The 115,343-nt window shown below is 46.3% G+C and carries 106 protein-coding genes, 1 other RNA gene and 1 other annotated feature (2 of these 108 cut by a window edge); of the genes, 75 read left to right on the forward strand and 32 right to left on the reverse strand.

Annotated features, from left to right (window positions below; genetic code table 11):
- Positions 1-1,614 carry the 3' portion of a phosphoketolase family protein gene (locus AAA939_RS02150; RefSeq protein ID WP_338209810.1) on the forward strand. 753 nt of this gene lie to the left of the window's left edge, so only the last 1,614 of its 2,367 coding nucleotides appear in the window; the start codon falls outside the window, past its left edge; it ends in the stop codon at positions 1,612-1,614.
- Positions 1,615-2,045: 431 nt separating this feature from the next.
- Here the strand turns inward: AAA939_RS02150 and AAA939_RS02155 are convergent, their stop codons facing one another.
- Together AAA939_RS02155 and AAA939_RS02160 are read right to left on the reverse strand one after the other, a co-directional pair.
- Positions 2,046-2,948: an RluA family pseudouridine synthase gene (locus AAA939_RS02155; protein WP_338209811.1), complete on the reverse strand. Its 903-nt coding sequence runs from the start codon at positions 2,946-2,948 to the stop codon at positions 2,046-2,048.
- Positions 2,949-3,050: 102 nt separating this feature from the next.
- Positions 3,051-3,503, reverse strand: a complete 453-nt coding sequence (locus AAA939_RS02160) for a universal stress protein (protein WP_338209813.1) — start codon at positions 3,501-3,503, stop codon at positions 3,051-3,053.
- 539 nt (positions 3,504-4,042) lie between these two features.
- Between AAA939_RS02160 and AAA939_RS02165 the strand changes: the two genes are divergently transcribed.
- From AAA939_RS02165 to AAA939_RS02190, 6 genes are all read left to right on the forward strand, one after another.
- Positions 4,043-6,409, forward strand: a complete 2,367-nt coding sequence (locus tag AAA939_RS02165; RefSeq protein ID WP_338230454.1) for an SH3 domain-containing protein — start codon at positions 4,043-4,045, stop codon at positions 6,407-6,409.
- Positions 6,410-6,901: 492 nt separating this feature from the next.
- Positions 6,902-7,915: a lipoate--protein ligase gene (locus AAA939_RS02170; RefSeq protein ID WP_338209817.1), complete on the forward strand. Its 1,014-nt coding sequence runs from the start codon at positions 6,902-6,904 to the stop codon at positions 7,913-7,915.
- Positions 7,916-7,928: 13 nt separating this feature from the next.
- Positions 7,929-8,312 (forward strand): hypothetical protein, encoded by a 384-nt coding sequence (locus tag AAA939_RS02175; protein WP_338209819.1) that lies wholly within the window; start codon positions 7,929-7,931, stop codon positions 8,310-8,312.
- A 12-nt stretch (positions 8,313-8,324) separates the two neighbouring features.
- Positions 8,325-8,774, forward strand: coding sequence for a hypothetical protein (locus tag AAA939_RS02180; RefSeq protein ID WP_338209821.1), 450 nt, complete (start codon positions 8,325-8,327; stop codon positions 8,772-8,774).
- Between the two features lie 492 nt (positions 8,775-9,266).
- On the forward strand, positions 9,267-9,869 hold the full coding sequence (locus AAA939_RS02185; protein ID WP_338209823.1) for a hypothetical protein: 603 nt from the start codon (positions 9,267-9,269) through the stop codon (positions 9,867-9,869).
- A 172-nt stretch (positions 9,870-10,041) separates the two neighbouring features.
- Entirely contained in the window at positions 10,042-10,356 is a 315-nt protein-coding gene (locus AAA939_RS02190; protein ID WP_338209825.1) for a hypothetical protein, read from the forward strand.
- Positions 10,357-10,428: 72 nt separating this feature from the next.
- Here AAA939_RS02190 and AAA939_RS02195 read toward each other — a convergent pair whose 3' ends face one another.
- A complete protein-coding gene (locus AAA939_RS02195; protein WP_338209827.1) occupies positions 10,429-10,866 on the reverse strand; it encodes a MerR family transcriptional regulator in 438 nt (145 codons plus the stop codon).
- 198 nt (positions 10,867-11,064) lie between these two features.
- Here AAA939_RS02195 and AAA939_RS02200 point away from each other — a divergent pair, with 198 nt between their 5' ends.
- The 6 genes from AAA939_RS02200 to AAA939_RS02225 all read left to right on the forward strand — a co-directional run bounded on the left by AAA939_RS02200 (position 11,065) and on the right by AAA939_RS02225 (position 15,391).
- Positions 11,065-11,754, forward strand: a complete 690-nt coding sequence (locus AAA939_RS02200) for a hypothetical protein (RefSeq protein ID WP_338209828.1) — start codon at positions 11,065-11,067, stop codon at positions 11,752-11,754.
- Positions 11,755-11,877: 123 nt separating this feature from the next.
- Positions 11,878-12,018 (forward strand): hypothetical protein, encoded by a 141-nt coding sequence (locus tag AAA939_RS02205; RefSeq protein ID WP_338209829.1) that lies wholly within the window; start codon positions 11,878-11,880, stop codon positions 12,016-12,018.
- 127 nt (positions 12,019-12,145) lie between these two features.
- Complete coding sequence (locus AAA939_RS02210) at positions 12,146-13,267, forward strand: aminotransferase class I/II-fold pyridoxal phosphate-dependent enzyme (protein WP_338209830.1); 1,122 nt, start codon at positions 12,146-12,148, stop codon at positions 13,265-13,267.
- 68 nt (positions 13,268-13,335) lie between these two features.
- Positions 13,336-13,656: a thioredoxin family protein gene (locus AAA939_RS02215; RefSeq protein WP_057708000.1), complete on the forward strand. Its 321-nt coding sequence runs from the start codon at positions 13,336-13,338 to the stop codon at positions 13,654-13,656.
- Between the two features lie 115 nt (positions 13,657-13,771).
- Positions 13,772-14,557, forward strand: a complete 786-nt coding sequence (locus AAA939_RS02220) for an alpha/beta fold hydrolase (RefSeq protein ID WP_338209832.1) — start codon at positions 13,772-13,774, stop codon at positions 14,555-14,557.
- A 318-nt stretch (positions 14,558-14,875) separates the two neighbouring features.
- The gene (locus tag AAA939_RS02225; RefSeq protein ID WP_338209834.1) at positions 14,876-15,391 is read left to right on the forward strand and encodes a DapH/DapD/GlmU-related protein; all 516 of its coding nucleotides are present in this window, start codon (positions 14,876-14,878) and stop codon (positions 15,389-15,391) included.
- A gap of 61 nt (positions 15,392-15,452) precedes the next feature.
- Here AAA939_RS02225 and AAA939_RS02230 read toward each other — a convergent pair whose 3' ends face one another.
- From AAA939_RS02230 to AAA939_RS02240, 3 genes are read right to left on the reverse strand one after another with little or no spacing between them, the layout of a single operon-like run.
- Positions 15,453-16,304, reverse strand: a complete 852-nt coding sequence (locus AAA939_RS02230; protein ID WP_338209836.1) for an SAM-dependent methyltransferase — start codon at positions 16,302-16,304, stop codon at positions 15,453-15,455.
- A gap of 8 nt (positions 16,305-16,312) precedes the next feature.
- Positions 16,313-16,729, reverse strand: a complete 417-nt coding sequence (locus tag AAA939_RS02235) for a helix-turn-helix domain-containing protein (RefSeq protein ID WP_338209838.1) — start codon at positions 16,727-16,729, stop codon at positions 16,313-16,315.
- 17 nt (positions 16,730-16,746) lie between these two features.
- Positions 16,747-18,549 carry a M3 family oligoendopeptidase gene (locus AAA939_RS02240; RefSeq protein WP_338209839.1) on the reverse strand — a complete coding sequence of 601 codons (1,803 nt, stop codon included), beginning with the start codon at positions 18,547-18,549 and terminating at the stop codon, positions 16,747-16,749.
- A gap of 132 nt (positions 18,550-18,681) precedes the next feature.
- Between AAA939_RS02240 and AAA939_RS02245 the strand changes: the two genes are divergently transcribed.
- The gene (locus AAA939_RS02245) at positions 18,682-19,605 is read left to right on the forward strand and encodes an alpha/beta hydrolase (RefSeq protein WP_338209840.1); all 924 of its coding nucleotides are present in this window, start codon (positions 18,682-18,684) and stop codon (positions 19,603-19,605) included.
- A gap of 57 nt (positions 19,606-19,662) precedes the next feature.
- On the opposite strand, the gene AAA939_RS02250 is transcribed toward AAA939_RS02245, so the two are convergent.
- Entirely contained in the window at positions 19,663-19,947 is a 285-nt protein-coding gene (locus AAA939_RS02250; protein WP_338209842.1) for a bacteriocin immunity family protein, read from the reverse strand.
- Between the two features lie 157 nt (positions 19,948-20,104).
- Here AAA939_RS02250 and AAA939_RS02255 point away from each other — a divergent pair, with 157 nt between their 5' ends.
- From AAA939_RS02255 to AAA939_RS02280, 6 genes are all read left to right on the forward strand, one after another.
- A complete protein-coding gene (locus AAA939_RS02255) occupies positions 20,105-20,494 on the forward strand; it encodes a GntR family transcriptional regulator (RefSeq protein ID WP_338209844.1) in 390 nt (129 codons plus the stop codon).
- Positions 20,472-21,182: an ATP-binding cassette domain-containing protein gene (locus AAA939_RS02260; RefSeq protein WP_338209846.1), complete on the forward strand. Its 711-nt coding sequence runs from the start codon at positions 20,472-20,474 to the stop codon at positions 21,180-21,182. The genes AAA939_RS02255 and AAA939_RS02260 overlap by 23 nt, the downstream gene beginning before the upstream one ends.
- Complete coding sequence (locus AAA939_RS02265) at positions 21,175-21,951, forward strand: ABC transporter permease (RefSeq protein WP_338209847.1); 777 nt, start codon at positions 21,175-21,177, stop codon at positions 21,949-21,951. The genes AAA939_RS02260 and AAA939_RS02265 overlap by 8 nt, the downstream gene beginning before the upstream one ends.
- Before the next feature lie 218 nt (positions 21,952-22,169).
- Entirely contained in the window at positions 22,170-22,892 is a 723-nt protein-coding gene (locus AAA939_RS02270; protein ID WP_338209848.1) for an ABC transporter ATP-binding protein, read from the forward strand.
- Positions 22,892-24,106: an ABC transporter permease gene (locus AAA939_RS02275; protein WP_338209849.1), complete on the forward strand. Its 1,215-nt coding sequence runs from the start codon at positions 22,892-22,894 to the stop codon at positions 24,104-24,106. Before AAA939_RS02270 ends, AAA939_RS02275 begins: the two co-directional genes overlap by 1 nt.
- Before the next feature lie 98 nt (positions 24,107-24,204).
- Positions 24,205-24,858, forward strand: a complete 654-nt coding sequence (locus AAA939_RS02280; protein ID WP_338209851.1) for a TetR/AcrR family transcriptional regulator — start codon at positions 24,205-24,207, stop codon at positions 24,856-24,858.
- Positions 24,859-24,910: 52 nt separating this feature from the next.
- Here AAA939_RS02280 and AAA939_RS02285 read toward each other — a convergent pair whose 3' ends face one another.
- Entirely contained in the window at positions 24,911-25,465 is a 555-nt protein-coding gene (locus tag AAA939_RS02285; protein WP_338209853.1) for a cysteine hydrolase family protein, read from the reverse strand.
- 270 nt (positions 25,466-25,735) lie between these two features.
- Here AAA939_RS02285 and AAA939_RS02290 point away from each other — a divergent pair, with 270 nt between their 5' ends.
- Positions 25,736-30,697: a SpaA isopeptide-forming pilin-related protein gene (locus tag AAA939_RS02290; RefSeq protein ID WP_338209855.1), complete on the forward strand. Its 4,962-nt coding sequence runs from the start codon at positions 25,736-25,738 to the stop codon at positions 30,695-30,697.
- A 126-nt stretch (positions 30,698-30,823) separates the two neighbouring features.
- Here AAA939_RS02290 and AAA939_RS02295 read toward each other — a convergent pair whose 3' ends face one another.
- Positions 30,824-32,830: a Na+/H+ antiporter gene (locus AAA939_RS02295; RefSeq protein WP_338209857.1), complete on the reverse strand. Its 2,007-nt coding sequence runs from the start codon at positions 32,828-32,830 to the stop codon at positions 30,824-30,826.
- A 196-nt stretch (positions 32,831-33,026) separates the two neighbouring features.
- Between AAA939_RS02295 and AAA939_RS02300 the strand changes: the two genes are divergently transcribed.
- From AAA939_RS02300 to AAA939_RS02310, 3 genes are all read left to right on the forward strand, one after another.
- On the forward strand, positions 33,027-34,046 hold the full coding sequence (locus AAA939_RS02300) for a Gfo/Idh/MocA family oxidoreductase (RefSeq protein WP_338209859.1): 1,020 nt from the start codon (positions 33,027-33,029) through the stop codon (positions 34,044-34,046).
- A gap of 159 nt (positions 34,047-34,205) precedes the next feature.
- Positions 34,206-35,144 carry a LacI family DNA-binding transcriptional regulator gene (locus AAA939_RS02305; RefSeq protein ID WP_338230436.1) on the forward strand — a complete coding sequence of 313 codons (939 nt, stop codon included), beginning with the start codon at positions 34,206-34,208 and terminating at the stop codon, positions 35,142-35,144.
- An 18-nt stretch (positions 35,145-35,162) separates the two neighbouring features.
- Positions 35,163-35,933, forward strand: a complete 771-nt coding sequence (locus AAA939_RS02310) for a Cof-type HAD-IIB family hydrolase (protein ID WP_338209862.1) — start codon at positions 35,163-35,165, stop codon at positions 35,931-35,933.
- Between the two features lie 186 nt (positions 35,934-36,119).
- Here AAA939_RS02310 and AAA939_RS02315 read toward each other — a convergent pair whose 3' ends face one another.
- Complete coding sequence (locus AAA939_RS02315) at positions 36,120-36,578, reverse strand: MarR family winged helix-turn-helix transcriptional regulator (RefSeq protein WP_338209864.1); 459 nt, start codon at positions 36,576-36,578, stop codon at positions 36,120-36,122.
- Between the two features lie 157 nt (positions 36,579-36,735).
- Here AAA939_RS02315 and AAA939_RS02320 point away from each other — a divergent pair, with 157 nt between their 5' ends.
- Positions 36,736-38,121 (forward strand): DHA2 family efflux MFS transporter permease subunit, encoded by a 1,386-nt coding sequence (locus AAA939_RS02320; RefSeq protein WP_338209866.1) that lies wholly within the window; start codon positions 36,736-36,738, stop codon positions 38,119-38,121.
- Between the two features lie 141 nt (positions 38,122-38,262).
- Here the strand turns inward: AAA939_RS02320 and AAA939_RS02325 are convergent, their stop codons facing one another.
- A complete protein-coding gene (locus tag AAA939_RS02325; RefSeq protein WP_338230438.1) occupies positions 38,263-39,126 on the reverse strand; it encodes a ribonuclease H family protein in 864 nt (287 codons plus the stop codon).
- Positions 39,127-39,253: 127 nt separating this feature from the next.
- Entirely contained in the window at positions 39,254-40,210 is a 957-nt protein-coding gene (locus AAA939_RS02330) for a nucleoside hydrolase (protein ID WP_338208706.1), read from the reverse strand.
- A 255-nt stretch (positions 40,211-40,465) separates the two neighbouring features.
- Between AAA939_RS02330 and AAA939_RS02335 the strand changes: the two genes are divergently transcribed.
- Positions 40,466-41,350: a polyphosphate kinase 2 family protein gene (locus AAA939_RS02335; RefSeq protein ID WP_338208708.1), complete on the forward strand. Its 885-nt coding sequence runs from the start codon at positions 40,466-40,468 to the stop codon at positions 41,348-41,350.
- A 122-nt stretch (positions 41,351-41,472) separates the two neighbouring features.
- Here AAA939_RS02335 and AAA939_RS02340 read toward each other — a convergent pair whose 3' ends face one another.
- Together AAA939_RS02340 and AAA939_RS02345 are read right to left on the reverse strand one after the other, a co-directional pair.
- The gene (locus AAA939_RS02340; protein WP_057707953.1) at positions 41,473-41,694 is read right to left on the reverse strand and encodes a hypothetical protein; all 222 of its coding nucleotides are present in this window, start codon (positions 41,692-41,694) and stop codon (positions 41,473-41,475) included.
- A 725-nt stretch (positions 41,695-42,419) separates the two neighbouring features.
- Positions 42,420-43,190, reverse strand: a complete 771-nt coding sequence (locus tag AAA939_RS02345) for an alpha/beta hydrolase (protein ID WP_338225913.1) — start codon at positions 43,188-43,190, stop codon at positions 42,420-42,422.
- 118 nt (positions 43,191-43,308) lie between these two features.
- On the opposite strand from AAA939_RS02345, the gene AAA939_RS02350 reads away from it, so the two are divergent.
- On the forward strand, positions 43,309-44,313 hold the full coding sequence (locus tag AAA939_RS02350) for an NAD(P)/FAD-dependent oxidoreductase (RefSeq protein ID WP_338208711.1): 1,005 nt from the start codon (positions 43,309-43,311) through the stop codon (positions 44,311-44,313).
- 81 nt (positions 44,314-44,394) lie between these two features.
- Here AAA939_RS02350 and AAA939_RS02355 read toward each other — a convergent pair whose 3' ends face one another.
- Entirely contained in the window at positions 44,395-46,188 is a 1,794-nt protein-coding gene (locus AAA939_RS02355) for a glycerophosphoryl diester phosphodiesterase membrane domain-containing protein (RefSeq protein ID WP_338208713.1), read from the reverse strand.
- Between the two features lie 443 nt (positions 46,189-46,631).
- Complete coding sequence (locus AAA939_RS02360; protein WP_338230440.1) at positions 46,632-48,785, reverse strand: LTA synthase family protein; 2,154 nt, start codon at positions 48,783-48,785, stop codon at positions 46,632-46,634.
- Between the two features lie 177 nt (positions 48,786-48,962).
- Between AAA939_RS02360 and AAA939_RS02365 the strand changes: the two genes are divergently transcribed.
- Both AAA939_RS02365 and AAA939_RS02370 read left to right on the forward strand, forming a co-directional pair.
- Positions 48,963-49,397, forward strand: a complete 435-nt coding sequence (locus tag AAA939_RS02365; RefSeq protein ID WP_338208717.1) for a GNAT family N-acetyltransferase — start codon at positions 48,963-48,965, stop codon at positions 49,395-49,397.
- Between the two features lie 926 nt (positions 49,398-50,323).
- A complete protein-coding gene (locus AAA939_RS02370; protein ID WP_338230442.1) occupies positions 50,324-52,321 on the forward strand; it encodes a SpaA isopeptide-forming pilin-related protein in 1,998 nt (665 codons plus the stop codon).
- A gap of 91 nt (positions 52,322-52,412) precedes the next feature.
- Here the strand turns inward: AAA939_RS02370 and AAA939_RS02375 are convergent, their stop codons facing one another.
- Positions 52,413-55,097: an MMPL family transporter gene (locus tag AAA939_RS02375; RefSeq protein ID WP_338230444.1), complete on the reverse strand. Its 2,685-nt coding sequence runs from the start codon at positions 55,095-55,097 to the stop codon at positions 52,413-52,415.
- 224 nt (positions 55,098-55,321) lie between these two features.
- Here AAA939_RS02375 and AAA939_RS02380 point away from each other — a divergent pair, with 224 nt between their 5' ends.
- Entirely contained in the window at positions 55,322-55,540 is a 219-nt protein-coding gene (locus tag AAA939_RS02380) for a hypothetical protein (RefSeq protein WP_338208722.1), read from the forward strand.
- On the opposite strand, the gene AAA939_RS02385 is transcribed toward AAA939_RS02380, so the two are convergent.
- Positions 55,537-56,487: a linear amide C-N hydrolase gene (locus tag AAA939_RS02385; RefSeq protein ID WP_338208724.1), complete on the reverse strand. Its 951-nt coding sequence runs from the start codon at positions 56,485-56,487 to the stop codon at positions 55,537-55,539. The two genes, AAA939_RS02380 and AAA939_RS02385, sit on opposite strands and share 4 nt — an antisense overlap.
- A 162-nt stretch (positions 56,488-56,649) precedes the next feature.
- Here AAA939_RS02385 and AAA939_RS02390 point away from each other — a divergent pair, with 162 nt between their 5' ends.
- Both AAA939_RS02390 and AAA939_RS02395 read left to right on the forward strand, forming a co-directional pair.
- Entirely contained in the window at positions 56,650-57,708 is a 1,059-nt protein-coding gene (locus AAA939_RS02390) for an aspartate-semialdehyde dehydrogenase (RefSeq protein WP_338208726.1), read from the forward strand.
- A 475-nt stretch (positions 57,709-58,183) separates the two neighbouring features.
- Positions 58,184-59,053: an ROK family protein gene (locus AAA939_RS02395; RefSeq protein ID WP_338208728.1), complete on the forward strand. Its 870-nt coding sequence runs from the start codon at positions 58,184-58,186 to the stop codon at positions 59,051-59,053.
- Between the two features lie 61 nt (positions 59,054-59,114).
- Here the strand turns inward: AAA939_RS02395 and AAA939_RS02400 are convergent, their stop codons facing one another.
- The gene (locus tag AAA939_RS02400) at positions 59,115-59,972 is read right to left on the reverse strand and encodes a MurR/RpiR family transcriptional regulator (RefSeq protein WP_338208730.1); all 858 of its coding nucleotides are present in this window, start codon (positions 59,970-59,972) and stop codon (positions 59,115-59,117) included.
- A 242-nt stretch (positions 59,973-60,214) separates the two neighbouring features.
- Here AAA939_RS02400 and AAA939_RS02405 point away from each other — a divergent pair, with 242 nt between their 5' ends.
- From AAA939_RS02405 to AAA939_RS02425, 5 genes are all read left to right on the forward strand, one after another.
- Positions 60,215-61,627 (forward strand): FAD-dependent oxidoreductase, encoded by a 1,413-nt coding sequence (locus AAA939_RS02405; RefSeq protein ID WP_338208732.1) that lies wholly within the window; start codon positions 60,215-60,217, stop codon positions 61,625-61,627.
- A 17-nt stretch (positions 61,628-61,644) separates the two neighbouring features.
- The gene (locus tag AAA939_RS02410) at positions 61,645-62,931 is read left to right on the forward strand and encodes a citrate transporter (RefSeq protein WP_338208734.1); all 1,287 of its coding nucleotides are present in this window, start codon (positions 61,645-61,647) and stop codon (positions 62,929-62,931) included.
- A gap of 15 nt (positions 62,932-62,946) precedes the next feature.
- Positions 62,947-65,076: a hydantoinase/oxoprolinase family protein gene (locus tag AAA939_RS02415; RefSeq protein WP_338208736.1), complete on the forward strand. Its 2,130-nt coding sequence runs from the start codon at positions 62,947-62,949 to the stop codon at positions 65,074-65,076.
- Between the two features lie 20 nt (positions 65,077-65,096).
- Positions 65,097-65,720, forward strand: a complete 624-nt coding sequence (locus tag AAA939_RS02420) for a hypothetical protein (RefSeq protein ID WP_338208737.1) — start codon at positions 65,097-65,099, stop codon at positions 65,718-65,720.
- Between the two features lie 95 nt (positions 65,721-65,815).
- A complete protein-coding gene (locus AAA939_RS02425) occupies positions 65,816-66,844 on the forward strand; it encodes an aldose epimerase family protein (protein WP_338208739.1) in 1,029 nt (342 codons plus the stop codon).
- A 374-nt stretch (positions 66,845-67,218) separates the two neighbouring features.
- Here the strand turns inward: AAA939_RS02425 and AAA939_RS02430 are convergent, their stop codons facing one another.
- Together AAA939_RS02430 and AAA939_RS02435 are read right to left on the reverse strand one after the other, a co-directional pair.
- Positions 67,219-68,127 carry a magnesium transporter CorA family protein gene (locus AAA939_RS02430; RefSeq protein ID WP_338208741.1) on the reverse strand — a complete coding sequence of 303 codons (909 nt, stop codon included), beginning with the start codon at positions 68,125-68,127 and terminating at the stop codon, positions 67,219-67,221.
- 97 nt (positions 68,128-68,224) lie between these two features.
- Positions 68,225-69,385: a VanZ family protein gene (locus AAA939_RS02435; protein ID WP_338208743.1), complete on the reverse strand. Its 1,161-nt coding sequence runs from the start codon at positions 69,383-69,385 to the stop codon at positions 68,225-68,227.
- A 322-nt stretch (positions 69,386-69,707) separates the two neighbouring features.
- On the opposite strand from AAA939_RS02435, the gene AAA939_RS02440 reads away from it, so the two are divergent.
- From AAA939_RS02440 to AAA939_RS02510, 15 genes are all read left to right on the forward strand, one after another.
- Positions 69,708-70,931: a glycosyltransferase family 2 protein gene (locus AAA939_RS02440; protein ID WP_338208745.1), complete on the forward strand. Its 1,224-nt coding sequence runs from the start codon at positions 69,708-69,710 to the stop codon at positions 70,929-70,931.
- Complete coding sequence (locus AAA939_RS02445; RefSeq protein WP_338208747.1) at positions 70,931-71,242, forward strand: hypothetical protein; 312 nt, start codon at positions 70,931-70,933, stop codon at positions 71,240-71,242. Before AAA939_RS02440 ends, AAA939_RS02445 begins: the two co-directional genes overlap by 1 nt.
- Entirely contained in the window at positions 71,223-72,113 is an 891-nt protein-coding gene (locus AAA939_RS02450) for a polysaccharide deacetylase family protein (protein ID WP_338208748.1), read from the forward strand. The genes AAA939_RS02445 and AAA939_RS02450 overlap by 20 nt, the downstream gene beginning before the upstream one ends.
- A gap of 212 nt (positions 72,114-72,325) precedes the next feature.
- Positions 72,326-73,162 carry a histidinol-phosphatase HisJ gene (gene hisJ / locus AAA939_RS02455; protein WP_338208749.1) on the forward strand — a complete coding sequence of 279 codons (837 nt, stop codon included), beginning with the start codon at positions 72,326-72,328 and terminating at the stop codon, positions 73,160-73,162.
- A 59-nt stretch (positions 73,163-73,221) separates the two neighbouring features.
- Positions 73,222-73,454, forward strand: a binding site (T-box leader).
- A 58-nt stretch (positions 73,455-73,512) separates the two neighbouring features.
- Complete coding sequence (locus AAA939_RS02460) at positions 73,513-74,664, forward strand: ATP phosphoribosyltransferase regulatory subunit (RefSeq protein WP_338208750.1); 1,152 nt, start codon at positions 73,513-73,515, stop codon at positions 74,662-74,664.
- Positions 74,654-75,310 carry an ATP phosphoribosyltransferase gene (gene hisG, locus AAA939_RS02465; protein ID WP_338208752.1) on the forward strand — a complete coding sequence of 219 codons (657 nt, stop codon included), beginning with the start codon at positions 74,654-74,656 and terminating at the stop codon, positions 75,308-75,310. Before AAA939_RS02460 ends, hisG begins: the two co-directional genes overlap by 11 nt.
- Positions 75,307-76,593 carry a histidinol dehydrogenase gene (gene hisD, locus AAA939_RS02470; RefSeq protein ID WP_338208754.1) on the forward strand — a complete coding sequence of 429 codons (1,287 nt, stop codon included), beginning with the start codon at positions 75,307-75,309 and terminating at the stop codon, positions 76,591-76,593. The genes hisG and hisD overlap by 4 nt, the downstream gene beginning before the upstream one ends.
- A gap of 21 nt (positions 76,594-76,614) precedes the next feature.
- The gene (gene hisB, locus AAA939_RS02475; RefSeq protein ID WP_338208755.1) at positions 76,615-77,199 is read left to right on the forward strand and encodes an imidazoleglycerol-phosphate dehydratase HisB; all 585 of its coding nucleotides are present in this window, start codon (positions 76,615-76,617) and stop codon (positions 77,197-77,199) included.
- Entirely contained in the window at positions 77,200-77,826 is a 627-nt protein-coding gene (hisH, locus tag AAA939_RS02480; protein ID WP_338208757.1) for an imidazole glycerol phosphate synthase subunit HisH, read from the forward strand. It begins immediately after the preceding gene.
- A complete protein-coding gene (hisA, locus tag AAA939_RS02485; protein ID WP_338208759.1) occupies positions 77,807-78,523 on the forward strand; it encodes a 1-(5-phosphoribosyl)-5-[(5-phosphoribosylamino)methylideneamino]imidazole-4-carboxamide isomerase in 717 nt (238 codons plus the stop codon). Before hisH ends, hisA begins: the two co-directional genes overlap by 20 nt.
- A complete protein-coding gene (hisF, locus tag AAA939_RS02490; protein ID WP_338208761.1) occupies positions 78,520-79,278 on the forward strand; it encodes an imidazole glycerol phosphate synthase subunit HisF in 759 nt (252 codons plus the stop codon). The genes hisA and hisF overlap by 4 nt, the downstream gene beginning before the upstream one ends.
- Positions 79,275-79,586: a phosphoribosyl-AMP cyclohydrolase gene (gene hisI, locus AAA939_RS02495; RefSeq protein ID WP_338208762.1), complete on the forward strand. Its 312-nt coding sequence runs from the start codon at positions 79,275-79,277 to the stop codon at positions 79,584-79,586. Before hisF ends, hisI begins: the two co-directional genes overlap by 4 nt.
- 16 nt (positions 79,587-79,602) lie before the next feature.
- The gene (gene hisE / locus AAA939_RS02500) at positions 79,603-79,923 is read left to right on the forward strand and encodes a phosphoribosyl-ATP diphosphatase (RefSeq protein ID WP_057707891.1); all 321 of its coding nucleotides are present in this window, start codon (positions 79,603-79,605) and stop codon (positions 79,921-79,923) included.
- 12 nt (positions 79,924-79,935) lie between these two features.
- The gene (hisC, locus tag AAA939_RS02505) at positions 79,936-81,006 is read left to right on the forward strand and encodes a histidinol-phosphate transaminase (RefSeq protein ID WP_338208763.1); all 1,071 of its coding nucleotides are present in this window, start codon (positions 79,936-79,938) and stop codon (positions 81,004-81,006) included.
- Between the two features lie 62 nt (positions 81,007-81,068).
- Entirely contained in the window at positions 81,069-81,641 is a 573-nt protein-coding gene (locus AAA939_RS02510; RefSeq protein ID WP_338208765.1) for a sugar O-acetyltransferase, read from the forward strand.
- Between the two features lie 83 nt (positions 81,642-81,724).
- Here AAA939_RS02510 and AAA939_RS02515 read toward each other — a convergent pair whose 3' ends face one another.
- Positions 81,725-82,087, reverse strand: a complete 363-nt coding sequence (locus tag AAA939_RS02515) for a hypothetical protein (protein WP_338208766.1) — start codon at positions 82,085-82,087, stop codon at positions 81,725-81,727.
- A 130-nt stretch (positions 82,088-82,217) separates the two neighbouring features.
- On the opposite strand from AAA939_RS02515, the gene AAA939_RS02520 reads away from it, so the two are divergent.
- Entirely contained in the window at positions 82,218-82,964 is a 747-nt protein-coding gene (locus AAA939_RS02520) for a TerC family protein (protein ID WP_338208768.1), read from the forward strand.
- A 37-nt stretch (positions 82,965-83,001) separates the two neighbouring features.
- Entirely contained in the window at positions 83,002-83,859 is an 858-nt protein-coding gene (locus tag AAA939_RS02525; protein WP_338208770.1) for an NAD(P)-dependent oxidoreductase, read from the forward strand.
- A 335-nt stretch (positions 83,860-84,194) separates the two neighbouring features.
- On the opposite strand, the gene AAA939_RS02530 is transcribed toward AAA939_RS02525, so the two are convergent.
- From AAA939_RS02530 to AAA939_RS02550, 5 genes are all read right to left on the reverse strand, one after another.
- Entirely contained in the window at positions 84,195-85,550 is a 1,356-nt protein-coding gene (locus tag AAA939_RS02530) for an FAD-dependent oxidoreductase (RefSeq protein ID WP_338208771.1), read from the reverse strand.
- A 287-nt stretch (positions 85,551-85,837) separates the two neighbouring features.
- The gene (locus AAA939_RS02535; RefSeq protein WP_338208773.1) at positions 85,838-86,620 is read right to left on the reverse strand and encodes an ABC transporter ATP-binding protein; all 783 of its coding nucleotides are present in this window, start codon (positions 86,618-86,620) and stop codon (positions 85,838-85,840) included.
- The gene (locus tag AAA939_RS02540; RefSeq protein ID WP_057707879.1) at positions 86,607-87,515 is read right to left on the reverse strand and encodes an ABC transporter permease; all 909 of its coding nucleotides are present in this window, start codon (positions 87,513-87,515) and stop codon (positions 86,607-86,609) included. Before AAA939_RS02540 ends, AAA939_RS02535 begins: the two co-directional genes overlap by 14 nt.
- The gene (gene trpX / locus AAA939_RS02545; protein ID WP_338208923.1) at positions 87,512-88,525 is read right to left on the reverse strand and encodes a tryptophan ABC transporter substrate-binding protein; all 1,014 of its coding nucleotides are present in this window, start codon (positions 88,523-88,525) and stop codon (positions 87,512-87,514) included. Before trpX ends, AAA939_RS02540 begins: the two co-directional genes overlap by 4 nt.
- Before the next feature lie 694 nt (positions 88,526-89,219).
- On the reverse strand, positions 89,220-89,402 hold the full coding sequence (locus AAA939_RS02550; protein ID WP_338208776.1) for a hypothetical protein: 183 nt from the start codon (positions 89,400-89,402) through the stop codon (positions 89,220-89,222).
- A 479-nt stretch (positions 89,403-89,881) separates the two neighbouring features.
- Here AAA939_RS02550 and AAA939_RS02555 point away from each other — a divergent pair, with 479 nt between their 5' ends.
- From AAA939_RS02555 to nagE, 5 genes are all read left to right on the forward strand, one after another.
- Positions 89,882-90,751, forward strand: a complete 870-nt coding sequence (locus AAA939_RS02555) for a homoserine O-acetyltransferase/O-succinyltransferase family protein (protein ID WP_338208778.1) — start codon at positions 89,882-89,884, stop codon at positions 90,749-90,751.
- Positions 90,752-90,805: 54 nt separating this feature from the next.
- Positions 90,806-92,086, forward strand: a complete 1,281-nt coding sequence (locus tag AAA939_RS02560) for a homoserine dehydrogenase (protein WP_338208780.1) — start codon at positions 90,806-90,808, stop codon at positions 92,084-92,086.
- 148 nt (positions 92,087-92,234) lie between these two features.
- Complete coding sequence (locus AAA939_RS02565) at positions 92,235-93,131, forward strand: DegV family protein (RefSeq protein WP_338208782.1); 897 nt, start codon at positions 92,235-92,237, stop codon at positions 93,129-93,131.
- Between the two features lie 512 nt (positions 93,132-93,643).
- Positions 93,644-94,618 (forward strand): ketopantoate reductase family protein, encoded by a 975-nt coding sequence (locus AAA939_RS02570; protein WP_338208784.1) that lies wholly within the window; start codon positions 93,644-93,646, stop codon positions 94,616-94,618.
- A gap of 187 nt (positions 94,619-94,805) precedes the next feature.
- Positions 94,806-96,767, forward strand: a complete 1,962-nt coding sequence (gene nagE / locus AAA939_RS02575) for an N-acetylglucosamine-specific PTS transporter subunit IIBC (protein WP_338208786.1) — start codon at positions 94,806-94,808, stop codon at positions 96,765-96,767.
- Positions 96,768-97,259: 492 nt separating this feature from the next.
- On the opposite strand, the gene AAA939_RS02580 is transcribed toward nagE, so the two are convergent.
- Positions 97,260-97,640: a VOC family protein gene (locus tag AAA939_RS02580; RefSeq protein WP_338208924.1), complete on the reverse strand. Its 381-nt coding sequence runs from the start codon at positions 97,638-97,640 to the stop codon at positions 97,260-97,262.
- A gap of 116 nt (positions 97,641-97,756) precedes the next feature.
- Between AAA939_RS02580 and AAA939_RS02585 the strand changes: the two genes are divergently transcribed.
- The 4 genes from AAA939_RS02585 (at position 97,757) to AAA939_RS02600 (ending at position 101,144) form a co-directional block, all read left to right on the forward strand.
- The gene (locus AAA939_RS02585; protein WP_338230447.1) at positions 97,757-98,344 is read left to right on the forward strand and encodes a GNAT family N-acetyltransferase; all 588 of its coding nucleotides are present in this window, start codon (positions 97,757-97,759) and stop codon (positions 98,342-98,344) included.
- A gap of 86 nt (positions 98,345-98,430) precedes the next feature.
- The gene (locus AAA939_RS02590; RefSeq protein WP_338208789.1) at positions 98,431-99,984 is read left to right on the forward strand and encodes an ABC-F family ATP-binding cassette domain-containing protein; all 1,554 of its coding nucleotides are present in this window, start codon (positions 98,431-98,433) and stop codon (positions 99,982-99,984) included.
- Between the two features lie 683 nt (positions 99,985-100,667).
- Complete coding sequence (locus AAA939_RS02595; protein WP_338208790.1) at positions 100,668-100,898, forward strand: hypothetical protein; 231 nt, start codon at positions 100,668-100,670, stop codon at positions 100,896-100,898.
- Between the two features lie 27 nt (positions 100,899-100,925).
- Positions 100,926-101,144, forward strand: a complete 219-nt coding sequence (locus AAA939_RS02600) for a hypothetical protein (RefSeq protein WP_338208792.1) — start codon at positions 100,926-100,928, stop codon at positions 101,142-101,144.
- A gap of 104 nt (positions 101,145-101,248) precedes the next feature.
- On the opposite strand, the gene AAA939_RS02605 is transcribed toward AAA939_RS02600, so the two are convergent.
- Complete coding sequence (locus AAA939_RS02605; RefSeq protein WP_057707857.1) at positions 101,249-101,713, reverse strand: Lrp/AsnC family transcriptional regulator; 465 nt, start codon at positions 101,711-101,713, stop codon at positions 101,249-101,251.
- A gap of 165 nt (positions 101,714-101,878) precedes the next feature.
- On the opposite strand from AAA939_RS02605, the gene AAA939_RS02610 reads away from it, so the two are divergent.
- The 8 genes from AAA939_RS02610 to AAA939_RS02645 all read left to right on the forward strand — a co-directional run bounded on the left by AAA939_RS02610 (position 101,879) and on the right by AAA939_RS02645 (position 108,863).
- Positions 101,879-102,772, forward strand: coding sequence for a C40 family peptidase (locus AAA939_RS02610; protein ID WP_338208793.1), 894 nt, complete (start codon positions 101,879-101,881; stop codon positions 102,770-102,772).
- An 18-nt stretch (positions 102,773-102,790) separates the two neighbouring features.
- Positions 102,791-103,666 carry an alpha/beta hydrolase gene (locus tag AAA939_RS02615; protein ID WP_338208795.1) on the forward strand — a complete coding sequence of 292 codons (876 nt, stop codon included), beginning with the start codon at positions 102,791-102,793 and terminating at the stop codon, positions 103,664-103,666.
- Between the two features lie 496 nt (positions 103,667-104,162).
- Positions 104,163-104,327, forward strand: a complete 165-nt coding sequence (locus tag AAA939_RS02620; protein WP_157061193.1) for a hypothetical protein — start codon at positions 104,163-104,165, stop codon at positions 104,325-104,327.
- Positions 104,328-104,381: 54 nt separating this feature from the next.
- Complete coding sequence (locus AAA939_RS02625) at positions 104,382-105,137, forward strand: NUDIX hydrolase (protein ID WP_338208799.1); 756 nt, start codon at positions 104,382-104,384, stop codon at positions 105,135-105,137.
- Between the two features lie 107 nt (positions 105,138-105,244).
- The gene (locus tag AAA939_RS02630; protein ID WP_420914917.1) at positions 105,245-106,420 is read left to right on the forward strand and encodes an MFS transporter; all 1,176 of its coding nucleotides are present in this window, start codon (positions 105,245-105,247) and stop codon (positions 106,418-106,420) included.
- 86 nt (positions 106,421-106,506) lie between these two features.
- Entirely contained in the window at positions 106,507-107,673 is a 1,167-nt protein-coding gene (locus AAA939_RS02635; RefSeq protein WP_338208801.1) for a hypothetical protein, read from the forward strand.
- 219 nt (positions 107,674-107,892) lie between these two features.
- A complete protein-coding gene (locus AAA939_RS02640) occupies positions 107,893-108,213 on the forward strand; it encodes a hypothetical protein (RefSeq protein WP_338208802.1) in 321 nt (106 codons plus the stop codon).
- 92 nt (positions 108,214-108,305) lie between these two features.
- Positions 108,306-108,863 (forward strand): ECF transporter S component, encoded by a 558-nt coding sequence (locus AAA939_RS02645; RefSeq protein ID WP_338208805.1) that lies wholly within the window; start codon positions 108,306-108,308, stop codon positions 108,861-108,863.
- A gap of 573 nt (positions 108,864-109,436) precedes the next feature.
- On the opposite strand, the gene AAA939_RS02650 is transcribed toward AAA939_RS02645, so the two are convergent.
- The 3 genes from AAA939_RS02650 to AAA939_RS02660 all read right to left on the reverse strand — a co-directional run bounded on the left by AAA939_RS02650 (position 109,437) and on the right by AAA939_RS02660 (position 111,373).
- Complete coding sequence (locus AAA939_RS02650; RefSeq protein WP_338208807.1) at positions 109,437-109,865, reverse strand: nuclear transport factor 2 family protein; 429 nt, start codon at positions 109,863-109,865, stop codon at positions 109,437-109,439.
- Between the two features lie 154 nt (positions 109,866-110,019).
- Positions 110,020-110,387, reverse strand: a transfer-messenger RNA (tmRNA) gene (gene ssrA / locus AAA939_RS02655).
- A 53-nt stretch (positions 110,388-110,440) separates the two neighbouring features.
- Entirely contained in the window at positions 110,441-111,373 is a 933-nt protein-coding gene (locus tag AAA939_RS02660; RefSeq protein ID WP_338208809.1) for a DMT family transporter, read from the reverse strand.
- Positions 111,374-111,569: 196 nt separating this feature from the next.
- On the opposite strand from AAA939_RS02660, the gene AAA939_RS02665 reads away from it, so the two are divergent.
- The 4 genes from AAA939_RS02665 to AAA939_RS02680 form a co-directional block, all read left to right on the forward strand.
- Positions 111,570-111,839 carry an ACT domain-containing protein gene (locus AAA939_RS02665; protein WP_057707834.1) on the forward strand — a complete coding sequence of 90 codons (270 nt, stop codon included), beginning with the start codon at positions 111,570-111,572 and terminating at the stop codon, positions 111,837-111,839.
- A 9-nt stretch (positions 111,840-111,848) separates the two neighbouring features.
- Complete coding sequence (locus AAA939_RS02670; RefSeq protein ID WP_338208812.1) at positions 111,849-113,192, forward strand: PFL family protein; 1,344 nt, start codon at positions 111,849-111,851, stop codon at positions 113,190-113,192.
- A 327-nt stretch (positions 113,193-113,519) separates the two neighbouring features.
- Positions 113,520-114,245 (forward strand): winged helix-turn-helix domain-containing protein, encoded by a 726-nt coding sequence (locus tag AAA939_RS02675; RefSeq protein WP_338208814.1) that lies wholly within the window; start codon positions 113,520-113,522, stop codon positions 114,243-114,245.
- Positions 114,245-115,343, forward strand: the 5' portion of a protein-coding gene (locus AAA939_RS02680) for an ATP-binding protein (protein ID WP_338230450.1). 425 nt of this gene lie beyond the right edge of the window; 1,099 of the gene's 1,524 nt are visible here — the first part of the coding sequence; the start codon lies at positions 114,245-114,247; the stop codon falls past the right edge of the window. Before AAA939_RS02675 ends, AAA939_RS02680 begins: the two co-directional genes overlap by 1 nt.

Genomic DNA, 115,343 nt, shown 5'->3' on the forward strand with positions numbered 1-115,343 from the left:
ATGGATGAAGCGATTGAAAAGATCAAAGCAATTCAAAAGAACGCACGTGAAAACAATGACCCAACCTTACCAATGTGGCCAATGATCGTCTTCCGCGCACCTAAGGGTTGGACTGGTCCTAAATCATGGGATGGCGAAAAGATCGAAGGCTCATTCCGTGCGCATCAGATTCCAATTCCTGTCGATCAAAACGACATGGAACACGCTGACGCCTTAGTTGACTGGTTGAAGTCTTACAAGCCAGAAGAATTATTTAACGAAGATGGGACTTTAAAGGATGATATCAAAGCCATCATCCCACAAGGTCAAAGTCGAATGGCTGCTAACCCAATCACTAATGGTGGGGTTGACCCTAAGGCCTTGAACTTACCAGACTTCCGCGATTACGCTGTCGATACGACTAAGCGCGGCGCAAACGTTAAACAAGATATGATCGTATGGTCAGACTATTTACGTGACGTCATCAAGAAGAACCCAGATAACTTCCGGTTATTCGGACCTGATGAAACGATGTCTAACCGGTTATATGGGATTTTTGAAGCAACTAACCGTCAATGGTTGGAAGACATTCACCCAGACAGTGACCAATACGAAGCACCAGCAGGCCGGATTTTGGATGCCCAATTGTCCGAACATCAAGCTGAAGGTTGGTTAGAAGGTTACGTCTTAACTGGTCGGCACGGTTTGTTTGCAAGTTACGAAGCGTTCTTACGGGTCGTGGATTCAATGTTGACTCAACACTTCAAGTGGTTGCGGAAGGCCAATGAACTTGACTGGCGTAAAAAGTACCCGTCACTCAACATCATTGCGGCTTCAACCGTATTCCAGCAAGACCATAACGGTTACACCCACCAAGATCCAGGTGCCTTGACCCATTTGGCTGAAAAGAAACCGGAATACATCCGCGAATACTTGCCAGCCGATGCTAACAGTTTGTTAGCCGTTGGGGACGTTGTCTTACGTAGCCAAGAAAAGATTAACTACGTTGTAACGTCCAAGCATCCTCGTCAGCAATGGTTTAGTATTGATGAAGCTAAGCAGTTGGTTGACAATGGCTTAGGTATCATCGACTGGGCAAGTACTGACCAAGGTAGTGAACCAGACATCGTCTTTGCGGCGGCTGGTACGGAACCAACGTTGGAAACTTTGGCTGCGATTCAGTTATTGCATGACAACTTCCCAGATATGAAGATTCGGTTTATCAACGTTATCGATATCTTAAAGTTACGTAGTCCTAAGAAGGATCCTCGTGGGTTATCTGATGAAGAATTTGACCATTACTTTACTAAGAACAAGCCGGTTGTCTTTGCATTCCACGGCTATGAAGACTTAGTACGGGATATCTTCTTCGATCGTCATAACCATAATTTATACGTTCATGGTTACCGTGAAAACGGGGACATCACAACGCCATTTGACGTGCGTGTGATGAACCAGATGGACCGCTTTGACATTGCGAAGTCAGCAATTGCCGTTCAACCAGAAATGGTCGACAAGGGCGCTTCCTTTGTACAAGACATGGACAACATGTTAGCAAAACACAATGCTTACATTCGTGATGCCGGGACTGATTTGCCAGAAGTTAACGATTGGCAATGGCACGGCTTGAAATAAGCAGTTACTTTAATTAAGTCATTATAAAACAGGCGCTTTAACGGAATTGAGTTCCGTTAAAGCGCCTGTTTTTGGTTGTATTAAATTAATCGTTCCGTCGGGTAGCACTGGTGTGCCATGGGGGACGGGCTCCAGCCATACTGCGGTCTGGAGCCTCGATTCAAAGCCGATAGACCGCGTCTTTGAATCGCCCCGCAAGATTGGCGTAGGTTCATCCGCCAATCTTACCGACACGGCACACCAGCACTACCCGACGTCACTAGGAGTAACTTTGCTATTGCTATTCCTGTCAGATAACCGGAATAGCTTGGCTTCTATTTGTCTTGATATAGCAGCAAGTGCTGCCAAAAATTATCGTTCAGTTTTTAATTATTTTACTAGTGGTTACGAGTTTTAGTGCAATTGACCTAGTGATGATGTTTTTTCATTGGTCAAAGAGTATCAATTTCATCCGCCTGATCAAACTCCGTTGGCCGCGGTGCGACGACGCTCACTTGTCGGCCATCAAACGGTAAGACTAAGTGGATTTTAATGGCGTGCAACAGTAGCCGGGGCGCATTTGCGGCTTGCGCGTCGTATAGTGGATCGCCAATAATGGGATGCTGACTGGCCGCGAGGTGCACCCGTAATTGGTGGGTCCGACCAGTATGGAGCTCAAGCTGAACTAGGGACTGGTGAGCCGTTGTTTGCAAGACTTGGTAGTCGGTCAAAGCGGGTTGGGCATCCGGGGTATTGACCCAGCGTTTGCGCTTGTCCGTTTGATCACGGCCGATTGGTGCTGTGAAATGACCAGTGGGGGAATCAAAGTGTCCCCGGACCCAAGCTAAGTAAGTGCGGTGAATCTGTTTTTCACTAATTAAGCGGTCCAAGATTGGCACGACTACTGGGTTTAGCGCAACAATCATTGCGCCGGAGGTCATCTGGTCTAATCGGTGGACCATGTAAGGTGCGCCCGTTTCTTCAGGGAGCATGGCTGCTAGAAAATTGAGTAAGGAGCCAACTTCACCAGGTTGATTAGGATGTGATTTGATGCCTGCGGGTTTATTAACGACGAGTAGGTCGTGGTTTTGAAATAAAATATCAACCACACGGGATGTGTCTGGCAAGTAGCTTGAGACGGGTGTTCGAAAGTCGCTAGGGACAAAATCGAGTCGCAGTTGGTCTCCTAAGTCGACGGGACTCGCAACGGAAGCGGCCGTTCCATTCAGCCAAATCCGCCGATTTTGACGCAGCTGTCCCTGAATCCGTTTCGGAATCAGCCAGGCCTTTAGACAGTCACGAACAGTCCGGTGGGCTAAATTAGCCGGAATTATTAGATTAAAAGTCCAGTGCATTGGCAATCGACCTTTCTTTCGAAAATTAGGCTTATGTTTGATACTAGAAAAAAAGTTTGAGACGGGTGTCTCAAACTTTTTTTGATGTTTTTATTAACATAATTATGCTTGGGCTGGTTTAACGATTAAAACGTCACAAACCGCATTACGGCTAACGTAAGTCGTGACTGAACCGACCATTAAGCGTTCAACCGCTGAAAGACCAGTTGAACCAATCATGATGAGCTGATTATGATGATCAGCTGGGAATTCCCGCGCGATAACCGTCTTAGGATTACCAAAACGAATGTGCATGTCAACATCGGTGACACCGGCATCGATTGCGCGTTGTTTTAGTTCTTCTAGCCGCTTCTGTACGTCTTCAGATAATTTATAAATAACGTCGCCACTCACCGCGCCACCGTACGTGTCACTGAACTGGTTGACTTCTAGCACGTTGAGAATGTCGAGATGGGTCTTGTTCCGTTTCGCAACTTCAATGCCGCGTCTTAAAACTTCTTCAGTGGCTTTGGAGCCATCAACTGGTACCAAGATATTTTGATATTGTTGTAGCATTATGGTTACCCCCGTTTGATATGGCTAATATTACATTTATTTTAGCATTAAATCGGATGCCTGTAAGTCTTTTAGACCAGAGATTCTGTAAACTAGCATAAAAAATATGAAAATTTATAACTAGTAATTTTATTTTTGAGATCTAATTTAACTTTTTGGTTACAAATAATTGTGCCTACTCAACTATTTTAAAAAGGACTGTAATATTTTTAAAATCGATTATATCAAATAAATTATATAAAGAAACTAGCTGATTTCTTACTAATAAGCGCATATTTTTAGAATATCAATAAACCGATAAACGGATGATATTAATTTTTAGCTAATGACATTATAGACACGGTGTTAACAAATGTAAAAAATGTAATATAAATAAAACAATATGTAAATATGTGGTTTGAAGATGATAAGTTAGAATGATACCATAACGGTGTAGTTTAGGGATTGTACTAAAAAGGGTTTAACAGGTTTGGGTTTTAAAGTTAACTGTTGTTGGGAAAGTCAGATTTTACAGAAAGTTTGGGGACTTAGAATTGAAAATGGGAATGACTAAAATTGTTGCTTCTCTTATGTTAAGCACTGCCTTACTGCCAGCGATGCTCAGTAAAGCGGATACGACGACTAAACCGGTAAATAATCAAGAAACGGTTGAGCCGGTAACAGAAACAACTCATGAATCCACGGCTACTGGAACGGCCAACCAAACACGTCTTGTAACCACTACGCTAGGCCAGCAAACGACTGGTTCACAAGCAAGTAGTCAAGCTACTAGCGAAACACAGTCGAACGTTGCCAAAAGTGCTGAGGGAACTAGTGCAACCAGTGCAAGTAGCGCAAAGCCTGCAACTAGTGCAGAGACGCCAGCTAGTCAGGTTAGTTCCAGTTCCGTAAGTAAATCAGAGGCAGCTGCTGGTAGCGATACTCAAATTAAAGCTTCGGCACCAACTAGTTTGGCTAACAACGCTGAAAGCTTAGCAGCGAGCGCCACAGCAAGCACGGCGGCTAGTGCCGCAGCGGTAAGTACAGCGGCTAGTGAAAAGGCAAGTAAGGAAGCAAGCGCAGCGGCAAGTACAGCAGCTAGCGTCGCAGCCAGTGCTGCTAGTGTGGCAAATGCAAACAGTGCCGTGGCAACTGAAAGCGCCGTCGCTAGTGTTGCCAGTCATGCGGTAGTACCAGAAGCTGAAACTTTGGTTACGGCACCAGCGGCCGCTAAGCCAGCACCACAACCAGAAGTTTTTGTGGCTGAAGCTGATCGGGTGACGGCCCGGGTCAGTCCACAGCAATATTTTTTAGATGAAATTAAAGCTGGCGCTATTGCAGGTTGGCATAAATATCAAGTGTTACCTTCAGTTACCGCTGCCCAAGCGATTTTGGAAAGTGGCTGGGGTGGTTCAAGATTAGCGCAAGACGGGAATAACCTGTTTGGCATCAAAGGCTCATACCACGGCCAATCGATTGACTTTTATACGCAAGAATGGGATGGCCATCAATACATTACGGTCAGAGCTGCCTTCCGGAAGTATCCAAATTGGTCAGCTAGTGTTGAAGATCACGGGGCCTTCTTGGTTGAAAATCCACGTTACAAGAACTTATTAGGCGTCACGGATTATCGGCGTGTAACAGCGTTATTACAACAAGATGGTTACGCAACGGACCCACATTATGCTAGTCAATTAATCAGCATCATTCACAGCAATTATTTACAAGATTGGGATAGCGAAGCACTAGGCGGTCAGCCTGGTCAAAATAATGGCAACCAGGGTCAAGTTACACCTGAAAGTGGGCGTTATACGTTTACACAAGCAACGCCTATTCACAACACGACCGATAAGAATTCGGCCGTAGTGGGAACCTACGAGGCGGGCGACTCCGTTTATTACAACGCTAAAGTGAACACAAATGGGCAAACGTGGCTACAATACTTATCTTATTCGGGCATGAACCATTATGTCATGATTAAGGACGCCACTCCAGCACCTGCGCCGGCACCAGCTCCAGGTCCAGTTGCACCAACGACGCCAAGCAATCCGGTACCAAGCACCGGTTCATACACCTTTACGGTTAATACTAATATTCGTAACGGTGCTTCAAAGGGTGCGGCGATTGCTGGACACTATGACGCAGGGCAAAAGGTTAACTATAATGGCACCGTGCAAGCTGATGGGCTGACTTGGTTACGCTACGTTTCTTACTCTGGTGCGACGCATTACGTGGCAACCAGTGGGGATGACGTGGTTGCAGCACCAAAGCCAGAAGTCCAAAACGTTTCGGGATATTACCAATTTACACAAAACACGGCAATTAAGAGTGCGGCGGATAACAATTCCAACACGGTTGGCACTTACGGTGCGGGCGAACGCGTTTATTACAATGCTAAAGTCACGGTCGGTGGTCAAACTTGGTTACGCTACGTTGCTTATTCAGGTGCAACGCACTATGTTCAAGTCACGCCAGCCAACGTTGGCCCCAACCTTAGTCAAGCCGTAGTGACACCCGCAACGGGGGCTTACCACTTTACGCAAACGACCGCCATTAAGAATGCGGCAGATCGCAATTCAGCAACGGTTGGAACGTATTACGCTGGTGACACGGTTTATTACAATGCTAAGGTCACCGCTAATGGTCAGACCTGGTTACGGTATCAATCTTATTCTGGTGCTAGCCACTACGTTGAGGTCGGTGCGGTAACGAGTCAGGCAGATCGGATTACGCCACAAAAGGGCAGTTTCCGGTTTACCACAACGACTAATATTCGCACGGCACCAACGACGCGGGCAGGAATTGTCGGTGAATATTTCACGGGTGACGTCGTCTATTATGACGGTACCGTTAAAGCCGAAGGATACACTTGGTTACGATACTTGAGCCGTAGTGGTGCAATCCACTATGTTGCAGTTATCCGGTAAGCAAGTAAGTTGTCTTATCCGTCCGGTGGTTTTATAATTTAGGTAGTAAAATAGATGGCGATTACGACCGCCATTAACTTCAGACAACCTGGTTGGCATGTGCTGGCCGGGTTGTTTTTTGACCGTCATTGCAATCGCTTACATTGTGTGCTATATTGGGCTTATCGGAAGAATCTCAGGTCAGTATCAAACGTTACCCTATTGTTGTAACAAACCCGTCAAGTGATAGCTAGTGCAGTATACAGCGTTTCCGCTAATTTCGGATAACTGGCTGGCCAAACTCCATCTATTGATGGCACGGATTATCCACGGAGAGCGGGTTGCCGCCAATCAGAACGTTCATGGATGTGGATTGTGGATCAATGGTGTTTGAGGAATGAAGAATTCCACACGAAATTTTGAATGATTCTTCCAAAACGGGGCTCACATTGTGGGTCCTTTTTTATGCCTTGTTGTATGATTAGGGTAATTTAAAGCTGAGGAGCTGAGTCTATGTATTACGTTGCAATGAAGGATCACGAAATCGGTCGCAACTTAGCCACCGAACAGTATTTAATGAACAATGTTGATTTTGATGAACCGTTAGTTTTGTTTTATTACGAAGAACCTTGCATTATTGTTGGGCGTAATCAAAATACGTTGGAAGAAATTAACGCGGACTATGTGCGTGACCATCACATTCAAGTGACCCGGCGATTGTCTGGTGGGGGTGCGGTGTACCAAGACCTTGGTAACCTTTGCTTTAGCTTTGTCGTTGATAGTGATAGCCAAGAATTTGGTGATTTTAAGACGTTTACGAAGCCAATCATTGATGCCTTGCACGACATGGGCGCAACCACTGCGACGGTCAGCGGACGTAATGACCTATTAGTTGACGGTAAGAAATTCTCTGGCAATGCGATGTATTCCAGAAATGGCAAGACGTTCTCACACGGGACGTTGATGCTCAACGTGGACTTAGACGTTGTCCCCCAAGCTTTGACTGTTCCAACCGATAAAATTGCGTCAAAGGGCATTAAGTCCGTTCGGAGTCGGGTTACCAATTTGCGGCCGTACTTGGCGCCTGAGTATCAAGCAATCACCGTTCCAGAATTTCAAGATGCTTTATTGAAAGAACTTTTCCACGTGGATTCACTCGATCAGATTGCTGATAAGGAATACCACGTCGCGCCTGAACAACAAAAGGCTATTGATAAAATTTACGAAGACTATTATGCTAATTGGGATTGGGTTTACGGAAAATCACCCGAATTCTCCGTCAAGCGCCGTAAGCATTTTGACATGGGGACAATTGATGCCCGCTTGTCAGTGCACGATGGGCGTATTCAGAACATAAAATTTTACGGTGATTTCTTCGGTAGTGGGGATGTCCACGACGTCGAAGAGGCGTTGACCGGAGTCCGGTATGATCATGATGTGATTGCTGAAAAGTTGGCAGCGCTTGATTTGAACCAGTACTTTACCGGTATTCCCCGGACAGACATTATTGATTTAATCGCCCAATAACGGGAGTGATTTGTTGAAACTGACTCGCTTAGTCGCATTTGCGTTTGTTTCCTTTTTTTGTTACGGTATCGTCAATTGGATGATGTCGACCAGCCATTTTCACTTACAAGCTAAACTAATTTCTTTACCAGAAATGTGGCAGGGACTCTTAATTGCGTTAGTCCTCTATTTTGTGGGAATTTTAGCCGTGTATTTAAACCGAATGCTCGGTTTTTACGTCCTCGGAATCGTTATCCTGATTTACTCATTGGGGCTAGTCAACGCCCTAATGTCGGGGTATCAAAGTACGGCTGGAATGGAAATTAAGTTGTTATTGGAAGTCATTGGCGCGATTGGGTTGGGGATTAACTTCTACACGCTCGTCTTATTGACACGCTGGCGACATAAAACTAACTAAACGAGGGATAACATGCAACGAAACGTACAAGCATTTATTGATGATGTCACTGCTGAGAAGCTTAGTGTAACGACTTTGGAAGGAAAATATGAGACGTTGACGAAGCAAGTGCAACCGTGGCTGACGAACTTTTTGAAGGATGTGGCCGCTGATCAGCTTGCACAGGCAACGCTGACGACCACTCACGAGCCCGCTGTGAGCTTTCGCTTAGAGACGAGTGTCATTAACCTTCCTTTGGCTAACTTGACGGAAATCGGCAAAGTAACGGATGCTGACAAAACGATGCCAATCCGGCTATACATGATTGCGGAATCGGAAGCATTGCCTTCAGGATTACGAATTGATGAGCTCGGTACGGCCGATGACGTCTTGGCTGATCAGGACGGCGCTGCCAAGTTATTGACAACGTGGCTTGACTCACAAATGGAACGATTAAACCAAATCACCGAAGCGGATGCCTAGGTGAAAGTTTTACAAAATATCAATGATATCTTTACAGTGATTCGGTATGATAGCTTCATGATATGGAGCCAAGCCAAATCATTGTGCCTGATGGTCGTCACCCAATTAGCCGCGTGTTAATGAGGTGGCGATTTTTTTGATTAGCTTGCAATTGGTGACCAAAGATGATAGGGTAGTGAATGCGATGAGTCGATAAAGTCAGATTTCCAGCAATGGAAGTTCCGCGCGAGCGGCTAGTGACTAATTATTGATAGCGGGGCACGTTTCTCTGACGTATTTCAGAGTGCTTGGGTCACTGATATTGTGGAATGTCACCCCCACTGGTTTACCAGTGCCGTGATGAAGCGTTCGGATTAATTTTCGGACGCTTTTTTTGTTGTACTGAAATGTTAAGTTTTTTGTTTAACTCAGGTAATCGTTGGTAAAATGACCACAGGTAGCGTATTGTTAAGTTAGCATCAAAACTATTAATTTTTGGGGAGTTGATTAGTTATGAAAAAGGTGTTAGTTAGCAGTATCGTGGTCGCTGGCCTCGCTGTTATAGGTGGCGGTGCGTATCTCTGGCCTAAGAGTGACCATGTGTCTTCGACACAGTCAGCGGTGAGCTCATCGGTTGTGACTAGTAGTAAAGCTAGCAGCAAGGCTGCGGCTGAAAAAGATAGTTCAAAAGCCAATGATAGTAGTAGCACGGAAAAGTCCAAGACTAGCAGTGGGGAAAGTACTAGTAGTGAAAGTAAATCCACAACCACTGCCTCTAGTAAGTCGGCTTCAACGGCTGCGACGAGTTCGTCACAATCCGGTACTACGGCGACCAGTTCAACGGCTGGGCGTAATTTAACAACGACGCAGGTCAATAATTGGGCCTGGGCACAAGTTGAGAAGCAGTACCAAGGTGCTAGTGTCACTAAAGATGATTTTCTTTTCCAACAATATCAGCGGTCAGGTTTAGTTTACGTTGACGTTTATGAAAATAGTAGTACTGAAGCGGATCACTTGGCTGGTCGGTTCCGTGTTAACGCGCAGGGAAGCTTGGAACAACAATCCCTTTCAAACGGTAGCACTTGGCGCGTGGTCGCAACCAGTCCGTCTAATTAAAGAAATCGTGAAGGCTCTTTGAGGTTAATGAGTCCTTCGGCAATCAGAACGTCCCACATATCCGGGACGTTCTTTGTAACGAGTTCCGGTAAGCGCCTTCTTGAAAAGTACCTCTAATTACGGCATACTAGAATGGTTAATCTAATTGAACGTGAAATTGAGGTGCGTTGGAATGGCAACGGAGAAAAAGAAAGTTAAACATGAAATATATGATGAAAAAGATAAGCGTCTCGGACGCCGAATTCTAGTTATTTTTAAGTGGGTCGCCTTAGTTGCAGCCATTATTGGCCCGTTTGTTTATATGTTCAATCATAGTTGGGGCTTAGACCTTGGCACGCTAGCTGTATTGTGTGGTGGGGGTTACTTGTGTTTTGGACCACGGGGCCGAACTGCGGGTGGTCAGTGGATTGCCTTACTAGAAACGCTCGGACTCGCGGTAGTTATATTGGTGTACTTCCTCGTGATTATTAAGTACATTCATTTCTAAGCTAGATGTAAATTAGAAAAGGACTTGAGTAACGTCAGTGAACGTTCTCAAGTCCTTTTTGAATGCTTAAATTTACGACGGATTTTCCTGGTAAACTTCGTGTTTTTCAGCTTCTTCCATATTGGAAGGCACAATCGTATCGACTTTATGGTTAATCAAAACGTCAGCGTAGTGATCGACCTTGTGATTGATGGTTTTGAGATGATTTTGGAGATCATTGATCTCGTCTAAGGTCCGACGCTGCTGGACTTTCATCATTTCATAGCGTTCAGGAACTGTCTGTTCACCTTCCTGAACAAGCTTTAAGTAGTGTTGGATCCGTTCGACGGGCATCCCAGTTGAACGCAGGCAAATAATCAGGTTTAACCATTCGAGATCGACGTCTTCAAAGACCCGGTTGTTGTTTTCGTCACGCTTGACGAAGGGGAGCATGCCATGGTCATGGTAGTACCGGATACTGTAAGTAGAAATTGCCATTTTTTTAGCAACTTCTTGAATTGTATAGGACAATTTTAGTTCCTCCTAAAGGTGTCAATCAACCTTTTGATTGTCAATTTAAATTGAATCGTTATTGTTAGTCTAATCATCAATACTTTGCTTGTAAACAGATTTGCCCGTATGAATAGTAAAAAAGGTTGAGCTTTTTAGGTTGCCTTACAGTTACCGTAAGGTGTTAAGCTGGGCTGTAAACTTGAGGGAGGGATAACGGTGCGTAAATACACAGTACAACTGACGGGGCATGATTTCGAACCAGCGGAAACGTGGCAACTAGATCCCACAGCGGCCGTAGCGACGGTTCAGAGTAGTGCGGATTACGACTTACTGGTCTGGGACCCGGATGACGAGACGTGTGAGATTTATCCACAGGAAACGTTGGCGGCGTTGAGTGACCGGTTAGCCCATACGGCTTATTCGCGGTTACTCGATCAGATTGCCCAAGTCGTCAGCCAGCAAGGCGTTCAAATCATACCGGGACTGCGTCGGCAATGGTACTTGGTAGGTGATCTAGCCGTGTTGGAACACACATCGTTAATTAACGTAGCGGCGGCCTTATTGAGTTTAACGGTTCAGGCCCTCAAAACTGAAACGGCCAGTTATCACTCCAGCGCAGTTCGCTTACGGGGGTTGGCGGATCAAGCGCGATGCTGGTTGATGGCTGCGCAAGTCACGTCGCTACAATTAGTAGCATCGCCTAAACCCTTAACAACCTTACTGCAGTATTTATTAGACCAAGCAAACGCATTGGATGCGTGCCATGCTGGTGGGCGTTCGCGGGCGTGGCAGCTCGCCAACGACGCGGAAGCCTTAAGTAAAGAGGCCGTTCACCCGACCCAATTTCAGACCAACAGTGCGTGGACGTTGATTCGTGCGGCGGCGTTAGAACATTATGATCAATAATGAAAATAAAGCAGTGGTCTGGCTTGACGCCTTATTTATGATTAGAGTAGAATGAGAATATAATTAAAATACATGTTGATGAGAAGAGTAGCTTAAAGATAATCGTACAGGGAGCCGTGTTAAGTGGAAAACGGTCGGTTATATTTTTGCGAAGATGAACTCGGAATGCCTAGTGGCGGTCGTTGGGCTGCGCTAGCGGCACTGGCCGATACCCCAGTAAGTTGGAAACAACTTAGTGAGTTTAGCGGGGTGACCCGTTATTGAACTTGGGTGGTCACACGAAGCCGTCGTCCCATGAAGGACGGGGGCTTTTTTTGTGTAGCCGGAGATTGGCTGAGCCGATTTTAATGAACTAAAAAACATAAGAGAAAACTGAGCGAGGGTGATTGATATGACAAATTCTAATGAAAAATGGCACATTGAAACGTTGTTAGCACAAGCTGGAAATCGAACGGATGACGTCAAAACGGGGGCGATTTCTGCCCCGATTTACTTGTCCACCGCGTACCGGCATGCTGGATTAGGGCAGTCGACGGGGTTTGATTATCCAAGGGAAGCGCAACCGACACGTGGCGTGTTGGAAGCAACGCTAGCACAAATGGAACACGGGGTAGCGGCTTACGCATTGACTTCCGGGATGGCCGCTATTCAACTAGTCTTTACGCTATTTCATAGTGGGGATAAAATTATTATTTCAGATGATTTGTACGGTGGCTCTTACCGGTTCTTTGACTTGTTACACGATCACTACCATTTAACGTTTGCGGTTTGGGATGGACAGGATCAGAGTGAACTAGCGGCGTTGATTGACGAGCAGACGGCCGCACTCTGGTTAGAAACACCTTCCAATCCCACGATGAAGGTCATCGATCTTCAAAAAACCGCGGCGACAACGCACGCACACCACATTAAGCTCATTGTGGATAACACTTTTTACACGCCGCTAATTCAAAAACCCCTCGATTTAGGCGCCGATATCGTGGTTCATTCAGCGACAAAGTACCTTGCTGGGCATAACGATATTTTAGCGGGCGCGGTAGTTGCTAAGCATCAAGAAGACGCCAAGCAATTAGAATTTAACCTAGTTACAACGGGGGCCGTGCTTGATCCGTTCGATGCGTGGCTACTATTAAGAAGTCTTAAGACGTTGCCGCTCCGCTTACACCAACACGAAGCGAATGCGCAGGCACTGGTCAAATTTTTAACGGCTAATCAGTACGTGGAACGGGTCTTGTACCCTGGACGGGGCGGCATGATCAGCTTTTACTTAGCGGCGGGGACCGATGTTGATCAGTTCTTGCAAGCATTAAAGGTCGTCTCATTTGCCGAAAGCTTAGGTGGTGTCGAGAGTTTGGTCACGGTGCCAGCGGTTCAGACGCACGCGGATCTAAGTCCAGAACAACGGGCGGCTAAGGGCATTACAGCGAACTTATTACGGCTGTCGGTCGGAATTGAAAACGTAGCGGACCTTCAGGCCGATTTACAGCAGGCGCTTGAAAAAGCACAAAAGTAAGCCAAAACACTTTACTTACTTTTAGTATGTGTTAAACTATGGTTAATAATTAAATTGGAGGCATTGAAATGGCAACAGCAACTTTAAGTGACGCGGAAATCCGCGAACGCATTAAAACTGGCAAACACATGTTATTTTTCACGGCGGATTGGTGCCCGGATTGCGCCTTTATCAAGCCAGTGATGCCTCAAATCGAAGCTAAATATGATCAATATGATTGGATCACGGTTGACCGCGATGCTAATATTGAAATCGCACAAGATATGGGTGTCATGGGGATTCCTAGTTTTGTCGGTATTGAAGATGGTCAAGAAACTGGTCGTTACGTCGACAAGTTCCGTAAGACCCAGAAACAAGTTGAAGATTTCTTAGATACCTTAGAAAAGTAAGGTTTAACAAAGCGTTAATTATCGGGAAGCGAACCGGTAATTAACGTTTTTTGATTGGTTTGCGAGTCGTTCTCTGCTAAAATATGAACTATTAATCTTGAAAATGGTGATAAACATGACAACCAATGTATTTGAAGACGTGATCGTTCGGACCACGAAAATTGCGGATTTACCGGTATTACACGTGTTTGCGGCTAGTCAGGCCCAAACTAAGCTACCAACCGTTATTGACTATCACGGGTGGACAACGCAGACGTCGTCTGAATTGGTCGCAAGTTATGATTTAGTGCGGCGCGGCTTTCGCGTGATTTTACCCACGGCTTACCTGCATGGCAGTCGTAACGATGGTGTTGACTTAGATCGACACCCAGAACATTTTTGGTCAATTGTTGGCCACTCAGTCGCAGAGTTTCCCAAATTGGTCGATGCACTGGTGAACGCGGGCATTACCGACCCTGAAAAGGTCGGTGTGATGGGGACGTCTATGGGTGGCATTACCGCTGCCGGCATCATGGCCACTCAGGCCAGCGTTATGGCTGGCATTTCCCTAATTGGGTCACCGGAACCAGTCGCTTTTGCGAAGGACCAAGTGGCGCAGATCCCGGCCGAGTTAAAATCCCAATTACCAGCGGACCTGTTAATGAAAACCTATGATCAGATTGGCCAATTTGACCTGTCACAACACGTGGACCGGTTGAACGGTCGCCCGATGTTCTTCTTTAACGGGACGGCGGATCAGATGGTGCCGTATAAGTACGTGGCTGATTTTCAGAAACGGTATCAAGATGACGCTGCCTTAGCACAGACGGTGTTTAAACGTGCGGATGGTGGCGTGCATCACGTGCCTCATCGGATGCATGAAGCGGCCGTTGATTTTTTGGCGACGCATTTGTTGGATTAAGTTGACATTAAAAATTTTTTTTAATAACGAGTTAGGGACAAAACTCAAAAAGTCAATCAGGAAAATTTCTGGTTGGCTTTTCCTATTGCTATGGTTGAAACGTGGACCAAAAGGCAGTTTGTTCCGCTTAACCCGAAATCAGCAACTATTCCAAACCCAGGAATAATCGCTGATTTCACGTTAATGCTCGCAAGCTAGCCGCCTTTTGGCCCACTCTCTTCATACTAAAAAGCTATTGATTCCTATGAAAGATAGGCATTTTACATTGTTACGGGTGCCCCTTATACTGAATTCAAAACTTATAGGGGATGGACAAACATGTTTGCACCACAAATAGATGCGCAGCGACATCAACGGTCAATACGTAATCAACGGCTCGTTCAGAAACTCAATGACCAGCCACACGATGTCGCGGAAACACGAGCGCTGGTGAGTGAGATTACGGGGCAATCGTTAGACGAGTCGGTCGAGATTCGACTACCGTTTTATACCGACTTTGGTGCTAATATCAAAATGGGAAAACGGGTCTACGTTAGCAATAACGTGATGTTTACCGATTTGGGTGGCATCACTCTGGCCGACGATGTCTTGATTGGTCCCGGCGCCAGCCTAATTACGGTCAATCATCAATCTGATCCGGAACATCGCCACGATTTGGACTTGAAACCCATTCAGGTGGAAAAACGTGCCTGGATCGGCGCCAAGGCTTTGATCTTGCCGGGGGTGACCATTGGTGAAAACGCCATCGTGGGCGCCGGTGCCGTTGTGACTAAATCCGTGGCGGCCAATACCGTAGTGGCAGGGGTTCCTGCCCGGGTCATTAAAACGTTATAACTTAGAATGTAAAAAACGTGCCACAGAATTTTGATTTCTGTGGCACGTTTTTTACTATGAACTAATGAATGAGATACACTTGGTCGTGAATCAGGTCGAATGGCCGGTAGTGGCGGTTAAGTTGTTCAACGGCCTCGCCGGATTGATAATCCGCGTGATCCCAAAATTGCTTGGAACCCGTGGCCCCGTACTTTTCACCGATACAAATCAACGTGATGTCAGTTTCACTAGCCCGAATGGCTTGTAGCAGCTCCCAATCAATGGTCAATTTATCCGGTGACCACGCCATGATGACGTATTTAACTTGTTCGGCGTATTTTTTAAAGGCACTGATGGCATCTAACGGCTCGATGGCGGTCACTGGCTGACGGCCGGTCTGATTATTGGCTTCGTGCGTCCAAGCTTTAGAATCCGTCGTGTAGATGGTCTGGGAAGGATGCAAACGGCGGAGTCCTTTAGAAACGTAGCCGTTACCAGCCATCACTTCCAAAACGGGGGCGTCCCCGACAAAATCAGCCAAATCTTTTAAGAACGGGGCACTGATATAAGCCCACATACCATATTTATCCTCGACGTAGTCCCGAAAGTCGCGCAATAACTTATCCACTTTTGGAAGGGCGTCAGAAAGGCGTTCCCATTCAGCGTCGCCGGCAGGGTCCCCGATGGCGTAGCTCTGATTGATCCGGGCAAAGAGCTCGTCTTGGAAGTGGTCCGGCACTTGTAGGACGGGCAGTTGTTGCGGGGGCAGGCCGGCCGCTAACAACCGGTCACTTTCCAAAACGTTATTGATCATGACTAAAATCTTAGGATCGTCTTTGAAAAGCGTTCGGTAGCGTTGCATCTGTTCAATGTAAGGCGGGGTGGCTTGTTGTTTAACCCGCTTTTTTAATTGTTTTAATTTTTTGGGATTCATGTAAACTCCTAATCATCAAAGTGAAGGTCCAGTTCTTCTTGCCCGGTCGTATCGGGCGCTGGACGTTGTTGGCGACCGTGAAGATAACCGTTCATCAGCTGAAATAGCTCGTAACGGTCTTCACTGGTGAGCTTTTCAGCGTTAAAAGTCAGTGGTTTACCGGAGAGAAAGATGCGACCGAGATCGTATTCTTCTTGATCGGCGCGACCAGATAGGTAATCCGTTGTGACGTTAAAATACTCGGCTAACTTGCGAACTTCCAAGTAGGAAGGGGTCCGTAAATTCCGTTCCCAGTTCCCAATTTGGGCCGCCGTATTTTGACGGGTCGTAATGTCGGCGTCGGGTTGTTCATTTAAGGCGGTGGCCAATTCAGCCAGCGTCATTTTTTGTCCCCGTCGGAGGGCTCTTAAACGTTCAGGAAACATGTGATCACTTCCATTTCTTATAGTAGTGGCGCGGATAACGCCATAAATTCATCGATATCGCGTTTGATGAGTGCAACCCCCGCTTGCCAAAAGGCCGGTTTAGTTAAATCGACTCCGAGGTGTTTTTGCGCGAGTTCTTCAGTAGTCATGTTGGCAGTATCGCGAAGTAACGCAATGTAGCGCTCCTCAAAGTCGGGCTGCTGCTTAGCTTGGGCGTAGATTCCGAGGCTAAATAAATAACCAAACGTGTACGGGAAGTTGTAGAATGGCACGTCTGAAAGGTAGAAATGCAACTTGCTAGCCCAAAACATTGGGTGGTAAGTGGTTAAGGCGTTCCCGTAAGCTTCCTTTTGTGCAGCGAGCATCAGCGCGGATAACTCGTCAGGGGTGACAATTCCCCGTTTGCGTGCGTCGTAAAAGCGGGTCTCAAAGAGGAAGCGCGCCCGAATATCTAAGAACATCGCCAATGGATTCTGCATTTTAGTATCCAATAGTTGTAACTTAGTTTTAGGATCGTGAGCCGCTTTGACACTGGCGTCCGCCACGATTAACTCTGAAAAAGTCGATGCGGTTTCGGCAACGTTCATCGCGTAATCCTGCCGCCAGAGAGGCAAGTCTTTGATAACGTCAGCGTGAAAAGCATGACCTAGTTCGTGGGCCAACGTTGCGGTATCATTTGGCGAGCCCGTGAAGGTCATAAAGATGCGTGATTCTTGGGTTTCCGGCAAGTTGTCCATGTAACCGCCGGGCCGCTTGTTGGGGCGATTCTCCGCTTCAACCCAGCGATGCTCGAGGGCGTACTTAGCGAGATGGGCCATCTTAGGACTAAACTTCTGGAAGTTCGTAATCACGAAGTCAGCCGCTTGGTCATAAGTTTGACTAGTGGGCTGGCCGCCCAAGTCGAGTGGGGCTTCCACGTCTTGCCAATCAAGTTGTGATTTACCCAACAACGCTGCTTTACGTTGGAGGTAGTGCAGCAGCAAGCCCTTATCTTCAGCTACGACCTGATACATCGCATCGAGGGTCGCTTGGCTCATGCGGTTAAGTTCCAGCGGTTTTTGCAAAAAGTTCGTCAGGCCGTGTGCTTGATAGTTGGTCAGCCGGAAGCCAGCCAAGTGGTTCAAGGTATCCGCGAAGGGGGCGGCGTTTGCTTGCCAGGTGGCTTCCCAATTTTGCATTAACTGGGCGCGTTGCGCATTAGGCATCGCCGCTGCCAGCATGTTTTGGGCCTGGCCGGCAGACAATTGGTGGGTCTGCCCGTGTTCGTCGGTATAGTTGATCTTGAGCTGATTAACAAGGGTATCGTAGTGGTCACTCCAAGCCTGAAAACCGTCTAAGGACAAGTTATTGATCAGTGCCTCAGTTGAATCAGCTAAGAGATCACGCCCCTGCTCACGCATCTCTGTTAGATTGAAGGCAACGGCTTTTAATGCTGGTTGCGTTAAAATGGCTTTGAACGTTGAGTCGTCAAGATTAACCAATCCCTTTTTGAACCGATTCAGCAGGTTATCTAACTGGTTATCGAGTTGATAGAGTTGGTTTAAGATGGTCCCGGCCTGAGTGTTTTTAGCGTCGGCGGATTGGACCGCAACAACGAAAACTTCGCACTGGGCAAGGCCAGCTTGAATCTTTTGTAAGTCATTAACGATGAGAACGAACCAGTCGTTGTCGGGTGTGTCAGCGTCAGTGCGCCAATTAGTCAGCGCGGTTCTAGCTTCAGCGAGTTGCTGCGTAATTTTGGTGATTTTCGCTTGAAGCTTCGGTGAGGTGATACCACCCGGAAAAATTTGGTCTAAATCCCATGTTTCTGAATAATGCATTTTTGGACCCCCTAATCTGGTCTAGTTATCTTTAATTATAAACGTTATTATTATGGGTGTGGCGAAAATTCATCGAATATCACGTTGTAAATTCGTGAATCTTCATTTAAGGATGAAAGTGGGGAAGCACAAGTGAAAAAGTTGTGGATAACGTTAGGTATTATCATCGTTATCGTTGGTGGTGGCCTGATTGGTGCCGGCAGTTATTTTTATCACGTGGCGATTGCCCGTGGTGATAAAGGATTCATTACTCAGAGCACGCGTTTATCGAAAAAGAGTGCGGTCTACCGAGAAAAATATTGGTACTTACACGCTAAAAAACAAACTTGGAAAATTGAAACGCCCGACCATTTAAAGTTAGTCGCTTGGTACGTTCCCAAAAAAGACGCGCGTAAAACGGTCGTTTTGGCCCACGGCTTTGCGGGAAATAAATCCTTGATGGGCGCTTGGGCGGGAATGTATCACGAGCTGGGCTACAATGTGCTGGTTCCCGATTCCCGGGCGTCCGGTGATAGTCAGGGGCAGGCCGTGGGTTACGGCTGGCTGGAACGTCGCGATGATCTGCAGTGGGCTAAGACGGTCGTTAAGCGTACCCAGACGACGCAGATCGTGATGAGTGGCATTAGTATGGGCGCAGCCGGAATGACCATGGCTAGTGGTGAGCACCAGGTTCCCAAAATTAAGGCGTACGTGGTCGACAGTCCCTTTACGAGTGCGCAAGCCATCATCAGTTACCAAGCCAAGCAGATGTATCATCTGCCGGCCTTCCCATTAGTTGACGTGACGAGCATGGTGACCCAGTTGCGCGCGGGCTATAACTTCAGAGAAGCTGACGCGGTCGCCGCAATCAAAAAGAACCGGTTACCGATTATGATTATTAGTGGAACTAAGGACGACTTTGTGCCACCCCGGATGGGTAAAATGTTGTATCGCAACGCGCACCAGCCCAAAGAATTGTGGCTCGTTAAGGGTGCTGGGCACACAACGGCGATTACCCAAAATTATCAAAACTATAAACAGCACGTGGCTAGTTTCTTAGCCCAATACGTGAATTAACTAAAAAGGTTCGGCTCACTGATATCAGTGGACCGAACCTTTTTAGGTCAATCATTATTACGCTTGTTGGTAAGGCATTTGATAGGCCAATCCGGTACTATCTTTGAGCGTTTCCAAGTAGAGCGCATCTAAAGCTGCGGGACCGCTAGTGTGGGCGCGTCCCCAAGTGGCTAAGTCGTGATTGAGTTGACTAGCGACTTGGTGGTGATCAGCCACACAGTCGAGAGCTTGAGCTGCTTTTGATAATAGCTGAACCAATTCTGGGACTGCTTGAACTGCGGAATCGTTGTAGGCAACGTCAATCGCAGTGGTCAAAGCAATCGCATTTTCATTTTTAAGCATGTGCTCATCCCCTTAGTGCCAGTATAGCGCTGTCTGGGAAACAATCAAGTCAGAAATGAAAGCGCTGTCACGGAAGACGATGATTTTTTGATTGCGCAAAAATTGAACTAGTGTTATATTGTAATAGTTAAATAGAACACTAGGGAGGCGGAAGTCAGTGGAATTTGACGATAAAGTCCCAATTTATTTACAGATTAAGCAAGTCATCTACCATGAAATGGTGACGGGCAAGTTAAAGCCGGGTGATCAGCTTCCCGCAGTTCGGCAGTTGGCGCTAGATCTCACGGTAAACGTGAATACGGTCCAACGGGCACTCGGTACGATGATTGAGGAAGGGTTCTTAGTTTCACAGCGGGGTCGCGGAAACTTTGTGACCGAGGACCAACAAAAAATAGCGACGTTGAAGCAACAATTGGTACAAGACCAGCTCGTAACGGTTTATCACGAGCTCCACGCTTTAAATTTGAGCGATGATGAGATTATCACCAGCGTTCAACAGTACGTCCAGCAAAGGGGAAATCAAGATGACAGCCATATTAACGATTGAAAATTTAAAATATAACCGTAATCAGCGTCATATTTTGCATGATGTGCAGTTGACGCTGGCGGGTGGAAAAGTGGTCGGCTTACTAGGTGCAAACGGTGCCGGCAAGACGACTTTGATGCGGTTAATCACTGGAAGTGCGAAGGGGTCCGGTACTATTACGGTCAGTGGAACCAGTACACCGGTTGGCCGTAAGCAGCACGTTAGTTTTACGGATCACTTGAAGGGCTTTTCACCTAGTCAAAAAATTAGTCGCATTGAACAGTTTTACGCTGCGGTTTATCCGGATTTTGACAGTCAGCGTTATCAGGAATTGGCACAGTTTTTAGGCTTAGATGGGCAGCAAAAATTAGCCGCCTTATCAAAAGGGACCCGCGAAAAATTGATCATTGCCTTGACGTTAAGTCGCCAAGTTGACCTGTACTTACTGGATGAACCATTTAGTGGCATCGACAGTATGAGTCGTAAGAAGATCATTAATAGTATTATTCGCTGGTTACCAGACACGGCAACGCTACTAGTGAGTGACCATTACGTTTCAGAAATTGCGCCCATCTTAGATGAAATCGTCGTGGTTAAGGATCAAACGATTGCGGTGCATGAAGCAACTGAGACGATTCGGGATCACAAGCATATGGATATTGAAACGTACTATGAGCAATTATACGAAGGGGGGACTGACAATGACTAAGAGTTGGGCGTTGTTTAAGAAATTAAGTTGGCCACGGTTTGTCTTAATGAACTGGGTGGTGGCGTTTGAACTGTTGATGCTCGTCATTTCAGGCCTTTGGCAGGCTATTAGGGGTGACTTCCACGCCTATACGCCGTTCTTTACGCTCTGCGGGTTTATGATGATTCCTTTAGTGGTTAGCCTAGTCATGTTAGCTGTTAAAAATGAGCGGACGACCATGACGGAAACGTACCGGTTAATTCCTATCAGCGACTGGAAGCTTTATTTGCTTAACCTAGGAGCGTCATTGGCTAACCAAATCTACTTGTGGTTAGTTCAAGGCATTCTGTTTGGCATAACGCTCCTGATTGGTCACAATAGTTTGGAAAAAGTTTTTAACGGCGTACCAGAAGGGCTCGGCCAGCTGAATAGTGAGGTCAATTTAGTCCAATTTGGATTGACAGCGATCGTGGTCGGAATCCTGTCGCTCTTACTAATTTGGAGTACGATCAGTTTGGTTCACTTTGTGACGAACGCTGCCAGCAGCTTCTTACCACGGTTTCGTCAGAACGTCGTGAATGTGATTATTTACATCATTGTCATGGCAATTGCGATTCGGCTTGTTAGCGCCTTAATTGGTGGGCTTAGCTTCCTTTCGAGTCAGGCAATCAATGGCGGTGTGATTGATAACATGTGGGTAGGCATCGCCGTTATGGTGATTGTGACCTTAATTGAAGGGGCGCTAAACGTCTGGATTCTTTCAAAATGGGTCGAACCTAAATTAGATTAGTACCGGCAGTTATTAGAATATTGTACTTGTTAGCAGTAACTAAATTCGCTTAATGGCGCGTTTAGTTGCTGCTTTTTTGTTGGCGCTAAAAATAAATGTTGATAAAAAGATTGACAATGAGTGACAACTCACTATAATAGATTTTGTTAGTAAGTAACCACTCACTCACTTATGAAATAACAAAAGTAAACAGATTGAATTTATTGGGAGGCAATCGTATGGCACGAGCAATTATTGATTTACAACATCTGGCCAAGAAGTTTGGTAATCAAACGGTTTTAAAAGATATTAATTTAACGGTTAACCCGGGTGAAATTGTTGGGCTGATTGGACCATCAGGGGCCGGCAAATCGACCGTTATTAAGGTAACGCTAGGAATGGAAGTCGCTAGTGGCGGTTCGGCCAAAGTTTTTGATACAACGATGCCTAACCGGGAATTACTTGGCCGCATCGGGTACATGGCCCAAACGGATGCGTTATACGACGCGTTATCTGGACGTGAAAATTTGAAGTTTTACGGTCTGATGAAGGGCATCGCTAAGCAAGACATTAAGTCAGAAGTTGACTACGTGGCGAAAGTCGTTGATCTGACTAAGGACTTGGATAAGCGGGTTGCTGGGTATTCTGGTGGGATGATGCGCCGGTTATCCTTAGCGATTGCGCTGATGGGAAAGCCCGACTTGTTAATTTTAGATGAACCAACCGTTGGGATTGATCCCGCTTTGCGGCGACAGATTTGGGCTGAACTTGGTCGGATTCGTGATGAAGGTCGCAGTATTTTGATTACGACCCATGTGATGGATGAAGCGGAATTGTGTGGACGGGTGGCCTTGTTATTGGATGGTAAAGTGATGGCGTTTGATGCGCCGACTGCTCTGGAACAACAATATCAAGTGGCAACGATTGAAGATGTCTTTTTGAAGGCGGAGGGTGTTGAATAATGCGAACAATTGCAATTATGAACCGGGTGCTGAAGGAACTCTTCCGTGACAAGCGGACGTTAGCCTTGATGTTTATCGCACCAATTTTAATTATGTTACTGATGAGTGTTATTTTTAATACCAATTCATCAACTGATGTGACTGTTGGGACCGTCTCAGTCAGCCACAGTTTAAATAAACAGATGGATGATATTAAGCATGTCACTGTGAAAACGTATGACACTAAGAGCGCCGCTAAAAAGGCGTTGGCTAAAGAAAATATTGATGCAATCGTTAAGAAAAATGGCAACAATTACAGCTTAACGTATGCTAATACGGACTCGACAAAGACGGCGACCGTGAAATTAGCCTTTAAGAATGCGTTGACCGCAACGAGCATTAACCAGTTGAAGTCAGCTTTGAAGAAGAGCACTAAGGCAACGGTTAAGATGCAGGCTCAGTTGCAAGCCATTCAAAAACAACAAGCAGCGGCCACGGCTAAGGCCGGTGGCAGTGCAGTAGCGGCTAAGCAGGCAGCTTCGACGAAAGCCACTTCCACGACGACCGCGACTAAGTCAACTAGTCAAAAGTCCCCTAAGATTACGAACCACTACGTTTATGGTAACAAGGACACGGGTTATTTTGCTAAGATGTTGCCAATCTTAATGGGCTTCTTCGTGTTCTTCTTCGTTTTCTTGATTTCTGGGATGGCCCTATTAAAAGAACGGACGACTGGAACTTTAGATCGGTTGTTAGCAACGCCGGTTAGACGTGCTTCCATCGTCTTTGGGTACATGTTGAGCTATGGCGTCTTAGCAATCATTCAAACGATTTTAATTGTTTTAGTCACTGTTTGGATGCTCGGAATTGAAGTTGTGGGAAATATGGCGAGTGTGATCGTCATTAACTTAATTTTAGCGTTAGTCGCGTTGGCTTTTGGAATTTTGTTATCTACTTTCGCCAACTCCGAATTTCAAATGATGCAGTTCATTCCATTAGTAATCGTGCCGCAAGTTTTCTTCTCCGGGATTATTCCGTTGGATTCAATGGCGGCTTGGGTTAAGGATATTTCTTACATTATTCCAATCAAATACGCTGGTGATGCCGTTAGCGATATTATTATGCGTGGGACCTCAATCTTTGATTTAGGCTTTGATATTGGTATCCTGTTGATTTTCCTAGTCGTCTTAACGTTCTTAAACATTGTAGGATTAAAACGGTATCGGAAAGTTTAAGCATTGGTTTGAAAAGTATCACGGTAGATTGTTGGTTGGCGTGGTTGCCAGCATGCCGTATACTGGACGAAAGGGTAAAATGAACGTGAGGGATTTGGATGCAAGTCAATAATGTTGAAACTTTATTTAAAAAGACGTTGCGGGAGTCGGACCTGTCCGCTAAGCAACAGGCGGTCTTGCAAGTCAGTCTGAATTTATTCGCTGAGCAGGGCTTTGACCGGACGAGCACTAGTGAGATTGCTAAGGCTGCCGGCGTTTCAGAAGGGACGGTCTTCAAGCAATTTAAGACTAAAGAGGGAATTTTAAAAGCCATCTTAGATCCGATTATAGCCCACGTAGTACCGATGGTGGCGACTGAATTTCTCGATGAACTCAAGACCAATAATTTAGTCGATTTAAAGTCCTTTTTACAGTATGCCATTCGGGACCGGATGACGTTTGCGGTTGAAAATCGGCAACAGATTAGGGTTTTTGCCCAAGAAATTCTGCGTAATCCTAAAATTATTACGGACCTGTCGGGTAAGGTGGAAGCGGTCGTGAATGGGCAGGTCGGCGAGGTGCTACAGCAATTTAAAGATCGTGGTGAATTGGTAGATTGGCCAAATATGCGCATCATTCGTTATTTGGTTGGCATTCTTGGTAGCTACGTCTTCCCACAGGTCTTCTTCGCACCAACGGCTGACTTTGACGCTGATAAAGCTAGTCAGGAAGCGGTGGAAGTCTTAATGCGTGGGTTAACCCCCGTTAAATAAAAATAAGGATTCAGAAATTTTGAAATTTCTGAATCCTTATTTTTATTTAGCCTTAAACGATGGTGGCTCCGAGCGTGTTCTTAAAGTGGCGCAGTGCCCAGTCGTGTCCGGCGGCGTCAAAACTCGCAACGGCATTTTCATGGATAACGAGTTGATAGCCTAAGTTATAGGCGTCGACGGCGGTATGTAAAACACAAATATCTGTGCAGACCCCAACTAAGTGCAGGGTGTCAACGTGGCGTTCCCGTAAACGCAGGTCAAGATCGGTTCCAGCAAACGAACTGTAACGGGTCTTGTCGAATTGCCAAACGGTTGCTTCACTTTGGTGTTCGGCGTACCAGTCTTTTAAAGGCCCGTATAGCTCACGTCCCCAAGTGTTACGAACGTTATGGGGCGGAAATAGCTTGCTTTCGGGATGATACGGATCGTTGGGCGTGTGGACGTCGGTTGGCAATAGGACCCAGTCACCCGCCGTACGCATTTGGTCGGCTAGCGTTACAATGGGCGTTGCGAGCAGTTGCCCCGGTTGTCCACAAGTAAGCGCGCCTTGGTCAGCGACAAAGTCATTGGTGTAATCGATGATTAGTAAGGCTTGTTTCGTTGGCATAAAAAATCCTCCTAAGTGGTCACACTGAGATAGAAAATCCCCAGTTGGGTTTTCTTAGTCCTCAATGTATAAGTTGGTTCAGAACTTGTCAACTGTTTGGACATCCTGTAAACGGGTTTTCCGGATGTGGTCGTCAAAATAACAGTTGATTGGATTGACAATATTCTATTTCAATCATTGTTATGCTCATGCAAATTGGATTATAATTGGTTAGTTAGGTTAACCTCCAATTGACCTTAACCTTCAATCTCATTATAGAAGGGAGGGAAAATGATGAAATTAAATAATACGAATCAACGCTTTAAAGCTTTTTTAGCGGGGACGGCAACGTTGCTGACTTTGTTGGCAACTAACGCCACCGCCGCTAAAGCAGATTCAACGGCCACAACTACCGCTGAATCAACTGTCGATGCAGCATCAGTTTCAAGTGAAAAGTCAACGACGCCAGCAAAAAAAGTTGTTCTGTCAACGCGTAGTTCTACTAAAAGTAGTGCAACGTCAAGCAGTTCTTCAACGCCAGTGTCGGCTAGCCAGAGCAGCAGTTCTGCAAACTCGAGTTCAACTTCATCCGATACGACGGGTAAAGCGAGCTCTTCTAGTAGCAGTGCTGCAAGCTCAACTTCAACTTCGTCTGATACGTTGGATAAGGAACAATCTTCCAGCAGTAGTTCCGCACCTCAGGATAGCAAAAGTGATTCGGTTAAAGTGCAAACTAAAGCTAAATCAGATAATGCTGAAAATAGTAAGCAACAGACGGTGACGCAACAATATTCGCCCGTCACGACTAGTCAAAAAGGGTCGCTTAATATTTTACCCAAAGCTAGTTTAATGAAATTAAGCTACAGTAACCTCGCTGCTTTGGCAGCCCAAGCTGAGTTCGCAGTTAAAGGGATCTCAGCGGATGGCGCTACTGTGACGGATAGTAAGGGTAACGTCTATAACGGAAATGATGTGCTCAGTCTTTATGAGGGGTACATTGCGAGCTATAAATGGTCGATTGATGATGGTGTACCAGTCAAAGCCGGCGATACGGCGACTTTGTCTCTGCCAAGTCATATATTATTTACGCCCAATACAACGTTCGACGTGAAGAACAGTGATGGTCAAGCAATTGGCTCTTTTTCAGCTAAAGCTGGGGATCAAACTGGGACACTGACTTTTAACAATTATTTTGAGTTAAATAATGTGTCTAGTCGGCAAGGAACCTTCAAATTTAATGTGACTGGGAAAGATATTATTAGTGGCGATGATAATGCCAAGATCAATAAAATTGGATGGCCAATCAAAGATAGTGCAGATACAGTAATTGGCATGGAATGGCAAGTAGTTGTAAATATTGGTAGTGAAGCGTGGAATAATGTTACGGTTGTTGATCAACTGGGACAGTACCAGACACACGGTGATGCTGATGATAATAATGTTACCTTTGAAAGTGGTTACTATGGTGATAAAGGATTCGTTAGGGAAAAAACACTGGGTAAGTACAGTTTTAAAGATAATAAATTTACACCTGCTGATGATACAGCCTCATCTATAAGTGTGACAACAGATGGCAACCAGATGACCATCCAATTGGGAAACATTAAAACCGCTATTAATATGTATTATGCGGTTTCAGTTGAGCCTGACCAGACCTATGCTAACAATGCAAGTGCCACCTATACACCAGCCGGTACGACTGATCCGGGAGATGGCGGAACTACCACTCCTGGTGACGGCGATGGTAATGGTGATGGTAGTGGGACTACCCCTGGACCAACTGTTACTTCGAACCCTTCATATCATTATGGTGCTGAAGGTTCAGCAGATTGGAAGACTTATGATCTGATTGTTTATAAGACTGATAGTACAACCAAGGCTGCAGTACCGGATGCTGTTTATGAATTACAAACAGCTGCTGGTGTTGTTTTGCAAACTGGTTTAAAGACAGACAAAAATGGTCAAGTGGTGTTTGCGAACTTGGCTGCCGGGAAGTATTCATTGGTTGAAACAGCTGCGCCTGAAGGTTACTTGTTAGATAAATCTGCACATCCAATTGAGATTAATGATGAAACAGCGACGGTTGACGGTGTTGTTACCAATCGCGTTACACAAACAGTTTCTGATGATCCAATTCCAACGACTAGTTTGGCGGTTAAGAAAGTTTGGGTCAACGCTCCGAAAGCGACACCAAATGTCACAGTGACCTTGTACCTGAATGGTAATCCAACTACACAAACTTTAACTTTGACGCCTGAAAATAATTATCAAGGGTCATTCGATAACTTGCTAACTAGTGACGCTAAAGGCACTCTTTATGTCTACACGGTGCAGGAATCTGCATTGGATGGCTATGAAGCCAGTCAAGCTACGGCCGGCAATACGGTTACGCTAACGAACACTTATCGGACGATTACAGTCAATAAGACTGATGAGTCTGGTCATAAGTTAGCTGGTGCAATCTTTAAACTGACGGATGCTGATGGTAAGCAGGTTGATGAGCAAACAACTGACGAGAATGGTCAAGTTGTATTTGCTAATCTAAAACAAGGTACTTATCAGGTCCAAGAAACTAAAGCACCTGTAGGCTATACCGTGAATTCTGACATTAAGAACGTTACTTTAGATAGTCAAGTTAACAATCAAACAGTGACATTTACGGATGCTGAGATTAAAGGCAGTCTAAAGGTGATCAAAGTTGATAGCGTAACTGGTACTAAGCTAGCTGGTGCGATCTTTGAATTGAAGGATGCGTCAGGTAACGTGGTAACTGGGACGACTGATGCCAATGGCCAACTTGTTTTTGATAATTTAGCCCTTGGCACGTACACCTTAGTTGAAACGTCTGCGCCTGCTGGTTATCGACTTAATACGAAATCACAAGCAATTGTGATTTCCGCAGATAGTCCTGACCAGACCCAAACAGTCGCGGATGATGCGATTAAAGGTCAATTAACCATTACCAAAGTTGATAGCGTAACTGGTGCTAAGTTAGCTGGTGCGACCTTTGAATTGAAGGATGCAGCGGGTAAAGTGGTAGAAACTGGTACGACGGATGTTAATGGTCAACTCACCTTTAAGAATTTAGCCTTAGGCACGTACACTTTAGTCGAAACGTCTGCGCCAGCTGGTTATCAAATCAGTGCTAAGTCACAAGCAATTGTGATTTCCGCAGATAGTCTTGACCAGACACAAACAGTTACGGATGATGCGATTAAGGGTCAACTAACGATTGCTAAGATTGATAGTGTGACTGGAACCAAATTAGCTGGTGCGACCTTTGAATTAAAGGATGCAGCGGGTAACGTGGCAACAGGTACAACTGATGCCAATGGCCAACTTGTTTTTGGTGATTTATCCCTTGGCACATACACCTTGGTTGAAACAACTGCGCCAGCTGGTTATCAAATCAGTGCTAAGTCACAAGCAATTGTGATTTCCGATGAACAAGCTAACCAGGAACAAACAGTTGCAGATGATGCGATTAAGGGCCAGTTAACCATTACCAAAGTTGATAGCGTGACTGGAGCCAAATTAGCTGGTGCGACCTTTGAATTGAAGGACGCGTCAGGTAACGTGGTAACGGGTACGACTGATGCTAATGGTCAACTCACCTTTAAGGACTTAGCCTTAGGTACGTACACCTTAGTTGAAACGTCTGCGCCTGCTGGTTATCGACTTAATACGAAATCACAAGCAATTGTGATTTCCGCAGATAGTCCTGACCAGACACAAACAGTTGCGGATGATGCGATTAAGGGTCAGCTAACGATTACCAAAGTTGATCGTGTGACTGATGCCAAGTTGGCCGGTGCGACCTTTGAATTGAAGGATGCAGCGGGTAACTTAGTAGCAACAGGTATGACTGATGCCAACGGCCAACTTATCTTTAAGAATTTAGCCTTAGGAACGTATCAATTAGTTGAAACAACTGCACCTGCTGGTTATCAACTTAGTGCAAAATCACAAGAAATTGTGATTTCCGCTGAACAAGCTAACCAGGAACAAGCAGTTGCGGATGATGCGATTAAGGGTCGGCTAACGATTACCAAAGTTGATCGTGCGACTGGAGCTAAGTTAGCTGGTGCAACCTTTGAATTGAAGGATGCGTCAGGTAACGTGGCAGCAAAAGGTACGACCGATACTAACGGCCAACTTAATTTTAAGGACTTAGCGTTAGGGACGTACACCTTAGTTGAAACAGCTGCGCCTGCTGGTTATCAAATCAGTGCTAAGTCACAAGCAATTGTGATTTCCACTGAAGCGGTTAACCAGACACAAATAGTTGCGGATGATGCAATTAAGGGTCAATTAACCATTACCAAAGTTGATCGTGAGACTGGAGCCAAATTAGCTGATGCAACCTTTGAATTGAAGGATGCAGCGGGTAACTTAGCAGCAAAAGGCACGACCGATGCCAACGGCCAACTCACTTTTAAGAATTTGGCTTTAGGGACGTACACCTTAGTTGAAACAGCTGCGCCTGCTGATTATCAAATCAGTGCTAAGTCACAAGCAATTGTGATTTCCACTGAAGCGGTTAACCAGACACAAATAGTTGCGGATGATGCAATTAAGGGTCAATTAACCATTACCAAAGTTGATCGTGCGACTGGTGCCAAGCTAGCTGGTGCGACCTTTGAATTGAAGGATGCGTCAGGTAATGTGGCAGCAAAAGGTACGACCGATGCCAACGGCCAACTTGTTTTTGATAATTTAGCCCTTGGCACGTATGCCTTAGTTGAAACAACTGCACCTGCTGGTTACCAAATCAGTACGACCTCACAAGAGATTGTGATTTCCGCTGAAGTGGCTAACCAGGAACAAACGGTAGCGAACACGGTAATCCCGACAACGCCGACGAAACCGGTAATTCCGACAACACCGGAAGAACCGAAGACGCCGACGAAACCGGTAATTCCAACAACGCCGGTAATTCCAACAACACCGGAAGAACCAAAGACGCCGACGAAACCGGTAATTCCGACAACACCAGAAGAACCGAAGACGCCGACGAAACCGGTAATTCCGACAACACCGGAAGAACCAAAAACACCTATGAAACCAACCGCAGTGACTGTTACAGTCACGCCAGCGGTGGCCCAGATAAATGTGACGCCTAAAACAACGCCGCATAAAACTGCGCAAACATTGCCACAAACTGATGAATCTGAATCAGTTTGGCTAATGGTAATTGGTTGGCTAATGTTTTCATTAGCTGGCTGGTTTGGAATTCGGCGCCAACGCGCTTAGTTCAAAAACAGTCCATTAGGGATTGAAGTGCCCCATAATTGTTAGACGAGCAATTCTAACAATTATGGGGCACTTTATTTTTTGAAATAAAAACCATTCGCCAGTTTGACGAGTGGTTAAGCAAAATTAATCTGCGTTGACGGACTGTAAATACACGAGTTGGTCGGTTGAAATTTGTTCGTAGAGTTGGTTTCCTAGTTCAGCACTGTATTTTTTAGTGCTGATTTGGCTTTGAATAAAGTTGTACTCTAATTGGAACGCTTCAATCAACAGCTCATTTTGATTTTTCTGAGAATCTCGGTTTCCAGATAGGCGACGGTGGCGTTCATCGTAGGCCCGCCGAACAATCCCAATGGCTTGCTGGTTGTCCGGGGTCGCGTGACTCGTCAGAAATTGACGGACCGCCGTATAAGGTTGTTGTTCAACCGTTTGGAGTTGCGTCCACATCTCTAGCTTGCGAGCAGTTATCTGTTCACGGGTTTCACCAGCTTGCGGTTTGTACTTACGAAGTTCCTTGCGGCGTGCGCGGGCTTTGTGACTTCGCGACCATTTACCAACAATCATGAATTTAAAGAAGAAGCCGAATCGTTGCCAGAAAGTTCGTTGGTTATGCATCCGGGTGTTACTAGCAAATTGCATGTAGCGTTCGCCCAATTCATCTGACAATTCACCCCGTGCGATCATTTGATCAATGGTCTGCTGTTCAATCGTATAGGCCTGATCAAATAATTCAGTCAGCTGTGAACGTTTGGGGCGTCCGTCTAAGGCCCGTTGTCCCTCTAAAATCATGGTGACTTGGCTGGTTGTCGGGTTATCGCTGTGACTGTTTTGTAGCATTGTGATGGCGTCGGCGACCATTTCTGACTTAGCCGTTGCTAGTTCAGCTTCGGTCACTTTTTCAACTTGTTTTGGTAAGGTCAGTGGCAACCAAATTGTTGGCACCAACAAGCTCGTCAGAATGACGACTGCTGCTATGAAGATAATATCGTTGCGGTAAGGAAAGGCGGCCCCGTTTAAGGTCAGGGGGAGTGAAAAGGCCATGGCTAGTGTAATGGTTCCATGGACACCACTTAGGGCCACTACAAAGGCGTTGCGCGTCTTTTCGTGGTCGCTCCATGCCCGAATTCTGGCTAGGTCAAACCGCAACCACAAGAAACGAACGAAGGTCATTAAAACGTAGAGCAAGATTCCGAGGCCAATCAGGACCGTAACGGAACCAGTGTCGCGTTGTTGTAGATGACTGATCACGCTTGGTAACGAGACGCCTAACAGGACGAAAACGATTCCGTTCAAGATACTGGCTACGATCGACCAAGTTGTGGTCATGACAATCTGTAACCGGGAAGTCGTTAAACGTAACCGTTCGGACTGGATGCCGTGAATCAATCCAGTGGCGACGACCGCTAGAATGCCAGAAACACCAATGCCTTCAGCCAAAAAGTAAACGACGAAGGGGGTCAGTAGTGTGTAGGGCACGATTACGGAAGGCGTATCAACGCGCATATTGATCAGCATAATTCGTCCCGCCACAATAACGTAGCCAAGCAATAAACCGACTAAAATCCCGCCGACAAAGACGTAGAAAAAGTTACCGATTCCGTGCCATACGGAAAATTGCCCGGTAATTAACGATGCGATGGCCAAGTTAAACGCAACGATGCCGGATGCGTCGTTGAAGAGTGATTCATTTTCCAAGGTATCCATCACCCGGCTTGGAACGGCAACCTTAGTCGTGATTGACGAAACGGCAACGGCGTCGGTCGGCGTAATGATCGCACCAAGCGCGAGTGCCAGCGCTAGTGAAAATTGTGGCATCAATAGATGAGTCGTGCCCCCAACGATGAGGATGGTCACCATCGCTAACACGACTGCCAGGGATAAGGTCGTGCCAAAATTACGGCTGAGCTTACGGATACTGGTATTTTGACCATCGTTAAACATGAGAACTGAAATGATGACGAAAAGAAAGATTTCGGGTTCCAATTCAAAGTTTTGATAAAGTGGAATTAAAGATAATAATAAGCCCGCACCAATTTGTAAAAAGGCAACTGGAACCTGGTTAAAACGGGCATAGACGGCGTTAGCTGCAACAACGGCAGCGATGAGTAATAGCACTAAAAAGACAGTTTGCACGCCAAGCTTCCCCCTTGATTAGTTAGTTTATTTAATTTTACTCCACTTTGGAATGACAAGAAATCATCTGCACAGTGAATTGGCCAATAATTACTGACGAGTAATCGAAACCGACTAAGTTAAGTGAAATCATTTGGTTTGTGACGGTAACACCGTATAATTAACTTATCAACTTATACTGGGGGAAATAATCAATATGTTAACGATCGCCTACATCGGTAACGGCAAGAGTGCTAACCGTTACCACTTACCATTTGCATTAAAGCTTAAGGATAAAATCAAAGTTAAGACCATCTATTCACGTTCTGGACGTCAGGATTGGACGCCAATCGACGGGGTTCATTACACGACGGATATCAATGATATTTATAATGATCCGGAGATTCAACTAGTGGTTGTCTCAACACCCAGCAAAACGCACTTTAGCCTTGCTAAGGACGTTTTAAATCATGGTAAAAATGCGCTGGTAGAAAAGCCATTTACCGAAACCGTCGCGGAAGCTAAGGAACTATTTGATTTAGCTAAACAGAAAAATTTATTAGTCGAATGTTACCAAAATCGACGGTATGACTCGGATTATTTGACCATGCAAAAAGTCATTGCGGGTGGTCAACTCGGTGATTTATTAGAAGTCGAAATGCATTTTGACTATTTCCGGCCGGAAGTTCCCACCAACGTGGCCCATTTTTCATTGGACACTAGTTACTTATACGGGCATGCGTGCCACACCTTAGACCAAGTCATTGCTTACTTTGGACATCCCGATGACGTTCACTACGACGTTCGCCAGTTGCTGGGTGCCGACCGGATGAACGACTATTTCGACATTGATCTTTATTACGGTGCGTTGAAAGTCTCCGTTAAATCGAGTTACTTCCGCATCAAACCGCGGCCTAGTTTTGTGGTTTACGGGAAAAAGGGAATGTTCGTCAAAGCTGACAAGGACCGCCAAGAAACTGATTTAAAGCGGTTCTACATGCCCGACCACGCGGACTTTGGTGTTGACCAACCGGAAAATTACGGCACGCTGACGTACATGGACGACGCGGGTCAGTATCATGAAGAAAAAGTGGTCTCTGAAGTTGGAGATTACTCACGGGTTTACGAGGACCTTTATGAAACCATCGTGAATGGTCGGCCTAAAGTCGTCAAGGATGACGAAACGTTGTTACAGATTCAAATGTTAGCGACCGGTATTAAACAGTGCCGGCGTTAAGTGTTAGTTTCTGACTGGGAAAAATGACCGATTCTGGTCGATAATTTAATTAATGGGTAAAAAACGCTTGACCTGGGACCGGTTTCATAAACTATGGTAATTTTATGAAACGTTCCAGGTTTTGTTATGGAATGATAAAAAGAAGGGGGAGCGGTTGTTGTGACGAATATTCATGACATTGCGCGGTTATCAGGTTGTTCAGTTTCAACGGTCTCGCGGGTGATTAATCATCAGAAGTACGTGGCCGATGATAAACGGGCAAAGATTGAAGCAATTATGCAACAGTTGGATTATGTCCCTAACCGGGTCGCACGCGATTTGAGTAATGGTCAAACCAAGACGATTGGGGTCGTATTACCATACGCGAACCATCCGTATTTTGCACGGGTTATTGACGGCATTGTTGGGGCTGGATTTTCAGCGGGGTATAAAATCACGCTGCTACCGACGAACTACGATATGACCATTGAACGGCACTATTTGGAACAGTTGCGGGGGAAAGCGTACGACGCGTTGATTTTCACCTCGCGGAGTAGTTCGTTGGATACGTTGGAGCGTTATCGCAAGTATGGGCAAATCGTTTGTTGTGAAGATCCTGGCGATGACCGGCAACTGGCCGCGGCGTTTACGGACCGGATGGCTTCCTACGTGTACGCGCTTAAGTGGGCCCAGGCACAAGGCTATCAAACGATGGGCGTTGTCCTTAGTCGCAATAACGTGATTAGTGCTAGTACCCGGGTGACGCGGAGCGCTTATCAGGAAGTCTACGGTCAACTCACGGATGCCAATTTATTTACGGGCGCGGTCACATACGACGACGGCTATCGGGCCGGTGCGTACTTTGCCAAAGCTGAACATCCAGTTGATGCCATCTTCTCAAATGGGGATGACATTGGCGCGGGCGTCCACCAGTACTTTGTGGATCAGCACCAGCCACCGATTCAAGTCATTGGACAGGAAAACTTACTTTCGAGTCGGTTGTTGCACTTTTCAACGATTGATCACCACTTGGAAGCTTTAGGGCAAGCGGCGTTTCGATTAGCCATCGGAACGAGTCACACCCATGAATTAATTAAATCAGATTTTATTAAACGGTAAGTTGGAGGCAAATGAAACATGGTCGCAAGATTAGCAGTGTTCGATATTGATGATACGTTATTAAATAGTAAAAAGCAGTTGTTGCCCAGCACGATTGCCAGCATTCAAGCGTTAAAGGATAATCAGATCCACGTGGCAATCGCTACTGGACGGAACTTAGCCATGGCGCGGCCCGTTATTGAGGCGTTGGATTTAAGCGACTACGTTTTATGCAACGGTTCGGCAGCTTTTGCGGATCGTAAACAGGTGCATCAACACACCTTGTCACGTGAAAATTTGGCCAAGCTGATTCACGCCGCCGACCAGCAGTCCGTCGATATTGTGGTTGAATCGCTGGACGGGTTACATATTCACACGAAACCGTCTGAGCTGACCGATTCGGTACTCAACACGTTTAAAGCGCCAGAATTAGACTATGCGCCAGATTATTATTTGCACCACGACGTTTACCAAGCGATGATGTTTTATCCTAAAGCGGTGGACGCCAAATTGCCACATCCTGACGAATTCTCATTCGTTCGGTTCCACGAGTGTGGGGTCGACGTGATTCCTAAGGTGGGCTCCAAGGCCCAGGGTATTGCGAAACTGGCGGCTGCCCTCAACGTCGCACCCGCAAACGTGGTCGCCTTTGGGGACAATCAAAATGACCGCGAAATGCTACAGAGTGCGGGCACTGGGATTGCAATGGGAAATGCCGCACCTGAGATTAAGGCGTTGGCCGACCTAACGACCACCGATTGTGACCACGATGGGATTGCCAATGGTTTGAAACGGGTTGGCTGGATTTAGGCGAAGCGTTTTTTTGAGAACGGCGACGTCAGCCATAATCAGCAGTTTAAAAGTAAAGTTTGGCACTAAAATTATGCTTTAAACAAAAAGTCGTTCAGAAATAGTTTAATTTCTGAACGGCTTTTCCAAGTTTTTATGGTTGAAACGTGGCCCAAAAGGCAATTTGCTCCGTTTAACGCTCGCGAACTAATCGCCTTTTGGCCCACTCTTTTGCTCAGTTGCTTTTGCGGTAAAGTCCGTACTAATTTGTGTTAACTGAGTGTAGGTCGATTCGAAGGCGGGACCGAGTAAGTTCTGGATGCGACGTTCACTAGTTTCAAAGAAGGCTTCAATTTTAGTGGCCAGTTGGCGTGCATTTGGCGTTAGCAACAGGCGCTTGTAACGGGCGTCGTTGGTGGCGGGGACGCGAATTAAAAGGTCTTTGGCAACCATAGTCGTCACTAAGCTGGAAGCCGTTGCTTTGCGGATATTAAATTCATGTTCTAAATCCCGTTGGAAAATATCTTGAGTAGTTTCGTGGGCCGCAATGAAGTTGATCGTGCTGATTTGCATGCCAGTCAATCCTAATTGTTTGGCAAAATGATCTGAATCACGAGATAAGGCGTTATTGGCTTTTTTGATAGCAATCCCGATAGAACGTTCCATGATTGCTTCCTCCTTGATAGTTCGTTATTTAACTAATGTGAATTATAGGTAAACTAGTCTGGCAAGTCAACGTAAGATAACCCTTTAAATTTTAAATGAGTGTGCTATACTAGTTAATTAGTTCGTATTAGAACTACTAACTGTTAGGGGTTGAATTATGACAAAAAAAGTTGACTTAAAATTAATTCTCGCAATCGTGGCAACCGGGTTGCTGTCGTTTTGCGGGGTAATTGTTGAAACGGCAATGAATATCACGTTCCCAGTCTTGATGCGACAATTCAATATTGATACGGCCACGGTACAGTGGATGACCACGGCCTATTTACTGGTCGTTTCGATGATCGTTCCGATTTCGTCATTTTTAAAACGGCGCTTTCGAACACGGACGTTGTTTGTGACGGCGAACTTGTTATTTATCGCTGGGTTAGTAATTGACGCCATTGCTGGTAACTTTTCGATGTTGGTGTTAGGGCGGATTATTCAAGGGCTAGGGACGGGGATCGCGTTACCGCTGATGTTCAATATCATTTTGGATTGGACGCCTGACCAGCAGCGGGGGACTTTAATGGGGATTGGGACGTTAATCACCGCCATTGCCCCCGCTTTAGGACCGACATTTGGCGGCCTTGTTGTCAGCAGTCTTGGTTGGCATTGGATTTTTATTTTACTATTGCCGTTACTAGTCGTGTCATTGCTGCTGGGGTTGTTTTCAATTCGGCAAGCGGCCCCCACGGTTAAAGCTGGATTCGACGTTGCGGGATGGCTGGCAATTGTGGTCGTCTTTGTTGGATTTACGATGGCCTTTAGTCATTTACAACAATTAGGGACGCAACCGTGGTTAGTGATTGGGTGGCTAGTCTTGGGATTACTCGGACTAGCGGCGTTCATTTGGTTTACCCGGCGCTCAAAGCAACCATTGATTAAGCTAACGATTTTTAAAACGCGTTCATTTGATTGGCACTTGCTAGGGTTCTTCTTAATTCAGATTAATGCATTGGGCTTAGCCTTTATCTTGCCGAACTACATTCAGTTGGTTAATGGCAAATCAGCCTTATTAGCTGGCTTATTTGTTTTACCCGGGGCGGCAATTGGGGCGATTTTTGCGCCGCTAGGGGGACGGATTTTGGATTCCTTTGGTGCCGCAAAACCAATTTTAACCGGGAGTACAATTCTTGCACTGGCAATGGCCTTGTTTACGGTGTTCGGGTTGCACTTAACGGGTGCACTCATCTTAGTGTTGTATATTATCTTTATGGTCGGCATGGGACTGACGATGGGAAATACGATGACAAGTGGTTTGAGTCAGTTAAATGTCAATCAGCAAGCTGACGGTAATGCGGTCTTTAATACCTTACAACAATTTGCGGGGGCGACGGGGACATCGATCGTTTCGGCGGTCATCACCCTAGTCCAAACGCAGGCCAGTGGCAGTAATGCCCAGCGAACCGCACTGGGATCAGCGGTGGCTGTGGGGGTCTTACTCGTCTTGGTCTTGTTGAATTTGGTGGCGTTAATTAATGCGATGCGGACTCGTCAAGCATGATTGATTTTTCAGAACATGAGATAGTTACTAAAAATAATGTGGATGGTAACTAAAAAAAACTCGTCTCTGTTTTAAGCAGGGGCGAGTTTTTTTATGCTTGAACGCGATAGAAATTTTAAATTGGCTCAACAGCCGAAGCGGCTAATCCTGGTTAAGTCCGGCGTCCCGCAACATTTTCCGAATGGCGTCAACGGACTTCTTGGCGACGGCGGGGTCGGCCGGTTGAGCTGGATTTTTAGGAGCAGGGGTACTAGGCGTACTGGTATGAGCAGTGACCGTCGCCGTCGTTGTTGGCGCAGCCTGGCCGGGAACCATGTGATCCATCGTTTGGTTTAGTAGGTGGTCAACAAAGACGTTGCCTTGGTTGGTGGCGTGGCCCTTTGTCCAGTTGAAATTCAGGTGGCTAAATTGAGGCAGTAGTTGATCAACTTGTTGCCAAAGCTCGGCGTTAACTAGGGGACCGGCACTGCGTTTCCAACCGCGCCGTTTCCATCCGGCAAGCCAACCCTTAGTAACAGCGTTCAGGACGTATTGTGAGTCTAATACGAATAGAATCTGTGCGTTGGTTTGGCCCAACTTCTGTAACTGTTCCAACGCGCGTAAAAAGGCCATGATTTCCATCCGGTTGTTGGTTGCGCCCCATTCGCCGCCGGAATCGGTTGCCAGTTGGTCGCTGAGTTCAATGCGGTAAGCCCAGGCCGCCCGGTCCTCGTGTCTGACGTGGCCACCCGCAACGTTCCCCGTATTACGTGAGCCACCGTCAGTGTAGACCGTGATGTCTGCCTTTATGGGCTTTGTAGGGACCGTGGTGTGTGTGTGGCTAGCACGTGACTTCTTGGTCGGCGTTGTCGTTTTGCCTTGCATGAAGGCTTGTGCTTCCGCCTCAGTGGCAAAACTCTTGTATTGAGCTTGTGAGAAACCAGAGACCTGTTGTTGCGTTTCTGCCCAGGTCCGGTAGATGCCCGGCTGTTTTCCTTGCCGAACGGCGTAATATTTTTGTGCCATTGTTATGCCTACTTTCAAATCGTTTTAATTCAATTTACCACGTTTGGCGCTTGAGGTAAAAATAACACCGTCCCACTAGCCAAATTTTGACGGTGGGACGGTGTTATTTTGTTTTTAAATAGTGATGTTAATTCTTTTTAAAGAGGGTGGTTAAGTAGGTCATAAAGGTCTTCAAGTAACGATCTTTATCCACCGTTAAGGCGACCGTCACGTTGGTTGGGTCGTTAAGCCGGGCCGGGTCACCAATTGTTCGCCCGTAGTCCACACCTTCTGCTTCAACGAACATGTTGAGGTCTAAAGTAGTGACGAAGCTAGGGTCTAAGGCAACCCCGACGGCTAATGGATCGTGTAAGGCACAGCCGTGTAAATCGGGACTGGTGACTTCGTAAGCGGCAATGTAGTAATCGACGATGTCAGCGAATTTAGCGCCCGCAGTGGTCTTCAAATCACGCCATTGTTGCGTTTCGTGCTTGGTCAACAAGGTCCGTAACGTGACGTCCAATCCGACCATGGTCAAGTTTAAGTCACTGGTGAAGACGTCGTTAGCTGCTTCTGCGTCTTGGTTGATGTTAGCTTCGGCAAAATGACTGACGTTACCGGGAACTGTCAGGGCACCACCCATGAGAGTGACGTTACCGATTGTTGTCGCAATATCCGGTGCTTTTTTGAGCGCTGCGGCTAAGTTGGTTAATGGACCGGTTGGCACTAACGTGAGGTCGGCACCATACTGGTGAACGGCGTCAATTAAGAAGTCTACGCCGGACTGCGTTTCAACGGCACGTTTAGGTGTTGGCAAATCCACTTCACCAATCCCGTTTTTTCCGTGAATCTGTTGTGAAATCGCCATGACGTCGAAATGTTCAGTCGTACTGGAGTGTGGTTCACCTAGAAAGACTGGAACATCGGTTGCGCCAAGTAATTCCAAAATCCGTAAACTATTGTCGGCCGCTTGTGGAACGACCACGTTACCGTATGAACTAATGATCCCAATTAAATCAACGTCGGGAGCGCCGACCGCGTAAGCAATTGCTAGTGCGTCGTCGATCCCCGTATCCAAGTCTAAAATCATTTTGCGTTTTGCCATGAGTAACATCCTCCCTGATTAGGTATTCACCGTATCGGTGACCTTGGTAGAACTATGATTTAATTGTAAACGTTTCAGACGCCCGTGACAACGGTTGACTGCGAATTACCAAGCGGATAAAACTGGCAATTGTTCGGATTATGAAGTAAGGGAATGACTGGTCAAAATGTAATCGCTGCCTTATACTTACAGTCAAAGTAAATTGATTAATTGGCTAGGCCAATAATCAATCGGTGATGAAGGGAAGTCAGACACGTGAATTTTGAAAAAGAATATCGTTATACGGGTAAGAAAACGCTAGGGCTAACAAAATTAGCGACGACTCCGGATGAAAAGTACGCGGATGAAAAGGCCATTAAAACTGAGATTGCGAAAAATATTAAGCAATTAACGGAGTTACAGGGCAAATTGTACGCGCAGGATCGGCGTGGCGTCTTGATTATTTTTCAAGCCATGGATGCTGCGGGCAAAGATAGTATGATTGCGCACATCATGAGCGGGGTCAATCCGCAAGGCTGCCAAGTGACGTCGTTTAAACAACCAAGTAGTCGCGAACTCGCCCATGATTACCTATGGCGCATCCACGATCAAGTCCCGAAGCGGGGGATGATTGGTATTTTTAACCGGTCCTATTACGAAGACGTTTTGGTTAGCCGCGTGCACCCAGAGATTATTCTGAACGCCCATATCGGTGATATTCAAAAGCCAGAACAAGTGGACGACGCCTTCTTTGAGCAACGGTTTGAAGATTTGAAATATTTTGAAGAATACTTGCAACGTAACGGGTACCTGGTATTGAAATTCTTCCTCCACATGTCGAAAGCGGAACAGAAGCAACGGTTTATTCGCCGGATTGAAATTCCAAGTCACAATTGGAAGTTCTCAGCGGCCGATGTCCGGGAACGGAAATACTGGGATGACTACCAACGGGTCTATGAATATGCAATTACGCAAACGGCGTCAAAATCGGTGCCGTGGTATGTGATTCCGTCTGATAGTAAGTGGTACTCGCGCCTCTGCGTTTCGGAGATCATCAATCAGCGGATGGGAGAATTACCCTTAGCTTACCCATCGTTAGATGCTGACGCGCAAGATGTTTTGAAGCGGGCCCTTAATAAGTTAGATCACGAAAAGGATTAGCTGGCTTTAAATAGTTAGTTTAGATTCTTAAACAAGTTAGTCAGGTATCAAAAAAGTTCAGTTAAAGATGTTCTGATTGAAAGAGCGTCGTTTAACCGAACTTAAACTGACGTAGCATCAATTTAGTGATGCTTAGTCGTCAGGGTCATACTGCGATTGCCACGTAAAACGTGGTGATCGCTTTTTTGTAATACCAGCGTATGGTGTTGCCGCAAAACGCGTTGTTTTTGATCAGTCTGGGCCAAGTTGCTGGCTGCACGCTGATTGTGACGAACGTGTGTGGTCGCTTGCGTTGTTGTCGTAAAACGTTGAAATTGCCGATTTGAAATGGGCCGTGAAGTCATACTTATCACCATCTTTAAAATGAATTCGCGTCAAAGACAACGGGATGGCCGTTGGGAGTGGCGAACGAGGTTAATCTAACATTGTTAGCGTGGGATGGTTTAGCCGCAATAATCGTTTGTCAGGTAGTCAAACGTGAGGGCTAGCGGGTGACAGCATTTAGAAGGCGAAAGACTAATACACATTAACTACTTGTGAGTTAGTCCGGTTGCCGCTGATGACATGCGGTCGTGGGACCGGGCCTAGCCTGGAAAGCGGTCTAGGCCCTCGCCCGGAACACTTGCAAAAATCGCAATTGTCCCGGACCGTCCGTGGCCTAAGACCGGAAATTCACCGGTCAAAAGCCACCTTCACGACCGATATCATCAGTGACAACCTCCGATTATCTAAATCACAATAGTAAGATTGTTTTGAGCGCAGCCGGGTAGCCTTGGCGTGCTGTGTCGGCAAGATTGGCAGGTTTTTCTTATCTGCCAATCTTGCGGGGCGATTCGAAGACGTGGGTTATCGGCTTGGAATTGAGGGAGCAGACCGCACTTTGGCTGGGACCGTCCCCCCCCATAGCACACCAGGGCTACCCGACGGAGCGGATAATTTAGAAATGAATATTGTTACTGTTATGGTGTTGATAACGATTTTAGACTTTTCAATCTTTAATTAGGGATAAAAATAGCTACGCAAGATCAAGTTGATCTTACGCAGCTGTCGATAAAAATATGATTGTAGTTTAAGAATTCGAAGTACCGTACAAAAAAGAAACTAGTTGGGCGTCAACGGTTGGGTTGATATGGAGCATTGAGTGTTCGGTCCGCAGCGGATTGCCGTGAATGATCTTAGTTTGAACTTCAAAATGGTGAGCGGTCAATAACTCGCTAAAGGCAAGGATGCCCTTTAACTGAACTTCTCCGTCACCGGATGTTCGCCAAATTTTGCCGGCGATGTTTAGAATCTTAGTTTGTTGCGGCAAGCGTTTAAGCTGCGGCTCGGCGTCCGGATAGTTGGTGCCGATGGACACGAAGCGCTGGATGTGGGGCTGAGCGTCCTGGTGATTGGCGGTTAGGTAGTCGAATATGATGTTGCCCCCGGATGAATGGCCAACCGCATTGAATTGCCGAACGTGGTAGCGCTGATTAAGTAAGTGCATAACGGTCGCCAATTGCCGTGCTTGCCGTTTGGAATGGTGATTATCCGCAAAAACGACTTGGATAGTCGGGTTGTGCCGTAGTGGCGCGAACTGTTTAACGGAGATGTGCCCGTTTTTAGCAACGTGCACCATCAAGGCGCGGGTCATTAGGTGGGTCGCACTCAGTCGATGAACGAAACCGTTAGTCGAGAAGGCCTTCGCGTAGTCTCCAGCAACGAAGACGGTCGGAACGTTAGTTGATTGGACTTGAACGTGTTTTAATGGCGTCAAGCGCCACTGCCAATAAGCACCGCTCAGGGTGACAACGGCCGCACTGACGACTGCCATACAAGTTATGATTTTAGTGCGTCGCACACGATCACTTTCCTTTCTAAACCCATTATAAATGAAAATTGGGAATTTGGTTTTGCAAAACCTTAGTGAATCCTCTAAAATTAAGCCAACGAATAAACGATTAGGAAGTAGTGAAAGCATGAGTGCAGAATATGATTTGACCATTATTGGCGGCGGTCCCGTTGGGATGTTTGCAGCCTTTTATGCAGGGATGCGCAATGCGCGGGTCCAGTTATTAGAAAGTCTTCCAACGTTGGGTGGGCAAGTCCAAGCCCTTTACCCGGAAAAAATGATTCACGACGTTGCGGGGTACCCAGCGATTAAAGCGACCGATTTAGTTAGCCAATTGGCGAGCCAGATGAAACAGTTCCCAATTGATGTCGCGTTAAGCAGTGCGGTAGTCAATGTGAGTGGTGCGATGGGGGACTTTACCGTTACAACCGTCAACGGGACGGTTTCGCATACGAAGGCCATTATTGTCGCAACTGGGAGTGGGGCCTTTGAACCCCGGCGCTTAGCCGTTGATAATGCCGGTGACTTTGAAGGTAGCCAGCTATTTTATCATATTCCTAGTCTGGATAAGTTTAAGGACCAAACGGTGTTAGTTGCTGGTGGTGGTGATTCAGCAATCGACATGGCTTTGATGTTGGAAAAGGTAGCTAAAAAAGTGTACATCATGCACCGGCGTAATCAGTTCCGGGGCATGGAACACAGTGTTGACCTGTTGAAGGCGTCGTCCGTTGAAATCAAGACCCCATTTTTGATTAAGGCACTCGCTAAAACACCATCGGGGCAGCTTAACTTGAGCATGAAAGAAGTCCGGGGAACCGCGGAAGAAACGTTAGCCGTGGATGATTTGATCGTCAATTATGGGTTTATCGCGGATAATAAGGTCATTCGAAATTGGGACGTTGTGCCAACCATGACGAACCATTTGTTTGACGTGGATACCGAGATGAATACGGATATTCCCGGAATTACGGCCATTGGGGATACGGTGACTTATCCTGGGAAATTAGGCTTAATTGCCAGCGGCTTCGGTGAAGCGCCGAATGCGGTCAACCAGTTAATGATGCGGCTATATCCAGAACGCCGCAGTCCGTTACACAGTACGACCTTATTTGAGAAAAACGCGCACCATTAGCCTAAAAAAGGGTCCTTGTCATCAGTTAATTGCTGATGATAAGGACCCTTTTTTAGTGGAAGCGGGTAGTCCTAGAAATAACTAGTCGTTACTTGTTAGGCTAAGTTCGTTCATAAAGGTCAACAGTAACTTCGCGTAACTAGGATTTTCAGTGTTGGTCTTAGCCTCCGTCTGCATTTCATGAAGGTTGTCCGTAATAACCGCGGTGACGCCCATGAACATCATCTGATCCATTTGATCAGTATCATCGATGTCCCAAGCGTAAACAGCCTTATGGTAACGCTCAGCTTTATCCACGAAGTGATCGTTGAGCGTTGTCACTTCCATGGTGTAGCCGTTGGCGTTGGTATGTGGGAACGTTAAGTTATACGGCAAAATGTAGCTCACGAATTGTTGCTTATCCAACCGCTTCAAGTCACTCATGACGCGGTAGCTCAGCGTGTGAACTTGGTCATGGTTGGCGAGCAGCGTTTTGCCATAACGGTCAATAAAGCGTTGCGTATCCGCACGGGTGTAGACCGAACTGGTTTTAATTTCGACCAACAGCTTTTGGTGGTGCTGATGGGCGGCCTTTAGATAAGCATCAAAACTTGGAATCTTAGCTGCATAGCCGTTTTCACGAACCGTGATTTTTTCCAACTGTTTAAGTGTTAATTTTCCGGGCTTCTTTTTAATGCCCGCTAACGTTTTTAAGTTTGGATCGTGCATCACGACAAATTGATGATCCTTCGTGACTTGAACGTCCATTTCGACGTAATCGGGATGCAACTTACTCGTTTTAACGAGTGCGGGAATCGTATTTTGAACGCCGTTGCCGTCGTCGACACCCCGGTGGGAAATAATCAGTGGCTTGGTAATCGCTAGCCCGTTCAAATAGATGAGGTTAAAAGCCACCAGCAGGCCGCTAGCAAAGACTAGTCCGACGATGACGCTACTGCGTGTGAAGCGTCGCAAACGGGGCGCTTCGTTAAAGTGGAAAGGCCGTTGTCGGAGAATCGTAAAGTCTTGTCGGTAACAAGCGATGATCAGCATCATAAAGATGGCCGTCGTGTAGCAGATGATGATTTCGGTGACACTTTCCATGATGAATAAGTTAACGGTAGCCGCCGCCATGGCCCAAGCCGTTTTATCTAGTGCCAGTTGGGCGGCGTAGATAGCGGCGTAAAGTAATGAAACCACTAGCATGACCATAATTAAGATAACGAGCATGTACCAGAGGTAGCGTAGTGTTTTGTGACGCGTTTGAGACCAACTACGCGCCACGGCCGTTCGCCACGGTAACTGGTCGATGATCATCAGGGGCAACAACGTGATTAACCGAATCCCGATGTAACCGGCTCCCAGATAGAAGATTGCCAGGCCAACTGCCATCCACGGATTATCCAGTAGGTAGCTGACGATGAACGCTGGAATCTTGGCCTTGTTTAGAAGTGGGGTTGTGAAGATGAAGCTTCCAAACGGTAAGATGACAATGAAGTAGCCGATGAAAAATAGAAAGGTACTAATCGACGTATCGTGGAGACTAGAAAAGGTATCCCGAAGAACGGCGACCACGGTTTTCGGCCGTCCCCGAAAGATGTTCATGATACCAAGTAGTAGAAAAGCAAATTGCCAGTAAACTAGGATAATAATAGCGAGTAAAATAATTAGCATGCCGATTGCCGCTAACGGGTAGCGGATGATAATATGGCCAAGGTTCGTATAGGAAACGTACGTGACCCCTTGTGATTTGAGCAGTAGTTCCAGTGCCCAGTTGAAGAACGGGATTGCGAGGTAGCTGATGACTAAGTTCGTGCCAAAAATCAAAGCGACATAACTGCCCCAGTTTTTCCAAAAGCGGCGGGTACCATCCCACCAAAAACGCCAAGCGCCCATTGATTGAGCCCCCTTAAATAGATTTATTTATAGTTTAGCATTAACTACGGTTGAGCGGATTATCAATCTTAGAAGCTAGCGGCTGAAAGGTGGAAAATTAGTTATTTATAAACTTAGTCCGGCTGTCACTGATAACATGCGGTCGTGGGACCGGGTCAAGCCTGAAGAGCGTCTTGCCCCTCGCCTGAAACAGTTGCAAAGTGCGCAACTGTTTCAGACCGTCCGTGGTGTAAAGGTGGAAAAATCACCACCTCAACGCCACCATCACGACCGATGCTATCAGTGACAGCCTCCGATGATCTAATAAATATAGTCCATAATAATTAAGTACTATTCTGCTCGACGGAGCGAGCAAGGACTTAGGATAACAAAATAAAAGTCCCCCGCAGAATAAATTCCGCGAGGGACTTTCAATCTAAGGTGTTGAAATGTTTTTAGATTATTTATTTGGAACTACTGCTAGAAGTAGCTGAAGTATCGTTGTCATCAGGATTGGTAATCTTGATCCGGGTGGAATCAGTCTTCTTATGACTATCTTCTGGTGCATCCGTGCGGTACAACGATTCAGTCGACTTGTTGCCGTTCTTCGAGTAGAGGCTAGTGGAACCGTTCTTCAGATTGTTCTGAAGTTCGATTTCCTTTTCAAGGCCGTCAGCGTAGTTGTACTTCGCCGCGTCGACTTTTTTGAAGCCCTTTGGTGTGTAGAAACGCAATAAGTTCTTGTTGTTTAAGGAGTCTGAGAGGCTCAGTTCCTTATTAACTTTTTTCTGATCAGCATCGACCTGTTTTTGGACTGCTTCCGTCGCGTCGACTTGTTCACCCGTCTCGTTACTATAAATTTTATCATTTAGAACGGTGTACTTAGGTGTAACAAAGTCGCGGTTTCGGAACGCGACCGTTTGATCGTGACCCTTAGAGAATAGGTCGGTCCCAAATTGAATGTAGCGTTTGCTAGAAATTCCTAGTAAATGCAGGATGGTTGGCAAGACGTCAATTTCGCCACCGTACGTTGATTCAATTTTACCCCCGGTCGTTCCGGGAATGTTGACCATGAATGGGACCCGCTGTAACTGGGCGTTGTCGTACGAGCTCCAGTCGCTAGCTGACTTGCCTAAAATTGGCGCTAACGTTTCGTTCTCACTGTTGGAGAGACCGTAGTGATCCCCATACAAGACAATCATTGAATTCTTTAACAGGCCGGCTTTTTTCAGGTAGTTATAGAATTCGTGAACTGATTGGTCTAAGTAGTGGGCAGTTTGGAAATAGCCGTTGATGGCGGAATCACTAGTATCGGTCGTCTTAAAATCAGTATCCTCTTTATCCATCGTGAATGGGAAGTGGTTGGTGACCGTAATGTACTTAACGTAGAACGGTTGTTGCAGCCGTTCTAGGTATTCAACGGAGTTTTTGAAGAGTAACTTATCCTTCAACCCGTACCCGGTCGATTTGTCACCAGTCGTATCAAAGTAACTGGCGTCGAAGAAGTACTGATAACCCATGTTCTTATAAGTGTTATTCCGATTCCAAAAACTAGCCACGTTCCCGTGGAAAACGGCGGAGGAGTACTTGGCCCGTTGATTCAAGATTGCGGGGGCCGCCTGGAACGTATTGTCTGAGCCTAGCTGTGAGAACAGTGACCCGGTCGATAGGCCATAAGTACTCGTTTCCAACATGTTTTCGGCATCACTGGTTTTACCTTGGCCAACTTGATGGAAAAAGTTTTTAAATGAATAAGTCGAATTACTGTGGTAGAGCTTATTCAAGAATGGCGTGACTTCCTTACCATTGATTTTTTTATCAATGAGAAATTGCTGGAAGCTTTCCAAGTGAATCACGATCACGTTTTTGCCCTTGGCGATACCGTACATTTTCGCGTTCGGGGCGGCGTAGTGTGATTCCGTGAATTCTTTGACGGTGTCCAGCTCAGACTTCTTTGCGCTGGCGCGTTGGTGGTTGGTTTGCTCATCCTTGATCCCGTCGTAAATCGTGAAGGCATCAAGTCCCAAGTATTTGACAATGTAGTTACGGTCAAAAGTCCGCGTTAACAGCTGTGGACGATTGGATTCTGCAAGGGTCAGGTTCAACCCGAAGCCGGCGATGGCCACTGAAGTGAAGGCAAAAGCGGTTCGCTTGGGAATCGGTCGGTCGTTGTGTTTGATCCGATGAAAGACGAATAGGGCCAGTAGAATTAAAATATCAGCCCAATAAATGAAGTCGTACCAATTGGTCAGTGCCAGCGAGGAACCGGTTAAACCCTGATTAACTTTAGAGTAGCCGGTAATGGTACTGACGGTCATAAAGTCAGTGAATTCGCGGTAGTAGATGACGTTGGCATACAGTAAAACGGTATCTAAAGCATCGATCAATAAGAGGATGTAGTAGTAGTAACCAGTTTTACGAATGTAGAACGCTAAACTAAAGAGAAACACCGTAATAGCAATTGGATTGACTAGCATCAAGAAGACTTGCAGGATATCCGAAACGCCTAATGAAAATTCAGCTAAATACGCAAAGAGTGTTTTGGCCCAAAATAAAATAACGAGCAACCAAAAGAAACCAATCCGCGTATTGAGGTGTTGACGGAGTTTGGTAAGCATGTGTAAAGACCTCATTTGCGAGAAATTTGGATATGACTCAAATAGCAGTCATCAAATCATTTTAACATAAGTCATCACCTCGCAATCGCTAACATTTTTAAGAATGCGTTAAATGGTTAGTTGACGTTAGCACGTAAAACGGTTAAGCTCAATTTCATTACGAGGTGGGTTAAAGGTATGGAGATTAAGCAAAGTAATCAAACGAATTCGACCGTCTATGCGGATGCAATCATGATTCGTAAAGCGGTTTTTATTAAAGAACAGGGCATTGACCCTAACCTAGAATTAGATACGGTCACGTCCGCAACGTGGCACTATGTCTTATACGATGACCAAGGACGCGCCGTCGCCACGGCCCGGATGACGCCTAACGATGCGACCACGTTACATATCCAGCGGGTGGCGACCCTGAAGTCCGCGCGGGGACACGGGTACGCGGGTGCGTTGATTAAACGGATGATCAGTGATGCTAAGGCGCAAGGTTATCAGCAGCTGGAACTAGGTGCTCAAGTGACCGCCCAGCAGTTTTACGCAAAGTTAGGGTTTAAAGCAGTGGGCCCCATCTTTATGGAAGCTGGTTTGAAGCACCAAGCGATGCAGTATTCGCTATAAGTGAAGATGCAAGACGAAAATGATTACTAATTAACTACTATAGGCACCGTTAGTACCAATAAGTTTATTAAGTTTCTCGCTTCCGGTCGTCCGTGATTTCATCTGCCGTGGCGACCGGTTCATGCCAAAAAGCGGTCATGAACCTCACTTGAGAGCCGAAAAAGCGCGTCTCTCAAGGTGTCGGTGGTGTAAATCGGAAAAACACCGATTAACGCCACACTCATGGCAGATTTGTCACGGACGACCTGCAGCTATGTTGAGATTGCTATCAAACTTAACCGGTTTGTTTTAAAGCAATCTTAGCGTAGTCGGCAGAGTCAGCGAGCCATGTCGGCACTGTTAGCTGGCGGTTTTGCCAGGTTACAGTGCGGGGCGACTTGAAAGACCGTTCTTTGTCTGTAGCCGACCCTATGGCTCAAGGATTCTGCAGGCGCAGCGATGAAAAATGCTTGATTCCTAACGATAAGCGGTGCCATGGCCGCAATTAAACTAGTTCCAGTACTTTCAATCTTTAGGTTATAGAATAAAGTTAGTTAGAAGTAGAGATAGAAATAAAATTCAAAAAGTCAATCAGAAATTTTCTGGTTGGCTTTTCCATATTGCTATGGTCGAAACGTGGGCCAAAAGGCAGTTTGTTCCGCTTAACCCGAAAGTAGCGACTATTCCAAACCCAGGAATAATCGCTACTTTCACGTTAATGCTCGCAAACTAACCGTCTTTTGGCCCACTCTCTATTTTTTTGTTAACGGGCGAATTTGTTTGCAAAACTATCTAAGCAAGCCTATTGGTATACCACTGCGAACGGTTGGGTATATTGTTAACTTTGTTAAAGTAGCGGTGGTGCCGGTCTGAGGTTATTGTCGTTATGATGTTAACAAAAAGTAGTTTGGTAAATAGCGGTGAACGAGAGAATGGGGGAGTCAAAAATGCGAGTCAAATTGTTTGCAGTCCTACTTGGTCTGTTGACAGTTTTTGCGACGGTTTTAGCGTTGGGGCGTGTTGCCAGAGCGTCTGAAATTCCAACCAATGGCTTAACGGGCAGTAGTGCAGTGGTTACTGACCGACATGGGACGGTGATTTCGGATACGGGTTCGCTAAGCAAATGGGAAGATTATACGATTAAGTATGAGTGGTCCATTCGTGACGGCCAACCAATTGCGAACGGCGATACTGCAACGGTTGAATTGCCAAATGGTGCGATTGCACCGGTTGACCTAAGCTTTCCAATCGTTGACAACAACGGTCAAACAGTCGGAAATTTTGTGATCAAAGCTGGCCAGACAGCGGGGACGATTACGTTTAATGATGCGTTAGCTCATACTGGGACTAACCGGTCGGGGACGTTACAGTTTTATGCAAAGGGGACGTCGACTTCGGACGTTCACTATGATTGGACCGTCAACAAATTAGGTTGGATTAGCGGGTATGACAATAATGGGTTACCATCAAAGTTGACGTGGAACGTCGCTTTTAATCCTGAAGGCAAAGAGCTCGGCTCGGTTGTCGTTAAAGATACACTAAGCCCAAATCAGACGTTTGTGCCAGGATCAGTAATTGCTTACACTGGTGCTTATAACGACGCGGGAAACTTTGTTCAGAACGGTACCGTTACACCAGAAGTCAGTGTTAACGGCAGTGAGATTACGTTTACATTTAGTAATATCACCACTGCGGTCAACATGGTTTACAACAGCAAGTTAAGCAATGTTTCAAGTGGCAGTAGTAACTGGACTAATACGGCTTCAATGAATGGCTCAACTGTCAGTGGGAACGTTAGCTATGGTGGTAGCGGGACTGGTAACGGCGGCAACGATATTGGTGCCGGTGACCCTGTCGGCGAAGTTATTTTTAGCAAACAGGATGCTGAAACCAAGGCCAAGTTAAGTGGTGCTGAATATGAGTTACAAGATTCAGTTGGCGACGTTATACAATCCGGATTGACGACTGACGCTAATGGCGAAATCGCTATCAGTGACTTAGTACCTGGAGACTACCAGTTCGTTGAAACGAAAGCACCTACCGGTTACGAGCTTGACAGTACACCAATCAAGTTCACTATTAACGCGAAGGATACCGCGACGCCAGTCCAAGTTAGCCAAAGCGATACTAAGACACCGGTGGAACCGGAAACAGGCTCAGTCGTTTTAAATAAGACCGATGCGACTGACGGGAAAGCTTTAGCTGGTGCCGTGTATGAATTAAAGGACGCGGCTGGGACCGTTATTAAGAGCGGCCTCACGACCGATGAACAAGGCCAGTTGACGGTGGATGGTCTGACGCCTGGTGACTATCAGTTTGTTGAAACGAAAGCGCCAGCGGACTACGAGTTATCTTCCAAGCCATTACCATTTACGATCACGGCTGGGCAAACAGCATCTGTAACTGTTAAAGCAACCGATGAACCGGAAGCAAATGGCGGCGAAGAACCAGGCACACCGGAAGAGCCCGGGAAACCAGAACCTGGAAATCCTGAAGAACCAGGCACACCGGAAGAGCCAGGAAAGCCAGAACCTGGGAATCCTGAGGAACCGGGTACACCAGAAGAACCTGGAAAACCAGAACCCGGGAATCCTGAGGAACCTGGAACGCCTGAAGAACCTGGCGTAACTGAACCAGAAAAGCCAGGCACGGGTACGCCCGCACCTGAAAATCCAGGAACCCAGACGCCAACACCAGGACATCCTGGTGTCACGGCGCCAGGCTCCTCAAATCAGGGCAACGGCAGTAATGGTGGTAATTCGGCATCCAATCAAACGGGACAACCTGGAACTGGAACTAATCCGGGTACGGGTAACGGTTCTCCAATGACGACGTTACCGCAAACTAATGAGCAGCCACAACGGTTATACGCAATTCTAGGCTTAGTATTAGCCGGACTGCTAGTTGCGTTAGGTGTACATTTCTACCGCCGGCGGTCTAATTAATTTGAAGATTGTTAGGGATAAGTAAAAGTTAGAGAGCAAAAAAAGAATGGGTGGCTGCGTCTTCAAAACGCAGTCATCCATTCTTTTTAGATTACTTTGCCGTTAAAACATGGTGCTTCGTCAACCAATTTTTAAGCCCTTTAGGTGGTCGAACGGTCCAAGTGATTAGACCTGGTAATACGAGTGGTACCACGAGATTACTGATGGTGATCCCCACCAATCCCATAACGGCCCACGCGTGTAAGTTAGCGTCAGACATTAATAGTAATGGTAACAAGTAACTCAGTTCAAACAGTGTTACTGGCCAGACGGACTGACCAGATAAGTAGAAATGTCGAAGCAACTTCGCGTCATCGAAATGCTGAAGCCAGTGTTTACGATGAACGGTCATCAAGGTGAGGCTCAACCAATGGAGGCTTAACAGGCCAACGCCCCATAGGAAGACGCTGCTGCTAAGGGGACCGTTATTAAACCAAGTCGTCATGATTAACTGTGTCCAACCCCAGCTTGCGATGAGTAGTAAGGTTAACCCGGTTGTGAGCAGGGCACTTAACGTAAACGAGCTGAGCGTTAGCCAGAGACAAATCGCAATGATGGCTAAACTGAGGATGGCCCATGTCAAGCCGTGCTTTGAAATCAGCTGGTGATGAGCAGCTTGTTGACTCGTGACGCCACTAGTGGTGAACGATGCGTGGCTCAACGTTGTCGCTGATAAACCGTGCTTGATCACTTGTTTAATAGTTTTCATGGTCTTTAGACTCGTTGCGCTAGTTGGTGAAGTGCTCAGTGTAATGGTCAATTGCGTCGTGAGCTGATCGCTGCTGACGTTGGTAAAGAGACTATTTTGATAGTCGTCATTGAGATGACCATTAGCTGGCAAGTAAAAACTTTGACCAATTTGGCTGTTGGACAGTCCGGTCAGGTAAGTACTCGTGACTTTAAGTGAAGCCAGCAGTGTCTGAAGGGACTGCGTCGTTTTCTTTAAGGACTTATTGACTTTGCGAACCTTTTGATTGGCGCGCCCAGCCTGTTCAGCGACCGTATTTTGTTGGTCGACTAGGCCGTTAAGTTGGCGAGTCATGCGGCTATTTAAACGATCTAACTTATTAAATGCCCGATTGACCCGGCTAGCATGGTGAGAAGTTGACGCTGGTTCTGACAGCGTGTCGTTCAAGTCGGAAATCTGTTCCAGCAGGTCGTCATTGGTCGTGGCAACGTTATTTAGACGATCAGACAGCTTATCAACGGATTTGGCATGTTGCTTGGTTTCAGCTTGTTGTAAGGCTTGCTGGTTGGCTGCGATGGCTTTTTGAAGACCAGTGACTGTCACTTGTTTACCAGCTAAGTCGGCGTTAATCAGGGCAATCTGATTTTTAACGTAAAACGGACTGAGGCGATGACCAGTTGGTTGGGTCACTGAAACGACCCGTGCAACGTTTTTGACCACTTGAAGTTTGGTGGTCAAGGCATCTAAAGCCTGTAAGTTTGCTTGGGTGGTCACTGGTTTAGCGTTGTGAATCGTCACAATGATCGGTTCAGCGGCGCCATTGCCAAAATGAGCAGTCAGAATTTGCTGACCTAGTTCTGCAGATGAGAGTTGATCTTGATGGGTCGGCCGTAAATTGTCGTCCGCATATTGGACTTTAGCCATTAATAATCCGGGTACAATCAAAATTGCAGCGGCGAGTAAGCCGAGGATTGGCTGCCAATGGCTAAGGCGGGCAAATTGGCCCCATAGGTTTTTAGCACGTGGCCGCCAAGCGCGGGTCCCTGGCCAGTAAATACTTTCACCGAGTAAAGCCGTAAAAGCATAGTTGAGGGTCGGCGTCGCTAAAGCAGCCATGACCAGTGTGATGGCGATTGTCCAAGCTGACGCTAGCGAGAGCCAACTTGTCTGTCCGAGAACGAGGGCGAGAATAGCTAGTGGTAATAGGACAACTAGCCAACGTTTATATTGGATCGACATGGTTGCCAGGCTGACTTTGTCGCCATCGGCAAGCACGTCCTCAGCCCAGTAGTCGCGCATAAAGGACCAGGTCAGTAGGCTGGTGACTAGAAAGCTGACCAGACCAATTAGGACGACACTTTCGGTTGAAAATGGCAGGTGCCAAGTGGTTTGTGCGTTAGTCACCAGGCTCATTGACGTGATCAAAACGATCACTTGTGTTAATAAATTAATGAGGGGAACCAGTAGTGAGCGGAAGATAAAGCCTAATACTAGTAGCATCACCGCACTACCAATGAGGTAGGCACTGATGACTTCGCGGACGCGCTGTCTAGTGTGCGCGCGTGCAACCAATTGCGGATTGGTTACGGCCGTATTGAGCCCTGAAACGGCGATGGCATTATTGATCTGTTCAGCAACGATTGGTAAATTTTCTGCGCTCGACTTAACTGCGGCGACGGCAATCTCGGTTGAACCGTCACTGGCGGTCAGTAACTTTTTATCATTCGTCATCATCTGATTCGTACGTAACTGCTTGATGCCGTAATAGTCCGCTTTTAAATTAAGGTTAGAAAGTGTTTGGCTGACTTGGGATTTCTGATAAGCCGTTAGTTTGCCGCCGGGATTATTAAAGACTAGGGTCAGTGATTGCGTGTTCGCTAGACCGTGTCCCCAGCGTAATTGCTGTTTACTAGTCGTTCCCGATTGAGTCGTGCGAACTTCTTGATGGGTCAAAAATGATTCGAGATTTGGTAGAACTGCAATGCTTGCGAACACTGCAATAATCCAGAAAAATAAAAATAAAAATTTAGGCTTTAATAACCTTCGCATTCGTCCTGATTCTCCCACAATATATTTACTATTATTAAGATAATCTTACCATATTGAACGGGGATTTGAGTGGTTGGTTTAGTGGCCGGGACTAATTCCAGTAATTTAATCCGAATTATGCTATTCTAAAACGCTATTAGGTTTAATCAAGCTAAAATAATTGCTTGTAATTGGTTATGTTTGAGTTAGACCAATCAACTTACAAATTCAAGGAGGAACTTTAAATGGATTATTCTGCACTGATGGGGCCGGATCGGTATGATTTGGCCGTCTCGTTGGCAAGCCAGTACCACATGGATCCAAGTCAGGTTTTATTTGGTTATCTACAAGTTGTTAGTCGGGTCACTGGTGATCAAAAAATGACGAAGGCGGATTTAGAAGATTCCCGCGTTCGCCAAGCGATTAATACCGAATTTGACCACTTCTTGAAGCAACGACACTAGTCGGCCCGGTAAATGAATGGGACGTGCCAAGTCGTACTCATGGTTTTCGTCAATGGAATGGTACGAACCTGAGTTGAACGACGGGGCATAAAGTGATAGGTCATTGCCTGCAAGTCGATCATACTACGGTAATGGGTGTAATTATGACTGAGAGATTCCCGTTCTGGAATGTAGGGCAGGCTAACTTCCGCTAACCAGGAAAGTAAGGTTGGTTTGACTTGTTCTGGCGTGAGGGTGGCGGTCCCTAAGCAATGAATCGCTGTTCGAATGAAGCGGTCCGTCGGGAGTGACCCAGTTGGCAGGGGACGTTGTTGCTTTAACCAAGTTTTGGCGGCGCTGACGGTGGTACTTGAAAACTGAGGCCCAGCAACACCTAAGTAGCGGTTCAAATTAGCTAAATGGCGCGCAAGCACGGGTGTGTTGGTTAATACGCCACTGGGGTTAACTTGTGCTGTGAGTGGTTGGGTAGTCGGTTCAATCACGACGCTGTGGCCACTGCGATCGCAAAGCGACCAGTGGAAGGGATAAACTTGGTCGTCGCCACCCCAAAGTTGGGCGACCAAAGTGACGTTGGCAAGGTCGGCTAAGACTTCGTTGACGCTAGTATGTTCACCAAGAACCCAGTTAATAAATCCTTGTGGGGTTAAGTTAACGGTCCCTGGACGTTCATCCGGGTGGTAATGGACGGCGTGGGGCAAGTACAACTCGGCGCAGGCTAGACCGGTTTCGTTAACACCGTCAGCCATTAAGCAACTGGCAAAGTTTTGCGGTAACCGGCCGCCACCTAAGATGGCATAGCGCGTTTGACGGGTCGTTTTTAAACCAGTGGGCCAGGAATAACCGCGGGGCAAAAAAATCGGTCGCCAAGGCGTGGTGGTGGGAAAATCCATTGTCCGGGCAAAGTACGGCCGACCCGTCGTATCCGTATAAGTTAGGCTAGTGCACATCGGATTCCCTCGCTTTCTTGTTTGCCTTTAGTATACGCCGGGTGGCCCCAAGTCTAGGCTAATTGACATTAGTAATTTATAATTAAATTAACTCATTGTTTTCTAATCTTTAAAATCGTGCTATAATAATGTTTCAATAACTATCAAAGCGAGGTCTTCATTGTGAGTGGATATAACGTCGCGATTGTCGGTGCAACCGGTGCAGTTGGTGCACGGATGATCAAAATGGTGGAACAAACAAGTTTACCAGTCAATTCGGTTAAGCTATTGGCATCAAGTCGTTCAGCAGGGAAACAATTGCAATTCAACGGTCAACCTTTAACTGTTGAAGAAACGGTTCCCGAATCATTTGAAGGAATTGATTTGGCCCTTTTCTCAGCGGGTGGTTCCGTATCGAAAAAGTTTGCCCCAGAAGCTGTTAAACGGGGTGCGGTAGTTGTTGATAATACCAGTGCTTTCCGGATGGATCCGAAAATTCCATTGGTCGTTCCTGAAGTTAACCCAGAAGCATTAAAGGCACACCACGGTATCGTGGCTAACCCGAACTGCTCAACGATCCAAATGGTGGTTGCTCTCGAACCGATTCGCAAGGCCTTTGGGCTAAAACGCGTCATTGTCTCAACTTATCAAGCTGTTAGTGGTGCCGGGAACCGGGCCTTAAAGGAATTGCGCGATGAAACGCAAGCTTACCTTGATGGCAAGGATATGGAAGCACATATCTTACCAGTTTCTGGTGACAAGAAACACTACCCAATTGCTTTTAACGCGCTACCACAAATCGACGTGTTTGAAGAAGATGGCTACACTCATGAAGAGTGGAAGATGATTCACGAAACCAAAAAGATCATGTCAGGTGATATGGATAGTAAAGACATCAAAGTAACCGCTACTTGTGTACGGATTCCCGTTCCCGTAGCCCATTCAGAATCAATTTACTTTGAAGTTGAAGATCCTAAGGCAACGGTCAAAGACATCCAAGATGTTTTGGCAAAAGCTCCGGGCATCGTATTAAAAGACGATCCTGATCATCAAATTTATCCACAAGCTCACGACGCTGAAGGTTCCCGCGATACTTTCGTCGGTCGGATTCGTCCAGACCAAGAAACACCGCAAGCCTTCCAGATGTGGGATGTTTCAGACAACATGTTAAAGGGTGCCGCATGGAACTCTGTACAAATTGCCGAAACGATGGAAAAGATGGGCTTATTACATATGCAATAAGCTTAATAGAACCAGTAACTCAATTCGTGAGTTGCTGGTTTTTTAGTCATAAACTAAAGATACTAAGCTTAAGGATTGGTTACTGTTGTATTAGTATCTAGAACAATAAAAATTTGCTACTTGTGAACTATTCCGGTTGCCACTGATGACATGCGGTCGTGGGACCGGAGCTAGCCTGAGGAGCGGTCTAGCCCCTCGCCCGGAATACTTGCAAAAGTCGCAATTGTTCCGGACCATCCGTGGTCAAAGGCCACCTTCACGACCGATGCTATCAGCGACAACCTCAGATGGTTCCAACAATAAGACTGCTTTTTGTGTCGGTCCCAATCGACAGAGTAATTAAGCGAAAGTGTAATGTTACGGTCCAGTTTTAAATATTGAAAGTCGAAGCGGATATATTATTCAAGATGACTGGTAATTTATGAAATGCTATAATGTAATCGCATTCAAACGAAATTAAGAGGAGTATACGTAAATGAATAAAAGATTGGGTAGTATTGAAGCCGGCGGAACCAAGTTTGTGGTAGCGGTCGCAGACGAAACGATGCAGACACAGGAGCGTGCTCGCATTGCGACGACGACGCCTGAAGAAACTTTAGGAAAATGTGTGGCGTTTTTTGAATCTCACCCCGTCGACGCGTTAGGAATTGGGTCGTTTGGTCCGATTGATATTCGCAAGGATTCAGCAACGTACGGTCACGTCCTTGCCACACCTAAAAAGGGATGGGAAGGTGCAGACATTGTGGGAACGTTGAAAGCCGCTCTGAACGTGCCGATTGCATTTACCACTGACGTTAACGCGTCAGCTTATGGTGAATATCGTTTTGGTGCCGGTGAAACCAATCATTCGTTAGTTTATTTCACGATTGGAACTGGAATTGGTGGCGGTGCCATTCAGGATGGTCACTTCATTGGTGGACGGGCTCACTCGGAAATGGGGCACACGATGGTCGTGGCGCACCCAGATGATCACTTTGAAGGGGCTTGCCCGTTCCATGGTAACCGTTGTTTTGAAGGAATGGCTGCCGGCCCAGCGATTGAAAAAAGAACTGGTCAACGTGGTGAAGATTTGTCACGGGATAACGTGGTGTTTGATTATGTCAGTTACTACGCTGCACAGTTGGTCTTTAACACTTACTTGAATTTTGCGCCCGAAAAGATTGTATTTGGGGGCTCCGTGTTAAGCGATGCTGAAATGCCTAAAATCCGCAAATACGTGGAACAGTTGAATAATAACTACGTTGCGTTACCGGATCTAGATGATCTGATTGTGCGGTCACAAGTGCCAAATAACGGCTCAGCCACGGTCGGGGACTATGCCATGGCGGCAGATTTACTGAAATAAATTAAAACTAAAACAGGGAACGAAGGTCATGACAATAATGACTTTCGTTCCCTGTTTTAGTTTAATAGCGTTCAAACAAGCCGCTATTGGCACTTTGAAATGAATTAATGATGGTGTCACTATTCAGCTTGCGTTGTTTTAAATTCTTGTCATTGGAGATTAGTTCGGCGATTAGAATATCAGTTACGAAGGAAAACATCAGTGAGTTAGAAAAGATGAGTGGGTTATGCGCCAACATATGATCAGGCACAATAAGTTTTACGTCGACGGAGTCATTAACTTCCGTACTATCGTTACCGGAAATCAATACAACGTTTGCATTGTGTTCCTTAGCGGTCGTAATGAATGAAATCACGTCGCGACTGGCCACTGATGGCACGATTGCAATGACAATGGAGTTCTTATCCATGTTAGCCATACCAAGTTGGACTTCAAGCATTTCCGTATAAACTCTAACGTTCATACCTAATTGTCGTAGCTTAAACGAAAATTCCTGCGCCACAAAAGACGTGGTATAGAGTGCAATTACGTGAACCACGGTGGCAGCTTTGATGAGCTTAGTTGCTTTTTGAATGGTGTTCATTTCTAACATGGCAGAGGTGTTCATAATCATTGAACGGTAATCGCTCGACATCTCTTCAATCGTGTTGCTTTCATGAGTTGCGGACTGCGTGGTTTGTTCACGTTGAAAGTTACTTTGTGCTAAAGCGACTTTAAAGCTATTAAATCCCTTATAACCGATTTTTTTACAAAAGCGATTAATACTTGCTTCGGATGTATTGATTTTTTTAGCTAATTCCGTAATGGTACTCGTAATAACGGACTCGGGTTCACGTGTCACAAACTGCGCAATGTCATTCTCGCTGACAGTGAAACTCGATTGCAACGACAAGATTTTCATAATTACTGCAGATTGCATCGTATTCATTCCCTTAATTTGTTGATGAAGTATTTTAAATTCCCTTTATACCGGCGTTTATCTTACATATTGTACTCCTAAACAAGGGCAATCTCAATCGAGGATGTTTGTAAAAAGTTCTCAAAAAATCAGAAACTGTCAGAAAAACTAAAAAAAATATTCAAAAACGTTGACATAAATTGAAAGTGTTGTATATTAAGATTGTGAAAGCGCTAACACAATCAAACTTTGGAGGCTCAGCGATGCTTAAGATTAATAAAGAAGAAAGCCATTATAACGTTGTTGTTATGGGTGGTGGTGTGTCCGGCGTCTGTGCAGCAATTGCCGCTGCACGCAATGGTGCGAAAGTATTAATTATTGATCAGCACGGCTACTTTGGTGGGTCATTGACTGCCATGGGAGTTGGTCCCATGATGACGTTTTTTGCGGGTGAAAAGCAAGTAATCAAAGGTATCGGTCAAGAAATCGTTGATCGATTGGTTGCAGGACATTATTCACCGGGACATGTGCTAGATTCAACAAACTATATTTCTTACGTGACACCGTTTGATGCTGAAGGGTTGAAATACGTTTTGGATCAAATGGTGACGGAAGCAGGATGTGACGTTTTATTTCACTCCTACTTAACGGGCTCGGAGCAGCAAGATAATGAAATTACCAAACTATACGTGACCAATAAAGATGGTGTATCAGCAATTACTGCGGATGTTTTTATTGATGCGACTGGGGATGCCGACTTGGCGACCATGAGCGGTGTCCCATTCCAGTATGGTCGTGAGAGTGACCACGCAGCGCAACCATTAACAATGAATTTGAAAATTTATGGCGTTGATACTGAGCAACTCCGGGCGACGGTGCTAAAAGATCCAGTACGCTTCCCACGACTTAATCGTGATTTGAAAGTCATGAAACACGTGCACAATTTGTCCTTTATTGGGTTCAACGATGAATTCAAAAAGGCTAAAGCAAACGGCGAGATTTCAATTCCCCGTGAGGACATTCTCTTCTTTGAAACGAATAATCCTGGCGAATTTATTTTAAATACGACCCGGATTATTAATGAAAATGGGGTTGATGCCAAGAGTTTAACGCATGCAGAAATGGTTGGCCGGAAACAGTGTCAGGAATTATATCAATTTTTGGTTCGTCATATTCCGGGCTTCCAAAATGCTAAGATTGCCTATTCTGGACCAAGTGTGGGAATTCGGGGATCGCGGCAAATTAAAGGACGCTACGTTTTGACCGGGGATGACGTTCTTCAAAGTAAGAAGTTTACTTCGACGATTGCACATAATGGTTATCCGATTGATATTCATAATCCTAAAGGGGAAGGAACATCATCTGTACACGCCAAGACGGCTAGTGAGATGACTAGTCAGACTTTTGATCGTAAAGTCATGGACAGTTATTACCAGATTCCCTATGAAATTATGGTGACTAATGAATTTAACAACTTATTAGTGACGGGACGGTGTGTTTCCGCAAGTTTTGAAGCCCAAGCAGCGATTCGGACCACACCAACGATGACGGCGTTAGGCCAAGCTTGTGGAACTGCGGCTGCTCAAGCTGTTCAACACGGACAGTCTGTTCAGACGATTGATACGGAAGAATTACAAACAACGTTAATTGCACAAGGCAGTTATATCGAAAAATAAATTTTTGGGAGGGTACTATGGAAACTGTACAAGTTATCGGCATTCTTGCCGTGTTTGCCATCATGGTTGCGTTGATGATGGCCAGAAAATTACCGACTTTGCTCGCCTTGCCAATCATGGCAATTATTATGGCACTGATTGCTGGAGTCCCAGTTATTTCAGGCGATGAAAAAATATATACCATTGCCAAAGATGTGTTGGAACTCGGATCAATGCGAATGTCCACGGCTATTTCAGGTTTGATCTTTGGGTCAATTTTTGGGAAAGTTTTGAGTAAAATTGGTGTTACGGAAGCGATTATCAAAAAAGCCGCAGAATTGGCCGGTGATCGAACATTAGCAATTTCATTAGGATTTCTAGCAGTTTGTTCTATTATCTTTGCCGCAAGTAATGGTTTAGGAATGGTCATCTTAGTTGGGACCATTATTATTCCAATTATGATTTCAGCAGGGCTAACACCTACGCTTGCAGGGATTATCTTATTACTAGCAAACGGGATTGGGGTTACTTTCTCAGTTTCAACTTTAGCAGTTTATATTGATGTTCTGAAATTACCACTCGCAACGGTTACTAAATGGTCTTGGATCTGTGGGATTCCACTCATCATCGTTGCTATTTTAATGATTGTCTTCTTCGTTAAATTTTCCGGCAAAAAGCGTCGTGCATGGGCAATGCCAAACGGTAACATGGGTGGTGGCGCAAAGCAAGTTCGTTCAATTGCTTTAATTGCACCAATCGTTCCGGTTGTTCTCGTGTTTGCATTTAAGATGCCATTAGTTATTTCTATTATTATCGGGATTATTGCAGCGTTAATTTTGAGCACACCCAAGAAGCCAGTTCACGTTGTCAGCAGTGCCGCTGTTGAAGGAATTCAAGATGTTGCGGGTGCGATTGGTTTGATGATGGGAATTGGGATGTTATTGAATAGTGTCATGGCGCCTCAAGTTGCCGCTATCTTAAAGCCAGCTATTCAATTAATCGTGCCACAAAATCAATTGATGTTTATTCTGATTTTTGGATTGTTATCACCATTAGCCATTTACCGTGGACCATTAAACGTTTGGGGATTAGGTTCAGGAATCTTAACTTTGTTAGTTGCCGGTGGAATGAATCCAATTGCCGCAATGGTTGCCTTACGTTTAGACAGTAACGTTCAAGCAGTTTGTGATCCAACTAACTCACAAAACGTCTGGGTTGCTGATTTTACCAAGACGGATGTCAATGATATTTTGAAGAAAACGTTGTTCTGGTTAGCAGCTTCAACCTTTGTTGGATTGATTGTTGCGTCATTTATGCTTTATTAGTAAAGGGTGATCTTGATGGGTAGAAAAGTTAGAATTGGAATTGATGTTGGTGGGACGTTTACAGATGCCGTTGCCATTGATGATGAGACTTATGAAATCGTTAACAAAATTAAAATTCCGACGACACATGAAGAAGGGGTTGCCGTTGGGATTGTCCGAATTATTAAGGAGCTTCTAGAAAAAGGGCATATTGCACCTGAAGACGTTGTTTTTATTGCTCATGGGACGACCCAAGCTACCAACGCATTGTTGGAAGGGGACGTTGCGAGTGTAGGAATTATCGGTATGGGAACTGGATTAGATGGTAAAGGTGCCCAAAAAGAAACCAAAGTGCCACCAATTGAATTAGCACCTAAAAAGTTTCTCAAAACGGAGAGTCGGTTCCTTGATTCTGGCAAGTTGACTGAACAACTTGTTTCGGACACGATTGATGATTTAAAGAAAGACAATTGTGAAGTTATGGTGGCGAGTGAAGCGTACAGTGTCGATGACCCAACTAATGAATTAGCGGTAATCGATGTTGCACAAAAAAAGGGCTTGTATGCCACTGGTGGGCATGAAATCTCAGAATTATACGGACTGAAAATGCGGACAAGGACGGCGGTTATCAACGCCTCGTTGATCCCTAAGATGATGCAAACTGCCAACATGACGGAACAGGCGGTCGTTGACACAAACATTAAAAGTAACTTGATGATTATGCGTTGTGATGGCGGTGTCATGAGTATCAATGAAGTTCGTAAACGGCCAATCTTGACGATGCTTTCAGGACTAGCAGCGGGGGTTGCCGGTGCACTGATGTACGAAAAGGTGAGTGACGGGATCTTCTTCGAAGTTGGTGGGACCAGTGTGGACATTTCCGTTATAAAAAATGGGAAAGTCATGATCAAATACGCACAGGTCGGTGGACATAAGACTTATCTGCGTTCACTAGACGTGCGGACGCTAGGTGTCGCAGGTGGTAGTATGGTTCGAATTACGGATGGTAAAATTGTGGACGTTGGGCCGCGAAGTGCGCACATTGCGAACTTAGACTATGAATGCTTTACACCGGCTGATAAGTTCAGTCATCCGACGGTGGAATACGTTTCACCACGTCCAAGTGACCCGGCGGAATACGCCGTTGTTAAAACGGATGAGGGCGTATATTCGTACACCCTTGCTGGTGCGGCTAATTTATTAGGCTATGTACCGGATGAAGATTACGCACATGGTATCGATGAAAGTAATGCGATTGCGTGGGAAGCATTAGGTCAACATTTAGGAATCACGGGCAAGGAAGCAGCTCGTCAAGTTGTTGATCGGGCCATTGCGAAGTTATCACCAACTATTCAAGATTTGATTGCGGATTACGATCTTGACCCTCACATGGTGACCTTTATTGGTGGCGGGGGAAGTGCATCGATTGTGACGCCGCCATTAGCAGAAGCGTTTAAGAATAAGTTCAAAATTGCAAAAAATGCGCCGTACATCTCGACGATTGGGGTCGCATTAGCAATGGTGCGTGAACAAATTGAACGGTCGTTGACTAACCCAACCGACCAAGATATTAAGCAAATTCGGGCGGATGTTATCGAAAAGATTACCCAATCTGGTGCCAATGAAGATACCGTTGATGTAAACATTGAAATTGATGCACAACATAACGTTGTACGGGCGGTAGCAACTGGTGCAACTGAACTGCGGCAAAAGAACTTCAGTGAAACGGCTTTGGATGAACAACAGTACCGCGAATTAGCAGCTAATGCACTGGGCGCTGATATCAATAGTGTTGGTTTAGATAGTGAAACAGGACGTTGGAAACTGCTAAACGCAACGACTGTTAGTGGAATGTTGTTCTTTAAACGTAAAAAGACCGATAGCTGTGTCATTGACCGTGAAGGCGTGATTCGTTTTAAACAGAAGAACACGTTTACGTTGCACTGTAAGAAGAATGAAGTCGATGATGCACTGGTCCCATTTATTGATGACCACACGACGTACTCGGACGCAAATGCGACCATCCCAAAAGTCTTCTTATTCTATAAAGAAAAGATGCTAGACTTAACGGGGATGCAGACGATTGAGCAATTAATGTCAATTGTTGATGTAGAGTTGGAAATGGTAAAGGACGATGATCACCTCATCGCCGTTGCCTATAAATAGCTTAACTTTAGGAGGAACTAATGGCATATTCAGATGAATTTTTGGGATATTTAGAGCTTAAACAGGATTTGCTTTTTAATAAGATTCCCCCTGAAGCACGTGGAAGTTATATTACCCAGGCACTGGAAATTGGTCAGAAAGCTGCCTCACAAGTATCGACCGCATCAATTACTCGTTTGTATGAGCAGGCGAATATTAAAATTGTTAAGGTCGAAAAGTCCGGTCAGCTCTTTAAAACTAAACTACGGGCACAGTTCGAAGAGGGGCCTGACCATACAGCAAAAGTGACTTATTACAAAGAATCGATTGAAAATTTGGCGCGTTCGGGTGGTTTATCTTATGATCAAGCGTTGAAGATTCACTTAGCACATGAGTTTTTTCACTATTGGGAAATGGAAAAGGCCACGCCCGTTAATGAACAGCTTGCCAAGGTAAAATTAACGAAAGTATTTGGTTGGCAACGCTACGGGACAATCTTACGGACAAGTGAAATTGCGGCCAATGCGTTTGCAAAAACTTTTCTCAAGTTACCTTTTCTACCTAATTTGTATGACTATAAGTACTTGGTTACGACAAAAGAGCTGCCAGCAGATTGGTTAACGCAAGCATATACGGCTTACCAAGATGAAGTGGGCGAGAATTAAAATAAGTAATCAAGTAAATTTAGAAACCAGTTGCCGATGACGTGATTGGTTTCTTTTTTTGAAAAATCATTAGGACATTTAAGGAGTGATGAAGATTGAAGACGGAGCAAAGGGTTGTGGAAGCCATTGCTGGTGAGCCAGTGACACAATACACGTTAACGAATGACTTGAAAACTGAAATTTCAGTTCTAAGCTATGGCGGGGTTTGGCAGGCATTTAACGTTTATGAAAAAGGGCGAAAAGTACCGTTGATTTGGGGACTAGATTCAATTGCCGATTATCAGCGCGTAGGTTATTGTGTAGGACAGTCAATTGGGCGCGTTGCGGGACGACTTAGTGGTGCAAAATTCAAAATTGATCAGAAAACTTATCACGTCGATATGAATCGCACGGGTTTCTCTATTCATGGTGGGTCACACGGGTTTAACACCCTTAATTTTGACGGAAAACTTGAGCAAGAAAATGAGATGGTGAGTGTGACCTTGTCCAAGCATATCTTGAGTACGACCGACCAGTATCCCGGTAATTTGGATGTCACAATTAAGTTCAGCTTGGATAACCATAATCGGGTCACGATTCAATTTACAGGGGAGACTGATGCGCCCACGCTATTTAATCCAACTAGTCATGTTTACTGGAATACGACAACTGATCGCCGCACGTTGGCTCAGCAATCACTTCAAGTTAATAGTCAACAACGGTTAGTCTGTGACGCACAAAAGGTCCCCACGGGTGAAATGGTTGCCGTTAGGGGAACTGCCTTTGATTTTAACCGGCCACGGTTGTTGAAAGTGGCCGTAGACGACGTCGTCAATACGACAGCTAAAAAGGAAATTGATGAGACGTTTGTTGTCCGGCCGGATGAGCGGCAACCCATTGCCATCTTGGGGGATGCAAACGGCAGTCACCAAGTCAAAGTGTTTTCAAACCGGAACGGCTTAGTAATTTTTACTGCCAATCCGTTCGATAGCGCAGCGGAGCAGCGGGGTGACTATAACGCGGTCGCGGTTGAAGCACAGACCCTTCCGGATGCCATCAACCATGCTGGGCTTGGTGACATCGTCTTGCGTCCGGGACAACCACGAACGGACCGGATTGTTTTCCAATATCAGCCGTTCAATTAATTGATACGGATTGGCTACTTGTTAGCTATTCTGATTGCCACCGATGATTCTACAGTAATCATAATAGTAAATCTATTTTGAGCGTAGTCGGACAGCCTTGGTGTGCTGTGTCGGCAAGATTGGCAGGTTGCCAATCTTGCGGGGCAATTCAGAGACGTGGGTTGTCGGCTCTGAATCGAGGGCACAGACCGCACCGTGGCTGGGACCGTCCCTCCATAGCACACCAAGGCTGTCCGACGAAGCGGCCAATTTAGGAATAACCATCGCCACTATTATGGTGTTGATCGTAATTTTAGATTTTTTAACTGCTTAAATACAAAAGGCCTTGTTATCAACGAATTGTTGGTAGCAAGGCCTTTTAGTGTTATCGAGATTCATTTACGAAACGAATTGCGGCGCAGTAACCAGATGGTCAAAACACATAGCCCAATTGCAATGACCACGGTGATTTCCCAACCAAACGGATTTTTCATAAACGGGAGATCAACGTTTTGCCCGAAGAAGCCAAAGACGATGTTCGGCATGGTCAGGACGATTGAGAAAATGGTCAATAACCACATAGTATTGTTCAAACTATTATCCAAAATGTTGGAATAGGCGTTGGAAACCCGCCCGATAATGTCTGACGCGATGTTAGCCATTTCCAACCCTTGTTGGGCTTCGACGATGATGTCATCGAGCCGTTCTTTTTGCGAAGTTGAAAATTTAACGGGTGCGAACCGCTTGAGCGATTGCAATAAGTCGTTATTACTTTTTAGGGAAGTTAAAAAGTAAACCAGCGTCGTTTCCAAATCCATCAACTGTAAAATAACGGATCGTTGGATCTGCTTTTTCATTTTAGTTTGAATATTTTGGCGCTCTTTATTGATTTGATTAATGGCAGAAAAGTATTGCCGTGACAGTTTGTAGAGGACTTCGAAGATGTAGTCGAACGGATGCAAGACGTGTTCCCAATCGGCATCAATCTCATCCGCAATCATGTCTTCGACAAAACTAGTATTTGCAGTCGTAAAGGAGAGGAGGGTGTGGTCAATCAGCATGAAGCTGACTTGAGCCGTATAAGTCCCCTCATCTTCATTATTGGTGACAACGTCGAAAATAATTGTCGTAATGGCACTTTTAGAATCATATTCTAGCCGACCACGTTCGTGTTGGTCGGTGGCATAGCCTAGCATTTCATCGGTGACGTGCTCATCGTTGATTAGTTGACGATAGTCGTTATCAGTATAGTTATTAACCGCGACCCACCGAAAATCGTCGCTTAATTCTTGTACTTTTATCATAGTTTTAACTTCCAGAAGTTTGATTTACTCTCAATTTAACACGAGTGACCGGCTAACGTAAAGGTAGATTTTTGTAATCGCCGTCAGACCAGGTGTCCTAGATAATAAGTGTGTGACTGAGTTGTTCACACCACAATCGGTGTTGACGATTAAACAGCGCTAGCAATAAGTCGTAACTGATTATTAAGAGTAATAGTGAAACAATGACCAGGTAAATGTCTAACCGGGTCAGGGACGGCGTAGGAACGTTGCCAAGGCGATTAAAGAGCCACAAGTCCAAGAATAACAGTGGCAGCCCAACGAAGTAGAGCCCCCCGTAATGAATGAGAATTTGAAAGAAGTTGGCGCGGTGCCCAGCTTGGGATTGAATCCGACTATTAAACAATCGTCCCCCAATGGTTTTCCCGGTAAGGAGTGCGGGCAAAATGAAAAAGACTAAGATATTGGCAATGTATAGCCAGCGAAAATCATGTGGGAGCTGCCAGCCGTAGTGTTTCACTAGGACAAAGTAGACGCCGTCGAAACCGGCAATTAATAGCCAGTCAACTAAAAGTGCCCCGATTCGGCGCCAGTTGATGGGGTGATTTTGCCAGTTCAGCACCGGCGAATGATCCTGATTGCGCCACCGCTGTGGAATGAAAACAAGCCCGACGGCACCAACGATGCCACCCAAAGTGTTCATGAGCAGGTCATCTACGTCAAACATCCGGTAGGCACGGGAATAGTAGCCGTACAGCCCGGTCAATTGGGTCGTTTCAAAAAAGAGCGATAGCGTAAAACTGATCAAAGTAATCAGACCTAATGACCAGTGGTGGCGCCATTTCAAATAAGCCCCGATTGGCATAAAGAGCAAGATATTAAAAAATGGTTGAAAGAAAGTGGACGAAGTAAAGGCGCTAACCCAAGTACTAGTGTCGTGCAGTTGAAATGGTGTCAGTAACTTCAGCTGCTCAAGAAAGTAGAACGGGTGCAGATTATACGATGCCGTGGTTAGCGCGGCGACCGAAGAACGGGTCGGCAACGGCAAGATAATCAGCAGGTAGGCGACGGCGATGTACCAGATAAAAGAATAGGTGCTGATGAGATTCCGGGTCGTTAACGTCGTTCTTAGCCGCAACTGACCCGTCAAAATAATAATTGCTAATGCAAGTGTGGCTACCGGTAAGAGTAGGATCACGATGTGAACGGGTTCAAGCAGTGTGCTGACGATATGGCTGGAAAGTGCGAGCTGATAAAGTTTTAAGATGAGTTCGTGCATAATGACTTCCTTTAAAATAATGAGGATAACTTAGTTTTGAAAATTATGGAAATGTTGTCACGTGATTAATTTGAGCATATCATTAGTACGGCTGTTTTTGTGATTGATATTAATAAATTAGGGAAAGCTTAGAGAACGTGGTGGGACACAAAACGCCCCAATGGAATTTTAATCGCAACGATTATGACGTTAAATTAATGATTTATGTCGTTCAACCGGTTAACTAAGTTTATCGTGTTAAAATAATTTGTTTAATATTTCAGAATTGCGTTTCGTTTCTTTGGACACAACGGGGTTAATGGATTAAAGGAGTTTTTTATACATGTGGGTTATAAACGTCATGAACGACTTTGTGATTGGGTATCCAATTTTAGTAGCAGCGATTTGGATCATTGGGTGTCTTTATTTTGGACGCTTACAACGCTCTGAGCAGCGGGAGAAACTAACGGTGGCAACGTCGCCGCTCGTTTCCATTTTGGTACCAGCACATAATGAAGAGGACACGCTGAAGGGAGCGGTCGCTTCAATTGCTGCGTTACACTATCATCATTTTGAAGTGATTTTAATTGATGATAAGAGTGACGACCAGACGCTTGCGATGATGTACGAGTTACAAAAAGCTTATCAAGATAAAATCACGATTAAGATTGTGCCAATTGAGGTCAATCAAGGGAAAGCGAACGCGCTTAACCAGGGACTAAAGGTTGCAACGGGTGAGTATATCTTAGGAATCGATTCGGATTCCATTTTGGATTACCAGTCGTTGACGGAGTTAGTCAAAACGCTCAACAGTAATCCGCACATTGGCGCCGTTGCGGGGAAGCCGGTTGTTCGTAACCGAACGACCATCTTAGGACGGCTCCAATTGCTGGAGTATATCGGTGTGATTGATATTATTAAAAAAGCGCAGGCCTTTTTGGCTGGGCGAATTACGACGGTTTCGGGTGTAATCGTGGCTTTTCGGCGTGAAGCGTTGGAATCAGTGGGAGGCTGGAACGCAGCCGTCATGACTGAAGACATCGACATTACTTGGCGGATGTATCGGCATGGTTGGCAAGTGCGCTATGAACCGCGCGCGATTTGCTGGATTCTTGTGCCCGAATCTATTCGGAACCTTATCCGTCAACGGCAACGCTGGTCACGGGGTGGTCTAGAAGTGTTAGCTGGGAATTGGGATATTCTCATGCACGGATCACTCAGTAAACGGGCCCTGTTATCAGAAACAGTTATCAGTAACGTGTGGGCAATTTGTACCGCGTTAAGTTTGGTTTCATGGGTCTTAAACTTAGCTTTTGTCCACACGGTTCAACTGGATGGGGACATTTTACTGATTCTATTGATTATTAGTTTTACACAATTTGCGATTGGTTTCCGGGCGTCACAAGCTGCGGCTTATCTACAGTGGCGTGATTTCTTATTAGTGCCAATCTATATTTTGTACTACTGGATGATCAATTTGATTAGCTGTATTGCAGCCATCATTTCATTTATCTTGGATCCGGACCGGATTGGTACTTGGACAAGTCCTGATCGGGGGTTGAAGTAATGCAACCAGGACAAAGAAGACATTATATTATTCGTAAGAAAACGAGTCGTCCGCGGACCATTGGTAGAAGCTTGATTTTAATTGCACTATGGTTGTTCGTGGCATTTGTGATTGTGGTAAACATTAGTTTTATCCTGCACATTTATAGCGACTCGTTAGTTAGTTTTTATTTGTTATTAAACCTTGATTATAAGTTATATGGCATTGTGATTGGCATTATCGCGCTAGTTTCACTGGTGGTTGGCCTATACGCAGCAATGCGCTTAAGAAAATTACGGGGGCGGACAAACAGTGAAAAGAAGCAGGCGTAAACTATTAATTTGGGCCGTCGCTATTTTAATCGTTGTTGGTATGGGCTTCACGGTGCAAAAGAATTTTGAATTTAACCGTGAAAAAGATACCAACTATGCGTTACCAGCTGACGACGCGAAAAATAAAAACGGGATTATTGTGTTCTGTTATCATCGGATCTTAAAAAATACGCCGGGAGTTGATATTTCCCGGGTGTTATCCAGTAATTCACAATTACATGATTTTGACGTGCCGGCTGACCAGTTTGCAAGTCAAATGACGTACTTACACAAGCACCACGTTAAAGTGATTTCTAGTGCGGAAATGGCGCGCATGAAGGCTAGCCACAAACCGATTAAAGGGAAGTACGTAGTCCTAACTTTTGATGATATTGACCGAACGATGATCGACAACGCGTTGCCAACGATGAAAAAGTACCACTTGCCATTTACGGTATTCATTATTACGGGGAATACCGGACGCTACCGTGAAGGAACCCAATTAGCCACTTGGTCACAGATTAGAGGGGCCAAAAAGCAGGCCGGTGACTTGATGACATTAGGGTTGCACACCCATGATATGCACTACTTAACGAAAAAGTTCAATCCAATTTTTGATCAACCGAAGGAATACCACCGCTTTACGCAAGATTTTGCCACGAGTAAGCGTGAAATGAAGCAACACATGGGCGTTAACGCCGACATGTTTGCATATCCGTATGGTAGTGGTCCTGATCGCATCAACCGGTTCCTAAGTCGTCAAGGCCTGACGTCTGGGATTGCCACGTTAAACGTGGGGATCGTCACGGACCAAACTAGTATGAACCAGTTACCACGGATGATTATTAACCATGAAAGTTGGCCAAGTATCCGAACTTGGCTGAGTAAATAAAGAATCAATTTTAAGCTAGTCTTCAGTAAGTCATTTACTGTAAGGCTAGCTTTTTTGTTCTAAGGTTTCATGGGGAAAGTTTAAATTTAGCGCTCCGTCAAGCAGAACCAGTATCAAAGTGCGGTCTAGCGTCACAGGCGCTGATGGTACGACTTGTATTAGCGGTTAAACTATGTTTGAATATGATTAAAATATTAAAAGGAGATGAGAAGATGCTAGTAGACGGACACACCCATACGGAACTATGTCCTCACGGTAGTGGTGAATCAACTGAAAAGATGGTTCAACGGGCGATTCGGATGGGATTTCAACGCTATTGTATAACCGAACACGCACCGTTGCCGCCAGAGTTTCAAACGGAATTGGCCGGTGATCCGGTGGGGTATACCGAAGCTTCTTTACGGGTAGACCAAGTCGACGAATACTTAGACTTAGCACGTGGTTTGCAAGCTAAGTATGCCAATCAAATCGACATTTCAATTGGGTTTGAAGTTGACTTTTTACCGGGCTACGAAGCGTGGACGAAGCAGTTTTTAGCGCAATACGGGGCTCAAACGCAAGAAAACATTTTATCGGTGCACTTTATGCGGGGTGCCCAAGGTCACTTTTGGTGTATCGATTTATCGACAGCGGACTTTCAAGCCGGTTTTTCACAGTGGTTTGAGGACCCACAACGGCTCTTTAAGCAGTATTACCGGACGGTATTAAGTTCAGTACAAGCGGACTTCGGACCGTATACGCCGCAACGAATTGGGCATATGAGCTTGGTCCGGAAATATCAGGACTACTTTGGGCTGACTGCACCGTTAGACACGACTAATTTAGCCCTGGTCGATCAGGCGTTAGCCCGAATCAAGCAGCAGGGCCGGGAATTAGATTTGAACCTTGCTGGTTTGTATAAACCAGAATGTAATGATTTTTACCCGGGAAATCAAATCTTGGTACGGGCGCAAAAGTTAGGTATTCCGCTGGTTTACGGGTCCGATGCGCATGACATCGATAGTGTCGGTCGCGGTTACCATCTGATAAAAAAATTAATTAATGGTTGACAGATGCCATATTAGTCATTAGAATGAGTTTTAAATTAAATAACTAATCAAATTTTAATAAAACAGTCGTGATTAGAAAAAGTAATTAATCATCCCTCAATCCAGAGAGCTCGGGTAGCTGCGAACCGAACAGACATGATTAACGAATCACATCTATGAACTGCTGGGGTGAACCAGTCTCATTAGCTCCAGCCGAATTGGATTCGTTATCCAAGTTGACTTCGGTCAACATGAGGTTATCAGTGTGAGCTGATGACGAATTAAGGTGGAACCACGTGTAAACGTCCTTTTAGCAAATTTGCTAAAGGGGCGTTTTTTGATTCAACAGCGCAATTTAAGGAGGCGTTAGCATGTTACAACACTTATTACCATTAGGAACTCGCGACGAATTTGGGCAGTGGGCACAGCGTAAGCAACAACTGATCACGGTGATTCAAGCCCATTTTAAGCAGCGGGGGCTGGCGCCAATTGCGACACCGTTACTAGAAAATGAAGCGGTCTTTGACCCTTACCAAAAAGGTAATTACCAACTCTACCGCTTGCTTGGCGATGCGGGGCAGACCTTAGTCCTACGTCCGGACTTAACATTACCAATCGCGCGCTTTATCAGTGCAACGAACGTTTCGTTACCTTGCAAGTTTAGTTATGTCGGCGATATCTTCCGGGTCAGCCGCCAACTTTCAGGGTCTTACAACCAGGTCACGCAAGCCGGAGTGGAACTAATCGGGTACGACACGATCAAGGCTGAATTTGAATGTTTGACGATTGCCCAACAACTTAGTCAGAAATTAATTGCGGATGACGTTGAAATTGAGCTGGGTGACGCGCAGTTTGCACAACGCGTGGTAGCCAGCTTAACGAGCGACGGTCAAACCCAAGCGGCCATTTTAAACGCCCTGTTCAATAAGCGGGTGCCACAGTATCAAGCTTTGATTGCGGCTTATCAGGATCAAGCCATTTACCCATTTCTACAAGGTTGGCCACGCTTGTTTGGCCGGCCGGACCAAGTTTTAGCGCAATTAGCTGCGGCACCACTGCCAGAAAACGTTCAACCGAGCTTACAACGGTTACAGCGAGTAGTGACGTGGATGAAAACCACGATGCCTGACCAGCCCGTGTCGCTGGATCTGAGTAGTCAGGCGCCGCAGAAGTATTACACCGGCTTGACGTTTCGGGGCTATTCGCAGGCAGGCGCGGGTTACTTATTCAGTGGCGGACGTTACGATCAGCTGCTAGCTAATTTTCAGGCCGAATCCGAACCGGCCGTTGGCATGGGCATCAACGTGGACTTACTTACCACGTTAGCTGCTCAGCCCCCGGTATTAGGTCCCCAGAAACTGATTTATTTCAACACGAGTCAGTGGTCCGAAGCGGAAGCCTACTTAGCAAAACAAGCTAACGCGACGTTGAGTTTAGCGTCTGACTTAGCTGGTGCGCGGGCTGAAGCACAACGGTTAGGGGCACAGTTGATTGATTTAACGGGAGGCGTTGATGATGAGTGAGCGAATTAAAATTGCCCTGACTAAGGGGCGCGTTGAACAGCAAGTTTTACCGTTGTTAGAAACGGCGGGGGTGGATTGTTCCCTGGTACGCAATAAACAGCGGCGTTTGATTTTCGATTCAGAAACCCAACCGTACGAGTTTATTTTGGCGAAGGGCCCGGACGTGACGACCTTCCTTGAACGGGGGGCAGCCGATATTGGCATCGTCGGTAGCGATATTTTAACGGAGCGGCAGAGTACCCAATACGAATTGTTAGATTTAGGCGTTGGGGTTTGTCAATTTGTTCTCGCATCCACGAGTGATTTTGACCCCCGGGCACCGCAGCGCAAAATCATCGGTACCAAGTATCCCCGCATTACCCAACGCTACTTCGACCAGTTGGGCCAAGACGTTGAAATCATCAAGATTGAGGGTTCAGTCGAGCTTGCGCCGTTGACCGGGTTAGCGGATGCCATCGTGGACATTACGGAAACGGGTACGACGCTACGAGAAAACCAACTTCAAATTTACGATTATCTACAGCCGGTTTCGACCCGGCTAGTTGTGAACCGCTTAGCATTAAAACAACATCAACAAGCCATTTATGACCTGGTTGACCGATTAGCGGCCGTCATTACGCAGCCATCAAAGGAGTTTTCAAAATGAAAATTATTAATGAAAATCTGAGCAATTTAAAAAAACTAGTTCAAACCAAGACCCAGCAGCTGACCGATTTAAAAGTGGAAGCAACGGTTCGTGACATCATCACCGATGTGATTCAAAACGGGGACGCGGCGCTTCGGCAATACGAGGCCAAGTTCGATGGGGTGGCGCCAAAGCAATTTAAACTGGACGCCGCCGTTATCGATGACGCATATGCGAACTTAGCGCCGGACGTCAAAGCAGCTTTACAACTTGCGAAGCGCAACATTACGAGCTTTCACGAAAAGGAAAAGGCGACGGGGTTCATTGATGCGGAGCAACCGGGCGTATTACGGGGGCAAAAACTGTTGCCCCTTAAGCGGGTCGGACTATATGTTCCGGGTGGGACTGCGGCTTACCCGTCCACACTTTTGATGAGTGCGTTACCAGCCAAGATTGCGGGTGTTGACCAGGTGATCATGGTCACGCCACCCCAAAAAGACGGGATTAATCCGGCAGTCTTGGCCGCCGCCAAGCTGGCGGGTGTCGATGCGATTTATCAAGTTGGGGGCGCTCAAGCCATCGCGGCGTTAGCGTACGGGACGGAATCCATTCCAGCGGTCGATAAGATCATTGGTCCGGGGAACATCTACGTGGCAACCGCCAAGAAGCAAGTCTTTGGGCAAGTAGCCATCGATATGGTGGCCGGACCCTCTGAAATTGGGATTATCGCGGATGACAGTGCGGATCCCCGGCAACTCGCGGCCGATTTATTGAGTCAGGCGGAACACGATCGGCGGGCCCGGCCAATCTTAATTACCGATAGTCAAAAGTTGGCGCAGGCGGTCAGTGACAACGTGACGTCACAACTAAAAGTCCTCCCCAGAACTGAAATCGCCACGCAGGCGGTTGATGAAAAAGGGTTCATTGCGGTGGTTAGTCGGGTCGAAGACATGTTTGACTTAATGAACACGGTGGCACCAGAACACTTGGAGATCCAGTTACGTGACCCAACTCAGTACCTGAACTTAATTCGCAATGCGGGTTCCGTGTTTTTAGGCAAATACGCTTCAGAACCCTTGGGCGATTACGTTGCGGGACCAAACCACATTTTGCCAACGAGTGGGACGGCGCGGTTTTCTTCACCACTCGGGGTCTACGACTTCGTTAAGCGGACGTCCTTTATTCAGTACACCAAGGATGCGTTAGCCCGGGAAGCGTCCGCGATTACGACGCTGGCGCGGGTCGAAGGATTGGAAGGCCACGCGCGGGCCATTGAATCCCGCTTCGATACTTATTACGACTAGTTTTTTAAGGGAGGAACCGATATGCGACAAGCAACGATTAAACGGGTCACTAAAGAGACTCAAATTGAAATTAGTTTGAACTTGGATGAACAAAGCGGTATTGAAATTGATACGGGGATTGGCTTTTTGAATCACATGCTGAACCTCTTTGCCAAGCACGGGCGCTTTGGGTTGATCGTCAAGTGTCACGGCGACTTGGACGTAGATCCACACCACACGACTGAGGACACGGGCATTGTGCTGGGCGAATGTTTTAAAAAAGCGCTCGGCGATAAAGCTGGCATTGAACGCTACGGCACTGAATTTGTCCCCATGGATGAAACGTTAGGCCAAGTGAGTGTTGATTTAAGCGGTCGGTCATACTTGGTTTTTGACGCCGAACTGACGAATCCCCGCTTGGGCGGCTTGGATACCGAAACGGTGGAAGACTTTTTTCAGGCGTGTGCCTTTGCGGCTGAGATGAACTTGCACGCCCGAATCTTATACGGGCGCAACACCCACCACAAAGTTGAAAGTTTATTTAAAGCGTTTGGTCGGGCAATGCGGGATGCCGTTACGATTAATCCCGACATTATTGGCGTGAACTCAACTAAGGGCGTGATTTAAATGTTTGCGATTGTGGATTATGACACCGGGAATACACGCAATTTACAAAAAGCGTTTACGTATTTAAATGTTCCAACGTGCTTGACGGCTGATCCGCAAACTTTAGCGAGTGCGGACGCCGTAATTCTACCAGGGGTCGGGGCTTTCGCCGCCGCCATGGACGCCTTACGTTCCCGGAAGTTAGTGGACGTGCTACAACAACTCGGGCGGCAAGGCAAACCGTTGCTCGGCATCTGTTTAGGCATGCAGCTGCTATTTGAAAGTAGCAGTGAGTATGGTGAACACGCCGGGTTAGGGCTACTACAAGGTCACGTTGCCGCGCTGCCGGCGAGTCCCGAAGTGAAGGTGCCTCAAATGGGCTGGAATCAAAACGTGCTCCGACAAGCCACTAGCCCCTTTGCGAGTATCGATGCGGCGTTTACCTACTTTGTTCATTCGTATTACGCGGTGTGTCCGGAAGATGAAATCGTGGCGACCGTTGAACACGGGGTAACGGTCCCGAGTATCGTACAGGCAGGTAACGTCATTGGGATGCAGTTTCACCCGGAAAAAAGCGGCCGGGTGGGCTTAGCGCAGTTAGCCGCTTTTAAGGAAATGGTGAGTGCGAATGATTTTTCCAGCAATTGATTTAAAAGTCGGTCAGAGTGTACGCCTTTATCAGGGCGACTTTGATCAGACCACGGTCGTCAACGCTGACCCCGTTGCGCAGGCGCGTGCCGTTAACGCGGCGGGGATCGAGCAATTACACGTGGTTGATTTAGACGGTGCTAAGGATGGCCAGCCCCAAAACTACGCGACGATTGCGGCCATTCGGAAGGCCTTTACGGGTCTGATGGAACTTGGCGGTGGGATTCGGAGTTTTGAGCTTGCGCAACGTTACTTAACACTTGGCATTGACCGGTTGATCTTGGGCTCAGTGGCGTTAACCCAGCCGGCGTTAGTGAAACGGCTCTTGGCTGAGTATGGTCCGGAACGGATTGTCATTGGAATTGACGGTCAGGATGGCTACGTCGCCATTAACGGGTGGCTCGAACAGTCCCAAACCAAAATGAGTCAACTCATGCGGGCCATGGTCCAAGCGGGCGCCCGGCACTTTATCGTGACGGACGTTGAACGTGACGGCACGCTTCGAGGGCCTAATATTGGGCTGTACTTACAGCTAAAGGAAAAGTGTCCCAAAGCTAATCTGATTGCGAGTGGGGGCGTCCGGAATCTGAGTGACGTCCAGTTGCTACAAGCAAGTGGGTTTCAGGATGTGATTATCGGCAAGGCGCTGGCCGCCGGTAAGGTGACGTTGCCAGCGTTAGCGGAGGTGGACGGATGATTGCAAAGCGCATTATTCCCTGTTTAGACGTTGCTGATGGCCGCGTCAAAAAAGGGGTCAACTTCGTGAATTTGACCGATGTGGGTGCTCCCGTCGCCATTGCTAGTGCTTATCAGCAACAGGGCGCGGATGAGTTAGTCTTTTTAGACATTGCGGCGACGAACGAACACCGCCAAACGATGGCGACCATGGTTGAAAAGGTCTCGGCACAAGTTTTCATGCCCCTGACGATTGGCGGTGGTATTAGTAGTGTTGCGGATATGCAACGGATGCTACGCGCTGGCGCGGATAAAACGGCGATTAACTCGGCGGCCGTGGCTAACCCAGAACTGATTCGAGCGGGGGCTCGCAAATTTGGCAACCAGTGCATCGTCGTCGCCATTGATACGGCGTGGGATGCCACTAGTCAAATGTACCGGGTGTACACGCATGGCGGTCGGCAAGTAACGGATCTCGACGCAATCGACTGGGCAAAACGCGCGGTGGCCTTAGGTGCCGGCGAATTGCTCGTCACCAGTATGGACCGGGATGGCACTAAGGCGGGGTTCGACGAACGGTTATATCGGCTAATCAGTGCGGCCGTTCCCGTCCCTGTGATTGCTTCCGGTGGGGCTGGTCAGGTCGCAGATTTCGTCTCTGTTTTCAAGAATACGCCGGTTGACGGGGCCCTCGCTGCTTCCGTATTCCACTATGGTGAACTGACGATTGGTGACGTTAAACAGACGTTGAAAGAACAAGGGGTGGTCGTACGATGAAACCAGACTTTGAGAAGGGTGCCGGCTTAGTGACGACCGTCGTCACTGATGCAGAAACTAAGGACGTTCTAATGGTGGCGTGGATGAACGCGGAAAGTTACCGGCGGACGTTGGCGTCGGGTCAGACGTGGTTCTGGTCTAGGTCGCGACAGGAGTTATGGCACAAGGGTGCGACGAGCGGTAATTTGCAAGATGTCGTCAGCATTCAGTTAGATTGTGACCAGGACACCTTGTTAATTGCGGTTCATCCGCACGGACCGGCCTGTCACACGGGCCACCGCAGTTGCTTTTTTAATACAATTAAATAGAAAGTGGGACTTAAATATGCAAAATATGGAAGAACTTTATCAAATGATTGCTGAACGTAAACAAAACCCTAAGGCGGGATCGTACACCGATTACTTATTTACTAAGGGTTTGGATAAAATTTTGAAAAAGGTGGGTGAAGAATCGACCGAAGTCGTCGTGGCGGCCAAAAATCCCGGGGATGATGAGCTGGTCTACGAAACGGCGGACCTATTTTATCACGTCTTAGTGTTACTAGTTGAACGCGGCGTCAGCTTTGACCAAATTAAAGCTGAATTGGCTAAGCGTGAAGGTAAGATGAGTGACTACAAGGATCGTCCAGAAATCAAAAACTTATAGGGGGATGCGCGTATGAAAGCAAGCATTCGACAGTTACAACCTTACGTCCCGGAAAAGCCGCTCGCTGAATTGCAGCGGGAGTTAGGCGTAAAAAAGTTAGTCCGGCTCTCGGCTAATGAAAATCCGTACGGGACGTCACCGGCCGTTGAGCAAGCGGTTAAAAGTTGGGCTTTTAACCAAGCCAATCGTTATCCGGATGCAGAGGCACGGGTGCTCCGGGATGCCGTTGTGAAACAGGAAAAGGTAGCCCCGGACCAGCTCGTTTTCAGTGTTGGGCTAGATGAAATGATCGTGATGGTGTCACGGACATTTTTGGAACCGGGCGACCAAGTCCTCGTTTCGGGGCCAACATTTTCAGAATACGGGCTGCACGCGGCCATTGAAGGGGCCGAGCTCGTAACGGTCCCGACGCTTGCGAATGACCACGTTGATTTTGCTGGGTTAGCGAGTGCACTGACCCCGGCCGTTAAAATGGTCTGGCTTTGCAACCCGAATAATCCGACCGGAACGGTGGAGCCCTTGTCAGCAATCGAGGCGTTTATTCGCCAAGTGCCCGCAACGACCATGGTGTTAATTGACGAAGCTTACTTGGACTTTGTGCCGGATGCGGCGGAAACGACGGCGATGCAGTTACCGGCCAAGTACGAAAACGTCGTTGTGATGCGGACTTTTTCTAAAGCGTACGGGCTGGCGAACTTTCGAATCGGGTACGCGGTGTTTGCGCCTAAGTACGCCCCGACGATGCAGGCGGTGCGGTTGCCCTATAATGTGAATTCGTTGACGCAGGTGGCGGCGGTTGCCGCTTTAGCTGACCAAGACTTTGTGAAGGAAACCGTCGCCAAAAACGCGGTCGAACGCAAGCGGTGGCAGGCCTATTTCGAGGCTAACGGTTACCAGTTTGACGAGTCGGCCGCAAACTTTATTTTCTTTGCGGACCCGCAAGCTGAAGCGTTAGCTGAATATTTACGCCAAAATGGGTATCTATTACGGACAAAATTACGTCCCGGGTGGCTACGGTTGACGATTGGAACGGCGGAAGATAACGCTGAACTGCGTCGGTTGATGACGGAATTTAAACGTTAGGCTTGACTTAGAGTGGACACTAACTGTTATGCTAAAAGTATAAATAGTTAGGAGGACGCTATATGTCAGAATTAGATAAATTAGAAGCTGGTGACTGGTATAACTTTAAGGCGGCTGAGGTAGTCGCACAAAAAGCGCGGGCCGCAAAGTTGTGTCAGGAATTTAACACGATTGCCCCCAGTGATCCTGAAGCCCAAAGCCAAAAAATCAAGGAGATTTTGGGATCGTGTGGCCAAAACGTTTCGGTTCAGGCCAATTTCAACTGTGATAACGGGCGCAATATTCACGTGGGTGATAATTTCTTGAGTAATTATAATCTGACTGTTTTGGATATTGCGCCGGTCACGATTGGCGACAATGTTATGATTGGTCCTAACGTCGATATTTATACGGTGAACCATCCTTTAACGGCACGGGGACGGCGAGCGTCGCTGGCAAAGGGCAGCCCAGTGACAATTGGCAATGATGTTTGGATTGGTGGTAAAGTCACGATTACGCCCGGGGTCACGATTGGCGACAACGTGGTGGTGGCTGCCGGTGCAGTGGTGACACACGACGTTCCCGCTAACATGTTGGTTGCGGGTGTGCCAGCAAAGGTGATTAAGACGCTAGTAGAAGCGAATAAACAGGATTAATTTAATCAAATCAAACTAAAACGGTGGTTAAGAAATGGAGCTGATTCATTCCTCAACCACCGTTTAATGTGTACTGGGATTGGCTATATTTTAATCGCCCTTAATTGTTGTTGAAGCTCATCAACGGTTTTTAATTGAGCCGTATCGAGGGTCGTCGCCCCGTTGACCGTGATAACTAGGGACTGACCGACCTCTAAAATTTCGACGGCCGTATCATCCATATCTAGTTGAAGCGTGATTTTGACGAATGATTGAAAATCACGAAAGTCTTCGGTTAGCTGGTTGGCTGCCGCAAGCTTTAAAGATTGATCGACGATGTGTTGGTAGCGGCGTAACCGTTGCCGGCGGGTTTTACGTGCGGTGTAGTAGGGTAAAAATAGTGCAACGGCCACCGCAATAAATTCTGCTAACGCACCAACCCATTCAGATAACGGACCAATTTCCATGAAGTACCACCTCGTTTAAATTTAATTCGTAGACTATTATTTACATAAAGTCTCGTTTGATTATTTCAGGTCACAATATAACAGGTATACTAGAAGAGAGTAATTATTACAAACAGAAAGAGGTTGTTGCGTGTTACATTTACTGGAACAATTATACGAACCCTTCTTTAGTGTTGCTAATTGGGGCAGCGTGATTACGTCGGCCAAGGATTGGTTAATTATCCTGTCGTTGGCTGTGATTGAGTGCCTACTATCGGTTGATAATGCCGTCGTGTTAGCAGCGCAAACACAGAGTCTAGATAATTTGCAAGAACGTGAAAAATCATTATTCTATGGTTTATGGGGCGCGTATCTGTTTCGTTTTTTGATTATTGGCATTGGGACCTACCTAATTGGTTTTTGGGAAATCAAAGTTCTAGGCGCCGGGTATCTTTTATATTTAGTTTATCGTTTCTTTACACAACCCAAGCCGGGGGAGACACGGCCTAAAAAGCAGCGTCGGCAGCGCCGCTTCTTAGGACTTAGTCGTTTTTGGTCGGTGGTATTACAAATTGAAATGATGGACATTATTTTTTCAATTGATTCGGTGTTAGCATCGCTCGCTATTTCGGATAACCCGGTCATTGTCCTCATTGGTGGGATGATTGGGATTGCCTGCATGCGGGGCATTGCCGAGGTCATTATGCGACTAATGCGCAAGATTCCGGAGCTGGAAACGATGGCGTATTGTTTAATCGTCATCATTGCGATTAAATTATTCCTGTCGATTCCGGCCATTGGAATTGAAATTCCTGCCAGTGCGTTTGGCGGCATTGTATTAGTGGCATTTGTTGTGACGATGGGCGTGCACGTTTGGCGGCGGCGGCAAGTCAGTTAAAAATGCGTGAATGGTGGTTTAGAAAGGGACGTTAAAGATGAAAATTGGTTGGATTGGGACCGGCGTCATGGGCGCCGCAATGGTTCAAAATTTGATGGCTGCGGGCCATCAGTTGGTGGTTTATAACCGAACCAAGCGTAAGACCGACAACTTAGTGGCACAAGGGGCGGTTTGGGCCGCTTCGCCAGCCGAAGTTGCGCAACAAAGTGACGTGGTCTTTACAATGGTTGGTTTTCCGAAAGACGTCGAAGAAGTCTACTTTGGTGAAACGGGGATTTTTGCCGGTTTAGCAAAAGGCAAGACGGTCGTCGACATGACAACGAGTCAGCCTAAGTTGGCGGCAAAGATTGCCGCTTACGCCACGGCACACGACATGCACGCGATGGATGCACCGGTATCGGGTGGTGACATTGGCGCCAAGAACGCCACGCTAACGATCATGGTCGGTGGGGACACGGCAACTTACCAAGCCATGTTGCCGTTGTTTAACGTTATCGGGCACAAGGTCAATCATTTTGGGGCCGCTGGCACGGGGCAACACGCTAAGATGGCCAACCAAATTATGATTGCCGGTACGATGACGGGGTTAACCGAAATGTTACTTTACACAAAGGCTGCTGGTTTGGACCCACAGAAGGTGTTAGCAACCTTATCTAGTGGTGGTGCTGATAACTGGAGTATGGAAAATTACGTGCCCCGCATCTTGAAGGATGACTATACCCCGGGGTTCTTTGCGCGCCACTTCTTGAAAGATTTAAGAATCGCGTTGAGCGAGGCGGATGCCATGGGCTTGGATTTAGTCGCAACGGCCCAAGCAAAACGCCTTTACGAAGTCATGGTCGACGTTAAGGGCCTGGGAGACCAAGGCACTCAGGGTCTGATTAATATTTATTAACCATATATTCAATCCGGTTGTCGCTGATAACATGCGGTCGTGGGACCGAGGCTAGCCTGAGGAGCGGTCTAGCCTCTCGCCCGGAACACTCTTTAAATGACAGCTGTTCCGGACCGTCCGTGGCCTAAGACCGGAAAATCACCGGTCAAAGGTCACCTTCACGACCGATGCTATCAGCGATAACCTCCGATGATTTGGAAAGCATTATTGCTGTTATTAAAATGTTGACAGCAATATTTTCAGATTTTAATAATTAAAAAAACTGCGTAGCTACTGCTGACATTCATTGCCAGCAGTAGCTACGCAGTTTTGATGTAATTAACGGTTAAATTAAACTATTTCAAATCAACGAGTGCCTTTTGTGCGGCCACGTTAATGATGTTCCAAGGCCGGTCGAAGCCAGGCTGGAAGAAGAAGTCGGCGTAGGCGAGGTCGGCCACGGTCATGTTCGCTTGAATGGCGACGGAAATGGCGTTAATATTTGCCGTTACGTCAGCCTTTGACATGATTTGTGCGCCGAGGACCCGACCGTCTTCTGGGTCAAAGGTCAACTTGAACCAAACTTTAGTATTACCGTCCGATTCCGGAACGAACTTCGGCCGAATGGTGTCGGTCACTAATACTGAAGCACTCTTGACGCCTAGCTTATCACTAGTTCCTTCCTTGATCCCGGTTGAGGCAAAGTGATAGTCAAAAACGGAGAGGGCCGATGAACCCGAAACGGGTACCATTGGGAAATCGCCGCCTAATAAGTTTTGTGCGGCAATCCGACCTTGGCGACGAGCAACCGTTGCTAAGGCAATCCGGTTGTCCTTACCAGTTGGGGCGAATGGCACTAAGGTCGCATCCCCAACGGCGTAAATGTCTGGTTCGCTAGTTTGCAGGTGATCGTTGATTTTGATCAGCCCGTGATCGTCTAAGTCGACAACGTCCTTTAAGAAACCGGTAGCTGGTCGAATTCCAGCCGCCGAAACAACCAAGTCGGCTGGGTATTCGCCTTGGTCAGTAACGACTTTGGTGACGTGACCGTCCTGACCTTCAAATGATTTGATACCTTGACCAACGGCGGGATAGATACCGTGTGCCGTCATTGTTTTCGTCAAAATGTCGGTAAATTCTTGGTCCAAGTAGAGGCTGAGCAAGCGTGGCAAGAGGTCGATAACCGTGACGTGCATGCCAGCTTTCGCAAAGACTTCGGCCGCTTCGATACCAATGTAACCGGAGCCGATGACAACCACGTTTTTAACGGTTGGATCGACCGTCTTGGCTTTCAGTTTCATCGCCCAGTCACGTCCCCGCATCGCGTAGACGTTTTGAAGGTCGTGTCCGGGAACGGGCAGGTCAAATGGGACGGCGCCGACACTTAAGACTAACTTGTCATAGCTTTCATCACGTTCCTGACCGCTAGCGTAATCAATAACGTGTACCGTATGTTGATCAGGTTGAACTTTAGCGATTTCTGAGTTGAGGAAAACGTGAACGCCCTGAGCCTGCATACCTTCAGGGGTAGCGTAGCTCACTTTATTAACGTCTTTTACGACGCCTTCAAGGTAGAGCTGCATCCCACAGGATAGGAAGGACAGAAAGTCGCCCTTTTCGTACCACTGAATCTCTGTATCCGGCTGAGCAGCCAAAATACCACGAACTGTTTCATAACCACCATGTGAAGAACCAACGACAATAACTTTCATTATAGACGAACCTCCAATTTTAGTTTAGAACTATTCTAAATTGAATATAACACTACCCAAGTGGACTAGCAAACAAAACGGTTACATAATTAATTACGGGGGAATCTATTTACTGATACTGATGAGTGAAAGTTGAACTAATAAAAATTAGATACTTATTGAATTTTGTTCGGTTGTCACTGATAGTATGCAGTGTTGGCGGTGATTTTAGACTGAGTTAAGACACAAAAAATCTCCTTAAGCCGTAGTGATTAGCTTAAGGAGATTTTTAGGTTGTAGTGCCTAACCTATTCGATCGTATCGAAGAAACTTAGGAGTTGTTCCTTCGTGAGTTGGGCTTTTTCTTCGTCACGAACGTCGTACTTAATTTGACCCTGATCCAAGACGATGAGGCGGTTGCCGTACTTTAAAGCGTCGTCTAAATGGTGGGTGATCATCAAGCAAGTCAATTTTTCCTGAGTGACCCGCTGATTGGTTTGCACCATCAGTTGTTCGCTGGTTTTAGGGTCGAGGGCGGCCGTATGTTCATCGAGTAGTAATAAGTCGGGCCGCTGTTCCGTTGCCATTAAGAAACTCAAAGCTTGGCGTTGACCACCGGAAAGATTTTCCGTAGCGGTGTTGAGTCGGTCGGATAAACCGTTATTATCCATGGAAGCCGTCAGTTCCTTGAAGTGGGCCATGTGCTGATTTAATCGGCGTAAGCGCAAGGTGCGGCGTTTGCCACGTTGGTTGGCTAACAAGAGGTTTTCTGCGACCGTCATTCGAGGGGCGGTTCCCATCTTGGGGTCTTGGAAGACCCGGGCTAAGAAGGCCGTTCGTTTTTCAACGGAAAGGTGGGTGATATCGCGGTCCCGTAGCTTGATTTGGCCGTCTGTCACGGGGAGCTCACCACTGATCGTATTGAAGAGGGTCGATTTACCCGCACCATTGGAACCAAGAACGGTAATGAAGTCGCCGTCGTAAATGTTCAAGTTGAGGTGCTTTAAAATCATCACTTCGTTAGGGGTGCCGGCGTTGACCTTCGTAACGATGTCGTTTAATGCAAGTAAGGGTTGATTAGTTTTCGTCATAACGGGCGACTCCTCTCTTCAAAACGTGGTTTAGATGTAAGGCTTTACTGAATTGTGGCAACATTAAGCAAATGGCCAGAATCAAGGCGGATAACAGGTTCATGTCGTTGGTGTTGAATCCAAGTTGAAGGACGAGTAACCGGACGAATTGATAGAGGATACTCCCTAAGGTCACGGCAATCAAACGTTGGTTTAACGTCAATTCACCAAAGACGACTTCGCCAATGATAATTGAAGCTAACGCGATAACGATGATCCCAATGCCCATGCTGACATCGGCGTAACCGTTGTTTTGGGCAATCAAAGCGCCACCTAAACCAATGATTCCGTTAGAAACCATTAGTCCCATGATAGTCATGTTATCGGTATTGATTCCGATTGAGCGGGCCATTTCACGGTTGTCACCAGTGACGATGAAGGCTTGGCCTAAGTTCGTTTGTAGGAAGACCATCAGTAATATTGTAATGACGGAAATCACGACTAGTCCAACGAAGACACTGTCAAAGTATTTTGGTAACGTTGCGAGAAAATGATTGGAGAATAAAGTTGTTTTTCCTAATAGTGAAACGTTCGAACTGCCACCCATGATCCGTAAGTTAATGGAGAGACAAGCGGTCATGACAAGGATTCCGGCTAATAGGATGGGAACCTTACCCTTGGTGTATAACAAACCGGTAACGAGTCCGGTGACGGCACCGGCCACAAAGGCGAGGAGTGAAGCGGTAAGCGGCCCCATGCCGTGACTGATTGCCATGACGGCGGTGGCGGCACCGAGTGGGAACGTGCCTTCAACGGTCATATCAGGAAAATCTAAGATTCGGAAAGTTAAGAATAATGCGACGCCTAAGGTAGCCCATAAGAGGCCCTGGCCGATACTAGATACGATCATACTCATTTGTAAATAACCCCTTTCGTTTTGGCTTCCTTCAGCACGCTGGCTGGGAATTTGATGCCTAATTTCTTGGCAGCGGATAGGTTTAACGTCATTTTACCTTTAGAAATAATTTTAATGGCATAGTTGCTAGGAGACTTGCCCTTTAAAACTTGGGCCGCCATTTCGCCGGAGAGTTTTCCTAATTGGTACTGGTCAACGGAGAGGGTGGCTAGGCCACCAGCTTTAACCATGGTATCAACTGCTGGGATAACGGGAACGTTCGCTTTGTTTGTGACGGAGACTAAGGTCTTCATCGCACTGGCGACCCCGTTATCTTGTGGGGCGTAAACGGCGTCTACTTGTGAAGCCATGGTTTCGGCAACTTGTTGCATGTCGTTGGTGTTAGCGATGGTGTAGAGCTTGTATTTCACACCAGCTTGTTTACAGATCCGGGCAAACTTCTTTGCGTTGTATTCACCACCGTGATCGGAAGTCGTATAGATAATTCCGATGGTCTTGGCTTTTGGCACTAATTGTTTAAGCAAGTCGAGATGGGATTTTAATGGTGATTCACCCGAAGTCCCCGTAATGTTGGCACCGGGATGTTGGTCACTTTTGATTAGGCCACTCCCAGATGGATCGGTGATGCCAGCAAGGATAACTGGTGTTTCCTTATTAGCCGCGGTTGCCAAGGCTTGGGCGGCCGGTGTGGCAATCCCAATCGTTTCCGCAGCGTTTTCGTTGGTAAATTTTTGACTCATTGTCTTTAAGTTGCTTTGGTCACCCTGGGCATTTTGATAGTCGATCTTAACGGTCTTACCCGGAACGTAACCGTATTCCTTTAAGCCAGCGATCACGCCGCGATGAATCGCGTCAAGTGCGGGGTGGGTCTGGAGCTGTAAGATGCCGACCGTTGGGATCTTATCGGCTGTACTTTGAGCGCTAGTTGTTTTTTTATTGCCGGTCGCGAAGAACGCGACGCCTAGAAAAACGATTAGGGCACTAATAAATGCAATCATACGTTTCAATATTGTCACCTCAAAATAATTTAGAATGAATGAACTGATTCGGGCAAAGTCGTCAAAAAAAGGGCAAACCAGTAAGCCTGGTTTGCCCTTTAGGGAACCGAAGCCTGCTGTGTCTAAAACCCATGCAGACTCCTTTGGATATCAAAGTTAAGCCGGCACAGATACAAACTGTTTGCCAGATTGTATCCGTGCAACGGAATTACAATCTGAACGGCCGGCTTTGCCATGAACTGTTCAAGTTGAGCACTAACTTTGTCATCCTTGGTTCCTCGCTTTCGTTTATTAATTGAGTTTAGTATAGGCAAAGGAAAAAAGCGTGTCAAGGCTTTTTCTGAAATTGTTCACAGAATTCTTATAAATCAGTCGGGATTTTGAGTCGCGAATCCTTGATGTAGCTAGTGAAATTACCTAATAAGATAAATTTGAAAATAATTAAAAAATAATGTGAATGGATGATGCTAATGGAATAATTAAGGTTGATAATCAAAACCATTCGCTTATTGAATCTAGTCCGGTTGGCGCTGATAACATGCGGTCGTGGGAACGGATTAAGCCTGAGGAGCGGTCTTAATCCTCGCCCGGGACAGTTGCAAGATGCGCAATTGCCCCGGACCGTCCGTGGTGTAAAATCGGCAGAAAAACCGCCGATTCAACACCACCATCACGACCGATGCTATCAGCGCCAACCTCCGATGATTTAATGAATTTTTGAATCAATAATGGTAAAGCGAATTTGAGCGGAGGCGGGGAGCGTTGGTGTGCTGTGTCGGTAAGATTGGCGGACGTTCTTTGCGCCAATCTTGCGGGGCAATTCAAAGACGTGGGCTGTCGGCTTTGAATTGAGGTCCCAGACCGAATCATGGCTGGGACCATCCCCCATAGCACCCAATGCTCCCCGACGGAACGGATAACTTACGGTGATTTTAGGCCTTTTACTTTTTAGAAAGTATTTAGTCATAATTAGTTAACTTTCGGACTAAATAGGTGGATTGAGAAAAATTTAGAGCAGAAAGTTGACAGGCACGCATCCTGGTGTTAAATTAACTTTAAATTAAAAAACATTAAGACGTTGAAGAGAAGAGTAACGGTGCGAACGATTTTCAGAGAGCTTCAGTTTGGTGAGAGAAGTAATCGGTAGCACGGTGAAGATGAGCTTGGAGTCATGACCCGGGTCGTAAGGCTACGGGTGCGGTGGCAACCGATATATTGCGGAGTATCCAGTGGGTACTTGTCGAGGTTGTCATTGTGAGATGACGATGAATAACGGTGGTAACGCGAAAGCTTTCGTCCGTTAGTTTCAGTATATGAAGCTAATGGACGAAAGCTTTTTTGCGTTCTAAAGAAGAGAGGAAGATCAACATGGCAGTCACAGCAGTAAATGGATTATTAAAGGCGCAAGGACAATGGGATAACGCGGTGGTCAACGAACCGCTACAAATTTTAATCTTGAACTTGATGCCCAATAAGCAGGACACGGAGCGGCAGTTTTTACAACGGCTTGCGGCGGTTGAACAAGACGTAGCCGTGACGTTCATGTATCCGGTCAGTCACCACTTTAAAAGCTTGCCTAAAGCCGTCGTGGCTGCCAATTACGTCTCGTTAAATCAAGTTATTGACCGCCATTTTGATGGCCTGATCGTCACCGGTGCGCCGGTTGAACAGTTGGATTTTGAAGCGGTGGACTATTGGGATGAGTTTTTAGCAATTATCAGTTGGGCGCAACGACACGTCACCCAGACGTTATTCGAATGTTGGGCCGCCCAAGCGGGACTGTACGCAGCCTTTAACGTTCAAAAACAGGAAGTGCCGGAAAAGATTTTTGGCATCTACACCGCGACTGCCGTTGACGAAACATCACGGCTGACACGGGGATTAAGCACGGATGGGGCCCTGAAAATGCCCCAATCACGGCACACGCAACTCATTTTGCCAGAAGATTTACCGGCGGATTTACACGTGGTGGCGACCAACGCGCAAGTGGGCCCGTTAGTGTTGAACGCCCCCCGTCAACGGGCCGTCTACGTGACCGGCCACCCGGAATACGAAGCGGCAACGTTAGCCAATGAATATTTTCGGGACCGCCGCAAACATTTAGCGATTAATCTACCACAGCATTATTTTAAAGAATCGACGTTAAGCGCGGTTGATTACAGTTGGCCAGACGCAAGCCGGCAACTGTATCAAAACTGGTTGGCCACGTTGGATTTAGCCAAAGTGGGACTGGGCTAATGATTTACTTGAAACTAACACTAGCAAATGGACGAATTATAGGAGGGTGATCAAATGGTAACGACAATCAAAGTGGGCATGTTAGGATTAGGCACCGTCGGCAGTGGTGTGGTGGAACGGTTACGGGAAGCGGCAACTAAAATTGAACAAATGCAGGGGGTGCGTTTTCAACTAGCAGCGGTTGCCGTGAACCATTTGAATGCGCCCCGTAAAGTCGTTTTACCAGTGGGTACGCGGCTAACGGATTCGATTGACGCGGTTGTGATGGACCCTGAGATTCAACTGGTTGTCGAAGTGATGGGCACGGTGGCAACGGCCAAGGCCGCCGTCATTAATGCGTTACAACATGGTAAATCGGTTGTAACGGCTAATAAGGACTTGATTGCTACGGCTGGTGATCAGTTGGTGGCCTTAGCCCAACAACGGCGCTGTGATCTATTTTATGAGGCCAGTGTGGCTGGTGGAATTCCAATCTTACGGACGCTGACCGACAGTTACGCGACTGACACGGTTCAATCCGTTACTGGAATTATCAACGGGACGGCTAATTACATTTTGAGTGCGATGACACAAACGGGGCAGTCGTACGCTGAAGCGTTGGCAGCAGCGCAACGGTTAGGCTATGCGGAAGCAGATCCTAGTCACGATGTACGGGGGATTGATGCCGCCTATAAGCTGATTATTTTAAGCCGGTTTGCGTTTGGTCAGGGACTAACGGTTGATCAAGTCCAGCCAGTCGGGATTACTGACGTGACGGCGGAACAGTGTCGCCAAGCGGCCGTCAATGGCTGGCAGATTAAATTGCTGGCACAGGCGCAGCAACACGGGCAGCGCTTATATTGTCGGGTGGCGCCGGTTGCGGTGAGTCAGGACCAAGCCCTAAGCCAAGTCGGTGGCGTTCAAAACGGCATCATGATAGCGAGTCAAGCCATTGGGGACAGCTTATACACGGGCCCCGGTGCTGGGAGCAGTGCCACGGCGAATAGTGTCTTAAATGATATGGTCGTGGCCGGTCAGCGTATCCGGATAGGTATTCGGGGCGCTGCGTTTAATCGGAATCATCATCAATTGACGGTCACTCATTTTAACCGGCTGGCCCAATCGTACCTTATCTTTAGTGATTTACCGGCGCCAATTTTGACCCGGTACGCCAACGAGGAACGGTTTACATTGAAGGTGCTTGGTAATCAAAGCTATCAAACTGGCACCCTGTGGCCAGAACAGTTGGCTAATTTAAAGGCTGAGGCTCACGTTAAGGCGATTCCAATCGCCGAATCAGCGGTTTGGCCAAAGCGGGTGGCAGCGTTACCAGTTCAAGCGGGGATTGCCATTTGAAAAAAGACGCGCTCGTACAGTATACTGTATGGGAGCGTCTTTTTTTCGGGCGTTAAAACCCGTCGCGCTTTAAGGTGGCGGGGATGTCCGGGTCATCCGGAGAAACGGGTGCGCCGGTTGTTCCGTGCGCATAATTGGAGTGAAATTAATGAAGATTGCGGTAGTAACGGATAGTTCCGCGAATTTATCCCCACAAGCGGCTGCCGATTATAAGATAACCGTGGTAAATGATCCCATTATGTTTGGGAATCACGTTTATCACGAGAATAGTGACATTACCACTGATCAATTTTACCGGTTATTAAAAGTTGAGAAAGATATTCCAACGATTTCCCAAATTTCAATGGCGGAAATGCAAGTCGTTTTTGATCAGCTGAAAGCAGCTGGCTATGATCAGGTGCTGGTCGTTGGGCTAAGTAGTGGGATCAGTGGCTGGGTCAATAATTTAAAGGCCTACGCTCCCTCAGTCAAAGACTTGGACGTTCAAGTCTTTGATTCCCGGACGGCCTGTGCTGGAACGGCTAACATGGTCAAGCTCGCAGCTGCGATGGCGTTGGCCGGTTATGATATGGATGAGATTATGGCACAGCTGACGCATTTACGGGCGGCTACGACCACGGTCTTGATCGTCAACAGCATGCGCCACTTGGTAAAAAACGGCCGGATCTATAATAATAGTAGTTTGGCCGGAACGATGGTTTTACGGAATAAACCGATTATTAGTTTCAATGAACACGGTAAGATCCAGGTCTTGGGAAAAGAACGGACGTTAAAAAATGCGCAGCAGGCCGTTCAGGAACAGTTTGGTCGCTTTGTTATCACGAGCCAGTTGCCAGTACGGTTAGATGTTATTAGCGCGAATGACGAGCAGATTGCTGAGGACTGGGCGAGCGAACTTCGCTACCAGTTCCCAGCTGTCCGGGTCAAAACGGGTGAAATCGGCCCGTTGATGGGGGTTTTAACGGGCGACCATGCGCTTGGCATGATCTGGTCGTTGGATTGGAAACCATTATTGACGACGTTAAACGGCCAACAAGTAAGGTAGCTTAAGAAAGTTAATCTAATTAGCTGATCGTTAAAGTTATCAAGCACATTATTCTTAAGAAAAAACGGTCAACCGACTTTTTTAGCAAAGTGGGTTGACTTATTTAGTTAATAATATTATGGTTAAAACATTAAAAGTTGATGAACGAAGCCGAAGCGTTTGTAGGAGTCGTCAGGTTGACGTGTTCAGAAAGCACCGATTGATGAGAAGGTGTCACGTCAAGTTGATAAAAGTACAAGTGTAGGCGCGAATTTTTCGAGATTCGCTGGGAGCACCCATTATTGTGCACACGTTTAGTTGTTTTGAACGTGCTGAGAAATAGTGCGCGAGCATTATTTGAATAAAGGTGGTAACCCGTGAAAACGTCCTTTGGATCATTGCATCCAAAGGGCGTTTTTTGTCGACTTTTAAACCACACATAGCAGTTTTAACATAGATTTTCAGATTTAGTTTCAAGATTTAACACATAGTATAAAAAATTCATAGGATTGATTGAAAGGGTGGCTTTTATTATGAAATACGGTGTAATTGGTGCGGGCGCTATGGGATATCGGTACGGTGTCATGTTACAAGAAAATGCAGGAATTGAAGTGGACTTCATCGAGACGTGGCAGCCAAACATTGAAAAGGTCCGGCAACAAGGTGGCGTTATGGTAGCCCGGGACCACGCAAATCAGCACATGGTACCCATTAATATTTATTACCCTGAGGAATATCACGGGCATCCGGATGTCTGGATCGTTTTTAAAAAGCAGATGCAGTTAGCGGACGAACTAAAACGGGATGCCCCGTTGTTTCATGATGATCAGTACGTCTTTGCAGCGATGAACGGGATGGGGCACTTTGAGAAACTCAATGACTACTTTTCACAGGACCACATTATTGGCGGGACGGCGATGATTGCCACGGTTCTGAATGGTCCTGGTTCAGTTGATTTCATGGGTCCCGTGGGTAGTGAAACGATGCATATGAGCAACTACGCAGGGGAAATGAACGCAACGACTAAGCAAGTTATGTCAGACTTTCAAGCGGCGGGATTAGGGCCGGTCTGGTCGGATAACTTTATGGGGATGTGTTTGTCTAAAGTGGTCTTCAACGCTGTGACGAATAGTCTCTGTACGATGTTTGAAATTCAAATGGGTCAATTTATCACTTACCCGGGTGTTAAGGATATGGCGACACAGATGTTCAATGAGGCTTACGATGCCTGTGAACGGGCCGGGATTAAGTTGATTGAGACCCGCCAAGAAGAAATCGACTCGGTGGAAACGGTCAGCCGCGCTTATAAGTATCATTATCCATCAATGTATCAAGACTTTTCGAAGGGGCGACCAACCGAAGTCGATTATATTAATGGTTACATCGCCAAAATTGGTCGTGAACATGATTACGTTTGCCGGGTGCATGAATTTGTGACTCATGAAGTCCACTTGGCTGAAACGGTGCGTCAATTTAAGCAAGCAGCTGAGCCTGTGGCAACTAAATAAGCAATTCTTGAAAAAGTTCTGAAATTTTCAGAACTTTTTTCAGTGTAATCAAGACTTAATTTAATGGGAATGGAAACGCTTAGTTAATAATTGGTCTATACATAAAACTGAGAATCTTACTTTCGTCAAATGACGTGTTGTGATAGGATTTACAACGTGTTATAGAAGATGACGAGGAGAAATTGGTATGAAGACATATTTTCAAAGAATCGGGCAATCACTAATGTTGCCGATTGCCACGTTACCAGCGGCAGCGATTTTAGTGGGGCTCGGTAACTACTTACCGAAGGCGTGGATCTTATCACGTTTCATGATCTCAGGCGGTAATGTAATTTTAAATAACTTAGCCCTATTGTTTGCAGTTGGGTTAGCCGTTGGGATGACGACGACTAAGGATGGCTCGGCCGCAATTGCGGGCTTGGTTGCGTACTTGGTCCCAACGACCATGTTAGCACCAGCCGGGTTAGCGACGTTACTTAACATTAAAGCAAGTCACGTTAAGACCGCGTTTCAATATATTAACGGTAACGTCCTAGTTGGGATCTGTGCCGGGTTAATTGCCGCGGCCCTGTATAATAAATTTCATGAAGTTAAGCTCCCCATGGCCATTTCGTTTTTTAGTGGAAAACGATTAGTGCCAATCATGGCGGCTTTTGTCATGTTATTCTTTACCGCAGGAATGTACTTTGTTTGGCCATTTTTCTATGATGGCATGGTTGCCTTTGCAACGAGCATCTCAAAACTTGGTTTTGTTGGTGCGGGACTCTACGGGTTCTTTAACCGGTTATTGATTCCAACTGGGTTACACCACGCGTTAAACTCCGTATTTTGGTTTAACGTGGCTGGAATTAACGATATTGGTAACTTCTGGGCTAGTCACGGGGTTAAGGGTGTAACCGGGATGTATGAAGCTGGGTTCTTCCCAGTGATGATGTTTGGGTTACCAGCTGGGGCGTACGCGATTTATCGCAACGCACGGCCCGAACGTAAAAAAGAAGTTGGCTCACTGATGTTGGCCGGCGCGTTTGCGTCGTTCTTTACCGGTGTGACTGAACCGTTGGAATTCTCATTCATGTTCGTCGCTTGGCCATTATATTTGGTTCACGCGGTATTAATGGGTGTTTCAGCCGGTTTTGCGGCCTTCATGCACTGGACCGCTAGTTTTTCATTCAGTGGTGGACTCGTCGATTATTTGTTAAGTTTCCGGATGCCACTGGCTAATCAGCCGTACATGTTGATCGTCCAAGGGTTAGTGATGGCGGTCATTTACTACTTTGGCTTTGATTTTGCCATCAAACGGTTCAACTTGAAGACGCCGGGGCGTGAAGACGTTGTGGCAACCGCTGACGAAACCGTAGTCGTAGATGAGAACGACGACAAGTATCAGCGCCAAGCCAAGAAAATTTTTGCAGCGATTGGTGGTCAGGATAACATTGACGTTATCAACCACTGTACGACTCGGTTACGCTTGCAATTGAAGGATACGGCTAAGGTCGATCAAAACGCCGTAAAAGCAGCGGGAGTCCCTGGATTAAACGTGTTGGATACGCATAACATTCATATCGTGATTGGGACGGAAGTGCAATTTGTTGCGGAAGCCTTACAACAACTATTCACGGGTCAATTAAGTGCGACCCCGACGGCTGAAACGGTCGCACCAACTAAGGTGGAAACGACGGAAGTCCCAAGCGTTCCCGTAACGACCGTCTTGCACGCACCCGCAACGGGTCAGTTGATGCCAATCAGTGCGGTAGACGATTCGACGTTTGCGCAGAAATTATTGGGCGATGGCTACGCGGTTGAACCAACGGATGCAGAAGTGGTGTCACCAGTTAGTGGTGAAGTCACTAGTATTTTTCCAACGAAGCACGCGGTCGGTTTAAAGACGGCGTCAGGGTTAGAAATCTTGTTGCATATGGGCATCAACACGGTGGAAATGAACGGGACACCGTTTGAATTACACGTTGAACAAGGTGACCAGATTGCAGCGGGGTCAGCCGTAGCGACGGTTGATTTAGCAGCGATTAAGGCCGCTGGTAAAAAGACAACGATGATGGTCGTTATAACTAATATGGATCACGTGACGAACTTATCCCTCAATGGGGATCAAACAGTCACCGCTGGCGATATGGTTGGTGCGGCGGAATAATTAGTTGTTTATAAAAGCTAGTCCGGTCGCCACTGATGACATGCGGTCGTGGGACCGGGGTTAGCCTGAGGAGCGGTCTAACCCCTCGCCTGGAACATTTGCAAAAGACGCAATTGTCCCAGACCGTCCGTGGTGTAAGGCCAAAAAATCATTGGCCAAACGCCACCTTCACGACCGATGCCATCAGTGGCAACCTCCGTTTAGTCGACAATAATAACAAGTGTATAAATAAAAAAACTGGTAACCGCCTTAAAAAAGGGGGGTACCAGTTTTATTTTGCACGGTTAAAGATTGTAAATTAGTTTTAAGTAATTTATTCCAGTAGGCGCTGACGATAACAAATCCGTATTTAGCGAAGTGGTGTGCTCCAGACCTTACTGTGGCTGAAGCCGCCCCCCAGAGCATACCAGTTCTGTCCGCCGAGCGGGTAAGGACTAAAGCGTCAAAGAAACCGTTTTCTACTATTATATAGATGCCTTATATATAGATGTCTTAGTGATAGTTACTGATTTCAATCAGGTTATTGTCTGGGTCGCGAACGTATAGTGAGGTCAAGTGACCGTGCGCCCCGGTTCGTTCGACGGGACCTTCCACGATGTCGACGAAGTAGCTCTTTAAGTGATGTTCGATGGCGTCAATGGGGTCCTTTGCGATGAGGCACAGGTCGGCACTGCCGGGAGTCGGTTTTGCAGCTAGCGGTTCGTGGGGCTCTGAAATGACTTGAAAATTAATTTTTTGTTTACCAACTAAAACGGCTTTGCGGTCACCGTCAAAAGTCAGAATTGGTAGGTCGAACACTTCATGGTAAAAGCGTAGTGACCGCGCAATATCAGTAACCGTTAGTGTAATATGATCAATGTCGCGAATATTCAAAAGCTCAAATCCCTTCAAAATAATTTCGTTTATCAGTATACCACGCGACGGCGGTTATTTTGACAAGTGCGGGCTTTCATAGTAATCTAATAATTACTAAAGAAGGAGGGCTATTCGTGATAACAATTCGACCAGCCAATCAAGACGACGCGGGCCAGATAGCACCGCTAATTAATATGATTTTTGATGAAATGCAACTTGAGGAACTAGACGACATACCTGAACCTGACTTAGAGCAGGCCATTACTGCCGCTTACCGGACACCTGATTATTTGTCCGGCAAAGCAACGACGGTGGTGGCCGAGGCCGATGGTCAAGTAGTCGGGGTCGCGTTTGGCTATCCCGACAAAAATGAGGACGCAGTGGACGACGTCTTAGCACGGGTCACTGCGGACAATGATGCGTTTGGTTCAGCATTTGAAGCTGAAGCAGAAAGTTATGAGCACGAATGGTACTTGGATTCGATTGCGGTTGACCCGGATTACCAGGGTCATGGAATTGGCGGTAAGTTATTAGCCGCCTTGCCAAAATATGCACGGGCCGATGGCATGAAACGCATCGGTTTGAACGTTGACATGGCAAACTTAGGGGCGAAGAAGCTCTATGACCGCTACCATTATGAAACCGTGGGCATTAAGCCCATTGGTGATCGGATGTATTTCCACATGCAATATGAACTAGACAAGGACTTAGTGATGGCGTAAGCCCACTAACTTTGTGAATGCAGGCCTCGTGTATAACGGGGTCTGTTTTATCACGTGAAGAAATGAAAGTGTAGGTTGAAAACACAATGGCTTTACTAGAAGTAACCGACTTATCCCAAAGCTTTGCGGATCGGAAACTATATGATGACGCTAACTTTACGTTAGAAAAGGCTGACCACATGGGAATTGTGGGGCAAAACGGGGCCGGCAAGAGTACGCTGATCAAGATTTTAACGGGGCAAATTTTACCTTTGACCGGTCAAATCAAATGGCAGCGTAATATTCGGACGGGTTATTTAGACCAATACGCCGATATTCCAGCTGGGATGACTTTGTACGCCTTTCTGAAAACCGCGTTCAAGCGCCTGTATGAATTAGATGATAAGATGCAACAACATTACGCCGACTATGCGGAGAGCATGGACGACAAGTTGTTAGAAAAGGCTGGCCGGATTCAAGAAATCCTCGAAGCTAATAATTTCTATGATATTGAAACTGAAATGGAACGGGTCATTACGGGGCTAGGATTAGATGCCATCGGTCGCGACCACGTGATCAGTGAAATGTCAGGTGGGCAACGGTCAAAGATTATTTTGGCCAAGTTATTGTTGGAAAATCCGGACGTGATTATCTTGGATGAACCGACTAACTACCTTGATACGACGCATATTGATTGGTTGGAAGACTATTTGAACGGCTTCGAAGGGGCTGTTATGGTCATCTCGCATGATTATGACTTCTTACAAAATGTGACTAACTGTATTTGTGACGTCGCTTTTGGAAAAATCATCAAGTATCGGGGTGATTTCAAATCAGCGATGCGCCAAAAAGAAGCGCGTAAGGAAGCCCAACTCAAGGCTTTTGAAAAGCAACAAGTGGTTATTGATAAAGCTGAAAAGTTTATTCGGAAGAACAAGGCCGGTTCAAAGTCGACGATGGCCAAATCGCGTGAAAAGATGCTATCGCATCTAGATCGGGTCGATCCACCGTCGGAAAATGCGCACGCCTCGTTCAATTTCCCATATTTGGATACTGGTTCGCAAAACGCGTTAAGCGTGACGAAACTGTCCGTTGGCTATGGTAAGCCGTTGCTGGAACCCGTAACGTTTACGATGACTAACGGCGAAAAGCTTGCCTTTAAAGGATTTAACGGGGTTGGTAAGTCAACTTTGATTAAGTCAATTTTAGGTGTGATTCCAGCTATCAGTGGGAAGTCAGACTTCTCACCTTCGGCTAAAATCAACTACTTTACGCAAGATTTGGAATGGGATAATCCCCAGTTAACACCGTTACAGACGATTCAAGATAAGTACCCGACGATGTTACCGAAGACAATTCGGACGAAGTTAGCGAAGTGCGGGATCAACGCTGCCAACGCAATGAAGCCAATGCACTTATTAAGTGGTGGGGAACAGACGAAGGTTAAATTAGCCTTGTTGGAACTGATTCCAAGTAACTTCTTAATTATGGATGAACCGACCAACCATTTGGATGATGAAACCAAGGAAGGCCTGAAACGGGCGTTACAAGCTTTCAATGGTAACCTGATTTTGGTTAGCCATGAGAGCAGTTTCGTAGATGGCTGGGTCGATAAAGAATTGAACGTTGAAAAGTTGAGCTTAAAGGCCCAACCTAAATAGGATTTTTAAGGGCAACTGCGGTGAAAACTGGCAGTTGCCTTTTTTATTACTAAAGATTGAAAGAACTAAAAAATTACCGCCAATGCCACAATTATTCATAAATTAGCCGCTCCGCCGGACAGAGTTGGGTGCTATGGGGGACGGTTCCAGCCATGGTGCGGTCTGGAACCTCGATTCAAAGCCGATAGCCCACGTCTTTGAATCGCCCCGCAAGATTAGCAGTTAAAAACCACCTGCTAATTTTGCCGACACAGCACGCCGACTCTGTCCGACTGCGCTAAAGTCAGTTTTACTATTGCTAGTATTGTCGAATGATTGGAGGTTGCCACTGGTGACATCGGTCGTGATGGCAGCTTTTGACTGGAATTTTCCGGTCTTAGGCTACGGTCCGGGACAATTGTCATTCAAAGAGTGTTTCGGGCAAGGAGGCAAGACGTTTCTCAGGCGTGATTTTGTCACACAACTGCCTGTCATCGGTGGCAACTGGAATGGATGCCAAGTTGTTAATTAGTATTAGTCTAGATATTGGTGTAACAATACTTAATCTCTAAAAATTTATCTTTCAGACTTTAGGGGTTTACTTAAAAATAACTTCAACTTTACATTAAATTGATAACCAGTTTTAACAAAAGTTGTCACAATAAGGGCAGTTCTTAAAACCAAGTTGAAGGGGTGTTCGTCACATGGTACACGGCTTTTTCTATGGGGTGATCCTAGTTGCGTTTGCATTAGGATTAGTTGGGCAATGGTATTACCGGGCCTACCGGGATTTGTTACTGATGGTGCATAGTGCTGAAATCCTATTTATTGGAATCGTGGGTTGGTACAGCTTCGGACCATTGGTCCTGGGACCGTTGTTCGCATTGTGGTTATCAGGACTGGGCGTTATTTTTGTTATGAATCGGTTTGCTTGATAAGTCGCGCAAATGGGAGTGTTCGAGATGAAAACCAGCTTTATTAGTTTGACTGCCGGAATGATTTTAGGTGCAATTCTCTTTTTAATTAGTATTTGTATGGCTAATTTTTTAACGATTCAACCACTCATCTTGAATTTAATTGGGGTGGCCTTAATGTTGGGCTGTGGCACAGCGCTTGAAATGTTTAAGACGAGACATCAATTAACGACCCAGACAGCAATTATGAATTTATTGAAACAGTGACTATCAATTGATGGTGACGTAAACGAAAAAGGACTACCCAGAAATTTAACTTTCTGAGTAGCCCTTTTGTTTTGAGGACCGTGACGGGACAATGCCACGCGCGGCTATTCTTTGATTTGGCTGGTATCGTGATCGACTGGTAACGTTAAACCACGGTTTGCAACGCTCGTAGAGAAGACGATCTGGGTGCTGGTCTTGCCAAAGGACTGCAAGTGGTTAACGAATTCATCCAACGCTTGGGTGGATTCAAAAACGACTTTTAAGATTTGCGAGTACTCGCCAGTCACACAATCACATTCCAAGATGTTGGGGATACTGGCAACGAACGGGTAAAAACGCTCTTTTTCTGTCGGTTCCAACTGAAGCTGGATGTAAGCCTTGATGTGATAATTTAGTTTTTCGTAGTTTAGGTTTGCCTGGTAGTCACGGATAATCCCGCTCTTTTTTAACCGCGTAATCCGGGCTGAAATTGCTGGTGAGGAGATAAAGCACTGGTCAGCCAGCGCCTTTAGCGAAATACGGGCATCCGCCTGCAAGGCGTTCAGAATTTTCAAATCGGTTTTATCCATGCTAAAAAACGCCTCCTAAGTAATTATTAGTATCATAGCATACTTTCACATTGTTTTTTAATTTTATAGCTGAGTTTGGCAAGAAAGGATAGTAACCATACTGTTCTGGTGTTTCCAGAGTATAGTAAGGGTATGGTAAAATTTAGGAAGAGTGGGGTGATTAATATGCAAACAGCACGAATTTTAGCCGCAGTCGCTAATGTTTGGCGGCAACCAAGGGTCTCGTCTATCGATCGACTGGCCTTAGACAATGCCGGCTTGTCTTCGTGGTTAACCCGGTTAAGCGATGCGGATACCGTGGCGTTAGAGCGGAATAATCGGTTGGTGACTCAGGCACTATTTAACGACCCGTTTGTTGTTGATCGGGTTGTCGATGGCTGGGCATACGGTTACGTTGCAACCCAGGTCGATGCACGGCATCCGCAGGGGTATCCCGGTTGGGTTTGGGCAGCACAGCTCTCGCTAGTGCCGTTACCTTTGCAAACAGGGACAACGGTGACGGTTAAACGCGGGTTTACGCCACTGTTGCATCCAGATGGCAGCACGTTGCGGCTGTTAACGTTAGGAACGGAATTACCCGTAGTGGATAGTCAGGACCATCGCTATGACTTGGTTCAAACGCCACTCGGAATTGGAAAAGTTGCCAAACGGGCCACGCAGTTTGCTTTCGCTGATCAGCATTTGACGGCGGGCGCAAAGATGGTGCGGTTAGGCATGGACTTTTTAGATTTGCGTTATCTGTGGGGTGGTATCAGTGCGTACGGGTTTGACTGCTCAGGCTTTGTCTACAGTTTACACCGCGCAATCGGGGTACGGTTACCACGGGATGCGAGTGACCAGGCGCTAGTGGGAACCACGATTCAGTTAGCTGACGCCCAACCCGGTGACCTTTGCTTTTTTGCGCATGATCACGGTAACGGGGCTACTCATCACGTCGCAATGTACGCTGGTGACGGGTGGCTGTTACACGCACCGACACCGGGTAAGCACGTTACCTACTTGCAGTTAGCGGCAACCTATTTAAAAGATGAACTTGTTGCGGTCAAACGCAATTGGTAAATAATGAGGCGAAATATTTTGCATAAGGTTAGAGCTTTGAAATGGTTAGTATTGGGATTAATGGTTGTCATTGGGTTAAGTGGCTGTGGTCGTTCCGGACACACGGCGACATCGGCATCGTCAACTGCGCCGACTAGTAAGCCAAAGTCACCGTGGTTGACGAGTCGGGTACCGACTTTTTACGTTCACGGGTTTCAGGGGAGCGCCAATTCGACCAATACGCTCATTAAACACGCGGAGCAGACCGCACACGCCCATAAAGTGTTTGTGGCGACGGTCAGTCCTAGTGGACAAGTCACGTTGAGTGGGAACTGGTCCGCGAAGACGCGTAACCCGATTATTCAGGTCGTTTTCCAAAATAATTTGGCACAGTATGATCAGCAAAGCGCTTGGCTGGCAAAGGTCATCACGGCCGTTAAAGCGAAGCAAAACTTTACGACGTATAACATCGTCGCACATTCGGCGGGGTGTGTGGCGAGTGTTAATTTATTAATGACGAAACAGGCGAGTGATTTTCCCAAAATTAATAAATTAGTGACCATTGCCGGTCCGTTTGACGGCGTGGTTGGGGAAGATGACGTGGCTAATCAGAACAGCTTTCTAAGTTCAGGTCAGCCTAAGGACGTGCACGCTGCGTATCAATTGTTGGCCGGTAAACGGACGAACTTCCCACATAACGTCCACCTGTTAAATATTATCGGCAATTTAGATGATGGCACGAACTCGGATAGTTTAGTGACGAACGTCTCCGCACGGTCAATCAAGCCACTATTGCGCGGGACGAATGTGAACTACACCGAAAAAGTGTTCCACGGAAAAAAAGCCCAACACAGTCAACTCCACGAAAACGCGGCCGTCGCGTTAGCGGTCGACCGTTACTTGTGGCACCGTTAGCCTTTAATATGAAAAATAAAATAAATCCAGAAGTTAACGGGGCCCTGTCAAGTGAGGCCACATTAACTTCTGGATTTTTGGTTGTGCCTAAACAAAGAATAGAAAATAAGCTGTACGAATAAGGTGGAACAAAGCATATAGGGCAAATAGATAAACAACAGAAATACCTCCATACACTAAATATTTATAATTGCGCATGTGTAAACTCCTCCTCACTAAGTTACCTTAAGTGTAAAGCGTCGAATTAAAAATGACAACGCTAACAACCTCGGACGATTAAAAAATATAAAATTTGTTATTCAGAGAGAACATATTCGCTTTTGTTGTCAGAGTATGATAGAGTTATACCTTGGTTTGAGGCAATGCTGACTTCAAGCCAGTATAATAGGATCTCGGATTTTGAATAAATATATTTTTAGTATCACATACTTGCCCCAGTATTAAATACACAGAATAATTTACAAATTTCCTGAGCATTAGGAAAGGATGTAATGTGATGCGCGTTACAATTAACAAAGGCCAAGAGGTTGTTCATAACATCCCGCTCATGGCCGCCCGACAACGCTATATTAAAGCCGACGTTTGGGAAATCAAAAAAGCAATTATTGAAAAATCTGCCATTAATGGCTGGATGGTTCAAGCGTTGCAACAAATGAACTAAAAAATGAGCGGCCACGACAAATTTGTCGTGGCCTTTTTGTAGGAGGAACTTTGGATGACCACCAAACAAGTTATTGAACGGCCGCTGGTCAGTATTACGAACGTTATTTTTAGTTTTGATCAGGTGACGAAGCAATTACTCATCTTATTGTTGCAACGGAGCGCAGCACCCTTTGCCGGGGAGTGGGGCTTACCGACGACGGCGCTGCGAGTAGATGAGAGTGCTGATATGGCAGCGTCGCGATTAGTTAAAGAAAAATTAGGCGTAGGGTTAAACCGGCTAAAGCCGGAACAACTCGGGACCTTTACCAACGTTGCGCGTGTGCCGGGTGAGCGTACGCTTGCATTGACGTACATGGTTTACTTGCCCGTAAAACCGGAATTAGTCCCCGGCTACGGTGCTAAGGACGTTCGGTGGTTTGCGGTCACACCACGGGAACAAGGAGATGACCTTGTGGCTGGCAAGCTAGCGTTTACTGGGGTTGAGGATGAAGTAAGCCCGGCTGACTTTTATCAGCAGGAATGGACGACGGGCATGCTAGCTGCTGATCACGGACTAATTATCCGGACGGCGTTGCAGCGCGTTCGCAATCGACTTGATTATTCACCAACGATTTTAAAAGTACTGGGGGATGTGTTTACCTTGAAACAGGCCCGGGAACTATACGCGCTTCTAAGGCGGGAGTCTGTTAATCAAATTGACAATTCAAACTTTCGCAAGACCCACGGGCATTTATTTGAAGCCGTCGGGTTTGAGCGGCATAGCGGTTCTGGGCGGCCAGCGCGAGTTTACCAGTTGAAAAACGGGTAGTTGACAGTTGATTAGTTCACATGGTAACCTTGTTGCACCTTAAAGGTATAAAATACCTAAAATATAACGGCGCTGTTATTTAGGACAATTGATGGGGGATTGCAATAATGAAAGTGAAGGGCAATAAGCTCTTAATGCTGATTGGGACAGCATGGTTATTTGATGCGCTGGACGTTGCATTATTATCATTTATTATGCCAGTCATTAAGCAGAGCTGGCATCTGACAGCTGGTGAGTTGGGGGCCGTTAGTGCGATAACGTCACTAGGGATGATGGTAGGGGCTTTAGTTTGTGGCTATTTAGCGGACAAAGTTGGTCGTAAGCCCGTTTTAATCGGGACGCTACTGCTATTTTCGATTGGAAATCTATTATTGACCGTAACACCAAGTGTTGGTTGGTTTATCGCCGTGCGGTTTATCACGGGAATCGGGCTTGGTGGTGAGTTGCCAGTAGCGGCAACCATCATTGCGGACAACTTTACGGGGACTAAACGATCACGGATGCTCGTATTGGTCGACAGTTTTTGGGCGTTTGGTTGGATTGTGGCGTCACTATTATCATTTTTAGTGATGCCAAAGTTTGGTTGGCGGATGACGGTGTTGATCACTGCGCTAATGGGGTTATACGCTTTATTAGTTCGTCGGCATTTACCAGAAGAAGCGCCGGCAGAACGGTCTAACCAACGGCCATTTGGGGCGGCTTTACGTCAAGTGTTCTCAGTTGAATACCGGCGCGCAACGATTTGTTTGAGTATCCTGTGGTTTGTCATTATGTTTGCTTATTACGGCATGTTTTTATGGCTACCAAGTGTACTTGTATTGCGGGGCTTCTCAATCGTGCACGGCTTCGGCTATACCGTCTTGATGAGTTTGGCGCAGTTGCCAGGGTACTACCTTGCTGCGTGGTTAATGGGCAAAGTCCCACGAAAAGCCTTGTTAGCCGTTTACCTTATGGGAACTATGCTCAGTGCGGCGGCGTTTGGCTTGGCCACTAGCGCAACGATGATTTTAATCAGTGGTGCTTGGCTGTCATTCTTTACGTTGGGGGCATGGGGCATCATGATTGCTTTTACACCCGGTCAGTTTGCCGTTGACGCTCGCGGTATGGGAATGGGCTTTGCGCAGTCGATTGGACGAATCGGTGCAACCATCGGACCATTTTTAGTTGGGGCGTTGATGGGTGCTGGCGTTAAAATTCCAGGAATCTTCATGGTGTTCGTTGGGGCACTGATTGTTGGTATTTTAGTCCTACTATTTGGTCTACGCGATAATGATCGCCATTAAGAACGAAGACAAAGGGTTGAGCTGGGCTCAATCCTTTTTTCATCATCGTGGTATGATCACAATAATTCATGAAGGAAGGCGGCAGAATGCAGCTATGGTGGTTTGGAATAGTCGTTTGTATCGCCATAATTGGCTATTTTTGGATTCGAACGGTTCAGTGGCAATCGCGACTCATTGATTTTCAGGGCACTTACCACAAGACGATGACACCGTTACAAATTCGGCGGAGTCGGCGGGCCTTTTTTAAGAGTGAAATTCGCAAGTCGGCACAGCTCCGCCGGTTGAACTTAGCTGCTCGAATCAGTTGGGCCGTCGTGATATTTGCGGGGATTTTAGTCGTTGTGCAATTATTGGACGTCCTAGACTTTGCGACTCACGCCCGGCTGTGGTTGGCGTTAACCTGGGGAATTGGGACCGTAGCATTTGGTAGCAAACTGTGGTTGGAACGGCTCATCGCACAACAGCTCTATGACTTAACAGCTTTGGCGGAGGACGCTGCGATTATTGATCTGTCAGCAACGCCCCGACAATTAGGTCAACAGATTCTGAAAAATCAGTTAGGCCTGATGATTGGCACCATTTTAATGGGAATGGTTCTTACAATTGGGAGTTTTCAGGGCTTGATGGTCGTTGGCACGAGGCGCCCAATTATGAGTAGAATTGGGCAGGTAGCCAATTCGAATGTGAATCAGCAGACAACGATGCCATCGTCCTCATCATCTAGTCAGAGCAAGTTTTCATCAACAACCACGACCAGTCAATCTGAAGACACAAGATATCGTGAACCCCGGGTCAATCGTGATCCGGCGTATGTTCGGACACTGGCGCCAAAGAGTGAGCCTTACATAACGACGCAGGATCAAGTGGGGCTGCTGGCGATGTACTACTTAGCTTATTTAAAGGCACCCGCCGATGGGTTAGAGCATAACCCAGGGGTCAAGTATGAGTATCACATTATCCGTGGCCGTCAGCCGTTAACAATTGTTGTGAAGTCTAACCAGTCGAAGCGGCCATTTGAATTTATGGCTGAAATTCGGGACAAAGGGGCGTTAGCCAACCGGCAAGTTCGATTGTACCAGTTTACGGCGACGACACCTTCTGCTTTAAACGGGCTAGTTCCTGCGTACCGCGAATTTTCAAATTCGCAGGTCAAGATGGGACAATTAATCAACGCCTACTATTCAGAAGAAGACGGGGCTTACCACCGAACAATGTGGGCCATGGAACCCGGCGAAGCTTGGCAACTAAAGTAATGAGTTGATATAAATTTAATCGTGAATAAAATTAATTTAAATTAACTTAGGAAAGTGGTTGCGAGTATTTATCAAGTGAACAGTGGGCTTATGTATATAAGTTATTTTGTAAAAACGCTGAACACCCTGATAAGGCGGTGTTTTTCGGGGTGTGTTCCGTTGCGAACTTTTGTCCAAACTCCTATGATATAGCCGAGTAAGTGAACGGAGTTGAGTAGGATGGTTAAGGCAAAGTTTTGGGAAACACGGGCGAATAACACACAATTAAAAACCCAGCTGATGCTTGCAAGCGCTAATCAAGAGATTCGAGAAGACGTGGTTTTAAAACGGTTAGTGACGCGTGCTGGACACCGACTGAAAGTGAGCGGGGACAGTGTCACGGTCTCACGGCAAATTGCCGTCGACTTAGGCTATTACTTGTTTTGCCACCATTACCGGATGCCACGGGCGGCCTATGACTTATTAGCGGTTGCTCAGGCGATTGACGCGAACCAGCGGGCCAGTACCCGAATTGTTGAATTTTCAAGTTCTAAACAATAATTCGGCCTTCTCATTTAGCGCAAATGGGATTAAAATAGTAATTACATTAAAAAATGATTAAAAAGTCAACGGTGAAAGAGGGATGGAAACAAATGGGAAGATCTGAACAGTTAAAGAAATTAGTATTTGCAGGTTTGTTTGCCGCTATTATTTTTATTGGGATTAGTATGATTCGAATTCCGCTCCCGGCAATTGTGGGGCGTCCGTTTATTCACTTTGGTAACATTTTAACGGTGGTTGCCGTCATGTTTTTAGGCTTTGGCTATGGGGCCGCAGCCGGTGCAATTGGTTTGGGCTTATTCGATATTTTGAACGGGTACGCCGCAACGTCTTGGTTGACCGTGATTGAGGCAATTATCTTGGCTGCCATGGTGAGTTGGAGCTACCGTTCCGTTGGCAATACGGAAGATCAGCTCGCCAAACTTTACTGGGTTTCGTTTGTAGCGGGATTAACGAAGATCGTTACGTCCTGGGTGACGGGTGTGATTGAAGCACTGATGGTGGGAACTACGTTGCAAGTAGCAATGATTGGCTCCTTTACAAGTCTACTGGCTGCAGTAATCAATTCGGTGGCCTGTTTTGTTTTAGTCCCATTAATTTATCGCGTCCTCGTGCAAGTTGGCTTCAGTCGCCAACGATTATCGATTTAACGTGCAATCAAGGTAGCAAAAGTCCTAGTGAAAACCAAAGACGGTCTTCGCTAGGATTTTTAATATCCGGAATTATAATAAAAACAAAAAAACGGTCAAGCGCACTGGCTTGGCCGCGTGGGACACGGGTTTGGTGAAAAAAACTGCTGGGAACGTACGAAAATCTGCGGAGTGAATACCAATTGCTGATATTCATCGTTACTATAACACCCACGGTACCCGTTGTCCGCTCTAATTGCTCGTTTGGAAGCTTAACAAAATTGGAATGTTGCGATGAATCTGCCTAGTGAAGTGACAACGGCTGGGCCCCCACGTTAAGTTCGTTTTGTCAGGTGCCGTGTTAGCCGGGTTTTTAGGCTATTTATTCACGATTTACAGTCAAAATGTCCAGTTGCCTAATTGGTATGGGAAATGGCGGAATCATTTTCGTCATTGTTCTTGCTGTAAATTTAGTTAGTAAAAAATCAAATTAAAAAAGGTGACAATAAAAGAAAATCGCTCAGAAACCAAGTAAAAGTACATTTGGTTTCTGGGCGATTCTCTTTATTTTTTGAGATGCTTTTGAGCGGTCGATTAAACGAGCGTTTTGTTTGGTTCAAAGTTCATATCCATGGGGCGAATGACTGACCAAGTAGAGTGAATCACTTTCCAATCATTGCCTTCCCGTTGGTAAACTTCGATACAGTTGTAACGCATCTCGTTTAGGGACGTGTCCGCAAAGAGTTGGTAGGTCAAAACGGCCATGTCATCGCTAGCTTGAACACGAGGCGCTTTAAATTCGTAGCTATCTGCGAATAATTTGCCCTCAACATTTGCTAGGACGAACTGCTTAATTTGTGTGTAAGTATCGATCCGTTGCGCTTTAAAGCTGTCAAAGTAAGAAAAGTTTTCCTTGGACCAAATGTTAAGGTAACCGGAAGTGTCCCCTTTGAACCACTTATTCAAGGCATCTTTTTCTAGGCCAATAATTTTTGCGGTTAGTGCGTCATTTTCTTTATTCATTGTTAGGCTCCTTATCTTGATGACAACGTGATGACTTCAGTATAAGGTGTACCGTAACGTTACAGTCAAGAATGGATTCCCAGTTTTTTAGACAAAAAAAGAAATGCCGCAATCACGGCATTTCTTCGCACCAGTTCTGGTTGGTGACTAACTATTATGGAGGTGGCGAGAGTCGAACTCGCGTCCAAGCATATTGCCCTTCGAATATCTACGCTCATATTCATACTATTTAAATTTCGCCGTTACAAACGCCGTATGTCAGGGCACTCAGCAACAGCTAACCTGATTAGTCTCTTCTCGTTGCTCCAGGTGGAAGCATTGAGCGTAAGTCCACTAAATTTAGGACCCAGATCCAGGACATGGACGATCCTGGGAGGATCTACGTTAAGCGCCTATTAAGCAGCTAAAGCGTAAGAATTGTTATTATTTTTTGCAGTTATAATAAACTGGGCATTTTAACGTGATGCATGCACGAAACGCAATCCGAACTCAAACTATACCTGTCGAATCCAGAACACCCCCAAATTCAACACTACTAGTTTAGCATAGCTGTTATACCGTGCCAACTATTATGTTTATGAATCCGTTCGGCGCCGGTGAAAACGTAGCAGAATCTTATGCATGTTCAACGATAACGCCATGACGGCCAAAATAATCAGTAGCCCACCAATCAAGTCGAAGCTCGTGAGCTGAACGTTCAGGAAGAGTACGGAAAAGATCGTTGCGGCCAATGGTTCAAAAGCGTCTAGTAAACTAGCCGTTGTTGGCAAAATATAGCTCAAACTGTGCGCAAACATCAAAAAGGGCACCACGGTACCGAAAATAATGATCACCATGAGTAGCGCAATTTGAAACGCATTGACGGTTAAGTGAACGCGCCACATCGGTTGAAATAGCGTTAAGAACAATCCGGCAACCAGTAACCCCCAGCCAGTCACAGAAAGGGCGCCAAATTTTGGCAAGATTGACCGTGGAATCAAGGTGTTAGTTGCGACCCCGATGGCTGACAGACCACCCCAAAATAGAATCACTGGTGAGATGGCTAAGCTATTAAGGTGACCGTGCGTGACAATGAGTAGCGTGCCAACGAAGGCCATAACCATGCCGACGACTTCAATCCGTTTAGGAATAACGTGTTTAAAAAATAGAAAGTAAAACGTAATAATGAATGGTCCCAAGAATTGAATAATGGTTGCAATCGGGGCATTACCAACCCGAACGGCCTCGAAGTAGCACCATTGCACTGGGATAAGTCCCAGTAAGCCGTAGCTAACGACCTGCCAAGCTGTACGGGGCTGTTTCCAAATGGCTACCGGGTGTTTTCCCGCCAACTGTCCCCAGATAAGTAAAATAAGGCCAGCACTGATCATCCGAACTTCCGTTAACCAAATGGCCGTTAAACGCGGGTTGCTGATGAAGAGGGTACTCGCAGCGACCCCTGAGATGCCCCAAAGAATACAGGCGATACTCGCTAGAATAACGCCCCGTAAATGATGTTGTTGCGTCAATACTGCCACCCTTTCGTTTCTGAAAATTAACAAGCGTTTTTCATTATAACAAAGTTTGGGGGGCGACCCTACGTTTCTGAGTAATCTCTTATTATTCTCATGAAGGCTTAGGGTAGGGTAACGGATGCGTTTTCAGTAAACTCATGCTATTATATGGACATCAAGACCAGCACAGCAAAAATCTGGAGGTATCGGCATGAAAGCAATTATTACGGTAGTGGGACAGGACCAAGTAGGTATCGTTGCTAAAGTTGCAAATCAGTTGGCAGAACTGAAGATTAACATTGTAGATATGTCACAAACGTTGATGGATCATAATTTTACAATGATGTTGTCTGGCGAATGGGATGACCAGCAACTGAGTTTCGCTGATGCGCAAGGTGCTTTGGGACGGTTAGAAAACGAAACTGGGTTGACGATCCGGATTCAACGCCAAGCCGTCTTTGACGCCATTCAGAAATTGTAGGGGGTCCGTATGGAAAGTCAATCAATTTTAGAAACGATTCAAATGGTTGCCGAAGAAAATTTAGATATTCGGACGATTACGATGGGAATTTCGCTATTTGACTGCATCGATAGTGACGGTGCGACTGCCCGGCAAAAAATCTACGACAAGATTACGACTAGTGCGAAGGATTTAGTTAAAGTTGCCGATCAGATTCAAACTGAATATGGGATTCCAATCATCAATAAGCGGATCGCCGTGACCCCGATTGCCCTTGTTGCCGCGGCGAGTGGGGATGATAATTACGTGGCCTATGCGGTAACCATGGAAAAGGCTGCGCGTGCGTTAGGTGTCGATTTGATTGGTGGTTTTTCTGCGCTTGTGCAGAAGGGTTATCAGAGTGGCGACCGTAAGCTGATTGCATCGATCCCGCAAGCGTTGGCAGAAACGAGTCGGGTTTGTAGCTCGGTCAATGTCGGCTCGACGCGTGCCGGAATTAACCTGGACGCAGTCGGCGAGATGGGGCGGATTATTAAGCAAATTGCGGCCGACGACCCAGTGAACTGTATGAGTCTCGTCGTTTTTGCTAACGCGGTGGATGATAACCCGTTTATGGCGGGGGCCTTTCACGGTGTCGGTGAAGCGGACCGGGTCATCAACGTCGGTATCAGTGGTCCTGGCGTCGTTAAGCGGGCGTTGGAGCAAGTTCGGGGCGCGTCGATTGACGTGGTTTCTGAACAGATTAAAAAGACGGCTTTCAAGGTGACGCGGATGGGCCAATTTGTCGGAACGATTGCTGCTCAGCGACTGCACGTCCCATTTGGTATCGTGGACCTTTCTTTAGCCCCAACACCTAACGAGGGCGATTCGGTTGCGGAAATCTTAGAAGAGATTGGGTTAGAGAGTGTCGGTGCACCGGGAACGACCGCTGCGTTAGCGTTGCTAAATGATGCGGTCAAAAAGGGCGGCGTCATGGCGTGTGAACACGTTGGGGGCTTGTCCGGTGCCTTCATTCCCGTATCAGAAGACGCTGAGATGATTCGGGCCGTTAGTGCGGGCCGGTTGAGCATTGAAAAATTAGAAGCCATGACGGCGGTTTGCTCGGTTGGGTTAGACATGATCGCGGTTCCCGGCGATACGAGCGCTGCTAGTATCAGTGGCATGATTGCCGATGAAGCTGCGATTGGGATGATCAATAACAAGACCACGGCCGTCCGCGTGATTCCGGCAACGGGTAAAACCGTTGGGGACGAAGTGGTGTTCGGGGGGCTATTCGGCCGCGCGCCGGTGATGCGGGTGAACACAAGTCAACCGGCAGAATTCATTAAACGCGGGGGCCACATTCCGGCACCAATCCATTCATTTAAAAATTAGTTAGGGTATCTGCCCATGATTGAAAACACTTCTCAGGCATTTAGGCTTGAGAAGTGTTTTCTTTAGAGATAAACGATTTTTTTGATGACACCTTGAAAGGCCGTTTTCTACTATATTAGTGAACCAATTCTGGAAAGCACGGACAGCGAGCCCAAGCATACACACTTCTTTCACAAATCTAGCACGGTTTGTTAGTAATTTGTTGTTATACTTATCCTGAATACTAGCCCGAAGTGGGGTATGATAATAAGTAGGTTCGGGACGCAACTTATCGAAGACGTCCAACGTGCTTATCAATATAAGCGAGTGACTTGGAGGAATCAGTTAATGAAGTTATTAATGATTGAAGATAATAAATCTGTTTCAGAAATGATGGCGATGTTTTTTAAGAAGGAAAAATGGGATGCGCACTTTGCCTACGATGGCAACGAGGCCGTTGAGATGTTTAATACGGATGTGACTGGCTGGGACATGGTCACCCTGGACTTGAATTTACCGGGCAAAGACGGGATGCAAGTTAGTGCAGAAATTCGCAAAGTTTCACCAACCGTACCAATTATCATGTTGACGGCCAGAGACTCAGAAAGTGACCAAGTGCTGGGATTAGAAATGGGCGCTGACGATTACGTCACGAAGCCGTTTTCACCCATTACGTTAATCGCGAGAATCAAAGCACTTCACCGTCGGGCCGACCTTAGCAAGGTGGCACCGGAAGAACAACCTAGTGACGCGGCCAGTGATTTTGATGTCCAGACGGATCACTTTAAGCTCAACACGAAGACACGTGAGGCCTACTTGGCTGATAAGCAGATTCAAGACTTAACGCCAAAAGAGTTTGATCTACTGAAGACGTTAGCTCAGAAGCCACGGCAAGTGTTCTCACGGGAACAGCTACTGCAACTTGTTTGGGATTATGAATACTATGGTGACGAGCGGACGGTGGACGCGCACATTAAGAAACTCCGTCAAAAGATTGAAAAGGCTGGCCCCCAGATTATCCAGACCGTGTGGGGGGTCGGTTACAAGTTTGATGATAGTGGAGTGACTGATTAATGAAATTGATTTATCAGCAAATGCTGTCTTTTTTTGCCGTTATTATTACGGTTGTCGTGGTTCTGGGATTTGCGTTTATTCGCACGACCAAGACGATGATTTATCAAAACTCGTGGCAACAACTGCAACAATACGCCGCAAGTATTGAAAAAGAAGCCATTCGGTATAATACCAAGACGCATCAGGTCGTTGGATTTAACCAACAATTCTTAAACGATGGTACGGTGATCTTACGCGATCAACACATTCATTTTTCCGTGTATGACGCGAACAAAAAGGTCGTTTATCCAAATAGTACGGTCATCGGTGATGCTGGTGCGCCGGGTGGGTCGATCTATGATCCGCACATTTCAGCTGGCGATTGGAAAAAACTCAAGCAAAACAAAACCATCACGCAATCACCACACGTGACTTTCCGATCACGACGCCATGATCGTCCCGTAAACACACCAGCGCTACGGACCATCGACGTCTTGGTGCCGTTATTTTATAAAAATGACGGTGTCCGCAAGTTTGTTGGGGCCATTTCGATTGGCTCGTTTGAACAGACCTTGCAGGCCAATGAACAACAAATTGAAAATAACTTGTTCATTGCATTGCTCGTTTCCGGCGTCGCGGCGTTGCTACTCAGCTATATTTTAGCTCGGTATTCAGTCCGACGAATCAACCGCTTGCGGCACGCCACGCATTCCGTTGCCAGTGGTGACTTTGACATTCACGTTGAAAGCAATCACAAGGATGAAATCGATGATTTGGCCGATGACTTCAACGGCATGGTGAGTTCTTTACGGGCTTCCAATGAAGAAATCAAGCGTCAAGAAAAACGGCGGCGTGAGTTTATGGCCGACGCTGCGCATGAAATGCGGACACCGTTAACGACGATTAATGGGATCCTAGAAGGCTTAGCGTACGACGCCATTCCTGAAGAGGATAAGGCTCATTCGATTGAACTGATGCAAAATGAAACAAAACGATTGATTCGACTAGTCAATGAGAACTTAGACTACGAAAAGATTCGGACCGGACAAATTGCGTTGAATAAAAAGAACTTTGACGGAAGTACCGTGTTGCATAACTTAGTTGAGCAATTGGATAAGA

This window comes from Lactiplantibacillus paraxiangfangensis (assembly GCF_036246185.1).
In the GTDB taxonomy this organism is placed as follows: Bacteria; Bacillota; Bacilli; order Lactobacillales; family Lactobacillaceae; genus Lactiplantibacillus; species Lactiplantibacillus paraxiangfangensis.

What these genes read in the sequence shown, in the direction of transcription:
- AAA939_RS02380 (WP_338208722.1), top strand. Translation starts at nt 55,322, where the DNA reads ATGGATTATTCTGCACTGATGGGGCCGGATCGGTATGATTTGGCCGTC.
- AAA939_RS02265 (WP_338209847.1), top strand. Translation starts at nt 21,175, where the DNA reads ATGACTAAGAGTTGGGCGTTGTTTAAGAAATTAAGTTGGCCACGGTTT.
- AAA939_RS02215 (WP_057708000.1), top strand. Translation starts at nt 13,336, where the DNA reads ATGGCAACAGCAACTTTAAGTGACGCGGAAATCCGCGAACGCATTAAA.
- AAA939_RS02385 (WP_338208724.1), bottom strand. Translation starts at nt 56,487, where the DNA reads ATGTGCACTAGCCTAACTTATACGGATACGACGGGTCGGCCGTACTTT.
- AAA939_RS02510 (WP_338208765.1), top strand. Translation starts at nt 81,069, where the DNA reads ATGTCAGAATTAGATAAATTAGAAGCTGGTGACTGGTATAACTTTAAG.
- AAA939_RS02320 (WP_338209866.1), top strand. Translation starts at nt 36,736, where the DNA reads ATGACAAAAAAAGTTGACTTAAAATTAATTCTCGCAATCGTGGCAACC.
- AAA939_RS02270 (WP_338209848.1), top strand. Translation starts at nt 22,170, where the DNA reads ATGGCACGAGCAATTATTGATTTACAACATCTGGCCAAGAAGTTTGGT.
- AAA939_RS02355 (WP_338208713.1), bottom strand. Translation starts at nt 46,188, where the DNA reads ATGGGCGCTTGGCGTTTTTGGTGGGATGGTACCCGCCGCTTTTGGAAA.
- hisG (WP_338208752.1), top strand. Translation starts at nt 74,654, where the DNA reads ATGATGAGTGAGCGAATTAAAATTGCCCTGACTAAGGGGCGCGTTGAA.
- AAA939_RS02445 (WP_338208747.1), top strand. Translation starts at nt 70,931, where the DNA reads ATGCAACCAGGACAAAGAAGACATTATATTATTCGTAAGAAAACGAGT.
- AAA939_RS02645 (WP_338208805.1), top strand. Translation starts at nt 108,306, where the DNA reads ATGGGAAGATCTGAACAGTTAAAGAAATTAGTATTTGCAGGTTTGTTT.
- AAA939_RS02590 (WP_338208789.1), top strand. Translation starts at nt 98,431, where the DNA reads ATGGCTTTACTAGAAGTAACCGACTTATCCCAAAGCTTTGCGGATCGG.
- AAA939_RS02540 (WP_057707879.1), bottom strand. Translation starts at nt 87,515, where the DNA reads ATGAGTATGATCGTATCTAGTATCGGCCAGGGCCTCTTATGGGCTACC.
- AAA939_RS02365 (WP_338208717.1), top strand. Translation starts at nt 48,963, where the DNA reads ATGGAGATTAAGCAAAGTAATCAAACGAATTCGACCGTCTATGCGGAT.
- AAA939_RS02560 (WP_338208780.1), top strand. Translation starts at nt 90,806, where the DNA reads ATGGTAACGACAATCAAAGTGGGCATGTTAGGATTAGGCACCGTCGGC.
- AAA939_RS02360 (WP_338230440.1), bottom strand. Translation starts at nt 48,785, where the DNA reads ATGCTTACCAAACTCCGTCAACACCTCAATACGCGGATTGGTTTCTTT.
- AAA939_RS02555 (WP_338208778.1), top strand. Translation starts at nt 89,882, where the DNA reads ATGGCAGTCACAGCAGTAAATGGATTATTAAAGGCGCAAGGACAATGG.
- AAA939_RS02625 (WP_338208799.1), top strand. Translation starts at nt 104,382, where the DNA reads ATGACCACCAAACAAGTTATTGAACGGCCGCTGGTCAGTATTACGAAC.
- hisD (WP_338208754.1), top strand. Translation starts at nt 75,307, where the DNA reads ATGAAAATTATTAATGAAAATCTGAGCAATTTAAAAAAACTAGTTCAA.
- AAA939_RS02535 (WP_338208773.1), bottom strand. Translation starts at nt 86,620, where the DNA reads ATGACGAAAACTAATCAACCCTTACTTGCATTAAACGACATCGTTACG.
- AAA939_RS02610 (WP_338208793.1), top strand. Translation starts at nt 101,879, where the DNA reads ATGCAAACAGCACGAATTTTAGCCGCAGTCGCTAATGTTTGGCGGCAA.
- AAA939_RS02210 (WP_338209830.1), top strand. Translation starts at nt 12,146, where the DNA reads ATGACAAATTCTAATGAAAAATGGCACATTGAAACGTTGTTAGCACAA.
- AAA939_RS02170 (WP_338209817.1), top strand. Translation starts at nt 6,902, where the DNA reads ATGTATTACGTTGCAATGAAGGATCACGAAATCGGTCGCAACTTAGCC.
- nagE (WP_338208786.1), top strand. Translation starts at nt 94,806, where the DNA reads ATGAAGACATATTTTCAAAGAATCGGGCAATCACTAATGTTGCCGATT.
- AAA939_RS02180 (WP_338209821.1), top strand. Translation starts at nt 8,325, where the DNA reads ATGCAACGAAACGTACAAGCATTTATTGATGATGTCACTGCTGAGAAG.
- hisA (WP_338208759.1), top strand. Translation starts at nt 77,807, where the DNA reads ATGATTTTTCCAGCAATTGATTTAAAAGTCGGTCAGAGTGTACGCCTT.
- AAA939_RS02315 (WP_338209864.1), bottom strand. Translation starts at nt 36,578, where the DNA reads ATGGAACGTTCTATCGGGATTGCTATCAAAAAAGCCAATAACGCCTTA.
- AAA939_RS02600 (WP_338208792.1), top strand. Translation starts at nt 100,926, where the DNA reads ATGAAAACCAGCTTTATTAGTTTGACTGCCGGAATGATTTTAGGTGCA.
- AAA939_RS02395 (WP_338208728.1), top strand. Translation starts at nt 58,184, where the DNA reads ATGAATAAAAGATTGGGTAGTATTGAAGCCGGCGGAACCAAGTTTGTG.
- AAA939_RS02230 (WP_338209836.1), bottom strand. Translation starts at nt 16,304, where the DNA reads ATGAATCCCAAAAAATTAAAACAATTAAAAAAGCGGGTTAAACAACAA.
- AAA939_RS02405 (WP_338208732.1), top strand. Translation starts at nt 60,215, where the DNA reads ATGCTTAAGATTAATAAAGAAGAAAGCCATTATAACGTTGTTGTTATG.
- AAA939_RS02635 (WP_338208801.1), top strand. Translation starts at nt 106,507, where the DNA reads ATGCAGCTATGGTGGTTTGGAATAGTCGTTTGTATCGCCATAATTGGC.
- AAA939_RS02530 (WP_338208771.1), bottom strand. Translation starts at nt 85,550, where the DNA reads ATGAAAGTTATTGTCGTTGGTTCTTCACATGGTGGTTATGAAACAGTT.
- hisB (WP_338208755.1), top strand. Translation starts at nt 76,615, where the DNA reads ATGCGACAAGCAACGATTAAACGGGTCACTAAAGAGACTCAAATTGAA.
- AAA939_RS02640 (WP_338208802.1), top strand. Translation starts at nt 107,893, where the DNA reads ATGGTTAAGGCAAAGTTTTGGGAAACACGGGCGAATAACACACAATTA.
- AAA939_RS02460 (WP_338208750.1), top strand. Translation starts at nt 73,513, where the DNA reads ATGTTACAACACTTATTACCATTAGGAACTCGCGACGAATTTGGGCAG.
- AAA939_RS02220 (WP_338209832.1), top strand. Translation starts at nt 13,772, where the DNA reads ATGACAACCAATGTATTTGAAGACGTGATCGTTCGGACCACGAAAATT.
- AAA939_RS02570 (WP_338208784.1), top strand. Translation starts at nt 93,644, where the DNA reads ATGAAATACGGTGTAATTGGTGCGGGCGCTATGGGATATCGGTACGGT.
- AAA939_RS02550 (WP_338208776.1), bottom strand. Translation starts at nt 89,402, where the DNA reads ATGGGGGATGGTCCCAGCCATGATTCGGTCTGGGACCTCAATTCAAAG.
- AAA939_RS02420 (WP_338208737.1), top strand. Translation starts at nt 65,097, where the DNA reads ATGGCATATTCAGATGAATTTTTGGGATATTTAGAGCTTAAACAGGAT.
- AAA939_RS02515 (WP_338208766.1), bottom strand. Translation starts at nt 82,087, where the DNA reads ATGGAAATTGGTCCGTTATCTGAATGGGTTGGTGCGTTAGCAGAATTT.
- AAA939_RS02670 (WP_338208812.1), top strand. Translation starts at nt 111,849, where the DNA reads ATGGAAAGTCAATCAATTTTAGAAACGATTCAAATGGTTGCCGAAGAA.
- AAA939_RS02675 (WP_338208814.1), top strand. Translation starts at nt 113,520, where the DNA reads ATGAAGTTATTAATGATTGAAGATAATAAATCTGTTTCAGAAATGATG.
- AAA939_RS02260 (WP_338209846.1), top strand. Translation starts at nt 20,472, where the DNA reads ATGACAGCCATATTAACGATTGAAAATTTAAAATATAACCGTAATCAG.
- hisI (WP_338208762.1), top strand. Translation starts at nt 79,275, where the DNA reads ATGAAACCAGACTTTGAGAAGGGTGCCGGCTTAGTGACGACCGTCGTC.
- AAA939_RS02430 (WP_338208741.1), bottom strand. Translation starts at nt 68,127, where the DNA reads ATGATAAAAGTACAAGAATTAAGCGACGATTTTCGGTGGGTCGCGGTT.
- hisJ (WP_338208749.1), top strand. Translation starts at nt 72,326, where the DNA reads ATGCTAGTAGACGGACACACCCATACGGAACTATGTCCTCACGGTAGT.
- AAA939_RS02155 (WP_338209811.1), bottom strand. Translation starts at nt 2,948, where the DNA reads ATGCACTGGACTTTTAATCTAATAATTCCGGCTAATTTAGCCCACCGG.
- AAA939_RS02340 (WP_057707953.1), bottom strand. Translation starts at nt 41,694, where the DNA reads ATGACTTCACGGCCCATTTCAAATCGGCAATTTCAACGTTTTACGACA.
- AAA939_RS02370 (WP_338230442.1), top strand. Translation starts at nt 50,324, where the DNA reads ATGCGAGTCAAATTGTTTGCAGTCCTACTTGGTCTGTTGACAGTTTTT.
- AAA939_RS02275 (WP_338209849.1), top strand. Translation starts at nt 22,892, where the DNA reads ATGCGAACAATTGCAATTATGAACCGGGTGCTGAAGGAACTCTTCCGT.
- hisC (WP_338208763.1), top strand. Translation starts at nt 79,936, where the DNA reads ATGAAAGCAAGCATTCGACAGTTACAACCTTACGTCCCGGAAAAGCCG.
- hisF (WP_338208761.1), top strand. Translation starts at nt 78,520, where the DNA reads ATGATTGCAAAGCGCATTATTCCCTGTTTAGACGTTGCTGATGGCCGC.
- AAA939_RS02525 (WP_338208770.1), top strand. Translation starts at nt 83,002, where the DNA reads ATGAAAATTGGTTGGATTGGGACCGGCGTCATGGGCGCCGCAATGGTT.
- hisE (WP_057707891.1), top strand. Translation starts at nt 79,603, where the DNA reads ATGCAAAATATGGAAGAACTTTATCAAATGATTGCTGAACGTAAACAA.
- AAA939_RS02440 (WP_338208745.1), top strand. Translation starts at nt 69,708, where the DNA reads ATGTGGGTTATAAACGTCATGAACGACTTTGTGATTGGGTATCCAATT.
- AAA939_RS02235 (WP_338209838.1), bottom strand. Translation starts at nt 16,729, where the DNA reads ATGTTTCCTGAACGTTTAAGAGCCCTCCGACGGGGACAAAAAATGACG.
- AAA939_RS02650 (WP_338208807.1), bottom strand. Translation starts at nt 109,865, where the DNA reads ATGAATAAAGAAAATGACGCACTAACCGCAAAAATTATTGGCCTAGAA.
- AAA939_RS02400 (WP_338208730.1), bottom strand. Translation starts at nt 59,972, where the DNA reads ATGCAATCTGCAGTAATTATGAAAATCTTGTCGTTGCAATCGAGTTTC.
- AAA939_RS02565 (WP_338208782.1), top strand. Translation starts at nt 92,235, where the DNA reads ATGAAGATTGCGGTAGTAACGGATAGTTCCGCGAATTTATCCCCACAA.
- AAA939_RS02250 (WP_338209842.1), bottom strand. Translation starts at nt 19,947, where the DNA reads ATGCTTAAAAATGAAAATGCGATTGCTTTGACCACTGCGATTGACGTT.
- AAA939_RS02290 (WP_338209855.1), top strand. Translation starts at nt 25,736, where the DNA reads ATGATGAAATTAAATAATACGAATCAACGCTTTAAAGCTTTTTTAGCG.
- AAA939_RS02185 (WP_338209823.1), top strand. Translation starts at nt 9,267, where the DNA reads ATGAAAAAGGTGTTAGTTAGCAGTATCGTGGTCGCTGGCCTCGCTGTT.
- AAA939_RS02225 (WP_338209834.1), top strand. Translation starts at nt 14,876, where the DNA reads ATGTTTGCACCACAAATAGATGCGCAGCGACATCAACGGTCAATACGT.
- AAA939_RS02310 (WP_338209862.1), top strand. Translation starts at nt 35,163, where the DNA reads ATGGTCGCAAGATTAGCAGTGTTCGATATTGATGATACGTTATTAAAT.
- AAA939_RS02285 (WP_338209853.1), bottom strand. Translation starts at nt 25,465, where the DNA reads ATGCCAACGAAACAAGCCTTACTAATCATCGATTACACCAATGACTTT.
- AAA939_RS02190 (WP_338209825.1), top strand. Translation starts at nt 10,042, where the DNA reads ATGGCAACGGAGAAAAAGAAAGTTAAACATGAAATATATGATGAAAAA.
- AAA939_RS02415 (WP_338208736.1), top strand. Translation starts at nt 62,947, where the DNA reads ATGGGTAGAAAAGTTAGAATTGGAATTGATGTTGGTGGGACGTTTACA.
- AAA939_RS02240 (WP_338209839.1), bottom strand. Translation starts at nt 18,549, where the DNA reads ATGCATTATTCAGAAACATGGGATTTAGACCAAATTTTTCCGGGTGGT.
- hisH (WP_338208757.1), top strand. Translation starts at nt 77,200, where the DNA reads ATGTTTGCGATTGTGGATTATGACACCGGGAATACACGCAATTTACAA.
- AAA939_RS02435 (WP_338208743.1), bottom strand. Translation starts at nt 69,385, where the DNA reads ATGCACGAACTCATCTTAAAACTTTATCAGCTCGCACTTTCCAGCCAT.
- AAA939_RS02630 (WP_420914917.1), top strand. Translation starts at nt 105,245, where the DNA reads ATGAAAGTGAAGGGCAATAAGCTCTTAATGCTGATTGGGACAGCATGG.
- AAA939_RS02330 (WP_338208706.1), bottom strand. Translation starts at nt 40,210, where the DNA reads ATGGCAAAACGCAAAATGATTTTAGACTTGGATACGGGGATCGACGAC.
- AAA939_RS02620 (WP_157061193.1), top strand. Translation starts at nt 104,163, where the DNA reads ATGCGCGTTACAATTAACAAAGGCCAAGAGGTTGTTCATAACATCCCG.
- AAA939_RS02595 (WP_338208790.1), top strand. Translation starts at nt 100,668, where the DNA reads ATGGTACACGGCTTTTTCTATGGGGTGATCCTAGTTGCGTTTGCATTA.
- AAA939_RS02350 (WP_338208711.1), top strand. Translation starts at nt 43,309, where the DNA reads ATGAGTGCAGAATATGATTTGACCATTATTGGCGGCGGTCCCGTTGGG.
- AAA939_RS02300 (WP_338209859.1), top strand. Translation starts at nt 33,027, where the DNA reads ATGTTAACGATCGCCTACATCGGTAACGGCAAGAGTGCTAACCGTTAC.
- AAA939_RS02605 (WP_057707857.1), bottom strand. Translation starts at nt 101,713, where the DNA reads ATGGATAAAACCGATTTGAAAATTCTGAACGCCTTGCAGGCGGATGCC.
- AAA939_RS02160 (WP_338209813.1), bottom strand. Translation starts at nt 3,503, where the DNA reads ATGCTACAACAATATCAAAATATCTTGGTACCAGTTGATGGCTCCAAA.
- AAA939_RS02280 (WP_338209851.1), top strand. Translation starts at nt 24,205, where the DNA reads ATGCAAGTCAATAATGTTGAAACTTTATTTAAAAAGACGTTGCGGGAG.
- AAA939_RS02410 (WP_338208734.1), top strand. Translation starts at nt 61,645, where the DNA reads ATGGAAACTGTACAAGTTATCGGCATTCTTGCCGTGTTTGCCATCATG.
- AAA939_RS02375 (WP_338230444.1), bottom strand. Translation starts at nt 55,097, where the DNA reads ATGCGAAGGTTATTAAAGCCTAAATTTTTATTTTTATTTTTCTGGATT.
- AAA939_RS02165 (WP_338230454.1), top strand. Translation starts at nt 4,043, where the DNA reads ATGGGAATGACTAAAATTGTTGCTTCTCTTATGTTAAGCACTGCCTTA.
- AAA939_RS02325 (WP_338230438.1), bottom strand. Translation starts at nt 39,126, where the DNA reads ATGGCACAAAAATATTACGCCGTTCGGCAAGGAAAACAGCCGGGCATC.
- AAA939_RS02665 (WP_057707834.1), top strand. Translation starts at nt 111,570, where the DNA reads ATGAAAGCAATTATTACGGTAGTGGGACAGGACCAAGTAGGTATCGTT.